Below are 115343 nucleotides of genomic sequence, written 5' to 3'. Positions count from 1 at the left end.
CAGCTACAGGTAACCATTCCTGACGAGCAACCTCTTCCGACTATCGAAGAATAACAACTTCTCTCTAAAGAGATGACAGAAATTAGATGACTAAGACTTTTATTCATCGCCTATTACGGCCGCTTGCGGCCGTTTTTGTTGGCGCTATAACCACCCTTTCATTCGCTCCATACTCTATATGGCCTCTTGCTATTCTCAGCCCAGCTTTGTTGCTGTTACTGATTCATAACCGCCCTCCTAAAAGTGCGCTTTGGATTGGCTACGGATGGGGTTTAGGTCAATTCACGACAGGTATCAGCTGGGTATACGTCAGCATTGATGGTTTTGGTGGTATGCCACTGGCAGCTAACCTATTTTTGATGGCATTACTTGTTGGCTACCTAGCTGTTTATTCAGGTCTATTTACTTGGAGTTTGAACAAGTTCTTCCCTGCTAATAATCTAAGCCGCTTTTTCCTCGCAGCACCTGCACTATGGTTAATCAGTGATTGGCTACGTGGATGGGTAATGACAGGGTTCCCTTGGCTTTGGTTAGGCTACAGCCAAATCGATTCGCCATTAGGGTCCTTTGCACCGATTGGCGGCGTAGAGTTAGTAACTCTAGCGATCATTGTTTCAGCATCAGCGTTTGCTTATGCTGTTATCAATAGAGCCTGGAGTATCGCTGTTATTCCTGCGGTCGTATTTAGTACTGGCTTTGGTATTCGCAACATCGATTGGGTAACGCCGAACCCTGAAAAAACCACGTCAGTCGTTTTAATACAAGGCAACGTCGATCAAGATAGCAAATGGCTACCAAGTCATCGTTGGCCAACCATGATGAAGTACACCGACCTAAGCAGAGAAAATTGGGACGCTGATATCATCATCTGGCCTGAAGCCGCTATCCCTGCGTTTGAGGTAGAGATTCCTTCTTTCCTACGTAACTTAGATAGCGCAGCGAAGATGAACAACAGCTCTATCATCACAGGCGTGCTTAATCAGTCTGAAGATAAGAAATACTACAACAGTGTTCTTTCACTTGGCGTGAACCCATATGGTGAGTACAGCTACGATCCAGACGAACGCTATCATAAACATCACTTATTGCCATTTGGTGAGTTTGTCCCGTTTGAAGATATCCTACGCCCGTTGGCACCATTCTTTAATTTGCCGATGTCATCATTCAGCCGTGGTGATTTTGTTCAACCAAACATCGTGGCAAATGGACGCCACTTAGCGCCAGCGTTGTGCTATGAGATCATCTTTAATGATCAAGTTAGACAGAATGTGACTGATGAGACTGACTTTATCCTCACACTCTCTAACGATGCGTGGTTTGGTCGTTCTATTGGGCCATTACAACATATGGAAATCGCACAAATGCGCGCTCTGGAGCTTGGTAAGCCACTTATTCGCTCTACCAACAATGGTGTGACAGCAGTTACCGATTACAAAGGCAACATCATCAAGCAAATACCTCAGTTCGAAACGGCAGTGTTAAAAGCCGAGCTCATTTCAACGGATGGGCAAACGCCTTATCACACAGTAGGTACTTGGCCACTGTATATTTGGGCGATGCTCAGCTTGATGATTGGTTGGCTAATAAGACAGCCAAAGAGCTAGATTCGACGAAAAGTGATTTTAGATTCGAGGGTTGACTGGTGGGTCAACCCTTTTTTATTGCCGCGGTTTGAAGTTAATTACATGTTTACGGCTTAAGTGCTTTGCGGCTAAACCCTGTAGAGCCACATTTAATGCATGGAATGATATTGGTTGGGTGGTTATATTCAGTTTGATGGCCACACTCGTCACATACCAAGGTGCCTAACCCAATGACTTCACCCGCTTGATATAAGCCCTGATGTTCAAGATCTTGGAACAGCTCAACCCATTCAACTTTCGTTCGATCGGTTATGTCTAGAAGACCTTGCCATATAGAGTCTGCAATCATCAAATAGAATGGACCGCTTTTACTCTCTTCATAGCTTTCAGAAAACTCTTTCAAGTCCGACTTCACGTAGGCTGAAATCAGCGATAATTCATCTTTGGTCATGTCGTTGGCTGCTTTCGCATACTTGCCTGACGTTTCGATTTTGTTGTTGAGCTCTTCAGGACTATGCTTCAGCGTTTCGATGACCTCTTCAACAACTTCTTCATAGAGTGCTTTTTTCTTCGGCATAACAACCTCCTTAAGATAACCAACCTTGAAGCGAGCAAACGGATGCGCCGCAATGCACTCCCGCTCACAAACAAATGCAATTCATACTCTTAAGTATAGTTGCCCTGCGAAATTCAGTGAAAATCACACAATCTACTAGGCAGCAACTGCAAGTATGAAGGGTATAACTATTGTTGTACTCAGCTCCTTTAGGTATTCTATGACGATCTGTAAGATTCTGTTCTAACCGAACTCACAAATTCCAAGATAACCGGATACCATCGATGCAAGAACAATATAACCCGCAAGAGATTGAACAAAAGGTTCAACAACACTGGGATAACAGCGAAACTTTCGTTGTAAGTGAAGACCCAAACAAAGAAAAATTCTACTGTCTTTCTATGTTCCCTTACCCAAGTGGCCGACTGCACATGGGTCACGTGCGTAACTACACCATCGGTGATGTGGTATCTCGTTTCCAACGTCTACAAGGCAAAAACGTAATGCAGCCAATTGGTTGGGATGCATTCGGCCTACCTGCAGAAAACGCAGCTGTTAAAAACAACACAGCGCCTGCGCCATGGACTTACGAAAACATTGAGTACATGAAAAACCAGCTTAAGCTTCTAGGCTTTGGTTACGACTGGAACCGTGAATTCGCAACATGTACTCCAGAGTACTACCGTTGGGAACAAGAGTTCTTCACTAAGCTTTACGAAAAAGGCCTAGTTTACAAGAAGACTTCTTCTGTGAACTGGTGTCCAAATGACCAAACTGTACTGGCAAACGAGCAAGTAGAAGACGGTTGCTGCTGGCGTTGTGATACTCCGGTAGAACAAAAGAAAATTCCTCAGTGGTTCATCAAAATCACTGAGTACGCTCAAGAGCTACTAGACGATCTAGACAACCTTGAAGGCTGGCCTGAAATGGTTAAAACCATGCAGCGCAACTGGATCGGCCGCTCTGAAGGTGTTGAGCTGTCTTTCGCTGTTAACGGCGAAGAAGCGCCACTAGAAGTGTACACAACTCGTCCAGACACACTGATGGGTGTTTCATACGTTGGTATCGCTGCAGGTCACCCTCTTGCAGAGAAAGCATCGAAGAACAACCCAGAGCTTGCTGCATTCGTTGAAGAGTGTCGTAACACTAAAGTTGCTGAAGCTGAACTGGCAACGATGGAAAAGAAAGGTATGGATACTGGCCTAACAGCTATCCACCCTCTTAACGGTCGTGTTGTTCCTGTATACGTAGCAAACTTCGTACTTATGGATTACGGCACAGGTGCGGTAATGGCGGTTCCTGCTCACGATCAACGTGACTACGAGTTCGCAACTAAGTACGGCATCGATATCATCCCAGTAATCAAGCCTGAAGACGGTTCTGAGTTAGATGTGTCTGAAGCGGCGTACACTGAGAAAGGTGTACTGTTCGATTCTGGTGAATTCGATGGTCTTGCTTTCCAAGAAGCATTCGATGCAATCGCTGCGAAGCTTGAAGCAGAAGGCAAAGGTAAGAAGACAGTAAACTTCCGTCTACGAGACTGGGGTGTATCTCGTCAGCGTTACTGGGGTGCGCCAATCCCAATGGTAACAACAGAAGATGGTGAAGTTCACCCAGTACCAGCAGACCAACTGCCTGTTATTCTTCCAGAAGACGTAGTTATGGATGGCGTAACGAGTCCAATCAAGGCTGACAAGTCTTGGGCTGAGACAACATTCAACGGTGAGCCTGCTCTACGTGAGACAGACACGTTCGATACGTTTATGGAATCTTCTTGGTACTACGCTCGCTACTGTTCACCACAAGCTGACGACATCCTAGATCCAGAGAAAGCAAACTACTGGCTACCAGTTGACCAATACGTTGGTGGTATCGAGCACGCTTGTATGCACCTACTTTACTCTCGTTTCTTCCATAAGCTTCTACGTGACGCTGGTTACGTGACGTCTGACGAACCGTTCAAGCAACTACTATGTCAAGGTATGGTTCTGGCTGACGCGTTCTATCACGAAAACGAAAAAGGCACTAAAGAGTGGATTGCTCCGACTGACGTAACGGTTGAACGTGACGGTAAAGGTCGCATCGAAAAAGCAGTCGACGCTCAAGGCCGCGAAGTTGAACACTCAGGCATGATCAAAATGTCTAAGTCTAAGAACAACGGTATCGACCCACAAGAGATGGTAGACAAGTACGGCGCTGATACAGTACGTCTATTCATGATGTTTGCATCACCTGCAGACATGACGCTTGAGTGGCAAGAGTCTGGCGTTGAAGGTGCTAACCGTTTCCTTAAACGTGTTTGGAAATTGGTTCACGCTCACTCTTCTAAAGGTGTAGCTGAATCTGTTGATGCTTCTGCGCTATCTGGCGACCAAAAAGCACTTCGTCGTGATATCCACAAGACTATCGCGAAAGTAACGGACGATATTGGCCGCCGCCAAACGTTCAACACAGCTATCGCTGCAATCATGGAACTGATGAACAAGCTAGCGAAAGCACCTCAAGAGTCAGTACAAGATCGTGCAATTCTTGATGAAGCGCTAAAAGCAGTAGTTCGTATGCTTTACCCAATGACTCCACACATCTCTTACGAAATGTGGATTGCACTTGGTGAATCAAACGTAGACTCAGCAACATGGCCAACTTTCGATGAGAAAGCGCTAGTTGAAGACGAGAAGACTATCGTTGTAATGATCAACGGTAAGCTACGAGCGAAGCTAACGGTTGCTGCTGACGCGACAGAAGAGCAAGTTCGTGAACTTGGTCTAAACGATGAGAACGCTAAGAAGTTCCTAGATGGCCTAACGATTCGTAAAGTTATCTTCGTTCCTGGTAAGCTTCTAAACATTGTTGCTAGCTAATTTCGTTAGTACAGTGCAATTGCTAAAGAATTAACGAACTTAATTCATCAAAAGCAGTCTGTAGACAGGGTAGCTAATTGCCCTGTCTACTTATTTAAGCGCTTTAGATTTGAGCCTAACAACTCAATCTAGCTAAAGCCTTTAAATAAGTATTCTACCTTCATGAGAGCCATCAAATAATGCGCCTGATTTCACTATCTTCATTGAAAGTTACTATTGTTGTTTTAACCGTCAGTCTGTTAAGTGCGTGTGGTTTCCACCTGCGTGGTGATTACTCCGTACCAGAAGAACTCAACAAGATCTCCGTAACCAGTTACGACCAATACAGTACGTTTACACGTATGATGAAAGGTCAGCTACGTATGAATGATGTAGAAATTGTGCCACCGGCTGAGAATACCCCTAACCTGCACATTATTAGTGAGAGCGTTGGTGAGCGAACTCTGTCTCTGTACCAAAACACTCGTGCTGCAGAAAAAGAGCTGACATTCCGCTCTTCTTATCGTGTCACTATCCCTGAAATTGGCTCCAAGACATTCTCTACTAGCGTAACCCGTAGTTATCTAGATAACCCGCTAACAGCACTTGCGAAATCAGTTGAGCGCGACATGATCGAAGACGAAATGCGTAAGCTGGCAACAAGCCAAATTCTTCGCCAAATGGCTCGCCTTAAAGCGACTATTGCCGCTGGTAACATGAACCTAGAAGAACTAGAGCACGTTCAAGTAAAAGAACTTGAAAAGCAATACAACATCAAGAATGCTGAAATTGACGACGTTGAGATCGTTCCGGCTTCAGCAGAGCAACCAACACTTAGCGAATCGGCTGAGTAATAGGTTTATTTGATGCGTATTTTTGCTGACCGCTTATCAGAGCAACTTGCTAAACAGTTGAGTAATGTTTACCTCATTTTTGGTAACGAGCCTCTACTGTTGCAAGAGAGCCGAGAAGCGATTCAAAAGGCTGCAAAACAGCAAGGCTTTGAAGAACGTCACCGCTTTGCGATTGATAGCAGTCTGGACTGGAATCAAGTCTACGACTGCACTCAAGCACTGAGCCTATTCTCTAGCCGTCAAGTCATCGAACTTGAGCTGCCAGAGTCAGGCGTCAATGCCGCAATAGCAAAAGAGCTACTCGCAATCTCAGAGTATATCCATAACGATATTTTGTTGATCTTAGTGGGTACTAAATTAACTAAAGCTCAAGAAAACGCTAAGTGGTTTAAGGCGCTCTCGAATCAAGGACACTGGGTCAGTTGCTTAACGCCAGATGTCAGTCGATTACCTCAATTTGTCCAAGCTCGCTGCCGTCAAATAGGTTTAACGCCAGATCCTGAGGCGATTCAAATGTTGGCACAATGGCACGAAGGCAACCTTTTTGCATTGACTCAGAGCCTAGAAAAGCTGGCTCTCCAATACCCAGATGGAAAGCTCACATTAGTACGCTTAGAAGAATCGCTGAGTCGACACAACCACTTTACTCCATTCCACTGGAGTGACGCCTTACTGGCGGGTAAAGGGAATCGAGCGCAGCGAATTTTAAGACAATTAGAAGCTGAGGGTGTTGAGCCTGTTATTTTACTGCGTAGCGTGCAGCGAGAACTCGCCTTACTGCTGCAAATGCAACAACAAATGAAACAGATGCCGATTGGTCAGGTCTTCGAGAAACACCGCATCTGGCAATCAAAAAAGCCTCTTTATAACGCCGCGCTAACAAGAGTTTCGATTTCTCAATTACACTCTTTGTTCGCGTTGCTCACTCAAGCTGAATTGATGACAAAAACTCAATATGAGCAGTCGCCTTGGCCACTAATTCATCAGTTAAGCGTAGAGTTTTGTATCCCTTCAGCTTCAATACCATTTCACGCATAAAAGCGTGGTATATTCTAGGGTCAACAGCCCCTAAAAAGCTAAATTCAGATTAAAGGAACACCCCGTGTTACGTGAAGAACTAAAAGATTTTCTTGCAGACAAAGCCGACGACATGAAAGCAGAATCGATTGTGACTATCGATGTAGAAGGCAAATCAAGTGTTACTGATTACATGATTGTTTGTACTGGCACCTCTAAACGCCATGTTGCTTCTATTGCACAGCATGTTGCTGATGAAGTACGTAAAGCAGGCATGCAACCACTAGGCATGGACGGCCAGCAAGAAGGTGAATGGGTTGTTCTAGATATGGGCACAAGCATGCTTCACGTTATGCAAGAAGAACACCGTGAACTGTACCAACTAGAAAAACTTTGGGGCTAAGCTTTGAAGATCCAGTTAATCGCAGTTGGTACAAAAATGCCAAAGTGGGTTGAAGAAGGGTTTAAAGAATACAAACGTCGCTTCCCTCACGATATGCCGTTAGAGCTCATTGAAATTACTGCAGGAAAGCGCGGTAAAAATGCCGATATTGCACGCATTCTTCAGAAAGAAGGTGAAGCGATGCTGGCAGCGGTGCCAAAAGGCAACAGAATTGTCACGCTCGACATCCCAGGTAAAAAATGGGATACCCCACAACTGGCTGAGCAACTGGAAAGCTGGAAGTTGGATGGACGTGACGTTTCTATCCTGATTGGCGGGCCTGAAGGATTAGCACCTGCATGTAAAGCGGCAGCAGACCAAAGTTGGTCTCTGTCTGCGCTTACTCTCCCTCACCCATTAGTACGCGTTATCATGGCTGAAAGCTTGTATCGAGCTTGGAGCATCACTGCTAACCACCCTTATCATCGAGAATAAGCGTTAATGTTACGTAAACGTAGCCAAATCCGAGACTACAAAGCAGAAGCACGACTATTTACTAGTCGTGCTTTTGTTGCGTTTGCAGGGATCATAGTGATGATGTCGATGTTGGTTATGAACCTTTACAACATTCAAATCAACCAATATCAGGACTATAAAACCCGCTCTAACGACAACCGTATCAAGGTCGTTCCAATCGCGCCTAACCGTGGTTTGATTTACGATCGCAACGGTGTACTTCTTGCCGAAAACCGCCCCGTTTTCAACCTAGAAATCACACCAGAAAAAATCAACGATATGGATGACACGCTTGTCCGTCTACAAGAGTTAATCGAGATCCCACCAGAACGCATCGAGCGTTTTAATCGTGATCGCCGTAATTCAAGACGCTTCAAGTCAGTACCGATTCTGAACCAACTCACAGAAGAACAAGTTGCGGTCTTCTCTGTAAACCAACATAAGTTCCCTGGTGTTGAGGTCACAGGCACGTTAAAACGTTTCTACCCTTATGGTGATGTGCTGACTCACGTTATTGGTTATGTATCGCGTATCAATGACCGTGATATGCAGCGCCTAGCACGAGAAGAGAAAGACGCTAATTACCAAGCGACTCGTGACATCGGTAAACTTGGCATTGAGCGCTACTACGAAGACATGTTGCACGGTACCGCTGGTTATCAAGAAGTCGAAGTAAACAGCCGCGGACGAGTGATCCGCACTCTGAAGTTTGTGCCTTCGGTTCCGGGTAAAGATATCGTGCTCAACTTGGACATCAAGCTACAGCTATACGTACATAAATTACTTGATGGTCGCCGTGGCTCAGCCATCGTTCTCGACCCTAAAGACAATGGCGTGTTAGCCATGGTGTCTAGCCCAAGCTACGACCCAAATGCATTTGTGCATGGTATCTCCTCTAAAGGTTATAACGCGCTACTTCAAGACAAAGACCGACCTTTGGTTAACCGTGCAACGCTAGGTATTTATCCACCAGCGTCGACGATCAAACCTTTCATTGCTGTTGCGGCTCTGCAAGAAGGTGTGATTACACCCAATACAACGCGTAATGACCCAGGTTATTGGAAGATCCCTAACTCAAAAACAAGACCATTCCGTGACTGGTTGCGTTGGGGACACGGTGTCGTTGATATCGAGAAAGCGATAGAAGAGTCAGTGGATACTTTCTTTTACCAAATTGCTTATGACCTTGGTATTGATCGCATATCCAAATGGATGATGATGTTCGGATTCGGTGATTATACCGGCATCGATATTTATGAAGAAAGTAAAGCCAATATGCCAACTCGTGATTGGAAAATGGCAAGACACCGTGTGCCTTGGTACCAAGGTGACACTATCCCTGTCGGCATTGGCCAAGGCTACTGGACAGCAACACCAATGCAGATTGCAAAAGCCACATCAGTTTTAGTTAATGAAGGGGAAGTAACAGCCCCTCACCTACTGCGTTCAACCATTGATAACGGTCGCCCATTCGATGAACAAATTATGTCGGATATTGAAACTTACCCACCACTAACCGGGGTTAAGAAGAAGTATTGGGATATCGCTCAGGAAGGCATGAGACTGGCTAACCACGGTAAGAAAGGCACAGCAAGACGTTCATTCCAGAAGATGTCTTACCAAACCGCTGGTAAGTCGGGTACCGCGCAGGTGTTCGGCTTAAAAGAAGATGAAGAGTACAACGCGGATGAAATCGCAGAGCACTTACGCGATCACGCCCTCTTTACGGGTTACGCGCCTTTTGAAGATCCTGAAGCCGTCGTGACTATCGTTCTAGAAAACGCAGGTGGCGGCTCTTCTAACGGCGGCCCAGTAGTAAGAAGGATTTTAGACCATATTATCCTTGCAGAAGATTATCAAAGTGAGCCAATTAAATAATGAAACTTGATCCTTCAACTGGACGAAATAGAGCCCTATTCGAAAGGCTGCATATCGACCTGCCGCTTTTACTTGGCATTCTGGTTTTAATGGGCTTTGCCCTACTGATCATGTACAGCGCAAGCGGACAAAGCCTTGCGATGATGGATCGCCAGGCGATGCGTATGGCTCTGTCTTTAGGTGTGATGATCTTCCTAGCGCAAATCTCTCCTCGCACTTATGAAACCTTGGCACCACTACTGTTTGCAGGCGGTGTCATCTTGCTATTAGGCGTGTTGTTCTTTGGTGAAGCCTCTAAAGGTGCACAGCGTTGGTTAAACTTCGGCTTTGTTCGATTCCAACCCTCAGAGCTGTTAAAGCTGGCGGTACCTTTGATGCTGGCGCGATTTATCGGTAAGCGCTCACTTCCACCCACCTTCCAAACATTAGCGATCTCGCTAGTGATGGTGTTTGTACCTACGATTCTAATCGCAAAGCAACCCGACCTAGGCACATCTATCCTTATCGCCGCATCCGGTATCTTCGTGATATTCCTAGCAGGTATCAGTTGGAAAATCATTGCTAGTGCGGCAATAGCGTTGGGGGCATTTATCCCAATCTTATGGTTCTTCTTGATGCGTGAATATCAAAAAGTACGTGTAAGAACCCTTTTTGATCCTGAATCCGATCCATTAGGTGCGGGTTACCACATCATTCAAAGTAAGATTGCGATAGGTTCTGGTGGTATATCAGGAAAAGGTTGGCTGCAAGGCACTCAATCCCAACTAGAGTTCATTCCAGAGCGCCATACCGACTTCATTTTTGCGGTAATTGCCGAAGAGTGGGGCATGATTGGTATCTTGTTCTTGCTTGCCATCTACCTGTTTATTATTGGACGTGGCTTAGTGCTCGCTAGCCAAGCTCAAACAGCATTCGGCCGAATGATGGGCGGCAGCATTGTACTGAGCTTCTTCGTCTACATTTTTGTAAACATTGGCATGGTAAGTGGCATTCTACCTGTTGTAGGTGTTCCTCTTCCTCTGGTCAGTTATGGCGGTACTTCAATGGTTACCCTTATGGCTGGTTTTGGTATTTTAATGTCGATCCATACACACAGAAAAGCATTCTCAAAGGCGACCTAATCGATGTCTATTACAACGTTTCCAAAAAAAGCATCCTTAGTTGATGAGCTGCCAATCAAAAAAATAGTCTCTATCTTAGGGCTAGCGGTTTTAATCAATGGGTGTTCTTCACAAAAGCCAACAGGTCGCTACGATATTGATTCAGATATTGCACCAGACGCACCGATTTCGGTAGAGCATTTAGAAGATGCTCATCCTCAGTATGAACCTTATAGTTTAGGTGGTAATACGGATTACATTCTGCGTGGCGAAGACTACAAGATCGTAAAAAAGACCGAAGGGTTTACTGAGAAAGGCAAGGCCTCTTGGTACGGTAAGAAATTTCATGGTCACTTAACGTCTAACGGCGAGATCTACGACATGTATTCGATGTCATCAGCTCACAAAACATTGCCAATTCCAAGCTATGTAAAAGTGACGAATACCGACAATAACAAAACCACTATTGTTCGTATCAATGACCGTGGCCCATTCCATGAAGGCCGAATCATTGACCTTAGTTATGCGGCAGCTTATAAGCTCGATGTGCTGAGAACGGGCACGGCAAATGTTGAGATTGAAGTCATTACTGTGGCTATGCCAACCGACGCAAATAAAAAGGCCGCTTTACCGCAATTTATCATTCAAGTCGCAACATCTCCGCATGAAGATAGAACCGAGAAGTTAGCTAAAGATCTAGCCGAAAAGCTAGAAGTAGCAACGTTCTTGCAGCCAAATGATGACAACTACCGTCTGATGATTGGGCCATTTCATGACTATGCTCTGACTCAAGAAAAATTAGAACAAGTTAAGCTAATGGGTTACCCGTCAGCTTATATAAAAAAACACACCCTAACTCGCTAATTAATCTAACAGTTACTTCTGGTAATCAGCGCTCTGGTGTGACAGAGTGATTCTGTTAATATATGAATAGTTCACCAAATAATTGCATTCAAAATGATTAAATCTAATAAACTTGTTAAATCGATTTTTGCTACTTCTGTTGCTCTTTCTGCAACGATAGCTACATCGTCATTCGCCGCTCCTATTGTTGTTCCTGATGCACCTCAAATCGCCGCTAAAGGTTTTGTTCTGATGGATTACCATTCAGGCAAAGTACTAGCAGAGAAAGAGATGAATACTCAACTTTCTCCAGCAAGTTTAACCAAGATGATGACGAGCTACGTAATTGGCCAAGAGCTAGAACGTGGCAACATCAACTTAAACGACGATGTTGTAATCAGTGAAAATGCTTGGGCTAAAAACTTCCCAGATTCATCTAAGATGTTCGTTGAAGTAGGTACAACGGTTAAAGTTGAAGAACTGAACCGCGGTATCATTGTTCAGTCAGGTAACGATGCTTGTGTTGCGATGGCTGAACACATCGCCGGATCTGAAGATGCATTCGTTGACCTAATGAACGCATGGGCAAGCTCTATCGGTATGAAAGACACGCACTTCGCTAACGTGCACGGTCTAGACAACCCGAACCTATACTCAACGCCTTACGATATGGCGCTACTTGGTCAGGCTCTGATTCGCGACGTACCAGACGAGTACCGTATCTACTCACAGAAGAAATTCACTTACAACGGCATCACCCAGTACAACCGTAACGGTCTGTTATGGGATAAGAGCATGAACGTTGATGGCATCAAAACGGGCCACACAAGCAATGCAGGTTACAGCCTAGTAAGCTCAGCGACCGAAGGCAAAATGCGCCTAGTTGCTGTAGTTATGGGTACCAAGAATGCTAATGCTCGTAAGACAGAAAGTAAAAAGCTGCTTAGCTACGGCTTCCGCTTCTTCGAAACAGTGGCACCACACACAGCGGGTGAAACCTTCGTAGAAGAGAAGATCTGGATGGGCAGTAAAGACACCGTTGCACTGGGTGTCGACGAAGATACTTTCGTTACGCTACCTCGTGGTCAAGCTAAGAACCTGAAGGCAAGCTTCGTTCTTGAGAAAGAGCTAGAAGCGCCAATCAGCAAAGGCGATGTGGTTGGTAAACTATTCTACCAAGTCGATGGTGAAGACGTTGCTGAATACCCACTACTAGCACTTGAAGATGTAGACCAAGGCAGCCTATTCAGCCGCCTATGGGACTACCTAGTTCTTCTGTTCAAGGGTTTATTCTAAACCAGCCAAAGGTTTGTTCTAAGTAAAACCTAAGCTTGTTGTCTAGCTAACCTAATGAGTAAGTTCATGATTTACTCATTAGTTAACCAAAAGCCGCCATGTGCGGCTTTTGTTGATCTTGAGTTCGGTGATATTTACACGTAATATTCCGCCTTATTACTCGTGTCTGTTGACCGAATACGCTTTTTATCGACATTTCGCCAATTTGCGAGAGTCTAGCCTTTTGGAGCTAATCATGAACATCAATTCTGATGCAAAACTAAAAGACCTCTTAGAGTTCCCTTGTTCATTCACTTACAAAGTAATGGGCCACGCTAAGCCAGAACTGACTGAGCTAGTGCTAGAAGTGATCCAGCGCCACGCTCCTGGTGACTACAGCCCAACGCTAAAACCGAGTGCGAAAGGTAACTACCACTCTGTTTCTATCAATATTACTGCGACTTCAATTGAACAAGTAGAAACTCTTTATAAAGAACTGGGCGAGATCGAAATCGTTCGTATGGTTCTGTAGTCTTTGATTACGCATGAAAAACAGCGGCTTATTGCCGCTGTTTTTGTTTAAAGCACAGTATCGACACCAAATTCATTCAACTTAATTTTAAATAAATACAAAGAAAGTTGAAAAACCTTGCAGTCCGTCTGTAGTTAGAATCATGTTTCGCGTTTATAATGCGTTCACTTTATTAATCCTTGAGGGAGTGCCGCTTTGCAAAATAAGCTAATCGTAAAAAAATTAGGCCGTCAGGATTATGAACCTGTATGGAAAGCCATGCATAAGTTCACAGACGAACGCACGGAAGAAGACGTAGACCAAGTTTGGTTGGTTGAACACAACCCTGTCTTCACTCAAGGACAAGCAGGCAAAGCTGAGCATGTTTTAAATGCCGGTGATATCCCTGTGATACAAAGTGACCGCGGCGGCCAAGTGACTTATCACGGCCCAGGTCAGTTAGTTGCTTACTTTCTGATTAACATTCGCCGCAAGAAATTCGGAGTGCGTGATTTGGTTACTCATATCGAGAACCTCGTAATCAACACTCTGAAAGCTTACAATATAGATTCAGCTGCCCGACCTGACGCTCCTGGTGTTTATGTCGATGGCAAGAAAATCTGTTCACTCGGATTACGTATTCGACGTGGCTGCTCGTTCCACGGGCTAGCACTGAACGTCGATATGGACCTGTCTCCATTCCTACGTATTAACCCATGTGGTTATCAAGGTATGGAAATGGCACAGGTCAGCCAACTTGGCGGACCAAGTGAACTAGAAAACGTTGAGCAACAGTTAATACAAGAGCTCGTAGAGCTACTCGGCTATGACCAAGTAGACATTCAAGCCACCAGTAACATTACAGCAGAAGCATAAAATCATGAGCAAACCAATCCAAATGGAAAAAGGCGTTAAATATCGTGACGCTGACAAAATGGCATTAATTCCCGTAAAGAATATGCCTGCTGAACAGAAAGAAGTTCTACGTAAGCCTGAATGGATGAAGATTAAACTTCCTTCAGACAGCCATCGTATTCAAGAAATCAAATCAGCAATGCGCAAAAACAACCTGCACTCAGTTTGTGAAGAAGCGTCTTGCCCTAACCTAGCCGAGTGTTTCAATCACGGTACGGCAACGTTTATGATTCTTGGCGCTATCTGTACTCGTCGCTGCCCGTTCTGTGATGTTGCCCATGGTCGTCCTGTTGCTCCTGAAGCAGAAGAGCCGAAGAAACTGGCTAAGACGATTAAAGACATGAAACTGAAGTACGTAGTAATCACTTCAGTTGACCGTGATGACTTGCGTGACGGCGGTGCTCAGCACTTTGCTGATTGTAACCGTGAGATTCGCGAACTAAACCCACATATTCGTATCGAAACACTGGTTCCAGACTTCCGCGGTCGTATGGATGTTGCGCTTGATCTAATGAAAGACAACCCGCCAGATGTTTTCAACCACAACCTAGAGACAGCGCCACGTCTATACCGTAAAGCGCGTCCAGGTGCGAACTACAAGTGGTCTCTTGATCTACTGAAGAAATTCAAAGAGCAGCACCCTGATATTCCAACAAAATCAGGTGTGATGATGGGTCTTGGTGAGACGAAAGAAGAGATCGTTCAAGTACTGAAAGACCTTCGCGAACATGGTGTGACTATGCTGACACTAGGCCAATACCTAGCACCAAGCCGCCACCACTTACCAGTAGAACGCTACGTGCCGCCTTCTGAGTTCGATGAGCTGAAAGAGATTGCTCTAGAGCTTGGCTTCACTCACGCAGCTTGTGGTCCATTTGTACGTTCTTCTTACCATGCAGACTTACAAGCTCAAGGTATGGAAATTAAGTAAGCCATTACTTAACTCCCCTCTATTTGAAAGGCGCATCCCCTCAGGTATGCGCCTTTTTAGTATCGACAAACTGTCACGTTACATCGCCATCATTCAGATACAACAAAGCCGCTCTATGAGAGCGGCTTTGTTAAATTAAGACGAGTGAACAATAGACAAATAGACAATAATGGCTAATTAGCCGAAAGAAGCCCAGATAACCGTTGCTACCAAGATTGGGCACACGAACTTCACATACATAGGCCAAACCTTACCAAACCAACCCAATTGGAAATCAGAGCAACCTTGCTCAAGCTCTTTCACTTTTGAAGCTCGGCTCCATACCCAACCACCAAACACACAGAACATCAGTGCAGCGACTGGTTGAAGGTACTGAGTTGCAATCATCGCTACCATGCCAAACATCGCAGCAAAGTTGTAAACAATCACCACACTAAACAGCGCGATAGCGCCACCAATCACCCAACTTGTTGACGTACGTTTAGTATTGAAGCGCTCACTCACTAACGCTACCGGGCCTTCTAACATTGAGATAGAAGAAGTCAGCGCGGCAATGGTTAGTAACAAGAAGAAAACAATTGCGAAGATCTGACCAAGCACACCTAAGCTATCAAACATCAACGGCAGAACAGTGAATACCAGTGTGTCAGAGCTCAATAGTGAACCGTCTTCCGCATAGATTTGAACGCCTTTTTGCATCGCAACAAACATTGCAGGCATTACTACCAAACCAGCAATAAAAGCCACTGCAGTATCTACCAGCGTCACGTTCATCGCCATTTTTGGCAGGTTTTCTTTCTTACTTAAGTAAGAGCCATAAACCAACATTGAACAGCCACCAATCGTTAGCGAGAAGAAGCCTTGCCCCATCGCCGCTAGAATCAGCTTTCTATCCCACACTTTCTCAAAGTCTGGAACTAGGTAATGTTTTAAGCCTTCCATCGCACCAGCTTGCGTCATGATGTAGACAAACAATAGGCCGAACAACACAAACAGTGCTGGCATCAAACGCGTCGACCACTTCTCGATGCCTTGCTTAACACCACCCTGTACAATCAGAATCGTCAGCACATAGAACGCGACGGTACCAAATACATTACGCTCAACGCTGAAGCCTTTAAACCAATCAGCAGCAGCCTCTAAACCAATCAGATCAGCGACGGCGCCAATTAGGAAGCAGATTAACCAACCACCAACAATACTATAAAACGCCAATACGGCACTTGGTACACTTAAGCCAATCCAACCGACAAACTCACCGACTTTTTTACCTAAAGGGTTTGCCGTCAACGAGCGCATGCTATCAACTGGATTTGCTTGGCCGTGACGACCGATCGCCATCTCAACCACTAGCATTGGGAAAGCAACCACAAAGATCATGATCAAATAGACCAAAAGGAAAGCACCGCCACCATTGCTGGCAACTTGAGTCGGGAACCCCCAAATATTACCTAAGCCAACCGCTGCACCAGCCGCTGCTAAAATAAAGCCTAAACGAGAGCTAAAATGCTCTCTTGAAGAGGAAGATTGTTGGTCCATATCGCCCGCATTAAAAATCAGTGAACTAGTTGAGAAGTACAGTAATAAAAAGCAATGATAGGTACAACCAATAAATGAACAATTATCTAATTTTTACAATCAATACGCTATTTAGAACCATAAAATTAACAAACGACCAGTCTTATCGTTCAATTAAAAGCAATAAAGCGAGATGGCAGGCTTGAAAAGGAAATGGATTAAATTGAGATAAATACTCGCCGTGTGGCTACATTTGTACAAACAAAAAGAGCACCAACCGATGCTCTTGCTATTCATAAGTCGATCCAGATTAGATCGTGAAGACTTGATAGTCTTTTAGGTTCGGAATGATTTCATGCAACTCTTGCTCTTGTTCCGCCATCTCATCAAGAGAATCACAGAACTCGTTTGCTTCTTCTTGTACTTGTTGAGAGTGTTCTTTCATTCGCTCTTCAACTTTCAGCTTTAATTCAGCCATACTGTCAGCTAGTTCGGTAAGGTTTAGACCACCGTCTTGTTTCATTTTTTCTGACATCGCATTAAAAGCGCTAGAAATAAATTCTTGGTTAAAGATCTCTTTAGCCTTCTCGAAATCTTCAGACCAACCATTGGCCATCGAATCAAAGCTTTCTGCTGGTAGCACTAACTCGCCATCTTTATAGTAACGCGCTTCCAGCTCAGCAAAGTAGGTTTTCATTGATTCTTTTACATTATCAAACGACTCTGGAGAATCTAGGCTGGCAGCGATGTCATCAATAACATCATTCGCCAAGGCTAAGCTGTCATTCGCCATTTGTTTTGCGCGTGGTAAGTACTCACTCATGTTTTCGCGGTATTTCTCAATCGCCGCTTGTTGGTTGGCATCAAGCTCAACCTTCTCACCATGAATATAGAGATCGTTGTTGCCATCAAAAACGGCAGTATCGCCATTCACTTGATGGATTTCGACTTTTTGATCATCGATTCGTAATTCATTCTTCAAATCAACGCGACACTGAGCAGCAAAAGTTGGCAGGCTCACAAAAGAGATTACCGCTGTTAACGATGCGATTAATACATTGTTTTTCATAAATACATTGCTTTTCATAACATCCTCTCATCAATCTGACAAATTACTATACCTTGGGTTTATACTTCTTTGTCAGAGCAACGTCTTATATTCCTTAGCCAATTATTCAGTCAACCGATATCACTTCGTAGCAAAACTGTTTATCAGCAACTTTAAATTCAATTTCATCACCGACTTCTTTACCCATTAACGCCTGACCAAAAGGTGCATTTGCCGTCACGATAGCTACTTCATTATCATTCCACGTAACAGACAGCCCACCAACTCTCGGCCCCATAAAAAAGTGCTTATATTGGTCATGTTCGTCAATCACCACCACATAGCTGCTCACCGTAATCTTTTCACTGTCACGCAATACAAGATTTCGGTAACACTGAATATCACCTTCACACTCTTGCACCCTCACCGCTTGACCATGGGCAAGATATGAAGCTTCTAGCGCCAATGTATCGTACTTATGTTCAGGCACTGTCTCTTCATCTGTCGCAGCGTCAATCGCGCATTGAGTGGCAGATTGTGCGATACGTAATCGGGATTCGAGTTGCTCTATAATTATTTGGCGAAGCTCAGACTTATTCATACTATTGGGGTGCTTTTCTATAGGAGCTACAGAATAGAATTAGGTACAATCAGGTGCAAGACATTTGATTCATCAAGCGGCGCTATCATGAATAGGCGCCCGCTTTAGCATCAATACGACACTTAATAACTCAGGTAGAACATAAATGATTGAGCAGAAGCTAAAACAAGTATTCGGATTCGACTCACTGCGTAATGGACAAAAGCAAGTCATTAATAATGTTCTATCTGGTCACTCAACTGCGGCCATATTCCCTACAGGCTCAGGTAAATCTCTGTGTTATCAATTACCAGCATTAGAATTGCCGCACTTAACCTTGGTGATATCACCGCTGTTAGCCTTAATGAAAGACCAACTCAGCTTCTTACACAGTAAAGGCATCAGCGCGGCTGCAATCGAATCAAGCCAAGACAGACAAACCACACAACAGGTTATGCAGTCGGTACGTAACGGTGACACAAAAATCCTAATGATCTCGGTTGAACGCTTGAAGAACGAACGCTTTCGTCAGTTTATCTCCCAAGTGCCTATCTCGTTACTTGTGGTCGATGAGGCGCACTGCATCTCGGAATGGGGTCACAACTTCAGACCAGACTACCTGAAGCTTCCTCAATACCAAAAGCAGCTCAATATTCCTCAAGTGCTATTGCTCACGGCAACCGCGACGACCTCTGTTATCCAAGATATGAAGTCTAAGTTTGATATCGATGAGGAACGTGTAGTAGTTACCGGCTTCTATCGTCAAAACCTAGACCTTTCAATTCAACCTTGCGAACAAGCCAGCAAACTAGAAACCTTGTGCAATGTCGTCAACCAAGCTTCTCTCGCTCCGACTATTGTGTATGTCACCCTTCAACAAACAGCAGAGATGGTGGCTCAGCAACTTCGCAATGCTGGCGTTAATGCGGTGGCTTACCATGCGGGTCTTAAGCCTGAAAATAGAGATGCTATTCAACATCAATTCATGAATGATGAAGTGAGCTGTATCGTCGCAACCATTGCGTTTGGTATGGGCGTGGATAAGTCCAACATTCGCCGAGTAATTCACTTTGATTTACCAAAGTCGATAGAGAACTACTCACAAGAGATCGGCAGAGCTGGCCGAGATGGTCAAGCGTCTGAATGTATTCTACTCGCTAACAAACATGGTTTAAGCACACTCGAGAACTTCGTTTTTGGTGATACGCCCGACAACATATCGATCCAGGCAGTATTGAAAGAGATCTACGAAAATCAAAACATTGGCGCTTCTGGCTCGAACCAATGGGAGCTCATGCTTAACCAGCTATCACGTGAATCCAACATTCGTCAATTACCGCTTAAAACACTACTGGTGTATCTCGAAATTGAAGGTGTGATTGAGCCGAAGTACAGCTACTTTGCTGATTACAAATTTAAGTTCATTCGCCCAAAGCAGCAGATCACAGAGCAATTTCAAAGTGAACGTCGTCAATTTGTAGAAGCGATTTTCCAATGCTCTCCTCAAGCAAGAGTGTGGTGCCAAGTCGACTTCGATGCACTTTGGACTCACTTCCAAGCCGATCGTCAGCGCGTAATTGCAGCTATCGATTACTTCAATGAACAAGGTTGGATTGAATTGGAGAGCAAGCAGATCACGGATGTCTACACGATCCACAATACTTCTGAAGATATGATGCAACTGTCCGAGCGTCTAACTGAGTTGTTTAAAGCAAAAGAGAACAGCGAGATAAACCGTCTTAACCAAATGCTGAATTTCTTTGAGGCGGATACTTGCCTTAGCTCACGCCTTGCGAGTTACTTTGCTGATGATAAAGCACCAACAAACTGCGGTCACTGCTCTGTATGTAGAGGAGAGGTGGCAATCTTACCAACCGTTGATGTTGAACCTGTCGATGATGAGACGGTGATGACATGGATACATGAATTTATTTCTGCTAGCCAACAATTGATTACCGACGAAGCTATTACTCGCTTCTTATGCGGAATCGCCACCCCACTTTCAACCAAGCTTAAAGCCAGCAAAATGGTTGGTTACGGTAAGCTAGAGCAGCAACCATTCAGTGATACCTTAGCGCGAGTTAAGCAACTTCCTAGATAAGCTAATTTCCTTGATTAGAAAAAACCGACTAGGTTATCAAACCTAGTCGGCATTCAAATACCAACACTTCTAAATCTATACTCCCAACGCCTTACCCTGAAAGAAACTCAACTGGCGCATTTGATCTTTGGGTTGCAGCATCACACTTAAACCAAGCAAGCGTATTTCTCGCCCCTGTTGTCTTTTCAGTATTTCACTTAACAGTTCTTTGAAGTGTTCACGATCTAAAGAGGCGTGGATATGCTCAATAGTAGTTTGTTGAAAGTCGGCAAACTTGAGCTTAATGCCCTGTTTGATGATCGCTTTGCTTGGGCAGGCTTTTTCTAAACGAGTTTCGAGTTCAGGAAACAACTTGTCTTCGATTACTTGCCAGCATTCGGCGTAGGTTGAAATATTTTGGGTAAAGGTGCGCTCTACGCCTACCGATTTTCGCTCGCGCTCGATGATAACTTCTCGATCATCAATGCCATGACTGCGCTTCCAGAGTGATGCACCTTGACGGCCAAACTTGAGTAGCAGGTCTCGATAGTCAGACTCCTTGATATCCTTACAAGTAAAAAAGCCTGCTTGATGCAACTTTTCAATACTCACCTTGCCGACACCAGGAATCTTTTCAAGTGGTAGCTCATCGATCACTGATTGCACATCTTGTGGAGGGATAACAAACTGACCATTGGGCTTATTCAGATCCGAGGCCACTTTCGCCAAAAATTTAATCGGTGCAATACCTGCAGAAGCCGTCAGATTTAGTTCATTCCAAATATCACGGCGAATCGACTCAGCAATAAGTGTAGCTGAACCATGACACTGCTTAGAATCGGTGACATCAAGGAAAGCTTCATCCAAAGAAAGAGGCTCAATGACTGATGTGTATCGAGAGAAGATTTCACGGATCTTTTTAGATATCTCGACATAGACCGACATTCTTCCCGGCACAACCAATAGATTAGGACAAAGCTGTAGGGCTTTTCCTGTCGGCATTGCAGAGCGAACACCAAACTTGCGGGCTTCATAATTACAGGTGCTCAAAACGCCGCGTTGCTTTTCATGCCCACCAACAGCTAACGGGCGATTTCGGTAAGCAGGGTTATCACGCATTTCTACAGCCGCGTAAAAACAATCCATATCGACATGAATTATTTTTCTTACTCTCTCTTCACCCGCGCTACACATCTAGGAATTACTCGACCTTACAACTGTATCTATAAACAGTATAATCCAATTATTATCAGATTTAAAACGATCTCGAGTCCAGCTAAAGAGGTTTCGCTTCAATAGTCATAAGCTCTTCTGATACTATTGTTAACGAGTATTTAGTCTATAAGTAGGGATCGCTTGTGAGTGAAAAAATACTAGTAGTGGAAGATAGCCGAGCATTCCGCAACTACCTGTACCAACAGCTTAAAAATAGCGGTTATGAGGTCGCACTTGCTGAATCGATTGCAGAGGCAAAAAACATCTTGGAACAAGAGACGGATTTCTTGTGTGCCGTATTAGATTACTGTTTACCTGACGGGCAAGACGGTGAGATCATTGATCTCGTATTAAGCTATCAACAGAAAATAATTGTTCTTACCGGGATGTTCGACAATCAACTGCGAGAGCAAGTCCTAGCAAAAGGCGTTATTGACTACATACTTAAAGACAGTATGTCATCAGTAAGCTACCTACTCCCTCTGGTTCAAAGAATTTCAAATAATCGTCACCACAAAGCATTGGTTGTCGATGATTCTGCGGTCGTTCGCCGTTACATAGCTCAACTTCTAGAACACCAATATATCCAAACTATCCAAGCCGAAGACGGCGAACAAGCATTAAAGCTTCTTCATAACGACCCTGAGATTACATTCGTTGTTACAGATCATGATATGCCGAAGAAAGATGGTATAGCGATGATCCGTGATATTCGACGTGATCATGATAGAAACCAATTAGCTATTCTAGGACTGTCAGGCAGCGATGACCGCACCATGACAGCTCGATTTCTGAAAGCAGGAGCTAACGACTTCCTTTACAAACCTTTTAACCAAGAAGAGTTTTTCTGCCGAATCCATCAACTGCTTGATATGAAAGAAGCGGCCAATGAGCTGTTTCGACATGCCAACGAGGATGCTCTTACTGGCTTATGGAATCGTCGCTACCTGTTCAATCATCCTTGTAAGGGCTGCGATCAACGAAATATCGCGATGATGGATATCGACTTCTTTAAGAAAGTGAATGATACCTTTGGCCACGATGGTGGTGATGCCGTGCTGATCGATGTAGGGAAAATCATCAAAGATCATTTTAAAGACGATGTCGCTGTACGCTTCGGGGGTGAAGAGTTTTGTATTCAGTCATGCGGTGCGTTTGAGAGCTTTGTTGACAATTTAGAGTCCATGAGAGAAGCCATTGAAAGCCACGTAGTTGTACATGACTCTCAAAGAATCAAGGTCAGTATCAGTATCGGCGTAACCGATTTAGACGCGAAGTTAGATGAACAGATCAAAGCCGCTGACGAGCTTCTTTATACGGCAAAAGAGCAAGGTAGAAACCAGCTAGTGTTTGCGCGTAACAGCATGCAAATCGAACAATAGGCATTCGTTTTTGTTTCCATTTTTAATCTGCCAAGATAAATGACTAAGCCTCAAAACCAAAAAAGCTCAAGACGATAATCTTGAGCTTTTCAATTTAAGGGCACAGATAACTCTATCCCTATGACTGTCACTAATTAGGCGATACGGTCTTTACTCCAAGCCGCTTCTTTTTGTTGGCGTTCAGCTAGCTTCTCTTCACGGTAAGCTTCACGTGCTTCACGCTTCTTGCGCGCGTCACAGGGTTCAGGACAGTTACATACTTTATCAATACCAACAGCACCTAAGCCACCACAGCTACCTTTCACAACTTTCTTTTGGATAATGTAGCCAATTGACATTGCTGCGATTACTGCAAGAAAAACACCAAATGTAATCAGAAATGTATTCATAATTATCTCGCTTACCTTATTTACCTAAGTATGGCTTAAATGCTTCAGAAGCAATTTCTTTAAAGCCATCTGCTGTTTTTACCACCATGAACACTGGAATGTTATGTTGGTTTGCGACTTCCATTCCTTTTTCCTCACCTAAGACCATAAGGCCAGTAGATAAGCCGTCTGCAGTCATTGAAGACGGGTTTAAAACAGTCACAGAAACCACTTTATGATGAAGAGGCTTTCCTGTTTCTGGGTTGATGATGTGTGAGTAACGAACACCATCACGCTCAAAATAGTTGCGGTAGTCACCAGACGTTGCGATCGCCATATCACCAGGTTCGATGATCTCTTGAATGTTGCGTTCGTCAATACTTGGCTTCTCGATGGCAATACGCCAGCCTACATTTTCTCGGTTTAGGCCTTTCAAGCGGATTTCACCACCTACTTCTACCATGTAGTTGTGAATACCAATTGAATCAAGGTAATCAGCAACAACATCAACGCCCCAACCTTTTGCAATGGTTGACAGGTCGACGTACAAATTAGGCAAGTCTTTAGTTAACTTGTTGCCTTCAACGCTCAAGTGATGAATACCAACTTTAGCTTTACGAGCAGCAAGCTCTTCATCTGATGGAACCACTTCCGGACGAGCTTCAGGACCAAAACCCCAAAGGTTAACTAATGGACCAACCGTAACATCCAGCGCACCTTCAGTAAGACCGTTCAAACGAATTGCTTCTTTCACAACGATAGCGGTTTGTTCAGAGACTTCGAATGCGTCCGCACCTTTGTGTTGGTTGAAACGACTCAGCTCTGAGTCTTCACGGTAAGTCGACATTTGATCATTCACTTCTTCAAGTAGACGATCGATCTCAGTATGAACTTCGTTAGACTCCGGAAATTCATCACCATTGATGTATTTAATATTGTAACTGGTGCCCATTGTCGGGCCACTTAAATGCACTTGCTCTCTTGGCTGTTCACAGCCAGCAAGAAAAATTAAAGAAGTTAATGCAACAAGCCAAATTCTCACTTGCTTACTCCTGTCTAATGTTGAGGATTTATATAAGGAAAAATAAGAGTAAAAAATAGGTATTTTGAATGCCTTACTCTTTCTTATATAAGCCAGTATGTTGTCAAAAATAGTCTTAGAAAAACAAATGGCTGACTCGTGAGAGTCAGCCATAATATCAATCACTTAAATGGATTAACCACCGAAGTCATCTAGTAGGATGTTTTCATCTTCTACACCAAGATCTTTCAGCATGCCGATAACAGCCGCATTCATCATTGGTGGACCACACATGTAGTACTCACAGTCTTCAGGAGCTTCGTGATCCTTCAGGTAGTTCTCGTACAATACGTTGTGGATGAAACCTGTGTAACCGTCCCAGTTGTCCTCAGGTTGAGGATCAGACAGTGCACAGTGCCACACGAAGTTCTCGTTTGCAGCCGCTAGGCCATCGAAATCTTCAATGTAGAACATCTCACGCTTAGAACGTGCACCATACCAGTAAGACATCTTACGAGTAGAGTTAAGACGCTTAAGTTGGTCGAAGATATGTGAACGCATTGGCGCCATACCTGCACCACCACCGATGAATACCATTTCATTGTCTGTGTCTTTAGCAAAGAACTCACCAAATGGACCAGAAATAGTACATTTGTCGCCTTCTTTAAGAGACCAGATGTATGAAGACATCACACCAGGAGCTACGTCAGGGTTGTTTGGCGGCGGAGTTGCGATACGCACGTTAAGCTTGATGATGCCTTTCTCTTCTGGGTATGAAGCCATAGAGTAAGCACGGATCGAATGCTCTTTAACGATAGACTCGTAACGGAACAAGTTGAACTTATCCCAGTCACCACGGTATTCCTCAGGAATATCGTAATCTGCGTATTTCACGTGATGTGGTTCAGCTTCAATCTGAATGTAACCACCCGCGCGGAACGGTACTTCTTCACCTTCAGGGATTGCTAGAGCAAGTTCTTTGATGAAAGTAGCTTCGTTGTTATTCGAGATAACAGTACATTCCCACTTTTTAACACCAAAGATATCTTCGTCTAGTTCAATCTCCATGTCAGTTTTCATAGCAACTTGACATGCAAGACGTTCGCCTTCGCGAGCTTCGCCTTTTGTGATGTGATCAAGTTCAGTTGGCAGGATGTCGCCACCGCCAGACTTAACTTTTACACGACACTGACCACAAGAGCCACCGCCACCACAAGCAGAAGATACGAAGATACCAGCGCCAGCTAGGGCACCAAGTAGCTTGCTACCAGGTTGAGTAACGATCGCCTTTTCAGGGTCGCCGTTTACTGAAATAGTGATGTCACCTGATGGTACCAGCTTAGACTTAGCGAAAAGAATCACTAGTACTAGAGCCAATACAATAATGGTAAACATCGCTACGCCAAGAATAATGCTTTGCATTTGTTATTCCTTATTACTGGGTGCTTACCCTACAGTTGAACACCAGAGAAAGACATAAAGCCTAACGCCATCAGACCAACAGTAATGAACGTGATACCAAGGCCACGTAGACCTGGAGGTACGTCAGAGTACTTCATCTTCTCACGGATACCCGCAAGAGCAACGATAGCTAACATCCAACCCACACCAGAACCGAAGCCGTAAACAACAGATTCAGCAAAGTTATAGTCACGAGTTACCATGAAAGATACACCACCAAAGATTGCACAGTTAACTGTGATCAGTGGAAGGAAGATACCTAGTGCGTTGTACAAAGGTGGGAAGAAACGGTCTAGAACCATCTCTAGGATTTGCACAAGTGCCGCGATAACACCGATGAATGCGATGAAGTTAAGGAAACTTAAATCGACACCTTCAACAAGCGCGTTTTCTTTTAGGATGTGTGTGTAAACAAGGTTGTTTACAGGAACAGCGATTGTAAGTACTACAACTACCGCAACACCAAGACCAAAAGAAGTTTTAACTTTCTTAGATACCGCTAGGAATGTACACATACCTAGGAAGAAAGAAAGCGCCATGTTTTCGATGAAAATCGATTTAACTAGCAGACTAATATAATGTTCCATGACTACCTTACCCCTTCGCTTCTACTTGTTCTGGTTTGAACACACGAATTGCCCAAATCAAGAAACCAATTAGGAAGAATGCAGAAGGTGCTAGAAGCATCAAGCCGTTTGGCTGATACCAACCACCGTTGCTCACTAGAGGTAGTACTTCCATACCAAATAGTTTGCCAGAGCCTAGAAGCTCACGGAAGAAACCAACAGTGATAAGAACGAAACCGTAACCAAGACCGTTACCAAGACCATCGATTAGAGATGGGATTGGTGCAGACTTCATTGCGAATGCTTCAGCACGACCCATTACAATACAGTTAGTAATGATTAGGCCAACGAATACAGATAGCTGCTTAGAGATATCGTATAGGTATGCTTTAAGCACTTGGTCTACCACGATTACTAGTGATGCGATAATTGCCATCTGAACGATGATACGCACACTGTTAGGAATGTGGTTACGGATCAAAGAAACGAAGAAGTTAGACAGAGCAGTAACAAACATTACCGCGATAGTCATAACAAATGCTGTTTCTAGCTTAGTGGTTACCGCAAGAGCAGAACACACACCAAGAACCTGTAGCGCAATTGGGTTGTTGTCCAACACCGGCGCTAAGATGCTCTTTTTAATTTCTTTTGCACTAGACATTAGTTCAGACCTCCGTCACGAACTTTTGCTAGGAACGGACCAAAGCCCATATCACCTAACCAGAAGTCAAATGTATGTTGAACACCAACGCTAGTCAGTGTTGCACCAGAAAGGCCATCTACACCGTGCTCAGAACCTTGAGGAGCGCCACCTTTAACAACCTGAATAGCAGGCTTGTGGTTTTCGTCGAATAATTTCTTACCAACGAATTGAGCACGCCAAGTTGGGTTCTCAACTTCACCACCAAGTCCAGGAGTTTCACCTTGCTCGTAGTAAGTGATACCAGAAACTGTGTTGCCATCAGTTTCTACCGCAACGAATGCGTACATCATTGACCATAGACCGTTACCGTGAACAGGGATGATAACTTTAGAAGTTTCAGCGCCATCTTTCACTAGGTATACAGTACCCGTGTTAGCACGACGAATGATCTTAGCGATGTCATCTTCAGCTGAAAGCTTGATTGACTGAGCTGGATCTTTTGCCGCTTTACGTTGGTCGTATGCAGCAGCGTCGCCGTCAACGAAATCGCCAGTAGCGAAATCAACTAGACGAGGTTCAATGTTCTCTGCGTACAGTGCTGGAATATTACCCGCAAGTTCAATGCCCGCAACTTCAAGGATCTTAGTTTGCTGATCCAGAACTGCGTTAGCTTGTTGCTTAGGTTTAAGAACAACTGCAGCTGTTGAAACGATGATTGAGCACACTAAGCTCAATGCGATAACAACAAACAGCGTCTTTTTAATGCTATCGTTATTACTTGCCATAGCGCGCTAGTCTCCGCTTAATGTTCTTCTCGATTACAACGTGGTCAAACAGAGGAGCAAATAGGTTTGCGAATAGGATCGCAAGCATCATGCCTTCTGGGTATGCAGGGTTAACTACACGAATCATTACACACATTGCGCCGATTAGGATGCCGTACCACCACTTACCACCATTGGTAAATGACGCTGATACAGGGTCTGTTGCCATGAAGAACATACCAAATGCGAAGCCACCTAGAACTAGGTGCCAGTGCCAAGGCATGCTGAACATTGCGTTAGTGTCAGAACCGATCACATTAAACAATGTTGATACAGCAATCATACCGATCATAACACCAGCAATGATGCGCCATGAAGCAATGCCCATGTATACGATCATTGCAGCACCGATCATAAGTGCAAGCGTTGATACTTCACCGATAGAACCTGGAATGTTACCAATGAATGCGTCCATCCAAGTGATCGTCTCACCAGATACCGTGTTCATTAGCGCGCTACCACCGCCTTGAGCCCATTGGCTAAGCGCTGTTGCACCAGAGAAACCGTCAGCTGCAGTCCAAACTACGTCACCAGAAATCTGAGCAGGGTATGCAAAGAATAGGAACGCACGGCCAGCAAGTGCAGGGTTTAGGAAGTTACGACCCGTACCACCAAAGATCTCTTTAGCAACAACAACACCGAAGGTAATACCTAGTGCAGCTTGCCATAGAGGAAGTGTTGGCGGAACAATAAGCGCGAACAAGATAGAAGTAACAAAGAAACCTTCGTTAACTTCGTGCTTACGCACCATACAGAACAGTACTTCCCAGAAACCACCAACGATAAAGACCGTCGCGTAGATAGGTAAGAAGTAAGTCGCACCCAAGAGCATCTTACTGCCCCAACCTGCATCGGCTCCTAAGGAGGCTCCAAGCATTTCGGTTAGCCAGTAGTGCCAGTTACCATCAATGATAGAAACTAGTTCTGCACCTGAATACATGTGGTTTAGTGCTGCAATAGCTTGACCACCTGCGTTGTACATACCCCAGAACATTGCTGGGAATACCGCAAGCCAAACCATGATCATGATACGTTTTAAGTCAACGCTATCACGGACATGCGAGCTTTTCTTTGTAACTGTACCTGGTGTGTAGAAAAGTGTTGCTGCAGCTTCGTAAAGCGCAAACCACGTTTCGTGTTTACCACCTGGTTCAAAATGATGCTCGATGTCTTCAATAAACTTTTTAAGGCCCATGAAAATTACCCTTCCTTCACAATTGTATCTAGGCATTCACGAAGTAACTGACCGTACTCGTACTTACCAGGACATACAAAGGTACACAGTGCTAAATCTTCTTCATCTAGCTCTAGCGCACCAAGTGCTTGTGCACTATCAACGTCGCCAGCACATAGATCGCGAAGCAGCAAAGTAGGCTCCATATCTAATGGCATTACTTTCTCGTAGTTACCAATTGGAACCATAGAGCGATCACTACCGTTTGTTGTCGTTGTCATGTTGAACAACTGACCTTTAAACACGTGACCAAGGAATGAACGAGTAACAGAGAACTTGTTCTTACCAGGCATAGCCCAGCCAAATAGCTCTTTATCACGACCTTCACGAAGAACCGAAACCTGTTGATGGTAACGGCCAAGGTAAGCATGTGGACCTGAAGCGTGAACACCAGATAATACTGAACCTGAGATCAGGCGAACTTCACCTGGCATCAACTCGCTGTCCGTCAACTCTTCAAGGCTAGCACCAATTTGAGTACGAACTAGGCGTGGGTTATTAACTACTGGACCAGCCAGAGAAACAACACGCTCAGAGTAAATCTCACCAGTAAGGAACAACTTACCGAATGCGATAACGTCTTGGTAGTTAATGCTCCACGCTACATTTTGTGCATTTACCGGGTATAGGTAATGCATATGCGTGCCTGCAAGACCTGCAGGGTGTGGGCCATCAAAAACATGTTCTTCAACGTTAGACTGAGCTGAACGAGGCAAGCTAGTACCTTTTTTACAAACGTACACTTTACCGTTAGTCAGAGTTGAAAGAAGATCTAAACCAGCAACGAAAGCATCAGACTGCTCGTTAATGATTAATTCTGGCTCAGCTGCTAGCGGATTAGTATCCATAGCAGTAACGAAAATAGCCTGAGTTTCAGAATCAACTGCTGGAACCTTGCTGAACGGACGAGTTCGCAAAGCGGTCCATGCGCCAGACTCAACTAACTGAGCTTTAACCGTTTCACGGTCAAGACTTGCTAGTTGGTTAGCTTCATAGCTATTGAACGTGATTTGCTCATTGCCTGCTACTTCAATCACTACTGATTGAAGAACACGCTTAGCACCACGGTTCACTTCAATAACTTTACCGCTTGCTGGAGAAGTAAATACAACACCTGGGTTCTTTTTATCTGCAAAAAGAACTTGGCCTTTCTTCACTTCATCACCAACGCGAGCATGCATCGTAGGACGCATACCAACGTACTCTTCGCCAAGCAAGGCGACTTTAGTGATGGACTTACCATCATTAATCACCTGGGATGGAGTTCCTGCGATAGGAAGATCCAAACCCTTCTTTATTGTAATCATACGCACTTGCACTACTTTATCGGGAAAAAGATTCTTTTAATTGCGTAAATTCAGGACGTTTTAAAATCGCCCTTAGACACGACATTACAGTGTCCGGTTTTGGTAAATTTGAGATACCAAAATCGCAACATTACATTAATAAATTCACCACAAAGATTATGTGAGATTTATCAGGTGCCGTATTCTAGCATTTTTTGACAACTTGATGCCATGACCAATAACTTGAATACGGCCTATATTTGGTGAGATTTGAAGCATATGGACTCTAAAATATGTATAAATTTGACGAGCCGCACAGATAAAATGGCTTTTGAATCGTGTTTTAAACAAGAGATTAATACTCTGTCACAAACTCATATTTTTCGAGTTATGTTGAAACACTGTTAATAAAAACACTACTCGTTGTGGGTATTTTCAACCGCTCGATTTACCATCAGTTTGAGTGATATAACAACGAAAAACAGATGTATTTGGCAACAAAAAAGGTGGCATCGCCACCTCTTCTATATTCGATTACTCTACTATTTCCCACCGCCCATACACATTGGGCTATCTGGCACGTTATCTAGCTGCTTCAACCATTCATCTTTTGTATAAGTGTGAATGGACAGTGCGTGAATATTGTTCGCAAGCTCTTCTGAAAGAGCTTTATTTACCGCTCGATGACGAGCAATAAGGCGTAAACCTTCAAACGCATCGCTGACAACAATCACTTTAAAATGACTCTCAGAACCGGCCGGAACATTGTGCATATAGCTCTCATTGATCACGTTTAAATGACTTGGTGAAAACTCATTGTGCAATTTTGTTTCGATAACTTCTTGGATCATTGTGATTCCTTTATAACGTATTGGCATTATCCGTGGGGTGAGTATAAACCCTAATAGGTCGAGTGTCCGAGTATTTAATAGCGAATGGCATAGGTTTGGTTGAGTTTTATCTATCTTGTTCAGGCCGCATTTGAGACAATATCTTTGTTATTTCTTACATAAGTATCTCAAGCAATGAAAACCGAACTTACCTTTCACGACAGAACTTTGACCTTACATCGTTTCCCAAAACGTTCAAATGAAACCCTTCAAGCTTGGGATGCGGGCGACGAATACCTGATCAGTCATGTTGAAGAGATGAATCTTGAACCTGGCAAACACATTCTGATCATGAACGACAGCTTTGGTGCCCTATCCGCTTGGTTCTCGAAAGATCATGATGTCACCATGATGAGCGACTCATTTATTTCTCATCGCGGTGCGCTAAAAAACTTACAGCGTAATCAATGTAATCGAGTCAACTTTTTAAACACCATGGATGATATCCCGCACGGTATCGACCTTGTGATCATGCAGCTACCAAAGACCAACCGCCACCTAGTATGGCAGTTAAGTCAGTTACGCCAAGCACTGTCAGAAGGCTGCCAAGTGATCGGTGTCAACAAAGTCAAAGAGATCCACACCTCTACACTTAACCTTTTCGAGAAGTACCTAGGCGAGACCAAAACCTCGTTAGCGAAGAAAAAGCACCGCTTGGTTTTCTCTTCTCCAAATTGCCAACCTGTTCAAACGGTAGAGCCTTTTGTGGAGTGGGATGTAGACGGTGAAGATATCCGCCTGAAAAATTTACCAAATGTTTACTCAGGGGAAGCACTCGATCAAGGCGCTCGCTATATGCTAGAGCATATCCCTCAAGATCCAGAGCTGCGTCATATCATCGACCTAGGCTGTGGCAACGGTGTATTGAGCGTAAAAGCAGGGCAATTGAACCCACAAGCTCGTATTACCTGTGTGGATGAAAGCTTTATGGCTGTGGAGTCAGCACGCCAAAACGTCAAGGATAACCTTGGTGAAGACGGCAACTTCCAGTTCATCGCCAACAACTGTTTAGATGGCTTTAAGAAAAACAGCACCTACTTAGTGATGTGTAATCCTCCATTCCATCAGCAACAAGCGATTACTGATCACATTGCATGGCAAATGTTCTGTGATGCAAAGCATGTTCTTAGCAATGGAGGCAAATTAATTGTTATTGGCAACCGACACCTCGGATACGATGTCAAACTAGCGAGACTATTTGGTGAAGCTAACGTTGAAACGCTTGAACTAAACCAAAAATTTGAGATATTACAAGCAACAAGAGAGCCTGCGAATTTTAATAAATAAGCAGAAACGACTTCACAAGAATTTAAGATACCGAGCTTCTGGTGTGAATTTAGAAAGGATAAAGGAATGAAAAAACTGATTTTGGCTGCTTCTATTATGGCTTTGACAGCATGTTCAGCCCCTCAGCAAGAACAAATCAATGTAATGCCAGAAGCTTCACTAAGCTCAAGCAACCTTGTACAAGGCAAAACATACACACTAACCAGTAAAGATGTTCGTGCCGCTCAATATGTTGCATTGGTTGATAGTGGCCGTTCAAACATTCAACCAATTCATGCTAAGCAAAACATGCGTATTTCTCTAGAAAACGCTATTGCTCAGCAGTTAGAGTCTCAAGGTTTTCGTGCAAGCGTAAACAGTGAAAACTCAATTGTTTTGGAGATTCAAGAAGCGCTTGTTACCGTAGAACACACCATTATGGAAAACAAAATGGACGGTAAAGTAACGCTTGAAGTTACGGCTGAAACGCCTGAAGGCAAGTTAGTGAAAACATTCAACGGTACTGCAACGCGCACTGGTGCCTTGAGTGCGTCAAATGACGACATCTCTATGGTTCTTAATGACGTGATTAACTTGGTTCTTACGGAAATCGCTAACGACCAAGAGCTACAAACTTACATGAAGGAACGTTTCTAATGGTTCGTATTTTATCTTCTATCGCATTAATGTTGGTGAGCGTGAGCGTTTGGGCTGGTCCTAAAGTGAACGTAGAAACAACATTAGGCGACTTCACAATTGAGCTAAACCAAGAACAAGCACCGGTTAGCGCGGAGAACTTCCTAAAATACGTTGCAGACGGCAGCTACGAAGGCACTATCTTCCACCGTGTTATCCCTGGTTTTATGGCGCAAGGTGGCGGCTTCGATCAAGATATGAATCAACAAGCGACTTATGCTCCTATCAAAAATGAAGGCAGTAACGGCCTAAAGAATGATACAGCAACGATCGCAATGGCTCGTACCAATGCGCCTGATTCTGCAACTCGCCAGTTCTTCATTAACTTTTCAGATAACGACTTCTTAAACGCTAAAGGTGGCAACCCAGGTTACGCTGTATTCGGCAAAGTAACCGAAGGCTTTGACGTTGTTCAAAAAATGGCAACGATCCCAACTAAGCGAATGGGCCGCATGTCAGACATTCCAGTCGACCCAATCGTCATCACTAAAGTGACCCTTCTTAAGTAATCCAATGTAGCGCCCTTATTTCTTAAGGGCGTTTTTCTATACAAGGACGCCCTATGTCATCAGGCACTCCCTCTCTTTCTTGGATGCAGACTTTTCGCAGCTACCTAGATAAACGTCTACTTTGGGTGTTTATGCTCGGCTGTTCGAGTGGCTTCCCATGGGTTCTTATTGGATCCAACATGTCTGGCTGGCTAAAAGATGCAGGTTTAACGCGTGCTGCCATTGGCTACTTTGGTAGTGTGTTTGCCGTGTATGCGATTAACTTTTTATGGGCACCATTGGTAGACCGAGTAAAACTGCCGGTGCTTCACGCAATACTCGGCCAGCGCCGCAGTTGGATCTTTTTCTGCCAAACCATTGTTTTAATCGGCACCTTATTCATCGCAGGCGTCAATCCCGCAGAGAATTTGGCGTTTACCTCAATGTTGGCGCTCGCTATTGCCATTGCCTCAGCCACGCAAGACATCGCGATTGATGCATTTCGTATTGATACCTTCCCAAAATCCGAAGCATCAAAACTGCCGCAAGCTTCCGCAATGGCCGTAATTGGGTGGTGGACGGGTTATTCACTACCAGGCTACCTTGCCTTTATTAATGCAGACTCAATCGGTTGGAATGGCGTGTATTACGGAATGGCAGGTGTCGTTGTTGTATTAATGCTGTTTACTCTTTTTGTCGGAGAGCCAAATACACAACGTGAAGCCCTACAAGAACAAGCACAACAGCGACACAATAAAGTGGTCGGCTCAAAGCTTGTCGCTTGGTTCAGTGTGACGGTAATTGAACCATTTTATGATTTCTTCAAAAGAAACGGAGTTCAAGTTGCCATTACTCTATTGCTGTTTGTGTTCCTATTTAAGATAGGTGAAGCCTTCCTAGGTCGCATGTCGATCACCTTCTATAAAGAGATAGGTTTCAGTAATGAACAGATCGGTCATTACTCCAAGTTAATTGGCTGGGGCGCGACGATATTCTTCACTTTGGTAGGCAGTGTCTTCAATGTGAAATTCGGTATTGTACGCGGACTGATGATCGGCGGTGTGGCAATGGCGGCCAGTAATCTAATGTTTGCGTGGATCGCTCACACTGGCCCGAGTGAAACCTTGTTCTTGGCAACCATCATTGTTGACAACTTCACAACTGCGTTTTCAACCGTAGCGTTTGTCTCTTTCTTAACACTATTAACCGGGCAAGCTTTCTCAGCGACACAGTATGCCTTGTTAGCATCGTTGGGGAATTTCGGTCGAACAACGCTGGCTTCATTCAGTGGTGAGTTGGTTGATTACCTCAATGATTGGTCAACCTTCTTTATACTAACCGCACTTATGGTGATTCCAAGTTTGATCATGCTCTATTCGTTGCGCCACTTTTTCACAGATTTACTGGAAAAAGCAAAAACCAACCAAGAGTAGTTGAACAAAAAAGCAAAAGAAAAGAAGGTAGCATCACGCTACCCTCTTTTTCTTTGTCACTAGTAACCTGTAAGAACTAGTCTGTTGTATCACTCACAATAAGGTTGAAGCCTGTGCCAGCCGAGTCATCGATCGCCACCACTTGATACACTACACCATCAGCTAAGGTTGCGGGCGCAGAGTCGATAGCCACAACCGACGGCTGACCCGCTACAGTAATCGTCACAAAATAAGACCCCGCCGCAACATAAATGCCATTCGCATAATCTTTGAACTTCACATCACTTAGCGCTGGAGTGCTACCAGAGATCCCCGCGTTTTCTGTTAAGTAAATATCCACCGAAGCCGCTATTGGGTTAGCAGCGGCGTGGGTAATGTTTAGCACCGCGCTGGTCGCAACCGGACGACGGTTTTCAGGAATAACCAATGGTTCCAAACTCAGTGGAGTTACCGTCCCTACTGCATAGATGCTGTAATCCATACCAGCAAATACCGCGACTCCATCTGCATCAATCAGTGCATTGGTTGTAGTGCCATCAGCAAAGATGTCAATGTCATAACTTCCTGCGGCTAAATCGATAAAACCGCGGATCTCTTTAAACATCAAATCAGCAAGAGGTGCAAATGCAGCTCCGTTGACAAAAACATCTACATCTGGGGCGCCATCAACGAGATGACCGACTCTTACTTCTGCAGTTTCTGCCATGTCGTAGATTAAAGATGAGCCCGAACCGTCCAATACCATCAATTTTACTGGGGAAGTGCTATTGGAGTCAGCTCTTGGCACAGCCGCGATCGTTAGCTCGCTACCGCCAGACAGAGTTATTTCTCCGGAGTCAAAAGCAATAGCATTGCCGCTCACGGTTTCTAATCTCACTCGGTATTGCCCTGCTGGAATATTGAGTACGTCAGTAAAGTCTTTATAACCGAGAGTGCCAAGCGGAGCACCCAATGGATCATTCGGCGCCGTTACGTATAAGTTCACATCTCCAACCCCTGTTGCCGCGTGAACAACTTGCACATCTAAACTTGAACTCGTTGCCGTTCCCTCAGAAGGTCGCGTCACAACTAAAGCCTCAACCGGGTTATTAGAACCGTCAGCGTCACCGACCACCATCACGGTGTAATCTAATTCACCGCTCAAATCGAATTGGCTTGGCGAAATTACAGTGGCAACTGCGTCACCTGGGAGTTGGACATCGACTTGAAGAGTTGTCTGGCCTTGATTTACTGAAGCGTACCCAGACGCTTGAGCATAATCGACACCAGTCCAACGAGCCTGACTGTTAACGATAACATTAGCTAAAGGAGCATCGGGGGATGCATGAACAGCTTGTAGTTGTGTAGTAGGTTCATCGTCATCGTCACACCCAACAATGAACAGAGTTGATATTGCTACCGCTAATAATGGTGAATATTTCATGGTCTTCTCTCCAAAAAAGTTAGACCAGTTCGTCACACAAATAGTTAGTCCAATAACTAACCTTTAAAAATTGTTTCAAAATCTAGTGCAGTGAACTGTCGTTGGTTCTCCGTGATTCAAAAAGTAGTTAGTTTTAATCCCTAGTCAGTCATCACATGAGTTGGTCATCAATTGATTCCACCACCATTACGGAGTTGGTTAAAAATAGATCAAAGAGAGGATCTAACTGAGGAGAGATTTAGTCGTTTTCTGGGGATAAATTACATAGAAAAGAATACTGTTGATTTTGATATGCATATCACTCTAATTAGTAGAATCGTTTGCTTAGAGCAGTATTTCACCTATTTATCCATAAAATAATCGAATTTCACAAAATCAATAGAATTAGAGGTGCATCGAGATGCATTGCCATCTTAAAGTTCCATCATTTAGATCAGTAGTGTGATCGACCTCACCTTAATAATTGTAGTTTTCACTCTGTCTCACTTTTATTTGAGAACAAAATCGCTATTATGCTCGGCATTCGGACATCATAAACACGCACGGATTAGCGGGTTACTTATTTCAAACATAGAGAGTTCCATTATGCGTAAATCACTTTTAACTCTTGGCCTACTTGCAGCAGTATCTGCTCCAGTAATGGCAGCTGATTATTCTGACGGCGACATCCATAAGAACGATTACAAATGGATGCAGTTCAACCTTATGGGTGCATTCAATGAGAAAGGCGTTACTGAGTCTACTCATGATTACCTAGAGATGGAATTTGGTGGTCGCTCTGGAATCTTTGATCTTTACGGTTACGTTGACGTATTCAACCTAACTTCTGATCCAGGTAGTGATAAAAATGGCCAAGAAAAAATCTTCATGAAGTTTGCTCCTCGTATGTCTCTTGACGGGCTAACAGGTAAAGATCTTTCTTTCGGTCCAGTTCAAGAGCTTTACGTATCTACGCTTATGGAATGGGGTGGTAACTCTGGCGTTAACACTCAAAAAGTTGGTCTTGGTTCTGATGTAATGGTTCCATGGTTTGGCAAAATGGGTCTAAACCTTTACGGTACATACGACTCAAACAACAAAGACTGGAACGGTTTCCAAATCTCGACTAACTGGTTCAAGCCATTCTACTTCTTCGAGAACGGTTCATTCATCTCTTACCAAGGTTACATCGATTACCAATTCGGTATGCAAGATGAGTACTCTCAAGTAAGCAACGGCGGCGCGATGTTTAACGGTCTTTACTGGCACTCAGATCGCTTTGCAGTTGGTTACGGCTTGAAACTATACAGCGATGTATACGGCTTTAAAGATGGCGCAAACCTTCCATGGGATGCATCTACACAAGCTGAATCTTCTGGCGTAGGTCACTACGTAGCAGTAACTTACAAGTTCTAATCGAACTTCTAAGAAAGTTTCCAAAATGGCACCCTCGGGTGCCATTTTTTATTGCTTTCATTTAATGCCTCGCTATCCTTGCAACATCACTTTCTTATCTCGGTATTGCTGTGAACATCACGATTGTTGGACCTGGAGCAATTGGCTCTTTATGGGCAATAAAACTACTTCAAGCTGGTCATAATGTCTCTTTGTGGAGCCGCTCCCCTGAAACCTCAATGGACCTATCACTTGATGAGCAAGCTTCACTTTCCTTCAGTAATAACAATATCGAAAAACTATCTGCGAGTGACTTAGTGATCTCCACAGTCAAAGCTTGGCAAGTAGAAGAAGCCACCACTCCGTTACTTCAATATCTCGACTCTGATACCATTCTCATGTTCATGCATAACGGAATGGGCGCAGTTGATCAGATAGCGGCTCAAATTAATGACCACCCGGTAGTACTAGCAACTACCACTCAAGCCGCATTCAAGCCCGACAAGAATAATGTTTGTCACACAGGGTTAGGACAAACTCAACTGGGTGCTTTTAATCAAACAGGTCAGCAGTGCACGTTTTTAGTTGATGTATTGGAACACGCTCTCCCCGCTGTGAGTTGGAACCCACAAATAAAAACCGCGCTTTGGACCAAACTCGCCATCAATTGTGCTATCAATCCACTGACTGGGTTGGAACAAATCAAGAATGGCAAACTTGCAGACCAAAAGTTTGGGGATACTTTAAGCTCTATCGTTGAAGAGCTCACAAAAGTTATGCAAGCCGAAGAGATCGCTTGTTCATTCGACGAATTAGAAGCCAGCGTCAAACAGGTAATCCAAGCCACAGCGCAGAACAACTCATCCATGAAGCAGGATATGTTTTACCAACGCAAGACAGAGATCGACTTCATCACTGGGCACCTAATAAAAACAGCGCTTAAGCATCAGATAAAAGTTCCCGTTAACCAAAAGCTGTTCGATCAGGTCAAAGAGCAAGAAAATAGCTGGAATCATCAAGATTAGTCAGCAACGGTTAACAAGTCGCGATAAAATAACAATACCGCTAAGCACAACGCTAGCACCAATTTCCAAGATTTTAGGTAAGAATAGATGTTTGATATCAATCACATCCGAGAGCAGTTTCCTGCGCTATCACAAACCATCAATCAACAACCATTGATTTACTTAGACAGCGCGGCAACAACACAAAAACCTCAGGTAGTTATTGATGCCATTAGCCAATATTACTCCAAACAAAATGCCAATGTTCACCGTGGTAGTCATAGCTTAACAGCGAACGCGACCAGTCAGTTTGAAGCTGCTAGAGATAAGGTCGCTCAGTTCATTGGCGCAGCCTCATCAAAAGAGATCATCTGGACTCGTGGTGCTACCGAAGCACTCAATTTAATTGCTCAAACTTACGCAAGAAGTACCCTTCAACCTGGCGATGAGATCTTAGTGAGTGAAATGGAACATCACGCCAACATAGTGCCTTGGCAAATTGTTGCAGAACAAACCGGCGCTAAAGTCGTTAAAGTACCAATGACATCAGATTGCGAATTTGACCTCACTGCGTTTGATGCACTTTTAAATGAACAAACCAAAATTGTTGCATTAGCTCAGATAACCAACGTAACAGGTTCTCGTCAGCCGATTGAAGTCGTCATCGAGAAAGCACACAAAATGAATGCGATTGTTGTGGTCGATGGCGCACAAGGCATCGTTCATGAGCCTGTTGATGTTTCATCTTTAGGTGCGGATTTCTACGTATTCTCTGGGCACAAACTCTATGCCCCTGCGGGTATCGGCGCGCTTTATGGCAAGCTTGAATTACTCGAAGCGATGCCCCCTTGGCATGGCGGTGGCAAAATGGTCGAGCGAGTTGCGTTCTCTGGCACTACTTTTTCTGAACTGCCAGGGAAGTTCGAAGCGGGCACACCAAATGTTGCCGGTGCTATAGCATTAAGCACCGCAATTGAGTGGTTAAGTGGTTTTGCACAACAAGATGTCGAAAATCATATCCACCAGCTACAACAGAAAACCTACCAAGCACTCAATCAATTGGATGACATCCAAATCCTTGGCTACAAACCAAATTCAAGTGTGATTACTTTTGTGATGGATGGCGTTCACCACCAAGACATTGCTACGCTGTTGGATCAGCAAGGTATCGCGGTACGTGCAGGGCACCACTGTGCTCACCCATTAATGGATGCACTTGGAGTGAAAGGAACGGTTCGAATTTCATTTGGTATTTACAACAACATGGATGATGTTGAAAAACTCGTAGCGGCGATAGAAAAAGCCGTTGAGATGCTTTAGCGAGTAGCGAAATTATGTAGGGTTGGCGTTTAGCGTCAACCCTTTTTGTTTCTGTGTATATTAAGAAATGTTAAGCACTGAACTCTTGGATTTGAGCAACAATCGCTTTTAATCCATTACCGCGGGATGGGCTTAGATGGGTAATTAAACCGATTTGTTCGAAGTAGCCATCAATATCGAACAATTGAACCTGCTCTGATGTTTTTCCATCATACGCAGCCATCACTAATGCAATCAGACCGCGAACGATACGAGCATCAGAGTCAGCACAAAAGTGCCAAACACCATCGATATTTTGAGAAACCAACCACACTTGGCTTTCACAGCCAGAGACAATCACCTGTTCACTTTTCAGTTCATCAGGCATAGTTGGCAGTTTCTTACCCCATTGAATGACTTGGCGATAACGGTCTTCCCAGCCGCTGAATGTCTGCATCTTCGCGACGATATCATCACTGGTAATTTCAGTGCCGAATGGAGAGCTTGGGAATGTGGTCATTTTAATATCCAGTCGATTATTAATTGAATAGAAGACGTTACTTAGCGTGCTTTTGAATCAGCTTTTCTACAATACGCGAAACAGCCACAAAACCAAAAGTCGCCGTTACTACGGTTGCCGCACCAAAGCCCGTCGCACAATCCATGCGCTTTGGACCTTCAGCTGTTGCTTTCGCAGCACATACACTACCGTCAGCTTGAGGGTATTTCAGCTGTTCAGTCGAGAACACACAATCGATACCAAACTTACGTGCTGGATTCTTAGGGAAATTATGATGACGACGAAGGGTATCTTTAAGCTTCTTCGCTAGCGGATCTTGAATCGTCTTGGTCAAATCAGCCACTTTGATTTGCGTTGGGTCGATTTGCCCCCCCGCACCACCAGTGGTGATTACTTTGATTTTGTTACTGCGGCAATACGCCAATAGCGAAGCCTTAGCCTTCATGCTATCGATCGCATCCAACACAAAATCGAACTCTTTCGATAAGTATTCCGCCTGATTATCAGGACCGATGAAATCGTCAATCAGGTTAACTTTACACTCAGGGTTAATCAGCTTAACACGCTCGGCCATCACTTCGATTTTGCTCTTACCAACCGTGCCCGACATTGCATGAATTTGACGGTTGATGTTAGTCACACACACATCATCCATATCGATCAAAGTAAGCTCACCTAAACCAGTACGAGCAAGTGCTTCAACAGCCCATGAACCTACACCGCCAATACCGATAACACACACGTGTGCAGCTCTAAGTATGTCGACTTCACTATTGCCATACAGACGACGAGTGCCACCAAATCGTTGGTCATAGTTTTCTGAAGCTGGAGTGGTCAATTCACGCATTGTTGCCGCCAATTTATTTCTGAGAAAAAGAAAAGAGTGCGTTTTATACGCACTCTTGAATAAAAAGTCTAGGGGATTAGCGATTCGCTTTCAATGCCCTATTTTATTGTCGCTTACTCAACCTTTTCAGGAGGCAAAGCCCAAGGCGCTTCGGTTGCGCTGCCATCTAAGCCGAGCTTCCACACGCGACCAAAATGCTTGTAGTGACCCGCTTCAGTGCCTGCTCGCGGCCCCATACCATGGTAGAGATCCAAGTGGTTTTGCTTAACCGCGCCGCCCGTATCTAAAACCAGTAACAATCTTAATTGGTGTGCTCCACTCCAAGTACCGTCGGCATTTAACAACGGTACTTCTGCAAGAATCGGAGTTCCCATTGGCAAGATAGAGCGATCACCTGCAACTGCAGCCATTGGTAATAGAGGGATTCCTGCGCTGCCCATTACCGATAGGTCATCTCTTGCTTCAAAGAATACGAAAGATGGGTTTTGTTCTAACAGCTCTTTAACGACTTCAGGGTCATTCGCCAACACCCACTCTTTAATCGCCTTCAACGACATTTTTTCGCGTGGAACTAAGCCTCGCTCAATCAAAACACGGCCAATGCTTACATAAGCTTTATTGTTCTTACCTGCGTATGCGAAATACTGCAGCGTATCATCATCACCGAAGTGCACGAACCCACTGCCCTGCACTTCCATCATAAATGGGTCGATACGGTTTGCTGAGTAACCTAACTCAAGGCCTTGACCTTCTAATGCGCCGTTGTAAATCTCTTCGCGTGTTGGACACTCTTTACCACACTCAGGAAGCCCGTAAACTGGGTAACGGTATTCTTCATTCGCTTCGTGGCGCAGTTCCATAACAGGAGAAAAGTAGCCTGTAAACAAAACATTGCCTTGTTTATCACCACCACCTAGTTGAGCAGTTTGAACGCCAAAATTAGCGAGTTCGCTTGGATCTCCACTCAGCATCGCCCACTCATTGAGTTGTTGATAAAGCGGCTCATAGATTTTAGCCATTGAAGGGGATTTAGAAACCACCATCTCAGCTTGTTCTGCAAATGCGGTATAGTCTCTTGGTTTATTGGATTCAACCTGATCGACCTTATTCAAGGTACGAGGAAATTCGTCATCAAGGTGTTGTTGAGCAAGATCAGTGGGTTGAGCACAGCCAAATAACAAAGAGGCCGCGACTAGGGGAAGCCATTTTTTAATCACAAGAGTCATCCTAAAAATTCTATGCATCGAGGATGACAAAAACAGTCAGATAACACAATCGTAGATTGTAAGAGTTTACAATAAGATAACCTATCGGACGGAGTTATCGATGTGACCTTTAAGACGGAAGATGGGATTGTAGTGACTGTCAGAATCGAGCACCATTTCTGTATTGTCAGAGTTGGTCATGCGGAAGCGATAGGTTTTATCACCCGCCTTGTATTCAAAGTAATTACCGTCAAAATCAAAGGTCGTCGAAACAACAGATCCACGAACTGACACACCATTAGCATTCAGTACAAACTCATCTGTCGCATAATGTGCAACATCCTGCTCTATCCAAGTGCCATATATTAGATGATCAGGCGTCGCCGCATCTTGCACTCGGGAAAGCACATCACCAAATAAAGAAACCACAGCAAATGAACCCACCAAGGCTAAAACCATTAAGCAGCGCTCAATGATCTTACGCTTCAACTTAGATTGATTGCGCTGATCTGCTTCACTATAGAGGCCTTTAGTGATCTCATCGATCTTGTTCTTTGTAGCTGGAGCTTGCTGCATTCGTTTACGACTCATAAGGATGCTATGCGCATTCTACACTGAGACAGTTTATATATTGAAGCCTACATAAGAATAGTTTGCGCTTTATTCCAAAAAGGTGTTGTTTAGATTTGAATTTAAATGCTAAATTAACGAATAAATAAACACAAATGGACTTGTTCTGTGAAATTAAGAAGTACAGCGCTAGTAAAAGGTTTCAGACAATCAACCCCTTACGTGAATGCTCACCGTGGCAAAACCATGGTCATTATGCTGGGAGGCGAAGCTGTTGCCGATAGAAACTTTGGTAACATTATTAGCGACATTGCCCTACTCCACAGCCTTGGCGTGAAGATTGTTCTCGTTCACGGGGCAAGGCCACAGATCAACCAACTGCTAGCAAAACAAGATTGCCATACGCCTTATCATAAGAACATTAGGGTCACTGATGAATATTCTCTGGGTGTAGCAATGCAAGCTGCTGGACAGCTGCAACTTGCTATCACCGCGCGCCTTTCGATGAGTTTGAACAACACTCCGATGGCAGGTACTCAACTCAATGTGATGAGTGGTAACTTCATTACGGCTCAGCCGCTAGGTGTGGATGACGGTACGGATTATTGCCACAGCGGGCGTATTCGTCGAATCGATATCGAAGGAATAAATCGCACACTCGACCAAGGATCCATCGTACTGCTGGGCCCTATCGCTAGTTCCGTGACAGGCGAAAGCTTTAATCTGCTTTCTGAAGAAGTCGCCACCCAAGTTGCGATTCGTTTAAAAGCCGACAAACTGATTGGTTTCTGCTCCGAACAAGGGGTAACAGATGAAAGCGGCACTGTACTCGCCGAACTCTTCCCTAAAGACGCCAAGCAAATTCTAGAACGCTTAACGGAATCTCAAAAGCCTGCCGAAGACATGAGCACAGGAACACTGCGCTTCTTGAAAGGAGCGATCTCTGCTTGTCGTGCCGGAGTCCCTCGTTGTCACCTCATCAGCTACAAAGTCGATGGCGCATTAATCCAAGAGCTGTTCTCTTTTGATGGTATTGGCACGCAAGTGGTCATGGCGAGTGCCGAGCAAGTCAGACAAGCTCAGATTGATGATATCGGTGGTATCTTTGATCTCATTCGCCCTTTAGAAGAACAAGGCATCTTGGTTCGCCGATCAAGAGAACAATTAGAGCAAGAGATCCATCGATTTACCATTATCGAAAAAGACGGGCTAATTATTGGTTGCGCAGCGCTATACGCCTACCCGGAAGATCACATGGCAGAGATGGCATGTGTTGCAATTCATCCTGATTATCGTGATGGAAATCGTGGACAATTACTGCTGGATTACATGCGCCACCAATCAAAATCTCGCGATATCGACCAAATATTTGTCCTAACGACACACAGCCTTCATTGGTTCCGTGAACAAGGTTTTTACGAGATAGCAGTTGATGAATTACCGATGGAAAAACAAGGGCTATACAACTATCAACGTAACTCAAAGATCCTAGCACTTAACGTATAAATAAAGTTTTGGAGCAAAATCTCACTTCAACATAAAAATAATTGTAAACGTAATCGTTTTCTATATGAGATTTATTAACTATGCACTTTAACTCACACGTAAAATTGTATAGAATTTGGTCGCTTTAACAAAATAACAAATGTTTTTATTGGAATTACCATCTCGGTTGTCATATCACATGCATTGAGGTGGTCACTGCACGGATTGCTATACCCGTTGACGGTCAGCACGCTAACATTAGCTCTGCTCGTTAATATAAACAGCAAAAAGAGCAACATTGATATGAGAACCATTGTTTGTAACTCGCTGCAAAGTTTTTGGGATATGGCTGATAACCAATTCTTAGAAGGGCTAGACGTACACTGCGTGTTCCCTGTGAGCGAGAATCTAAAAGAGTTTATTTTGAATTGCCAAGCAAAATACAAGATAAACCACATATCGTTTACTCGAGCGTTTTTAAGCAAAGAGTCTTAATAACGTTCAAAGCAACCAGGGATGGTTGCTTTGTGTTTATCTAGCTTAAGTTCAAGTCCTTTCTAGCAGTAATTAACAACTAATTCGTTAAGCGACTGCCTAAACCACTCACTCGCTCTGTTTTCACCTTAATCCCACGCTTCAACACATTTGTGTCGCTGAACATCATCAGTCGTTTCTTGGCACGTGTAATACCGGTATAGATAAGCTCTCGCGTTAAAATAGGGCTGAAATCCGGCGGCAAGATCATTAAGGTCAGATCAAATTCACTACCCTGAGATTTATGTATCGTCATCGCATAAGCTGTTTCATGATCGGGCACTCGGCTTGGTAGCACAGCTTTCACGCTGCCATCGGGCAACTCAAAATAGACCTTCAAGCGAGGAGTTGAATCAGGTTGGCTTGAATCCGCCTCAAGCATACAAATACCAATATCACCATTGTATAATCCCAAGCCATGATCATTTCGCGTCACCATGACAGGTCGCCCGTGATACCACAGCTCGTCGTTGTGTGGGTTCACTAAACGTCTTGCGGCAAGCGCCCTTTCAATTCGGTGGTTGAGGCCTTTAACACCAAAGTCACCTTCACGAATAGAACACAGTAATCGACACTGGCTGAACAAGTCGAGCACCGATTTGGCTCTCGCTTCTTGAGTTTCTAACTCTTCCAACGGCACATTCATTCTATTGAGATACGCACCATATTCATTGACTAACGTACGCAGCATCAAGTTATAGCTATCGCTCGATAGAGGATGGTTCTCAATATCGCCAAATCCTTTGCCGAACACTTGGTCGACTTGATTTGCAGAGCCGTTATTGATTGCTTTTGCCAACTGCCCAATACCAGAACGCGCATCGAAACGGTAACTCTTCTGCAGCATACACAGACTGTCTGCAATCGCTGGAGGGTTAACTGTTCCCGCTTTTGCCTGCTGTGTATTGGCTATCGCATCAAAACCAGTCATCTCCGCAATCAAGTTGCCTTGTGCACTGCTGTAACCCGCAGAGTTGAATGAACAGATATCACCTAACACCGCACCGGCTTCAACGGAAGCGAGTTGGTCTTTATCCCCCAGCAAGATAAGCCTTGCATGCTCAGGAAGCGCATCCACCAGCTTATACATCATCGACAGATCGACCATCGATGCTTCATCCACCACCAAGATATCAAGGTGAAGTGGATTGCGTCGGTTGTGTCTAAACTCAGCCCGGTTAGGAATCGCACCAAGCAATCGGTGCAAAGTGCTCGATTCCGTTGGTATGTTGGCTTTTACTTCAGGCGCTAAAGGCAGTTGCTCAATCGCTTTACCAATCGACTCAGTTAAACGCGCCGCCGCTTTACCCGTTGGTGCCACTAGCTTAATCGTTGGGGTTTTACCTTGGCTGAGTGATTGCTCGACCATCGCCGACAATAACTTGGTTACCGTGGTTGTTTTACCAGTACCCGGTCCACCAGAAATCACCGCAAAGCGACGACTCAGAGCTACTGCTGCTGCCACTTTTTGCCAGTTCAAACATGCCGATATCGGTACCAAACTGTCTAGAACACCTAAGTCCGCTACCTGCTTAGCTTGGACGATCGCTTGATCGATTGCGCCCCAATTCAGAGATTGCTCATCGACGATATCAAGATGATCACATACCAGCTGTTGACGCAGTACCTGAGACGTTTGTTGGTTTGCTTCAGCCTTGGCTAAAGCGTTAAACAGAAAGTGATAACTACGTGCAAAGAGCTGATTGAGTGTTTCCGTCAGCGCCTTTTTCTGTTCAGTATTAAACTCTACCGGCTTACTTAAACGGTTTAACGTGTTTGCCAGTACCACCTCGTAATTCCAATAACGCTGTAAGTAGACACGCTGTCCATCAAACATCAGCGGCTTAACACAGTCATTGGTTGCTCCAACTAAATTGGACGATTGAAGTACCGCCAACCAATCAATACCTAACAACTTTTGGTTCAATTGCAGAGCCGTTTCACCGTACAACCCAAGTAACTGGGCTAGATCTGCCGTTTGTTCATGGCCTGTCGTATGCTGCTGTATCAGCTGAGTACAAATGTGTCCTTTGCCTAATTCATGGCTCACTACCCCAGCAAGAAAGCCGATCTCTTGAGAGTAACTCGTGGCTTGCTGAGCAATAAAACGAGCAAATTGATAATCCAACTGACGAATAGAACCCTTATCCGCAAGAAACTGGAGTACATCCACAAGTTGCTCAGGGATAAGTGAAACTGGCTTTGCTGTGTTCGCAGTCTCTATGCTGGTATTAGTGGTCGTTGTTGTCATTATAAGAGCCCCATCTGTCCAGTTTCATCGTCATTCAATTGTGCTGAACGTCGGTCTATCACTTTACCGTCAATCAATTGATCCATTTCATCAAGTAAAGCCAATGTTGGTTTCGCCGAGAAAATCCCTTGCTGAGATTGGCCGTCCATGCCTCGTAAGAACAAGTAATAAACACCACCAAAATGTTGTTCGTAGCTGTAATTGGCAACACGACTACGTAAAAAGCGGTGCAGAGCCAATGCATAGATTTGATATTGCAGATCGTAGCGATGGTCGGCCATCGCTGATTTCAATGCTTCGCCATGGTAGACAGCAACATCATCACCTAAATGGTTCGATTTCCAGTCGAGTACATAGTATTTACCTTGGTGCTCAAACACCAAATCGATGAAACCTTTCAGCATACCTTGCACGGTTTGGAAACCTAGGTCGCCGGCTTTAGCCGATAACGGGTCGTGATATTGAATGGTTTGATTCAGTTCAGATGCGGCCAACACTTCGATAGGCAACAAGAACTCCATTTCGACTAATCGTTGAGTCGAGTCTTTCTCACTTAGCTTTAGATTTTTGCCATCCAACGCGGTGTTCAGCACCGTGTCGACCAGTTGCTGAAGCACAGGTAGCCACTCTAATTCATATTGCTCTGATTCTAATAAGTGAGTGATTACTTGCGTGTTATGCTCACTGGTTGCTGGTTCGGTAAATTCAACCTCCTCAAACAAGGTGTGCAAGAAAGTACCTGGGCGAGCACCACGTGGGAACGTAAAGATAGATCGTTCAGGTTCAATCAACTCAGATTCATCCTGCTCATCAGCCGAGTCAATATCAAAGCCAGATACCTCAATGGTCGCGTCATGACTCGCACCGTGACTGCCTTGCTTTACAAGCCCCGAGTAACTGGTGATACGCCAAGCCCTGTCGATTGAAGCCTTTAGCTCGTTCGCATGTAAGTCTTCGCTCACTTGCTCTGTCTGTACAAACACTTGCTCGTGCGCGGTTGGAGTCTCGGCTAGCAGCACACTTGAGTTCTTGCCCTCAATGGCTGCAAGAGCCTGATGCAATTCGGCAATACCTTGCTCTTGACCGTTTTGAACCAAATAGCCCATCGCACTCAAATGCACGCCGGTCGGCTCTTTGGTTGAACGCCCTTTACGCAGTGGCGCCATACCAATAAAACAGCCATAAACCGCACGAGTCAGTGCTACATAAATCAAGCGTAGATCTTCCGCCAAACGCTCTTTATCCGCTTGAGCTAAGGCACTGTCACTACCTGTAATATCCAGTACTGTGGTATCTGAATCATGGTCGTAGAATTTGCCTTCGCTCGCTTCTCGGTAACTCGCGACAAATGGCAGAAATACTAAGTCATATTCCAAACCTTTCGACTTATGAATGGTAACGATTTGAACTAAATTTCTTTCTGACTCAAGACGCTGAATGTCATCTTCACTGCCGCCTAAACCATTTTGAGCATCAGAGATCGCTTCTGCCAGCCAACGTAACAAGCCATAGTCGCTGTCGAGTTCCTGCCTTGCTTGTTGTAGCAATTCGCCAATGTGCATCAAATCAGTGAGTGAGCGCTCACCATTTTCTTCTTCCAGTAAGCGTTCCGCGAGATGTCGCTTGCTAATCACGCTACGAAGCATTGGTAGTACGCCACGCTGTAGCCACAACTTACGATATTCTCGAAATTCGTTAACGACGTTTTCCCACACGACTTCATCGTTGTTGAGTTCATCCAATGAAGACGCATCCAGAGCAAACAACTCAGAGGCTAAACTCGCGCGCAATGCACGGTCATTCTCAGGTGTCAGCACCGCTTGTAACAAGCGTTGAATATCTTGCGCAACCAAGCTGGTGAATACACTGTCTCGGTTAGACAAATACACACTTGCAATGCCTTGTTCAGAGAGTGCATTCTTGATCAGACGACCTTCACTACCAGTTCGAACCAAGACAGCAATATCACCCGCATTCACGGCATGTTGTTTTTTGCCGTTATCAAAATAGGCTTGCTGGTTTTGAGAAGCGGTCAGAATAGTTTGAATTTGACTCGCCGTCGCCTCAGCCATTGCCTTGTGATATTCGCCCTTTGGTAACGGCTTGTCTTCAGCCTCTTGTAGCCAAAAGGTGAGTGCGTGCTGAGTTTCTCCGTTCATCACCCATTGGCGCTTATCAGCCGATGGACTGGCTGCAACAGGCAAAAATGGAATATCTTGATCATAGATAAACGGACTGTCTGAATTCATAAACACTTGGTTTACTGCACTGACCATATCCGCACTTGAACGCCAGTTAGTGCCTAAGGTGTAGTGAGCACTAACTTGGTTTCTCGCCTTGATATAGGTAAAGATATCTGCGCCACGAAAGCCATAAATCGCCTGCTTCGGGTCACCGATCATAAACAAGCCGCACTGCGGATTATCGAGATAGATTCGGCTAAAAATACTGTATTGCAGCGGATCGGTATCTTGGAATTCATCGATCATCGCCACCGGGTAGAGTGTGCGAATTCTTTCCACCAGCAAGGATTGCTCATCGACGTCTATCGACGCGGATAACTGGGTCAGCAAGTCATCAAACGACAACCACTGCTTCTGCTGTTTAGCCTTGGCTAGCATAGTTCGACAATGGGTAATCGCATGCGCCAATAACGGAGCTTTCAAGTCGGCAGGGTTATTTAAGAAATCTTCAATCGCTTCGAAAACGACATGCTGCGGTGCGGTGCCTTTCGGTGTTTTCTCGATTAACGTGGCTTGTGAAAACTTCTCTAATTTATCTGGGTATTGATAATCATGGGTGTCGCTTTGCGCCCATGCCGTCACCGCCTCTAGCCATGTCGGCAGAGACTTCTTGGTGTAGCTACGTTTGTTCACATCCGAACCAGAGATCAAAGCTAAAAAATCCGCTTCAGACTCACACCACAGTGCTTTAAGCTGCTTCACTTTGTCTAGGTTCTGATTGTGTAGAGTTTGCAAATCACCCGACATCGCGTCGACGGTTAGCTTCAATGGAGACCCCGTCAGATAACGATTGACGTCTGCTAACAATGCAGCCGGTGAACCCCAGATATTACGCACCTCACCTGCTAGCTGAATAGGTAGCGGGTAAAACTGCTTACGCCAATAGTCGGCTACTACTTGCGCTTTAAGATGGCTTTCATCTGTCACAAACTCATTATCAAATCGGCTGCCAGACTCGAAGGCATTTTGAGTCAACGTTCGCTGACAAAAGCCGTGAATGGTGTAGACCGCGGCTTCGTCCATTTGCCTTTCGGCATTGAGCAGTGTTTTTGCAGCGCCAGCATGATCTTCGATTTCTTGCAGCAAAGGAGCAATTACTGGGTCGTCACTTTGCCCGCGAGCAAACGCAATGCGCGCATCATGGATTCGAGCACGGATACGGTCACGCAGCTCAGCCGTTGCTGCTTCAGTAAAGGTCACCACCAGAATTTGGTCTACAGTTAGTGGCTCATGGTGTCGGGTGGCTTCTGTAAGCTCACCTTGTGGTGTTGCCGTGCCGTGTCCGAGCAGTAAGCGTAAGTACAAGCCAGCGATGGTAAATGTTTTACCTGTACCCGCCGATGCTTCAATTAAACGCGCGCCATGAAGTGGAAACGTCATGGTATTGAGTGTCTGTGGAGCAATTACCTGAACACTGCTTGTGGTCGTCATGCCTTACTGCCTTCTGATAAATATGTTGTTACAAATGTGACCTAGCGTGGAAAACGTCATTCAATTTACGTCCTACGCTGATTTGTTAATAGTTAGTGCGATCTCTCTCACGGATCAATTCAGATCGCCTCGCTACTATGCGCCCACGAGTTCAAGAGCGCGATTCGAGTCTTATACTCATTGCCTACTTAGAACCACAGAATAATGGTCCCTCTGACCTGTGGCCGTACAGCGAACGCCCTACACTAATAATGATTTACTGGCGGCCACTTTATTTCCTGTACCTTGCTTCTCTTCATCTTGATTCCCTTCACCTTGAAAGCAAGCGTCCCAAATGCTTACCAACGACTCTCTTTCGTCTTTCATTAGTTCAGCGTACACACAATTGTTCTTATCGATCACAGCCACTTACTCCTGATCTTCCAGATCGGCAGCAGCCAACCTTGCCGCCTGTAACACAAGCGTTGAATACATACGCGACTCAGCCGCCAGCTCATCGTCCCACTTAGGCCAAATACGCGAGATGTAGGTATCTCGACCCTCGCCCGTGAAAGCGAAGCTGTCATTAAAAGTATCGGCCATTTTCTTGAGCGACTTCTCTTCATCATCGACCCATTTACCGCGGCTAAAACCCGCTTCAACGCCGGCCAAGGCGGTTTTCGGGAAGTACGGCAATGGTGCCGTCATACCTTGATAAAACAGTCGCACTAACTCAGCCAATAAACTCTTCGCCTGCTGCGCATCACCGATAGGTTGTAGCGTTTGGTGAACCACACCTTCTTTTCTGTCATAACCAATAATATGAGTCGTTTTGCCGTGCCCCATCACTGCGCAACACAAGTGATCGATCCACGCGCCCAAGTAATCTTGTGAACGAATTTTGCCACTACGAAAACGTACCAGCCCCGATTGATAGTTTTGAGTAAGCCAACCCATCAAACGAACGGGTTTACCCTCGCCTAGCACGTCAAATTCAATATTTACCTCAAGATCTTGCTGTGGCTGCCCACTTACAAATCGAATCTCTTTGGCTAAGTCTTCCGCTTGAACACGGTTGGTTTCAAATTCAATGTCACCAAAAGCACCAACCGGTAATCGACCTTGAGCTTTTTGCTCAGAAACAAACAAGCGAACCGCTTCATCAGCCCCTTCTGGATGGTCTAGCAACACTTGCAGCAGAGCATCCTTAAGCTGGAAGCTTTCTAAGCCATTAAGCACGAACGGCTCATCGTCTTCCATTACCGGAAGCGGTGGCTCAAACACTACTTTTAGGCGACGATTAAAGAAGTATTGTACCGGCAAGCGCCAGAAACGCTGCAGTTCAACCAGATCGAGTTCTAACGGATGAGTCGCACCAAGCAAATACTCATCCAAGGCACGATTAAATTCGCCACTGCGTTCACCGGAACGGTTAGCCGCAGGAAGCCACTCTTTGGCGTAGCTCAATACATGACTTTCATCACCTTGTGTAAAGGCTGCCGGGCTAAACGGGGTCATGGTGTGCTTAAAGCTGATCGCTTGAGTCAGCTTGCTGCCTGAATCATCACTTGGTAGCGCTTGATCTTCACTTAGGCAGTAGTTCTGCTGGCAGTACTCAATCAACTCTGAAACCAATACCGACGGCACTCGCTCAGTATTATCTTGAATCGAACGGCCGACATAACTGATGTACAAACATTCTTGGGCCGACAACATCGCCTCTAAGAATAGGTATCGGTCATCATCACGACGAGAACGGTCACCGGGACGAGCTAGACTCTTTTTGCCTACGCCATTCGGCGAGCGAGTTTGGGCGCTCATCAAATCAAAACCTTCTGGCGGCATTGAGCGAGGGTAAACGCCATCATTCATGCCTAATAGACAAACGGTTTTGAACGGGATAGAACGCATCGGCATCAGGGTACAGAAGTTAACTTGCCCCGCTAAGAAACGCTGACTGATACGCGCGCCCGACAGTTTATTATTTAAATACTGATAAATGATGCTTGGCGATAACTCTTGTTCGTACAAGGCATCATCAAGCTGTTCATTCAATTGAGAAAGCGCATCGCGAATCGACTTAAGTACCACCTCGCCTTCTAGCTCAACGGCGAAGAAATCGTCAATCATTTGCAGCAAGGTTTCACGCCACATATCGATGGATTGCGTCTCAGCAAGACGTTGACGGTAATGGGCAATACGATCAATAAAGTGCGCTAACTTACCAGCAAGTTCGGCGTTAATGCCCTGAACTTCGTTATAAGCCGCGATTGGAGAGTGTTCAGTTTCAAACAAACCTGCAGAATCCGCCATCGCATAACCCAGTAGCATTCGCTGGATACCAAATAACCAGGTATTTTGCTCCGTGGCAGGCAAGTCAAATTCGGTTGCGGTAGACGAGTCGACGCCCCAACGGATCCCCGCTTCTTCAACCCACTGCTTAGCTTGCTCAAATTGAAATTCATCAATACCAAAGCGTGCCATCATCGCTGGGATTTCTAGTAGCTCTAGCAGCTCAGACGCTAAACAACGCGTGTTCGGCAACGCGACCAGCTGCATGAACGCGGTCAGAATTGGGCTCTCTTGGTCTGCCGTTCGATCCGAGATCGAGTAAGGGATATAACGTTCCCCCGGAGCATTACCGAATACCGCCTGAATCGCAGGGCTGTAGGCATTGATGTCTGCCACCATCACGATGATGTCGCGTGGCTTTAATGTCGGGTCAGCGTCAAACATTGCTAACAACTGATCATGAAGAACTTCAACCTCACGCATAGGGCTGTGACAAGCGTGTACCGTCAACGAGCGATCGCCCAGCTCAACCACCTGTTTGTGGTTGCTGGAATCTAAGATGTGATCGTCTTGGTGCTCTTCTAACTGGAGAATATCGGCTTGCAGTTGATGCAGCAGGCTGTCTCTCTCTACATCAATAAAGAACTCGTGCTCTTCGCTGTCTGATTGAGATAGCAAGAACAGGTTATCTCTACCTAACTTACCCATAGACGCGAGTAAGCTATTGCCTACCGCTTGGCTAGTATGCAGTTCGTCTTCAACGTTGGCTTCAATACCGTCTTTCAATGGTGAGACTTCGCCTTCTAGCTGAGGCAAGCCATCAATCAGAGCAAACTGCTTACGACGTTGCGCTTCCACTCTAGCCAAGTATTTACGGTCACGAATATCGCCCCAGTAATGTTGGCAAGGGTTGGTAAACATCAGGTGAACATCAATCTGCTCACCCAGCGCTTTCAAGGCATCCATGTAACGAGGAGGCAGCGACGATATACCAAACACAAACAGACGTTTCGGCAAGCGTTGTAGCTGACCTTGTTGGTTGGCTAGCGCTTCAATGAAGTCGTGGTACAGGTTACCACGGTGATATTTCGATTGGCCTTGAGACAGGGTTTGCTCGTAGAGTGCCTTCCACAAAATTGGCTGCCAAGGGTGTTCTTGCTGCCCTTCACCATCAATCAATTCTGTAACGGGCTCGCCCGCTTCCCACATCGCGATCCACTCAGGACGATATACCAAGTATCCATCGAAGATATCGGCAATCTTCTCAGCCAATTGATACAGCTTCGAATCATCTTCGTCGTTTTCAAGATAGCGTTGTAAGGGTAAGAAATCAGGGTGGTCAAGCTTAGCGGGTAGCAAACTCATCAGCTTCCACGTCATCGCTTCTTTGTTAAAAGCACTGCGCTTAGGCACATCAGGAAGCACTTGGGTAAACATATCCCAAATGAAGGTTGCTGGGAGTGGGAAATCGATATTTGCTGCTACGCCAAATTCTTTGGCGAGTTCCATCTTAAGCCACTGAGACATACCCGGGCTCTGAACCAGAATCTGCTCTTTTTCGAAGGGATTGGCTAAAGGGTCACTTTTGATTAAGTGAACGAGAAGAATTTTTAAAGTATCAACTTTATTGGAATGGTAAACAGTAAACAAAGTGCACTCACGCTAATCTTGCCACAATATAAAGCCAGATTAGCATAAGTGCTAAGTTTGGATGAGCAATATAAGCTTATGAAATACGGAAAACTTAAGCTTCGTTTATCTTTTGAACTATCGCCTCTTACAATCTACCCGCTACCGCGCCTAAAACACGATGAGGTTTGTAGTTCATGTAGTAACGAACAGCGACATAACCCACTACCAATGTAGCCACAATCAATTCAAGATACGCTAGGCCAAACACTTGATTGATGTAATGCGCTTCAATACCTTGTGCTTGCATCCACGCAGCCAGTTTAAACAAGGCTGTTGCACCAATCACGATTGGGAAGGTAAACGCTGCATAACCAGGGCTGAATGGCAGACGAAGTAGCTTGAAAAACGCCATATAGATAATGAACGTCATCAACACTGCAATACCAAATAGCAAACCAATAATCACTGGTGAAGGGCTTGCTGTCACTGTTAGATAACCCGCCAAAGATAGGCTTGCCGGTGCTGCCATAATCGCAATCGTTGGTTTTGCCGCATCTGGCACTTCGTGAGAGAAGATCAAGCGGTAAACCATTATTGGTAGCATTACTGCGTAAACCAATAAGCCGAATACCAAAGTCGCGTTAGCTACTGGCTCTAAAACTGGATTACCAGAGAAAGAAACGTCAGCGACGATAATACCGATCGGTGGCACAAACCAACTTGGTACCATGTGGTGAATCTCAAAGTTTTTAGCTCTGTGGTACAAAAAGCTCATTAGAAACACAACGTGCAAAGCCACAGAAGCCAACCACATAGCTTCTTGTAAGAATTGAGAGATTGGCGCCAAAGACGCTGACACCACCATGCACCCCATCGCAAATGTTGGTACCACACTGCCGACAACAGGGTGAGCAAGATCTTCACGCAATAGGTGGCCATGAATCAAAAATTTCACAGCTAAAACAAGAAGCAATACCACTGCAATACCTGCACTGATCCACTGGACTAAGCCTGGAGTGTGCAAAATACCTTGTGCGACTAAAACTCCATCCCAGCACCAGCCTAAGCTTGCGATTGCTAGTGCTAACCCTGCCATGGGTGTTGGAGCTCCTGTTAATCTATATTTAATACGTTGAATCATGTCAGCCTCTCTTAAACTTAATTCACTAAACTTGTGAACTCATCAGCTTGTTGAAGCCATAATACGCTTGCGCTTCGTTAAACAATATCCAATTATATATAACAAGTGTTCATCAATACTGAACATAACCCATTTTCACCAGCAGAGTAAAACTAGGGATCTGATGGCTAATATTTCAATTAAACAACTCAAAGTGTTTGTCACCATTACCCAGCATTCGACGCTTACCGCCGCATCAGAAGCGCTGTTTTTGTCTAAAGCTGCGGTCAGCATGGCACTAGGCGAAATGGAGAAACAACTCGGTCACTCTCTATTTGACCGGGTCAACAACCGATTAATTCTCAACCAAGAAGGGCATAAGTTGCTCCCATTGGCCGATGAGATATTACATCGTGCTGCTGGTATTGATGTTTTGTTCCGTGACGACCAGCCCTTAAGTGGCAATCTAAAGGTAGGCGCGAGTGACACAATAGGTAATCAGGTTGCGCCATTTATTCTATCTGGCTTTCGTGAACGAACTCAGCATCAGGATCAAAGCTTGTTCATTTCAAACAGTGCCCTGATCTGCCAAAAGTTGGTGGATTATGAACTTGATATCGCGCTAATTGAAGGAAAAACATTACACCCTGAACTCATTTCGAGTCAGTTTAGCAGCGATGAAATGTGTATTATTGTTAGTAATCAACATCCTCTCGTTTCAAAAGAAAAAGTGACTTTAAGCGATTTGGAAGATAGTCACTGGATTCTACGTGAATCAGGCTCAGGTACACGTGAGTTTTTCTTGCGTGCCGTTGCACCGCGTATCGAGCACTGGTACGAATCCTTTGAACTCAACACCACCGAAGCGATCATCAACTCTGTTTCTGCAGGACTTGGCTTTGCCTGTTTATCACGATTGGCGGCGCAACGAGCGATTGATTCAGGCCGAGTGAAAGCGCTCGATGTGCCACTCGACATGAAACGACGTTTCTGGATGCTGGTACACAAGGACAAATACCAGAGCCCACTACTGAAATCTTTCATGAGTTATTGTGAAGACTGGGCTACACATCAAGATTGAGGCCGCATAGTTGGGGCTCCAACTGGACTTTTAACATCAGAAACTGTATAAAAAGCCAGTAAAATTTATCAAACTTAGAGGATTAACCATGGCTGTTATCGTCAAGTACGTGGTGGAACGCAACGGAGAAGAGAAAATGACTTTTACCTCTAAAGCCGAAGCCGACGCATACGACAAAATGCTGGATATGGCTGATGAGCTTTTTGAACTTTTAGGCAAAAGCGATTTAGTTGAAGATGAAGGCAAGCAAGAAGAACTTGCAATGTACCTAGCAAAGAACAAAGAAGAAGTTCTTTACGCATTAGGTGCTAAGCGTAAGCCAGCTCCGAAAAAAGCTAAGAAGCTTGAAGCTGTTGAAGACGCAGAAGAAGATGCAGCGTAACTAGCTGGAGTTCTCTAAAAAACGTCAATGACACCTCTAATCAGAGTCCGTTATTGGCGTTTTTTTATGCTTATCGAAATATAATGAACTCTGTTTATAGTCGAAATCGCTCTAAACATTCGCTTGCACGAAAGTGTGATAAAGATCTAATCTATGGTCATCAGGTGATGGGGTTCCACCTAAGCTTTTGCTTCAACCGCCCGTTCTTTCCGAACAATGCTAATGACTCCTACAGAATCGAAAACAGGTAATACTGTTGGATGTATCGCTACTCCTCCATTTTGAAATGGGCTGAGTCTATCAAGACCAAGTTCCATTGCTCCTTTGGATTATCGATACTCAAGATCTGTAGTGAATTAGCCGCACCTCTTCCAACACGTCCTGTTTTCTCAACGCCCTAGGTCGATACGACTTTATTAGTGAGAAAACACTATGCATTACTCTTCAGAAATTCAATCCATGTGCCCTATTCAAAGGGGTGATCTTCACAACTCGGCTCCAATCCCAGTTGAAGGTGCCATGGTTAGTCCAAAAGATGTTATCGCTATCTCAGGTTTAAGCCACGGTGTTGGCGCTTGTGCACCACAACAAGGTGCGGCAAAACTGACTCTTAACGTAAAAAACGGCATCATCGAAGAAGCACTCATCGAGACTATCGGTTGCTCAGGTATGACACAATCTGCCGCGATGGCAGCTGAAATCCTCACAGGAAAAACCATTCTTGAAGCGCTCAATACTGACTTAGTATGTGACGCGATTAACGTCGCGATGCGCGAAATCTTCCTGCAGTTTGTTTACGGTCGAACTCAGTCTGCTTTCTCTGAAGGTGGCCTAGAAATCGGCGCAGCATTAGAAGATTTAGGTCAAACACAGCGCAGCCAAGTGGGTACCAGTTACTCAACAGCAGCAAAAGGCGTTCGTTACCTAGAGCTTGCAGAAGGTTACGTAACCAAGCTTGCACTTGATGATCACAGCGAAGTGATTGGCTACGAATATCTCAACCTCGGCAAAATGATGAAGGCGATTAACCAAGGTATGCCAGCGAATGAAGCGGCTGACCTTGCGACGGGTACTTATGGTCGCTTCGACGAAGCTGTAACCACCATTAACCCACGCCAACAGTAATTTTGCCAATTAAGAGGAAAGATATGATGAACACTCAATTTAATGAATCAGTAACTCGCGTATTGGCAGAAATGAACTTCGATTCTTTGGAGCAAGCAAACCAATACTGCCTATCACACAATGTCGATCCAAAAGCGCTGGTAATGGACACCCAACCTATCGCTTTTGAAAGCGCTGCCGATGCCTATATTCTTGGCTCAGCACTAGCGCTATTTCGTAAAGCCACTAGCGCAGAACAAGCAGCGAATATTATTGGTGAAGGCCTTCAAGCATTCACCAAACCCGGCAGTGTTGCAGAGCAACGCCAAGTTGGTATTGGGCATGGCGCGCTAGCAGCTCGTCTTCTCAATGAAGAGAGCCATTGTTTTGCTTTCCTTGCGGGCCATGAATCTTTTGCTGCAGCAGAAGGGGCGATTAAAATTGCGCTAAACGTCAACAAATCACGTCAAAACCCATTGAAAGTGATCTTAAATGGTCTAGGTAAAGATGCGGCTTACTTAATCTCTCGCATCAATGGCTTTACCTATGTTCGCACTCAATTTGATTACCAAACGGGTGAGTTAGTTGAAACAGAACGTCGCCGCTTCTCACAAGGCCCTCGTGGAGAGATCTTGTGTTACGGCGCAGATGATGTACGTGAAGGTGTAGCGATCATGCACCGAGAAGAAGTGGATGTGAGTATCACGGGTAACTCAACCAACCCAACACGCTTCCAACACCCTGTTGCTGGTATCTACAAAGCAGAGCGCACTCGCCAAGGCTTGCCTTACTTCTCAGTCGCTTCAGGCGGCGGTACCGGCCGTACATTGCACCCAGACAACGTAGCCGCAGGTCCAGCGTCTTACGGCATGACAGATACCATGGGCAGAATGCACGCTGACGCGCAGTTCGCAGGTAGCTCTTCTGTCCCTGCTCACGTGGCAATGATGGGCTTCATCGGCATGGGCAACAACCCAATGGTGGGTGCGACGGTTGCATTGGCTGTAGCAGTGAGCGAATCTCAAAGCGTATAACGACAACGTTGAGCACCACAATCTATCCATAGAGTGGAGTCCGTAAACTGAGAAACAAGCAATAACGGACGACCAAAACCCTACACCTATCACTAAAACCAAACAGCCAGCCTTATGCTGGCTGTTTTTTATTCACACTTGCTCTACTATCTATTTCTAATAATTATTTGTATCTGAGATTAAATACACAAACCATTAGTATTTAACTGCATCTTTTCAAAGGATTAATATGAAAGAGCTCATCATTCATACCATTACCGTGTTCATGGGCTTTTTTGCCATCATGAACCCAATCGCCAATACCCCAATCTTTCTTGGGTTAACCGGTGACAATGACAGGGAAACGGTCAAGTCCATCGCCTTCCGTTCGGTGTTTATCGCATTCGTCATCGTCAGTACGTTTGCACTCTCTGGCAAACTGATCTTCGATCTCTTTGGTATCACGCTTTACGCACTGCGCATCACAGGCGGTATTCTGGTCTTCTTGATTGGTTTTCACATGCTGCAAGGTGATTCAACACATTCAAAAGCGAAAGAGAAAGTGAACTCAGACGCTCAACGCGACGCGGCGCTAAGCATCGCAGTATCACCTCTAGCCATGCCAATACTGGCAGGCCCGGGCACCATAGCCACCGCGATGAACTTCGCAAGCACGGAAGGAATTTACGAAACAATCATTACCATCGTCGCCTTTGGTCTACTGTGTACCTTAACCTACGTATTATTTGTATTCGGCGAACGCTTCGTGAAAGCCGTAGGGCCAAGCGCACTGAACGTGATTACTCGAATGATGGGTTTAATACTCGCAGTAATCGGTATGCAAATGTTAATTGAAGGGATTGAGCAGGCTTATAAGGCACTGTTTATTTAGCGTCTAGTTCCACTAAATCTCATACAAAAATAGCCAGCGATTCGCTGGCTATTTTCTTTTATTGTTAATCTATACCCTTGTCTTTTAAGACTTTAAATAACAATACATAACGCTCCGGTACGTGCGGTGTCAGTACTATTTATATTCCATCGTTGTGGTTTCAAATCCTAGTGGTTCTAATACTTTCTTATGCTCAGCCCAAGAGATAAATGATTCAGCGTCAGTATTACATATGTCACCTGAACCTTCCGCACATGGTTTAATACCACCGTCATAGTTGACGCTATACTTCTCGGTACTTCCATCGTATGACAAGTTGTTAACTTTGTAAGTTTTAAAACCATCGCCTGAAATAACTATGTCTTGACGATCTGTTGATGTTAATTGAGCATCGCCTAATACATTCCAACCATCACTACCGCTTGCATTATAGTTATTAACGATAACAGTGTAGTCAGTGGCATCGTTCATTGTCGCCCATACTGGATTTACTTCTGTTCCAGTATTTACCTCTAGATTCGTGACTGTACCCGATACACCTTTCACATCTTCCGTAAACGTGTAACGCATACCCGATACATACGGGAATTTACCAGCATGAGCACCTTCAGCAAGCGTTGGTTCAATTGTGCTGTCAATAAGGTTTCGAATTACCTCGCCTTTCACTGTTAAAATCGACAAGAAATTCGAGAATGGGAGTAATTCTAACGTTGCATTACCTTCCCTAAAATCACCTGACGCGATATCCGTTCGAACACCGCCAGCTCCTACCAAACCAATCTGAACATTTTTACCAGTAACAGTTGCTACCGACGGTTGATTTGCCCAATAAATCATACCTTGAGCGATCATAGGTGCGACATCAGAACCGTGCATATCTGTTCCAGCATCACCAGGACGGCGCTCATGGCTGATTTCAGTCGGTGCGGCAGCAACAACATCACCATATGCAGCTTCAAGAGCAGGCTTGTAAGTCGCGTCGATACGGGTTCTTAAATCAATATCTTCATCTTTTATCGTGATTTTTTCATTATTATCAATAAACGAGGTTACATCATCTTTATCAGAGCTAATCATTTGATGTTCTCGATGAGAGTCGTGATAAAACTCATCATTTGATAATAAAGTATTGTTCCCAATACATGAGAGAAGATTGCCATTTATATCAAATGAAACATCAACGTCTCCGATAGCTTCCGCATACTGACCAGCTTGAACCACACAAGTATTTTGTGCCTTGTCTTTTTGCGGGATCATTTCGGCGTAAATACCATTATTACCTTGGTCAAGATCGGTAAAATCACCAAGTAAAGTATGAGAATGACCGCCAACAATAATATCGATACCCGTTGTATTGGCAGCAAGATCCTTATCAGCAGCATTTCCTATGTGTGATAGAACAATTATCTTATTCACACCCTTAGTTTTTAAATCATTTATAGTGGCTTGAGTCGCTGTAATTTGGTCACTAAATGTCACATCACCGGTTCCGGTAGCTATCGTTGGCATATCACCTAAAACAACACCGATGACCGCAATAATCTTCTCATCATCATTTGCATCAAAAATAGAGGTAATTGCTCTTTTCTCTGAACCTTCAAATGCAAACAGTTGATAAGGATATAAATTATCGACATTACTTAAAGACTGATCTTTTGATGCATCCATATTATTTGCTAGCACAGGAAAACTCACCGTATTGATGAACGATGCAAGCTTGTCGGTATCTAAATCGAATTCATGGTTCCCAAGTACCATTGCATCTAACCCCATCTGTGACAACAAGTCTGCGTTTGCAGCACCTTCATTTAGCTTAAAGTAAGCAGTACCTTGCCATGCATCACCACCATGCAAGAATAACAAAGGTTCTTTGTCGGCTTTCGCATCCGCTTTGATATCATCAGCGGCTTTCAATAGACGAGGATAACCGCCAAATTCGTTATAGACCTTCTTGCCATCAGCACCCAAAGTAAAACTTGATTTTACAGGGTCAAAATTTGAGTGAGTGTCATTCACATGTGCTATGCGCAATGTCATGTCAGGAGCAATAGTATCGTTGTCACTATCCGAGCCACAGCCAACCATCGCCACGCCAATAGAGAGCACCAGTAAAGACTTAGTAAAATTCATAGAAGATCCTTTATTCATCGTTTTAATGTCGTTATGGCAGGAAATATACTTACATCTTTAAGGGTTTTAGTGATCGCTATCTTAATTACACAGCTGAAAAATTGAGTAATTACTCGGACTGTAGGCACAAGCGATTAATCAACAGAACTCGATCAATTCCGATACTAAACAGATATTTATAAAGAATTTGTGACTAGCTCTATTGATATGACTAACAAGAGGTTTATCTCTAAAGGCAGATTTGGGATGAGAGTGGAGCGGTGCAAAGCAGCTTAAGTAATGATCAATACAATAAGCTCAGAGAAGTAATATCCGGATAATGAAAACTATCGCTAAAAAGACAAGCAATATCATTTTACAGACTTTATCCCGATGCGCCCTTTCATAACGAGGGCGCTCTCTTTATGATGAACGCAATTAAATTAACTTTGCTAACGGCAGCGCTTGTTATTCGAGCCGCTGTTATGAAATAGCAAAACCAAGACTCAACACATGGAGATTCAACATGGCTTACTTTTCACTAGCCTTCGGTACGGCAACCAAAAACCGCGACAATAAAATCATTGAAGCGTTCTTCCCTAACCCACTTCTAAACCCAAGCGACGCTCTAGTAGCGGCTGTTGGTGAAGTTGCAGGTTACACTGAAGGCAACCAAGCTATCGAAATCTCTGCTGCACAAAGCGCAGAACTAGCGAAAGCATTCGCAGCAAACGACGATGCAGCAAACGCATCTTTCGCAGAAAAAGCAGCAGCATCTGAGCAGCCACTAGTTCTTGTTGTTCTTGCGACTGACGAGAAGCCAGCATCAGTTGCAGAAGGCTTCCTTAAGCTGCAACTTATCTCTAACCGCCTAGTTCAACCGCACGGCACAGTACTAGACGGCATCTTCGGTCTACTGCACAACATCGCATGGACTAACGAAGGTCCAATCGATCTTCCTGAGCTAGCTGAGCGTCAAATCGAAGCTCGCCTTGCAGGTCGTGCTCTATCTGTAGATTGCGTAGACAAGTTCCCTAAAATGGTGGATTACGTGGTACCAACAGGTATTCGTATTGCTGATACTTCTCGTGTTCGTCTTGGCGCACATGTGGGTGAAGGCACAACGGTTATGCACGAAGGTTTCATCAACTTCAATGCAGGTACAACTGGCGTAAGCATGGTTGAAGGTCGTATCTCTGCTGGTGTTGTTGTGGGTAACGGTTCAGACATCGGCGGCGGCGCTTCTATCATGGGTACTCTGTCTGGTGGCGGTACTATGGTTATCTCTATCGGCGAAAACTGCCTACTAGGTGCAAACGCGGGTCTTGGCTTCCCAATGGGCGATCGTTGTACTGTTGAGTCGGGTCTTTACGTGACTGCGGGTACTAAGGTTCGCATGCTAGATAAAGAAGGCAACGAAGTAGAAATCATCAAAGCTCGCGACCTAGCTGGCGTTTCTGATCTTCTGTTCCGTCGCAACTCGATCACTGGTCAAATTGAATGTCTAGCGAACAAGTCTGCTGTTGAACTAAACAGCGAGCTACACAGCAACAACTAATCTAAACGCTAAATGCTAAATGCTAAATGCTAAATGCTAAATGCTAGATGCTAGATGCTAGATGCTAGAAAATACGAAGCCGCTGGGGTTAAATCCAGCGGCTTTTCTTTTATTAGTATCTAGCTGAAAGGGTTACGCTTTCTCTGCAGCTAGCTGCTCAAGCGCTTGAATAGAGGTTTCTGATACTAGCGTACCATCCATATAGTAGCTAACCTTGTCTCCATCACGAACACCCGTCAGAACAGCTTTCTGGCCATCGTTATAGGTGATGTCCATGCGAATGGTGTTCTCGTCGATTTGCTGCATCTCACCCCATTCAATCTGACGATTATTAAAGCCAAGTGGGGCTTCTTTTAGTGAATCGTCTAGGCTGTCGTTCACATCAATCATGGTATCGACTTTGCTATCAAAGATGTGAGGCGCACCGGTAAGTGGGTTTTTACCCGCCCAGAATTCAATTGAGTTAAATACAATGTAATCGGCTGCAGTAGTCAGTGCGTAAACCGGAGCAAGCAAGAAGTTGACACCCGCACGAGCGTAACGGTTATCCACAACCTCAACGTTGAACTTCATTAATTTACCAGTAACCGCGTTACTACCTACACACCCAGCTAACGACATGACAATCGCTGCCACTGCAACTGCTTTTGTGATTGTTGTTTTCATAGTTCCCTCTTATGCCACGATGATTGATTCAGTTTTTGCATAGCCAAATCTGCACACATACAGAAATTCATAGCCTAACAAATTGATTCCATAACATTTAGCGTAGTGGAGTTTTTTAGAACAGCAAACTGCAACCATTAATTTTTTCGCTCTGGTTCCTAAATTTTGAGAAATAAAAAAGCGCAGACCTTTCGATCTGCGCTTTTCAGTTTTGATTAACCTAGCCTAGATTAATGCGACCTGTAAGAAAGTGATTAACCTACATTCTTACGAGCGTTTTGGAACATACGCATCCAAGCGCCATTCTCGCCCCAGCCTTCTGGAGACCAAGAGTTTGCAACCGTGCGGAATACACGCTCTGGGTGAGGCATCATGATTGTCACGCGGCCGTCTGTCGTTGTTAAACCAGTGATAGCGTTTGGCGAACCGTTCGGGTTATTCGGGTATTGCTGCGTTTGGTTACCGTTGTTATCAACGTAACGTAGAGCAACCGTACCTGAGTTTTCAATCGCGTTTAGGTGGTCGTTGTCACGCACTTCTACGCGGCCTTCACCGTGAGAAACAGCGATTGGCATACGGGAACCTTCCATGCCGTTGAAGAATACAGAATCAGATTTCTGAACTTCAACTAGGCTGAAACGTGCTTCAAAACGCTCAGATTCGTTACGAACGAAACGTGGCCAGTACTCAGCTCCAGGGATAAGTTCACGCAGGTTAGACAACATCTGACAACCGTTACACACACCTAGAGAGAAAGTATCTTCACGCTTGAAGAAGTTTTCAAATTGGTCACGAGTAGAGTCGTTAAATAGAACCGACTTAGCCCAACCTTCACCAGCGCCCAGTACATCACCGTAAGAGAAGCCACCACATGCCACCAGGCCGTTGTATTCTTCGAGTACCGTTTGACCCGTTAGGATGTCGCTCATGTGAATATCAGTTGCTTCGAAGCCTGCACGGTCGAATGCTGCTGCCATTTCAACGTGAGAGTTAACACCCTGCTCACGTAGAATTGCCATCTTAGGTTTAGCACCTGTGTTGATGAACGGTGCTGCGATATCTTCGTTTACGTCAAAGCTTAGTTTCACGTTCAGACCAGGGTCTGAATTGTCTTTCTTCGCTTCGTGCTCTTGGTCAGCACATATTGGGTTATCACGTAGACCTTGCATCTTGTGCGTGGTTTCAGCCCAGATAGTACGTAGCTCCGTACGGTTACGTTCAACTACTACAGACTCGCCAGACTTAATCACTAGCTCATCAGATGCTTCAACAGAGCCGATTACGTGTGAACACGCTTCTAGACCGTTTGCTGCAAGAGTAGAAAGAACAGCGTCTAGGTCGTCGTTACGAACCTGGATTACCGCACCTAGCTCTTCATTGAATAGTGCTGCTAGTGTGTCTTCACCTAGCGCTTCAATGTTTGCATTAACACCACAGTGACCTGCGAAAGCCATTTCAGCCAGTGTTACGAACAGACCACCATCGCCTTTATCGTGGTAAGCGACAACTTGGTCGTTCGCTACAAGTGCTTGAACGCCTTCGTAGAAACCTTTTAGTTGCGCTGCGTTGTCTACGTCTGCTGGCTTATCACCAAGCTGCTTGTAAACCTGTGCAAGTGCTGTCGCACCCATACGGTTTTTGCCGTTACCTAGGTCGATAAGTACTAAGCTTGAAGCACCTTTGTCAGTGCGAAGCTGAGGCGTAATCGTCTTACGAACATCTTCAACACGTGCAAACGCAGTAATAACAAGAGATAGCGGAGAAGTTACTTCTTTCTGCTCGCCGTTCTCTTCCCACTTAGTCTTCATCGACATTGAGTCTTTACCCACAGGGATAGTTAGACCCAGTGCTGGACATAGCTCTTCACCTACGGCTTTAACCGCTTCGTAAAGGCCTGCATCTTCACCAGGGTGACCTGCTGGAGACATCCAGTTAGCTGACAATTTAATGTGTTTGATATCGCCGATGTTGGTCGCTGCGATGTTTGTGATTGCTTCACCAACTGCTAGACGAGCTGACGCGCCAAAGTCTAGTAGTGCTACTGGCGTACGCTCACCAAGAGACATCGCCTCACCGTGGTAAGAGTCGTAGCTTGCTGCAGTTACAGCGCAGTTAGCAACAGGAACCTGCCATGGGCCAACCATTTGGTCACGAGCAACAAGGCCAGTTACCGAGCGGTCACCGATAGTGATAAGGAAGGTTTTCTCAGCGACTGTTGGTAGACGAAGAACACGGTCAACCGCTTCGTTCATTTCGATACCAGAACGGTCAATCGCAGGGTTGTTCGCTTTTAGCGTTTTCGCGTCACGGTGCATCTTAGGTGTCTTACCTAATAGGATGTCCATTGGCATGTCGATTGGCGTGTTGTCGAAGTGAGAATCTTCTAATTTAAGATCACGTTCTTCTGTTGCTTTACCAACCACAGCGTAAGGTGCGCGCTCACGCTTACAAATAGCGTCGAACGTTGCCATGTCTTTGTCAGCAACCGCCATTACGTAACGCTCTTGAGATTCGTTACACCAGATCTCAAGTGGGCTCATGCCCGGCTCATCGTTTGGCACGTCACGTAGGTTGAAGATACCGCCACGCTCGCCATCGTCTACTAGCTCAGGAAGTGCATTTGAGATACCGCCCGCGCCCACATCGTGGATGAATGCGATTGGGTTCGCATCACCTAGCTGCCAACAACGGTCGATCACTTCCTGACAACGACGTTCCATCTCTGGGTTTTCACGTTGAACAGAAGCGAAATCAAGATCTTCAGAAGAAGAACCAGAGTCCATTGAAGATGCCGCACCGCCACCAAGGCCGATGTTCATTGCAGGGCCACCCAGAACAATTAGGCTTGCACCTACTGGGATCTCTTTCTTCTGAACGTGCTCATCACGGATGTTACCTAGGCCACCAGCTAGCATGATCGGCTTGTGGTAACCGCGTACTTCTTCACCTGCGTGAGAGTTTACTTTCTCTTCGTAAGTACGGAAGTAACCTAGTAGGTTTGGACGACCAAATTCGTTGTTGAATGCCGCGCCACCAAGAGGACCTTCAAGCATGATATCCAAAGCAGTAACGATACGGCTTGGCTTGCCAAAGTCAGTTTCCCAAGGTTGAACGAAGTTCGGGATCTTAAGGTTAGATACAGAGAACGCCACCAGACCAGCTTTTGGTTTACCACCAATACCTGTTGCGCCTTCATCACGGATTTCACCGCCTGAACCTGTAGATGCGCCCGGCCATGGAGAGATTGCCGTTGGGTGGTTGTGCGTTTCAACTTTCATCAAGATGTGTGTTTTCTCTTGGTGGTAGTTGTACTGACGAGTTTCTGGATCTGGGAAGAAACGACCGACTTCAGAGCCAGTCATAACTGCTGCGTTATCTTTATATGCAGAAAGTACGTTATCAGGAGTAACTTCAAACGTATTTTTGATCATTTTAAACAGTGATTTTTCTTGCTTAACGCCGTCGATAGTCCAGTCAGCGTTAAAGATCTTGTGACGACAGTGCTCTGAGTTCGCTTGTGCAAACATCATTAGCTCGATGTCAGTCGGGTTACGACCTAGCTTCTCAGTGAAGCTTTCAAGAAGGTAATCAATCTCATCTTCTGCAAGAGCAAGACCTAGGGTAACGTTTGCTTTTTCAAGCGCTTTACGTCCGCCAGCTAATAGGTCAACTTCCGCATAAGGAGCAGGCTCAGCAACAGTGAAAAGCGCCGCCGCTGATTCGAAGTCAGTGAAAACGACTTCCATCATACGGTCGTGCAGGATTGCTTTCAGCTCAACAAGTTGAAGCTCAGAAAGTTCAGCAGAGGTTTCAATGTAGAAAGCAGTACCGCGCTCTAGACGTGACACTTTAGCCAGTCCACAGTTATGTGCGATATCTGTTGATTTTGAAGACCAAGGCGAGATAGTGCCCGGGCGTGGCGTTGCAAGCAGCAGTAAACCTTCAGGTTCATGCTCTTCAATCGTTGGACCGTAAGTCAGTAGCTTTTCTAGCTTCTCAACTTCAGACTCATCTAGGTCTGCCGTTAGATCAGCAAAGTGGGCAAACTCAGCGTAAATACCTGTTACAGGTAAGCTTAATTCACGACAAAGCTCTAAAAGCTTGTTAACACGAAACTCAGATAGAGCTGGGGAGCCACGCAAAATTCTCATGTGCTTACGTCTCTTATGCAGTTGATTAAGGTAGTATTGGAATAAATTCAGTGGGTTATAGGAACAACCTAACTGTTTTCTTCGAAGCTATTCCCGAAGGTTGCCAAACCTATGCCGATTCCACCTCTTCAATGCGAGCGCATTATAAAGCATTTCTTTTTGTGACGTAACACCAAAAGCAACCGTTTGCGTGATTTTTTTTATCTTTCTCCGTAAATGGTACTTTTGCTGCATTTATCACCACTTTTACAACTGTTTAATTAAACCTGCTTTGCCAGCCTTGCGGGGTTTGGTATAAAGGGGCTTCCACTTTTCGAGATTTCATTTTGATGCCTAAATTTACGCTCATCTTTTCGTCTAAGTTCCTTCTGCTCACCATCGCCCTAGTTGGGTTGGCTGGATGTCAGATTGAATCTGAACCTAAAAGTGTCCTTGAGCAGATACGAGATCGTGGCGTTCTTCGTGTCGGCACCCTAAATAACCAACTCTCTTATTACATCGGTCCTGATGGCCCAGCCGGCTTAGATTACGAATTAGCTCGTGAGTTTGCGCAGGAGCTTGGTGTAAAGCTTGAGGTTAAACCCGCTTACCGTTTGTCTGGCTTGTTCCCTGCACTGCAGAAAGGTGAGATCGATCTTATCGCGACTGGCTTAACGCAAAATAACAACCTGACACGCGCTTATCGCGCCGCACCTGCTTATTACTATGTAAGCCAACAAGTCGTGTACAAGAAAGGTCAATGGCGACCAAGAAACCTCGATCAACTGATCAAGTTTGAGAACGAGCGTCAGGCCGAATTTGTAAAAGAACAATCTGAATCAGAAGAAACGGCATCAAATGAAACACTGACGCCATCTTTAGTTGTGGTGAAAGACTCACACTTTGAACCAACACTAAAACAGCTTCAGAACATACACGATGACTTTATCTACGATGCGGTCGGTAATGCGGACATCAATGACCTGCTAAAAGAAGTATCAACCGGAGAGCGACTGTTTACCGTTGCAGACTCCATTGAGCTCTCGTTGGCGCAGCGTTTATACCCTGATGTAGCTTTGGCTTTTGAACTAACAGAAGACCAACCTATCTCTTGGTACTTAGAGCGTTCAGAAGATGAGAGTCTGTATGCATTGCTGATTGAGTTCTTCGGTAACCTTAAACAGTCTGGTGAACTGGCTTCACTGGAAGAGAAATACATCGGCCACATTGGTACCTTTGACTACGTTGATACTCGTGCCTTTATCCGCGCATTGGATAGCAAGCTACCTAAATGGTCACCACTGTTTCAGCAATACTCGCAAGAATTTGATTGGCGCTTGATTGCTGCTTTGGCATACCAAGAGTCACACTGGAACCCAGTCGCGCGTTCTCCTACTGGTGTTCGAGGCATGATGATGTTGACGCTGCCAACCGCGAAGAGCGTAGGTGTTACCAATCGTCTTGACCCGAAACAATCAGTACAAGGTGGTGTCGAGTACCTGCGCCGTATCGTTAACCGAGTTCCAGACTCTATTACTCAACATGAAAAGATCTGGTTTGCCCTCGCTTCATATAACGTAGGTTACGGTCACATGATGGATGCTCGCCGCTTAACCAAAGCACAAGGCGGCAACCCTGACGCTTGGGGTGATGTAAAAGATCGACTTCCTCTGTTGAGACAGAAGAAGTACTACAGCCAAACTCGATACGGCTATGCGCGTGGTGATGAAGCAAGGAATTACGTTGAGAACATTCGCCGCTATTACCAGAGTATTATTGGCCATGTAAATCAGCGTAATAAAGAACAAGAAGCAAGCCTTGAAGGTTTGGTGGTGATCCCACCTTTAGAAACCTCAGGTGCTGAATCAAGTATCAGCGCAGCTCAGTCGACAGTAAGCAGTTCTGAGCCTTCGCAGTAAAAACCAAAAGAGCAATGCCATCTAGCATTGCTCTTTTTTATTACTTTTTTCGACTCTTCTTTCGTCGCTACGGGATAAGGGACGCAAGCAGGAAAATAATGGTGAGATCTCGAGTGTCATATTGCAGTAACAATCGAACCTTATAACGGCACACCACAATCAAGATTATGCTCTGCTGCACTGCGATGCTGGCTTACTTAGAACAGCTATTCTAAGTAAGCCAAGTGTGCGACAGGCCAAACAAACGAATAACACTATAATTAAATCGTTAGTCCAAACTAAAAAGTCAGACGACACATAGGAAATCATTGAAATGATGAAGAAACTGAAATCGAAACGCCTTGATAAGACCGTTGCTGCAAACCGTCGTAAGCGTATGCTTTCAAATAATAAGAAGAAGATCATTTGGCGCAATCGCGCTTTCATGCAGATGATTGCTGAGTAAATGTAATTACCAAGTCAGTTTGCTTGGCACTCGTGCGATTGAGAGTGCCGATAGCTCGCTGCTACTTCTTGTTACCAGCCTTCATATCTGCTTCTACACGCTGCTCTTCCAGCAGACGTTCTTGCTTGCGCTTCTCTTTTATCTCTTTTCTACGACGCTTGAAAAACGATTGCAATTGCTCACGGCACTCTTCCTCTAACAAGCCATGTTCAACGTCGGCATAGTGGTATGAGGCCTGACTTTCAAACAAATTCAACACTGTACCTGCAGCGCCCGCTTTTAAGTCTGGAGCGCCAAACACAATGCGCTTTACTCGGCTGTGTAACAAGGCACCAGCACACATTGGGCAAGGCTCGAGCGTGACGTATAAAGTGGTATCAAGCAGCCGATAGTTTTCTAAGGTTTGACCAGCTTTACGCAAAGTTTCAATTTCTGCGTGTGCCGTTGCATCGTGGCTGCCAATCGAACGGTTCCACCCTTCAGAGATAATCTTCCCATCTTTCACTAATATAGCACCCACAGGAACCTCTCCCTCACTCTCTGCTTGCTTAGCTACCTCGATGGCGCGTCGCATGAAGATTTCATCTTGAGGGGTGAATTGATGGTCTGACAAAGGGAACTCCAGAAAACAAAGGATTAAAACGAAATTAGGTATGCGGTGAAGCATACCTAATCTTCGTGATAATGAACAATAAAGAGATAATAGACAACAAGAGACAATGAACGATTGCCGCTTGCTAGTTGGTCGAACTGTTAGCTATTAGCGTCTTCTATGCTATCGGCTATTGGCGTCGCTTTGATGCTCACAATGCGATTGTTCTCAACAGAGATAATTTCAAACTGCCACTGTTGGTATTGAACAACCTCGCCTGCATCAGGTAATCGTCCTATTAGCCAAGTCACAAGGCCATTCAACGTTTGGAAGCTCTCGCTTTCACCCTCAGAATCCGACAGCTCTAAACGGTTTTTCAGTTCACTGATCGGAATCAATCCATCCACCAGCAAACCGTCTTCCACTTGCTCAGTCCAAAGATCGTTCGGGTTATTCGATAGTTCGCCAGCAATCGCCTCAAGAATATCGTAATGAGTCACAAGACCTTGAACATCGCCATACTCGTCGACAATGAATGCCATCTCAGTACCCGACTCTTTAAAGTAGCCAAGTAAACGCAGAGCTTTCATCGATTCTGGAACATAGATCGGTGAGCGAGACAGCCCCATGATCACTTGAATGCTTAGATTGCCTGCCTGATTCAGCAAGGCTTTGGCTGACACCGTACCCACCACTTTATTGAGGTGATCTTGGCACAATGGAAACACACTGTGCTTTGATGAACGTAGTTTCTTTAAGATTTGCTCTACTGGTTGGTCGACATCCAAAAAGTCGATGTCTCGACGCGGAGTCATTAAAGAGCTCACAAGGCGATCATCAAGCTGCAAGATATTACGAATCATCTCTTGTTCGCCGCGTTCAATCACACCCGATTCAGAACCCTCTTTCACAAGTGCATGGATATCATCTTCAGTTACGCTATCTTCGTCACCACCTCGCCCCATCAACTTGAGAATGCCTTCCGTAGAAGCCGACAGCGCAAACACAAACGGCGTCGCGATTTTAGATAACCAGAAGATTGGCAGCGCGACTAACACAGCAATGTTTTCAGCTTGAGATTGAGCAAAACGCTTTGGTACCAACTCACCGACAACGATGGCGAAATAAGTAATACCGACCACCACAACCGCAGTAGACAAGATATTCGCTTGTGTTGGATCGAGTCCCCATAGTTCAAGTTGAACGGCCAGGGGAGCCGATAGCGTTGCCTCACCCACAATACCGCTGAGCAGGCCAATTACTGTGATACCGATTTGAATAGTCGAGAGGAAGCGGGTTGGGTTTTCTTTGAGCTCAAGAGCAATCTGAGCGGAACGGTGTTTTTCGGCTAAGCGTTTCAGCCGACTATTTTTTGCTGCTACCAATGCAATCTCTGACATGGCAAACAGACCATTTAAAACAATTAACCCTACTAAAAGCAGAATTTTCATGTGGCTTGGATTTCCTAAATTTACCGGCCAACAATTAGCCGTAATCCGGATTATAAGCTGAGTGCGTTTATTTTGAATATAAAAAGTTTTTGATATAAAAAGTCTTGGATATAAAAAAATAGAAAAAGATAGCGAAAAAAAAGCCCGCACATTTCGGTGCGGGCTTAGGAATGAGTAAAGCTTAATATCGCTTAGTTCAATCTTACATAGTGTAAGTATAAGGTGCTTGGATACCTAGTGGGATACCAAGAGCCCAGTAAGCTAGCAAGAACAAAGACCAACCGATTAGCATGGCAATCGAGAATGGCATCATTAGAGAAGCTAGAGTACCAATACCTGTCGACTTAACGTAGCGCTGACAGTAAACAACAACCAGTGGGAAGAACACCATTAGTGGAGAGATGATGTTAGACACTGAGTCACCTACACGGTAAGCCGCTTGAGATAGCTCAGGAGAGATACCCACGACCATTAGCATTGGAACTAGGATTGGACCGATAAGCGCCCACTTAGCCGAAGCCGAACCTACAAGCAGGTTGACTGAAGCCGTTAGTAGAATCATACCAACAACCGTTGCTTCACCAGGAAGGTCCATCGCTTTCAGACCTTCAGCACCGTAAAGCGCAAGCATTGTACCGATGTTTGATTGACCGAATGCAGATAGGAACTGTGCACAGAAGAACGACATTACAATGTATGCGCCCATCGTAGCCATTGTCTCTGACATTGCTTTGATTACGTCATTGCTGTTCTTGAAAGTACCCGCTACACGGCCGTAGACGATACCTGGAATGATGAACAGGATGAAGATCAGAGGAACGATAGACTTCATAACTGGAGCAGAGAACGCTGTTAGCTCACCTTCAGGTGAACGAAGCGCTGAGTTTTCAGGAACTAGAGCCGCGATAAGCAGACCAATACCCGCAACCATTGCCCAACCAGCGTAACGGAATGCTTTAGATTCGATTGCAGTGAACGTACCAAGATCAGGTGCCGCTTCTGCATCTTCATCAACTGGCGTATTAGCAAGGCGAGGCTCGATAATTTTCTCAGTTACGTACCAACCGATAGCAACAATAAGAACTGAAGATAGGCCAGTAAAGAAGATGTTCGCTAGAGGGTTAATCACGTATTCAGGGTCAAGAACGTTTGCCGCTGTTTGAGTGAAACCAGCTAGTAACGGGTCAATACCTGAAGGGATGAAGTTCGCAGAGAAACCACCTGATACACCAGCAAACGCTGCTGCAATACCCGCTAGAGGGTGACGACCCGCAGCGTGGAAGATGATACCGCCAAGAGGGATGACTAGAACGTAACCTGCATCTGCTGCTGTGTGAGACACGATAGCAACAAGGATTAGCATTGGCGTTAGTAGCTTAGCTGGCGTGAAGTTAAGCATCTTCTTAAGGCCAGTCGTAATGAAGCCTGAAGAGTCAGCAACGCCTACACCTAGCATAGCAACAAGTACGATACCTAGAGGTGCGAAGCCTGTGAACGTGGTAACCATATTCGCTAGGAAGCTAGCAAGTGCTTCACCAGTTAGTAGGTTGTTTACTTCAAGAGCAGCACCCGTTTGAGGGTTGATTAAGTCGAATGAAAGATTCGATAAAAGTGCAGATGCTACCCATACAATAACTAGAGCCCAGAAGAACAGAATTGCTGGATCTGGAATTTTGTTGCCGGCGCGTTCAATGAAGTTTAGAAAGCGGTCCATACCACTGATCTTCTCAGTCGATGGTGCTTTTTTTACGGCTTGGTTACTCATTGTAACTCCATATGTGATGTTGTTTTGTTTAGGCCTAATATAAGTTTTGACCACGGCCTATTGGTACAGCACATATTCTATTAAAGTCGTTGTTAAAAAGCACAAGATTCCACCTAATTTTCCATAAATGGAGACATATTTTGCAAAAATACCATACAACCACAACAATATAAAAACACAAAAAACACCATTCCATATACAGAGTTTTAACTAGCACGCAAACAATGTCCGAGGAGTGAAAATTATCAGTAAAAGAAGTGGCATGAGCCTTGGCATGCAGTAAACGTTTGCTTGAAGGTCAATCAAACTCACTGTATTTGGAGAGCATAGTTTCGAGGTAAATACTTTGCGCATGGTTCATACGATCTCGCCATGCAATTGTGACAGTAATATTTTTTAACGCATCGGACAAAGCACCGCCTGCATTAGTCACTTCACAGGTCATGGCATAGGCAGAACCCGACAAACCGGATAAAGGATCTGAACTGCCTCTATTGAGACAGTGACTCGCCTGATTTAGTTCCGAAAAAGGAATTAAACCTACCGCCCCACTCGCATTAGATACCCGAGTTCGATAATACTCCATCTGCCTTTCAGCAAAATGCAGCGCCTCTACGCTGTGGAGCGCAAAATCCGATTTTTGTTCAGCGTAGACCTGCAATTTAACCAGACCTAACGAGGCAACGCCAATCAACAGAAAAGAGATAAGAACCTCTATCAAGCTAAAACCTGAGTTCTTAGAAATCATTCCATGATCCTCGCTTCCACTGATAAGTTGAAGGCAGATCAATCGGATTAGAATCCGCACGAAAATCTAAGTCCATGTCACCAACAATGGTCGTCACACCTGCAGGTGAATCAAAAATAAGGCCACCAGAAGGCAAACCAGATGCAAACTGAATCCCGACACTTTTTTTGACGACACTGGCGTTATCTATGTCTTTAATAAAAGGCGCAAATACGTTATTCGGCAAAAGGTTCTTCCAAAAGTCATCGACACGCGTTTTTACATGGCTCTTTTGATAATCGACCAAATGATAAATCACTCCGTTGTAAGCCATGGCTCCATTTAGTGCCAACACACCATCTTGCACAACCAACAGCTGTGATGGATTGATTGTGGCCGCAACCGCAGCATTAATATGGCAGTTGCCTTCAACCCACAGCCCCTTGGTTTGCCCTGCCGTAAAGTGCTCCATAATCTCAGTGCCGCACTCAGTCGCATTCAATAGCTGAACATGCTTAAACAAATCCGTATCTTGTGACAGGTCGACAATATTTTGCTCGGTTTTAACAACACCAAAAAAGGTGTAAAAGGGATTCATATTCGGATCCGGATTAAAGTCCTTCTTAAAAGGCGCTGGATTGGTTCCTTGATAATAATCAGGGGCATAGATCGAATAAGAGCTACCAGAAACGCCTTTAGGGATCGCTGTTTTATAGTCGCTATGGCAAATGCCATCGAAGCCAGAAAATGGACCATCAGCAATAGGATCGAGTACCTCTAACCCTAATGCCTGTCCTGAATTACTATGGGTTTCGTTATATTGATAGGTGAACAGATCAGCAAAAGAGACACTGACACACTCATATTCATTGCCACTTAAAGGGTCTTCTTTGGCTGTCGGCTTCAGGCTCAAAGTTCCAATAAGTTCGATAGGACCAGTAGACTGAATCGCCCCACTACCGAGCTGAGATCTTTCTCTTATTGTCTTAAAAAGTGACTGTACGTTTGAGGATGACGCTACGATGTAAGCGCTAGAAATTGCACTATCCGAGATTTCGATCTGCGGTTTATTTTCGTAAGGAGAACACCAATCAGAAAAATCTGCAGGACGAGTACTCACGTCTTTGATATCAGCAATTGTCTTGTCTAATTCAAGTAAGTAGGAGTAGGTACACTCTAAGCCTCCTTCCGATCGCCAGTGTTCTTGTCTGCCCTGCACTTCATTCTGTGCGACTTTAATTTGATGGAATACACTGCGATACGTGCCTAATGTCACCACTAAAGCACCAATTAAAAGCACTGACGTAATCAATAACGTCACCACACCACGCTGCTTTTTAAATATCATCATTGCCAGTTCCTCTGCTTAACGGAAACCGAAACAGATTTGGAAACACCTGCGGTTGGGATTGACGCTGTAATACTGATATCAGTGAGCGTGCTCTTGATAGAATTCTGCTCCAATACTTGGGAATTAATGCTGAACTCATCAACATCAATGAGGTTGTCATCGAACAGTGAGTAACATCCAGTAACCTCATGAAATGTAGGAATTGCCTCCGATACAGTGGTGCCCTTCTCACATATTTGCAGTTTGGTTCCATTTTTTCTGTAAACGATATTTCGATGTTCTTTACTTGCGCTTGAGCCCTCTCGGAAGTAAACAAAACCAATCGCAATAGCGCCACTCACTTGGATAGTATTACTCGCACCGGATAGCTTTATGGAATCGCCGTTTGAACCATCGTAGCCTGCTCGTTGGATATCCTCTTTCATCACCTGCATGGTGCTGGTTAGATTTTGTAGCAGTAATAGCTCGATACCTTTATCTTTGGCGATTCTCTGCCCCGTAATAAACACACTGCCAATAATAGAAATCGCGAACACACCAATCACAGAGGCCACCATCAATTCAATCAGTGATGTTCCTCGTTGCTTGTTAGGCGCTGCCACTATCGGCTTAACACGCATAATAGCCATACTGAGCGCTCGACTCGCCGCATACCTTAATTCGTCCTGGCGGGCTAGATAGCTTGATCAAAAGTCGATCAGTGGAAGTACCATTAGGGAATAGATAAATTGTCCCCCTGGAAGGCCTTCCTCTAACACTCTCAAAGCTGATTCTTGCGCCGGTGTAGTTATGGGAAAACGATAAATCTCGAAATGGTTTACCCGACAACATCAGTAACGTTTCACCAGAAAGGTCTTCAGTAGGCTTTAACCTTACAGTCCACTCTCCGGTTGATTGCACCTCATTTTTATCCATAGAGAAATGTACCCACAGATCTTGATTCCTTTTGACCGATTCAGACTTGGCCTGAATGAGAAAACCATTCAACTCTCCGGCGAGTCGCTGCATCTTGACGGTTTCAGTAACCGAACTAAAACTCGGGGCAGCCGTCGCTATCAGTATCGACAGTACCGATACCGTTATTAACAGCTCTAACAAAGTAAACCCGCGAGTCATTTCCCAAATTCCTATGTAACTCAATGCGTAACCGCATTTAATCTTGCAGCGATGCTACCACCGGAGAAGAATGGGCTGAGCTATGAAAGGAAACTACTCGCGATGATTCGAAAAAATATATGCAACAGCAACAACTTAAGCATGAGAGGGATGACATTGATCGAGTTATTGCTCGCTGTCGCTATCGTGGGGATACTCGGTGCAATTGCTTACCCAAGTTATACAAACCATGTCATCAAAGCGCATCGAGTCACAGCAATGGCCGATATGACCAAGATGCAACTGGAGATGGAGACCTTGTACACGGGGAACTATGCATCGGCAGCAGAGAGTATAATTTCAGGAGGGACATGCTTGTTTTGTGATACCGATACTAGCCGGTACACGCTAGCGATATCTGCGAGTAGCTCCACCTATTCAATTCAAGCTGAACCACTCTCACCACAAACAAACGATGATTGCTTAGATTCGACGACCGATATTTTGGAGCTACACCATTCTGGCGTTTCAGAGCCAGAAGCGTGTTGGAAGTAACAAGAGCAACCCCCAAAGGGCTCTAGAATTTATCTGTGCAACCTCAATTCTTTCCTCTATGAGCTTCTTTTCTCTAACCTACAGACACAAAAAAGCCTGCTACATGAGCAGGCTTTTCTAATATTATCAACAACCTAAAGTATCAATAACCTAATACATCAATGAATTGATTACTTAGTTAGGTCATCGAAGAAGTTTTTAACGCCGCTAAAGAAACCTTCAGATTTTGGCTTATGCTTACTTGCCGCTTCACCACAACATGTTTCTTCGAATTCACGCAGTAGTTCTTTTTGGCGAGAGCTTAGCTTAACTGGAGTCTCAACCACTAGCTTAACGATTAGGTCACCCACACCGCCGCCACGAACGCCTTTCACGCCTTTGCCACGCATACGGAACATACGGCCCGTTTGTGTTTCTTCTGGCACTTTAAGGTTTACACGACCATCCAGTGTTGGAACTTCAACTTCACCGCCTAAAGCAGCCATTGAGAAGCTTACTGGAACCTCACAGTAAAGGTTGTTGCCGTCACGCTCAAAGATGTTGTGTTCTTTTACGTGTACTTGTACGTACAGGTCGCCAGCTGGAGCGCCTTGCTCTCCCGCTTCGCCTTCGCCAGATAGACGAATACGATCGCCAGTATCAACACCAGCAGGGATCTTAACGTTAAGCGTTTTCGTCTTCTGTTTGCGACCTTGACCATGACATGAGTTACATGGGTCTTTGATGATCTTGCCTTTACCATTACAAGTAGGACAAGTCTGTTGAACCGCAAAGAAACCTTGGCGCATTTGTACTTGGCCGTGGCCATGACAAGTGCCACATGTTTGTGCAGAAGAGCCCGCTTTCGCGCCGCTACCGTCACAAGTATCACACTCGACAAGAGTCGGTACTTCGATTTCTTTAGAAACACCACGAACCGCTTCTTCTAGAGAAAGCTCCATGTTGTAACGTAGATCTGAACCGCGTTGTGCGCGCTGTTGACCGCCACCACGACGACCGCCGCCGAAGATATCGCCAAATACGTCACCGAAGATATCGCCGAAGTCACCTTGGCCACCGCCGCCGAAACCACCGCCGCCGCCCATGCCACCTTGTTCAAAGGCTGCGTGACCGTATTGGTCGTAAGCTGCTTTCTTTTGAGAGTCAGTTAGGATCTCGTACGCTACTTTTACTTCTTTAAACTTATCTGCTGCGGTTTCGTCACCCTGGTTACGGTCCGGGTGGAATTTCATCGCTAAGCGTTTGTACGCTTTTTTAATATCGCGCTCTGATGCATCGCGGCTTACGCCTAATACTTCGTAAAAATCACGTTTTGACATGTTCTAGGTCACCAAAATAATTGCTACTACCGAATGATCACTTCAGTAGTCTGTGTATCAATCTAGATAAAAGTTCTGCCGGCTGAAATGCCGAATAAAGCTATTATCTAGATCGACAAGTCTAAATACAAATTTACGGGCGTGAGAGTTACCTCTGACGCCCGTATTAATAAGTCTTCGAGACAAATTTCTAAGCAGATAGCTTGAGTTCTAGGAGGAAGCGCGGAGCCTACGCTAGTAGGTGAGCACTTCCGACAACGAAATCAGGCTACTCTGCGACGAAATTATTTTTTGTCGTCTTTAACTTCTTCAAACTCTGCGTCTACCACATCGTCGTCTTGCTTAGGTTGTTCACCAGCGTCAGCACCAGCTTGTTCAGCTTGAGCTTTCTGTTGAGCAATTTCCATTAGCTTCTGAGCTGCTTGCATAAGTTCTTGAACTTTAGCGTCGATAGCTTCTTTGTCGTTACCAGATTTAACTTCTTCTAGTGCCGTGATAGCTGCTTCGATTTTAGCTTTCTCGTCTGCAGGTAGAGCTTCACCAGCTTCTTCTACTTGCTTCTTAGTGCCGTGAATCATTTGGTCAGCTTGGTTACGTGCAGTTACTAGCTCTTCGAACTTTTTGTCCGCTTCTTTGTTAGCTTCTGCTTCTTGTACCATTGCTTCGATCTCTTCCTCAGACAGGCCGCCTGATGCTTGGATAGTGATCTTCTGCTCTTTACCTGTTGCTTTATCTTTAGCAGATACGTTCAGGATACCATCAGCATCTAGGTCGAATGTTACTTCGATTTGTGGCATGCCACGTGGTGCTGGTTGGATACCTTCTAGGTTGAACTGACCAAGAGACTTGTTGTAAGTCGCTTGCTTACGCTCACCTTGAAGAACGTGGATAGTTACTGCGTTTTGGTTGTCTTCAGCTGTAGAGAACACTTGATCCGCTTTAGTAGGGATAGTTGTGTTTTTCTCGATAAGCTTAGTCATCACGCCACCCATCGTTTCGATACCGAAAGATAGAGGAGTAACGTCTAGTAGTAGAACGTCTTTAACGTCACCAGCTAATACACCACCTTGAACAGCAGCACCCATTGCAACAGCTTCGTCAGGGTTTACGTCTTTACGTGGCTCTTTACCGAAGAATTCAGTTACTTTAGCTTGAACCATAGGCATACGAGTTTGACCACCAACTAGGATAACGTCAGTGATTTCGCCTACAGATAGGTCAGCATCTGCTAGAGCTACTTTTAGTGGCTCAAGAGAACGTTGAACTAGGTCTTCAACTAGAGACTCAAGCTTCGCACGAGTCACTTTGATGTTCATGTGCTTAGGACCAGTCGCATCAGCAGTAACGTAAGGTAGGTTTACGTCAGTTTGAGTAGTAGAAGAAAGCTCGATTTTCGCTTTTTCTGCTGCTTCTTTAACACGCTGCATTGCTAGTGGATCAGCTTTAAGGTCGATACCTTGCTCTTTCTTGAACTCATCTACTAGGTAGTTGATCATGCGGTTATCGAAATCTTCACCACCAAGGTGAGTGTCACCGTTAGTTGAAAGAACTTCGAAAGTTTTCTCGCCTTCTACTTCATCGATTTCGATGATAGAGATATCGAATGTACCACCACCAAGGTCGTATACAGCGATAGTGCGATCACCACCTTGCTTGTCTAGGCCGTAAGCTAGAGCAGCAGCAGTTGGTTCGTTGATGATACGTTTAACATCTAGACCAGCGATACGGCCAGCATCTTTAGTTGCTTGACGTTGAGCATCGTTGAAGTAAGCAGGAACAGTAACAACTGCGCCAGTTACTTCTTCGCCTAGGAAGTCTTCAGCTGTTTTCTTCATTTTCTTAAGAACTTCAGCAGATACTTGAGGAGCAGCCATTTTTTGGCCTTGCGCTTCAACCCATGCATCACCGTTATCAGCTTTAACAATGTTAAAAGGCATGATTTCGATATCGCGTTGAACTTCTTCATCTTCAAAACGACGACCGATTAGACGCTTAATTGCGTATAGCGTGTTTTGAGGGTTAGTAACTGCTTGACGTTTCGCAGGTTGACCAACTAGCGTCTCGCCGTCAGTGTATGCGATTACCGATGCTGTTGTGCGTTCGCCTTCAGCATTTTCTAGTACGCGTGGTTTGTCGCCGTCTAAAACAGCAACACAAGAGTTAGTAGTACCTAAATCAATACCAATGATTCGACCCATCAGGCTATCTCCGAAATATAATCTATATTAGTTTTTTGCTATACCCACATATGTGGGGGGCGGTAATCAGGGATTCAACCCTAATACACAAAATTTAAGTGCAAATGTAATTTGCTTTCGTATGCACCATAGATAAGGGCTCACGAAGCCTTTTCAAGGGTGAAAATGGATTTTTTTACATTTATTTTAATAAAAGGAATGATTAGGCACGAATACATATCATTACCGCCTATATAAGTCCCATAACTGGGTTTATTCACCCTCGACTATCCTTTCTTGTAGCAAAGTCTTGTTTCTGTAAACGGGCTCTCAAAGAGGCTCCCTCACACAACAATTAAGGCCGCACTATCGTTTGTTGAGTAAAAGTAGATAAAGTGACCTTCTCACCCAATAAAAAACGGAGCCACTTGGGCTCCGTTTATCTACTCAGGGTTTCAGCTCAGATTAAATCTATAGCGGAAAGAGTCTCTGAATTAAGCTTCTGCTTTCTGTAGCTCAGCTTCTTCATTAGCTTCAACGCCAATTTCGTTTTCAGATTTAGCAACGATAGTGTTCACCGCTGTATCACCTACTACGTTTGAAGAAGTACAGAACATGTCACAGATACGGTCAACAGCAGCAACAATCGCTAGACCTTCTGGTGGTAGACCTAGTTGGTGCAATAGAACACCTACCATTACTACACCGCCACCTGGAACACCACCAGCACCGATAGAAAGAAGCAGGATAGTTAGACCTAGAGTGAAGATATCAGCAGTGTTGATTGGCTGACCAAATGCGTTTGCTACGAACATAGTCGCTAGTGCGATGTAGATAGATACACCAGACATGTTCATTGTTGCACCTAGTGGTACACCGAAACCTGCTACTGACTTAGATACGTTTAGTTTGTCAGTAAGAGTACGCATAGTTACTGGGATTGTTGCATTCGAACTTGCTGTAGATAGTGAGAATAGAACTTGCTCACGCGTTGCACGTAGGAACTGCTTTGGAGAAATACCAGTGAATGAACCAACCATCATTGGGTAGAAGAAGAAAATCCAGAACACTAGCATTGCAACCACAAGCGCCACATAGCCAGCAACTGACATTAGCGTGTCTGCATCCAGTGTTGCGCCCAGTTGAATCATCAGAGCAAATACACCGTAAGGCGCCAAGCTCATTACTAGGCCGATAAGCTTCATCATGATTTCGTTAGCCATCTTGAATGTCTTGATAGCTGGGCCACCACGAGAATCAAGCGCTTGAATAGCAAGACCTGTCAAAATTGCCATGAAGATGATTTGCAGCATGTCGCCGCTTGCGAACGCTTCTACAGGGTTACTAGGAACGATGTTAACAACAAGAGAGAAGATGTCTGGTGTTTCAGTTGTTGTAAGCGCAATTGTCTCAGAAACCGTACCCGCTAGATTCGCACCTGCACCTGGTTGGAAAATAAGACCAATCGTTAGCGCTGCTGAGATCGCGATGATGGTGTTAATAATGTAAAGACCAAAGGTTTTACCACCAAGACGACCAAATGAACGAATATCTTTTAGCTCAACAATACCGCAAACAATAGATACGTATACAAGAGGAACTACAAGTAACTTGATAAGTGATACGAACATACCACCAGCACCTTCTGCAGCACCAAGTAGATACGTATCAAAAATAGCAATACCGCTGAATAGGTACTGAATAGCAGTACCAATAAGTAGACCAGCAAACAAGCCTACAAAAATTTTACTTGAGAGCGATTTATCCATCGTTCTTCTCCAGTTTGTTGTGTTTGAAATTTGTACTTTTATAGTTATATATGCGATCAAAATCGCTATATGGCAGTGGATTTTACATACAAAGATAACAATTAAAAGTGTTTATTTACAAAAACATCACAAATGTGACATCAAAACATTTACTCATTCACAACAAGTTTCATAACACAAAACTCTAAATCGCTGATCTAAATGAAATAAAAAGAACGACATTCTCAATACGGTTTTGATGCTTATTTACGTGGACTCTCAAGCTATAGACATAAAAAAAGAGAGGCATATGCCTCTCTTTTCATTTCACGTAAACCAGTGATTTATTTTGCCGCCACGACTTACTCAGTCAATGCGCTAATCAATCAGCTGGCAACGTAATAAGTAATTACTTAGCAACCATAACCATCGCTGGGCGAACCACACGGCCGTTTAGTTCATAGCCTTTTTGCATTACAAACATAACCGTGTTTGATTCGTGATCTGGGCTTTCTTGGATAGACATTGCTTGGTGGAATTCAGGGTTGAACGCTTCACCTTCAGGGTTGATCTCTTTAAGACCAAACTTAGCAACTGTGTCTACGAACGTCTTGTGCGTTAGTTCAACACCTTCAAACAGTGGCTTAACCACTTCGTTTTCAGCGTCTGCCGCTTGCATTGCACGCTCTAGGTTGTCGATTACAGGAAGCAGACCTTCAGCAAACTTGTTCAAAGCGAATTTACGCGCTTTATCAATTTCTTGTTCGCTACGGCGACGCATGTTTTCAACTTCAGCTTTAGCGCGAAGAACAGAATCTTGCTGCTCTTTCACTTTAGATTCGCTAGAAAGCAGTGCAGCTTCCAGTTGAGCGATTTTTGCTTCCTGCTCATCAGCAGCGTCTTCATTCAGCTCAGCTTCTTCAACTTTCTCAGCTTCAGCGATGATCTGATCTAGCTCTTCTTCGGTTACTTTGTTTTCTTCGTTGCTCATGATATCTCCAGAATTCGTTTTCAATGCAAGTGACAGGCGTGTTTGCGCCCCAAATTGATATAAAACACTCGCATAGACGTTCAACTTGCCTTTATTATGGGGATGAAGAATTTTGATTCAAGCCTAATTCGTTTGGAAACGTTATGAAAAAGCCATTTGAAGTCATCGCCATTATCGGTAAACCTCGAGATCAGCAAGCAATTCAGACTCATAGAGAACTCTATCAGTGGTTAAGTGCTGAGGGTTATCAAGTGTTTGTTGATGACAGACTCGCCACTATTTTAGACGACATCCCAAAAGAACATTTTTCTAGCCTGATTGAATTAGGTAAGCGCGCCGATCTCGCCATTGTGGTCGGTGGCGACGGAAATATGCTCGGTGCCGCTAGAATCTTGTCACGTTTCGACATTTCAGTGATTGGGGTTAACCGAGGTAATCTTGGCTTCCTTACCGACCTCAACCCTGAAAATTTCCAGAGTGCGCTTACTGATGTTCTCAAAGGCGAGTTCATGGAAGAAGAACGCTTCCTGCTTGAAACAGAAATTCACCGTCACGGCCAAATAAAAAGCCATAATGCGGCACTCAACGAAGCGGTACTTCACCCCGGCCAAGTTGCTCACATGATCGAGTTCGAAGTATATATCGATGACAGCTTCGCCTTCTCACAGCGTTCTGATGGCTTGATCGTCTCAACACCGACAGGTTCTACCGCCTACTCGCTTTCTGGCGGCGGCCCTATCCTGTCATCAAGCCTAAATGCTATCTCACTAGTACCAATGTTCCCGCACACCCTTTCAAGTCGCCCACTTGTGGTGGATGGCAAGCGTCGTATCAAGCTTATCGTATCGCCTGATAACCGCGGAACTCAGGAAGTGAGCTGTGATGGTCAAATCTCGCTGCCTGTTTCTCCTGGCGATGAGATTCACATTTACCAAAGCCCAAATGTGCTCAAGTTGATCCACCCTAAAGACTACAATTACTACCATGTCCTACGTAACAAGCTAGGCTGGTCGAGTAAGCTGTTCTAAGTAAATAGTGAATAATTTTGAAAGGCTGACGACATTCGTCAGCCTTTTTTATTGCCGATTAAAAGCCCGCCATCTATATCTTCACGCCAACCCATCACACAGTCATTCCCAAGAGGGAGGAACGAGTGAGTTGGGAATCTATATTGCTTTCAGTGATCTACAGACAAGTTCAATTCTGAGAGCTATCGCAAAAAATTTTCACCTGTCGACTTTACTGTATAAAGAAACAGTATATACTGAGCTTATATACAGTATGTTCAGTTATACAGGTAAATAAAATGCTGGCTCATTTAAGTGTTAATAATTTCGCTATTGTTAAGTCTTTACAGCTAGAACTCTCTAAAGGCATGACAACAATCACCGGGGAAACTGGTGCAGGTAAATCTATCGCTATCGACGCTTTAGGCTTATGTCTTGGAGGACGATCAGATGCAGGAATGGTTAGACAGGGTGAAGAAAAAACCGAAGTCAGTGCCGCTTTTTTACTTGAGAACAATCTGCACGCTACCCGCTGGTTAGAAGACAACGAACTGCTTGATGGCAGTGAGTGCATCTTACGCAGAACTATCTCTAAAGAAGGTCGCTCTCGCGCATTCATCAACGGCAGCCCGGTTCCTCTTTCGCAATTGAAATCACTTGGCCAACTGCTGATCAACATTCATGGTCAACATGCTCATCATCAGTTAATGAAGAGCGACTACCAAATGGCCATGCTTGATCAATACGCAGGCCACTTGAACCTATTGAAGTCGACACGTAACGCTTACCAAGCATGGCGACAAGCAGATAATCACTTAAAAGAGTTACGTGAAAATAGCCAGCAAAACCAAGCTCAAAAACAACTTCTTGAATACCAAATCAAAGAGTTAAATGAGCTGTCTATTGGGGAGGAAGAATATGAAGACCTCGAACAAGAGCATAAGCGCCTCTCCAATAGCGGAGAACTGGCCACAACCTGCCAGCAAGCTATCGAGCTTATTTATGAAGGCGAAGAAGTTAATGCGCTTGGTATTCTGCAATCGGCCAATAACTCCTTAATTCAGTTAGCTGAGCTCGATGAAAGGTTGGCTGAATTACCGAATTTACTCTCTGAAGCGATTATTCAGATTGAAGAAACCAACAACGAGTTAAGAACATACCTAGACAGCATTGATGTCGATCCCGGTCGTATGGCTTATGTTGAAGAACGTTTCTCAAAAGTGATGTCGATATCTCGTAAACACCACGTGTTGCCTGAAGAGCTTTATAAGCATCATCAAGACTTACTACAACAAGTTGAAGCGCTTGATTGCTCTGATGAAAAGTTGGAAGAATTGGCAAACGAGGTAGAAAACCAATACCAATCGTTCGTTGCTAAATCAGAGAAGCTTCATAAATCTCGAACTCGTTACGCAAAAGAACTAAACAAACTGATCACGCAAAGCATGCACGAACTGAGCATGGAAAAAGCACAGTTTGCCATTGAAGTGAACAACACCAACACCCACCCTTCTCCATTGGGTATGGATAACGTGACCTTCATTGTTTCGACCAACCCAGGCCAGCCAATGCAGCCCATTGCTAAAGTAGCTTCTGGTGGCGAGTTATCACGAATCTCATTGGCGATTCAGGTAATCACAGCGCAAAAAGTAGACACACCAAGCCTGATTTTCGATGAAGTCGATGTGGGTATCAGTGGTCCAACAGCGGCTGTTGTCGGAAAAATGCTACGTAAGCTGGGCGAATCTACGCAGGTGATGTGTGTGACGCACTTACCTCAAGTGGCAGGTTGCGGGCACCAACAACTGTTCGTAGCTAAGAACACTAAATCGGGTAAGACAGAGACCCAAATGCACACCTTGGATCAACAACAGCGCATTTCAGAGCTTGCTCGACTGCTTGGTGGTAGCCAAATTACCGAATCGACGCTTGCCAACGCAAAAGAGTTATTAATCGCAGCTTAGGTTACATATTCAGCAACTTTCTGATAATTTACCGAAAAATCTTGGCAATTTTGCAACTTAATTCAAAATTGCCAGTCATAACAAGCTCAAAGCGCAAGGAGCTTTTTACTTCTTGCTGGAGCTTGTTTATTATCAGGCAGTATTTTAGCGAAGAAAGATCTCAAACTATGCGAATTAAAAAGTGGTTAGTTGCAGTTCCACTTGCACTAACAATGTTGACCGGTTGCTCTCTACTAGAGAAGTTGGTTTATCGAATTGACATCAATCAGGGTAACTATGTTGAACAAGAAGCTGTCGACCAGCTCAAGTTTGGCATGACAAAAACACAAGTTCGTTACGTTATGGGCTCACCTATGCTTATCGAAAATGGCTACCCAGATACGTGGTATTACATTTACCACCATCAAAAAGGTCACAACGACCCTATTCAGAAAAACCTTGTCGTGAACTTTGATGCTACAGGCACTCTAGTAACGATCAATGGTGATTTTGAAGCCAGTGATGAGTTCTTCGAAAGCCTTCGCTAGCTTTCAGCCAACAAAGCTCTCAAGCAAGAATCGTCAAAGCCTGCTCATGAGCAGGTTTTTTAATATCTGCTACAAATTAGCTGCTGTGTCTAACTAACAGCCACAAAAAAGCTCGCCAATATAGCGAGCTCTCTTCTTAGTTAAATTTGTTTTGCGTTACGATTTAGCTGCGGCCGCTTTCGCTTGTTCAGCACGCTTACGACGAATCTCTTTTGGATCGGCCAACAATGCACGGTAGATTTCGATACGGTCTTTATCACGAACCGTCGCATCTAGCTTAACGTTGCGGCTGAATACACCAACCTTATTTTTCGCTAAGTCGATCTCTGGGTACAATTCCAAAACGCCAGACTGCGCAATGATCTCTTCAACGGTCGCGTGCTTGTTCACTACCAAAGTAAACACACGCTGTTCTTGAGGAAGTGCAAAGACAACCTCTACGTGGATCATATCCGATTCAATAGTCATGGCTTAGTAGACCTGTTTCGCGCGTTGAGTAAAAGCACTGACCATATTGCTCGTCAGCTCATTGAAAATCTTACCAAATGCCATTTCAATCATTCGGCTAGAGAACTCAAACTCTAGCTTAAGTTCAACCTTACAAGCTTGCTCGTCGAGCGGAGTAAAGTACCAACCACCCTGCAGCTTTTTGAACGGGCCGTCCACCAGCTCCATCAAAATCTCAGCACCATCCGCTAAGCGATTCGATGTGGTAAATGTTTTGCTGATACCCGCTTTAGAGACATCAACCGAAGCTACCATAGTTGAATCTGAAGATTCGATCACACGTGAACCAGAACACCCTGGCAAAAACTCGTGATAACGAGCAACATCATTGACCAAGCTGAACATCTGGTCGGCACTAAACGACACTAATGCTGAACGAGTAACCTTTGGCATATAGACTCCTGTTAAAGACAGCGTTACATTAACACAAACTGCAATTTTAATTGTATTGGGCCAGAGCGCAAATAAAAAGGATTCCCCAACTAGGGTGCAATCCGTATAATGAGGCCATTATGGCAAAGAATAAATCAAAATCAAAAGCCGGTAGTAATACCATTGCGCTTAATAAGAAAGCTCGCCACGAATATTTCATCGATGATGAGATAGAAGCGGGGCTTGAGCTACAAGGCTGGGAAGTAAAATCCCTACGTGAAGGCAAAACCAATATCGCAGAAAGCTACGTTTACATCCGAGATGGCGAAGCATTCATCAGTGGTATGACGATTACTCCGCTTACTCAAGCGAGTACTCATATCGTGGCGAACCCAACACGTATCCGCAAACTCCTTATGTCGAGAAAAGAGCTCGACAACCTTATCGGTCGTATTAACCGTGAAGGCATGACACTTGTCGCAACCGCACTTTACTGGTCTCGCTCTTGGGCGAAGATTAAAGTTGGCGTAGCGAAAGGTAAAAAACTGCACGATAAACGTACTGATATGAAAGAAAAAGATTGGGCGAGAGATAAAGCACGAATTATGAAGAGTAATTTGCGTTAATTTTAAGCACTTAAACGCACAGTGCTAGACAGGGTAAGCTTTTCTGGTACTATGCAAATAACACTTGGGGCTGATTTAGGATTCGACAGGAATTTTGAAGTCTGAGGTGCATGCCGTGGGGCGGTTGGCCACGTTAAAAGCCGCAAAAAAATAGTCGCAAACGACGAAAACTACGCACTAGCAGCTTAATAACCTGCTCAGAGCTCTCTTACCCTAGCTTCCGCTCGTAAGACGGGGACCAATAAGAGATCAAACCCAAACTAGCTAGCGTGGCTTCTCCCACCTGAGAGGAAAAGCGCGAATTATAATTCAGGTTAGCCTTTAACTAGCGTGTCGGTTCGCAGGTTGCTGGTGAAATTAAAGATCGACTAAGCATGTAGTACCAATGATGAATGATTTTTGGACGCGGGTTCAACTCCCGCCAGCTCCACCAATTATAAGTTTAAAGACGTCCTAGGGCGTCTTTTTTCTTGCCTACAGCATAATAAAATCAATAACTTACAATCCATTAACGTCCGTAGCGTTCTCTACCTTCCATGCTCTTTGGTATTCCACGTGGTATTCCAAGTAATAAATGCTAGTATTTGGAATACCATTTATTTGAGGAGTTGAGCCAATGGGAACCAGAGCAACTAGACTAACAAGTAAAGCTATTACCAACGCAAAGCCTAAAGAGAAGGATTATGTACTTTCTGACGGTGACGGTTTACAGCTACGAGTTAGGACAAATGGTTCTCGGTTATGGAACTTCAACTACCGCCACCCTATTACTAAAAAACGCATCAACATGGGCTTAGGTGCTTTCCCTGAGTTATCTCTCGCTAATGCCCGAAAAAAGACAATAGAAGCAAGGGAACTTGTTGCTGATGGCATTGATCCTAAAGAAGCCAGAGATTCAAAGCTTTCTGAAATGCAAAAAGAACTTGAAAACACATTACTCAATTTAGCTAAAGAGTGGTTTGAAAGAAAAAAAGAAAGTGTCACGCCAAACTATGCCGATGATATCTGGCGTTCTTTAGAGCTACATATATTCCCAGACTTAGGCACCTGCCCTATTTCTAAGATTGATGCTCAAACGGTTATCAAGAAATTAAAACCTCTAGAGGCTAAGGGGAGTCTTGAAACAGTTAAACGCTTATGTCAACGTTTAAACGAGATAATGGTATATGCCGTTAATGTCGGAAAGCTCACCTCTAACCCTATTGATAAGATCTATTCTGGATTTCAAAAACCGAAGAAAAAAAACATGGCAGCTCTGAAGCCCAATGAGCTACCAGAACTGATAAACGCAATCGCGAATGCATCTATTAAAAAAGTGACTCGCTTTCTAATTGAGTGGCAGCTACACACTATGAGTAGACCAGCAGAAGCCGCAGGTGCTAAATGGGAAGAAATTGATTTAGAAAATAAACTCTGGATTGTCCCCGCTGAACGAATGAAAAAAAGAAAAGAGCACAAAGTACCGCTAACTAAGCAAACTATTACCTTGTTAGAAGAACTTAAACCAATTAGCGGTCATCGAGATTTTCTGTTCCCTTCAGATAGAGATCCCAAAAAACCTTGTAATAGTCAGACAGCTAACATGGCTCTAAAAAGAATGGGATTTGAGAATCGACTAGTAAGCCACGGTTTGAGATCCCTAGCTAGTACAACACTCAATGAGCAAGGGTTTGTTCCTGATGATATTGAAGCAGCTCTAGCTCATGTAGACAAAAACCAAGTGAGGAGTGCTTACAACCGTACAGATTACCTTGAGCGTAGACGTCCAATGATGAGCTGGTGGAGTGAACATATAACTGCAGCTTCTGAAGGAAATGTCTCATTGGCTAGCAGGAAAGGACTAAAGCTAGTCAGTTAAGTCTAATATCGGTCTGCGATAATCAAACTAAACGGTTTCAGCCCAACGTAGAACTAGCAGATAGAATTACTTCATTCTCAATCTTGTATTTTTCTTAAGAACTAAGAATGATCGAGGTTAATTTTGAATATAATGGAGAGCTAATGTAAGGTGAGTTCCCAATGTTAGTGCTGACTGCCTTTCCATTTTCCTGCTAACTTCTTATTCATCTTAAAATCAATGACGTTTGACGAAGTTTCAATTGTAGATTTTTCAGCATTGCGCTTTTTTTTGTGCTTAGCTTTGAGTTTGCTGAATGCCATTTTTAGCAATACAACAATTTAGAATCAAAGCCATCGACCACTGTACCTCTTTTACTGCCTCCGAGCCTAGACGTTGCCTTGCTTGAACCAAAACACTTGGCGCAACCAAAGGTTTTTATTTTATCCCGCTGTTTGTTGGTAAACAGGAACAGTGCACCACTCCCAAAAAGTAAGTCGGCGTCACTTTCGATAACCGCAGTAAAACCGTTAATAGATTTTCTAAAATCTGATGATAGCGCCCCGATAAGTTCAACCAGATAGGCGGCTGACGTGCCTTGAGGAATACTCAATTCGACATCATTGACGAGCAGTATCATGTTCGCCGTTGCCATCTTTGCTTGGTACTTCCTTGTCTTTTCGACGACTTCCGCTAGAACAAAGCCTTGAGAGACTTCTGCCTTGTTGAGTTGCTGGCGCTTAGCATAAAACGTTGAAGGGTTGAGTTAATTGAGCTTACAAAATGCGAGTATTTACAATGAACTCGATTCAGATTGCTCGATAAGCGTTTACCATTCTTGATTGGTGTGTCGTTTTCCTATTTCAAATCTCCTCATGGTTGGAGACCTGATCTTATTATTCGTGTTAGGCGGTTAGAAGGCGCAGTTTATGGAGTGTTTACGATGAAGCCGCCAACTCCTTACCTGCATGGTCTATCGTTCAAAAAATGAAGCCCTTTCAGCATACTGGTTGAAAGGGCTTCATTAGCCACTTATTTTAGAGCGAAGTTTCAGCTTCTACCTCTAATTGGTTGAATTGTTCCAACCAATAGCGATGTTACGGTAACTAACCTTCTGAACATCAGTACCACCAGCCACATGACGATGCGTATCAAAGTTCATCGTAAATGTAGTCGCATCCACATTCGCAGGATCAGCAATCTGATGCTCTACATCCTCGTAAGGTAAGCCCCCAAGCACACCTGCATTAACCTGGAAGTAAGTTGAGCCATTCATCTTAAAGTTGATATTACCCAAACCGGTATCATCAAACTGCAACAACTGCTTCATCGACATCCAAGTACCGTTATTCACATACGCGTTACCACTATAATCCAACCACGATAAATCAGAATGCGGCGGGTTAGCGAACTTAGCAGCGAAACGTTTGTACTTATTAGTCGAATAACGATGATCAGAATAAGGACCTACATCATTACCAATCTGAATGCTAGGTAGATAAATATAATCATTATTACCACCACTCGAAATATCCTTCTCGATACTCATATCAAAAGCGACACAAGCACCGCGAAGCACATCACCCTGAGTTGGGAAAGGCACAGCAAAACCAACACCGTTACCGACATCACTAGAACCAGACAAGCCTGCACCGTATGTTACGTCCAACTGATAATCAACACCGTCGAATGATACAGACATATTCGCACGGCCATCATCAAAACCTAAATCGCCCGCACTCAACCCACCAAGCTGCTCAGCGATTGAATCAAGAATAGTTTGCGAATCAGCACCAACAAGGTCTGAAAGGTCTAATGATCTAGACTCTCCAAAAGACTCATCCGAACAATGGTTTGGAGTTTCTGGCTCGCCCACCTCAGTATCATTCCATGCAATCGTCACACCCTTAATCTTAACGATTTGCTCCAACAAATCAGACTCAGAGTCCGAACCATGCTTATAGTGTCGGTACACTTCCATTAGCGCACTTAGGTTATAGTCGTGCTGCACATCAACCTGAACGCGATCAGAAACCTCCCCCACCGAAGAGACTAGAGACTCAGTATTATAAAGCATCTCCATACGACCATTAGGATTCACCATCGAACCCATAAAGTCGTTAACCTTGAGTTTTTGCTGAATCAAATTCCACTTATTAGCCGTCAATCGAAGATCAACACCATCAACCTGCAGTGTCGTATTATAGAAAGCCGCGTCCGTAGCATCACCAAAGCGAGTACTGAACTTGTTGTAACGGTCAGTATTAAACTTGTAAGTAAAACCCTTACCCGCGCCTGTCGCTGAATTAGTAATTAGCGGGTCACCACTAGTAAATCCCGGCAAGAACAAGTAATCAGGAGTTTGAGGTGCACCACCATAACCAAGAGGCGCTGAAAGCTGATAGTAGTAAGCTAGAGTCGCTTCCTGCACCGAACCATTAGGCAGCTCAAGTAAGAAGCTAAATCCATTTAATACTGGATTGTCATTAGTAGGCATTGAGTAAGTAGCAGGCTCAATCACAGTCTCTAGAACATAACTACCATTATCATTAACCACCTCGAGATTCGATTGGTCCCAACCTTGCTCGCCATCCCCCCACTTCGGAGTAACAGTAAACAGCTGGTCACCCGGCATATCATCGGGACGCTGAGAGTTTAACTGATCCTCAATGCCAGTCATTAGCGCATCTCCCGTCAGACCCGCCAAGTCTGACAGTTCAAGACTCACAACATTATCAAACCCACCAAGATCTGGCAGGTCTTCTTCTGGTGGCGGCGGCATAACCAATGACTCATCAGTCCACGCGAAGTACACGTTCTTGATCTGAATCACTTGCTCTTTCAGATCCCCATCAGCATCAGCACTATGCTTATAGTGTCGGTACACTTCAAATAGCGCAGAAAGGTCATACTGATGAACAGGTTCAACCTGAACACGGTTTACCACATCACCCGTTTTAGGAAGAGTTGGCTCAGTACGATACAAGATATCCAGCTCACCATTAGAGTTGGCATTCGAGCCTGCGAAGTCGTTGGTTGCTAACTTCTGTTGAACCAAATTCCAACTATTTGAGGCAACGCGAATGTCTTCACCACCCTGTTGCAGGGTTGTGTTGTAGAACAAGTTATCGGTCGCATCGGTAAATCGGGTACCAATCTTAGAGTAACGGTCAGTAGTGAACTTATACGTAAAACCCGCACCACCCGTAGTCGGCTTATTTGCGACAGTAGGATCGCCACTCGTCAAACCTGGCATATACAGATAATCAGGGCTTTTACTTGGATCACCATAACCAATAGCGGTAGACAGCTTGTAACTGTATGCCAGAGTTGCTTCACGAACCATCCCATCAGGGTATGTCACCGTAAAGCTAAAGCCATTCTCAATCGGGTTACTTGAAGATGGTTGACCTACATTCGTTGCAGGAATAGTCGTCTGCAGCACGTATTGCCCCTGAACCTGAGCAACTTCCAGATTACTATGACTCCACCCCTGCTCCTCACCAGTTACCCCCCACTTTGAAGACACTTCAAAATATTGACCAGGAGGCGTACCACTAGGAAGCGCGTTATTTAGTTGGTCTTCAATACCTTGCAACAAATCAGGACCAGTAACACCACTCAAAACAGCCAGATTAAGCTGTACGATATTTGGATATTCACCCAACTCTGGTTCATCATCGATTGGCGCTGGCAACTCTACAATCTCATCGTTCCACGCAAGCGTCAGACCTTTAATTCGAACTGTCTGCTCTTGCACCGCCTCGATCTCATCAGCACCACTGACATAATGTCGGTACACCTCAACCATTGCCTGAAGGTTGTAACTATGACTCTCATCAACCATCACACGATTAGCAACATCAACACCATTTGGGCGCACCAAACCGGAATTGTAGGTCGTATCAAGTTTACCGTTTTCATTTGCAAAGAAACCAGAAAAGTCATTAACGCCCAAGTCTTGCTGAACAAGATTCCACTCATTAGACTTAACACGAACACCGAGATCACCATCCATCATCTGTTCTTCGTAGAACTGACCATCCGTAGCATCACCGAAACGAGATTTCAAATAGCCATATCTGTCGGTTGTGTACTTATAGGTGAAACCGGTACCCGGTGATGTAGCCTCTTTTGTTACGTTCGGTTTACCACTAGTCAAACCTGGCAAGAAGATATAGTCAGGAGACTTCTCAGCAGTGTCGTAACCAAGATCTTTCGAAAGACTAAATTGATAAGCAAGAGCCGCCTCCTCCACCAAGCCGTTAGGCAGAGTGATTGTGAAGCTAAAGCCGTTTAGATTTGGGTTACCTGAAGACGGCTTACCCTGAACCTGAGCACCCAGCGTAGTTTCGAGTACATAAGTACCGTCAACATCAACCACTCTCAAGTTATAATTATCCCAGTCGTTAGATTCAAAACCCCAAAGCGCATCAACATGGAACTGCCCCGCAGAGTTTTGCGACTCACCAGAGTTTTGTGCAGCAATACCACCATTCAATGAGGCATTGAGCTGATCTTCAATACCATCAACTAACGCCTGCCCTTCCAAACCCACCAGCAATGACAGGTCTATATCCGCGACATTAGCGTAGTCATCCACACTAGGCGGAAACCCGCCATCAGGAATCTCCTCAACAACCGGTGCATCATCCGAATCATTGCCACAACCGGTCAATAACGCAGCAATACTCACTGCCAATAGATACTTGCGATATATCATGTTACGTCCTTACTAATATAAATTTGTAGCTTCGCCCACCAAGATCCGACACATCCACAGAGAATGCGCCATCTCCATCTTGCGTCAAACGATCTTGCTCATCTGCGATGATTTCATAGGAAACATCAAGCTTGAATCTAATCAGATCCTGCTCTCTAGTAGGGTCTGAAACTGAAACCTCCAACGTTTGCGCGTCCACAGCCTGATACATCATAGAGAGAGGCCCATAAGCATGGACAATTCCCGAATCAGACTCACCCCAAAAGTTAAAAGCGGCGACCGACTGCGGCTCATTCACCACCGACTGAACTAGATCACTATTATCAATAACCTGATAGTCGCCATTTAATTCAGAGGCATCGACCTCATGAGATGGAGAGTTCGGATACAGGTGATAAACATAGAAGTCATCCATACCATGACTTAAAGTCGCAGTAGCAAAACACCCAGAAACCTCGGAGTCACTCGTCCCGATTTCGTTATAATTACCTGTAGTGCAACTTCGGGTAACCGAAGAGTCATGCGCAGAAGGCACAACATAAGTGATAGGGTTTTCTTGCTCAGGTACCGTTAATTCCAGACGACTTAAAGCACCATGAAATTCACCACCTTCCAACAATTCTGAGCCATTAACCTTCACCTTGGCCGAACTGTCGAATTTACGATTTTCCATCGTTGTGTAAGCTGCACTATTTGAAATGCCATAACCAACACTAATAACCACATCATCAAACATAAACCATGACTTCTTGGCTGCTAGCGTATTATCAACATTTGAAAAATTGAAACCAACAGCACCAAAGCCATTTAGTTCAACGCCCCCAGCCCAATCAATCAAGTCCTGACGATTACCATCACCGCGCAACTGCCCCTTACACTCACCATAAGCATCCGAGGTAGCCGTAGTACCAGGCAACTTCTTAGAATCCACCAACGCCCAATAGTCAGTAAAGTGGCCAAGCTGATTGTTATAAAGGTAAGAAACACCATCACCAGTATGCCAACCCTTAAGGTTCTCACCCCCCATACACTCATAATTACCTATGCGCGACGAATGATAAGCTACCCCAAAACTCCAATCAGCTCGATGGTGAACAACGCGGTCCATTGAAGGGAATTGAACATGTGCTCTTCGCTCCCCCAACAACTCAATGGAATCATCATTTACGATTTCCAACGCAAGCTGATGATTTCTAAAAAAGCGAGGGTTAGTTAAAAAATCCAAGAACTCATCTTCGTGGATCTGAGTTTTAAGAAAACGCCTAAGCTCACCATTAATTGGCTCTGGCGCAGATTCAACGTAGAACAGCATCGAACTTAAAACTGCATGGCCAACTTTATGGTTTTGACCAGTAAGGCGCGAAACAGCCCGACCACTAACCATATCCATCATGCGACCATCAATAAGAAATGGATAGAACGACTTTTCGAATAGCGGATACAAATCCGTTAAATAGTCCGAATCAACTCCCCACTCAGCCATACTTATAACGCCAGACAGCATCCCCAAACTTTCTAAAAGTCCGTTACCATAAGTGCCATTGTAAGCAATGTCAGTATGCTGAATGAACGAGCCGTCAGCATAAAAGCCGTCACCGACCTCGACAACATCCAACACCACATCCAACGCCGAAGACACATCATCAAAGCCGGCCTTATCATCCGAAAGCATCGCTCTCAGCATTAAGACTTGAGCCGCATGAACTCGGTTAGCACCAGTAGACTCTTCTACAGGGCGAGTAGATCCCTCCCCCTCATTTAAATGAGTAGCGCTTGGCAAAAAGTAAGTCGTAGCTTCATTATAAGAAGCAATTAAATCCGGCTCTAAATCCCCATACAAGAGAACCAACGTATCGTTAACCGAGCGACTAATACCTAACTGCCAAAACCACCAATTACCGTACTCAATAGCACCTTCACGATAAAATCCTGCATTCAGAAGCCTCAAAGACTCATCTATAACAGCAAGCAATTCTGAATCCTGATAAAGATCACCCTGAGGAAGGCTATAGGCACGAGCCATAGTGAAAAGGCGCTGATATGTTTTATACAACTGCTCACCAATCACCTCTCGACCCTCTACCGAGTCGATTTCGAAAGGTATATCACTCCAAAGACCATCATTACTGTTTGGCTGATAACTCTGAGCCCACTTAGCGGCACTAGCGGTCATTGAATCGGTCGTATCTTCCAACACCCTATCAAATGGCAAAGAGGGATCGCCAATATAATAACTAGACCAATAATCACGAAGCTCAGAGAACTCAGAAGAGCCGCCGACAGAAGGCGACTCCTCCGAACCACAACCAGACAACGCCACGCCCAACGCAATAGCAACTAGCGTCTGCTTGAATTTAATCATTTAGAACCACGCTTAAGCTTGAACGTATAACCTGAGCCCGCAAGGTCAGAAAGGTCAACAGAGAACTTATTACCTTGTTCAAGTGACACCAAACCATCAGAGTCTGAAATCAACGTATATTGGCCTTCCAGTTCAAACTTCGTATTCCACCAACTACGAGTTGGATCCGAAACCGAAACCACCACCTCATCACCGACAGTTTTCATCATGATAGACATTGGCGATTTTGAAGTAACCGAACCAGCCTGACCTTTACCCCAAAAGTTTGCAGCGAACAAACCCAATTCTGAGTACTCGACAGCGTGAACGCTCGAGTCCTTTTTAATCACATCAAAAGGTAATTGAGACTTCGCAACCGGAGCTCCAAATGGCGAGATCACATAAGAGTATTCACCCACATCACCACTGTCATGACCAATCGTAGCCTCAACAAAGCAACCTTCGACCTTGCCATTACCAGCACCAATATCCGACCAATCGCCCTCACGACACATCGACTCAACCATCACAGATTGCCCATCTATAGAGGCATAGCTAACAGCAGGGCGATCTTCGCTGTACTTAATCGACAAAGATTCCAACGGCTCATCTATTGACGAACCCATCAATAACGTTTGACCATTAACTTTCACTTCAGAGCCCGCAGCAATCATGCGGTTTTCCATAGTCGTTAACGCAGGGGTACTTGAGCCGTGCTTAACATCAGAACCCAAAGCCACGATGTAATCGTCAAACATAAACCAAGATTTCTTAGCTGACAGCCCACCCGCACTACTATCAAACTCCATCCCGGCCACGCCATGACTATCGATACTAACGCCACCAGTCCACTCCATAGAGCCCTGACGACCATTCTTAGCCGCTGCCACTTGCCCCGAACATTCTTCGCGCTCATCTTGAAGCGCTGTCGTTCCCGGCAACTTGTAAGAATCGATAACTGGCCACGAATTATTGAAGTGATCAGAACCATCATTAAAGAGATAAGTCATACCATCTGCAGTATGCCAACCCTTGCGGTTCTCGTTATTTATACACTCGTAATTACCAACACGGCTTGAGTGCATAGCCAAACCAAAAGACCACCCCTCACGATGATGCACAACTCGGTCCATCTCTGGGAACTGATTGTGCTCAACGCGTGACGACTGCTTCACAATAGACTCATCCGAAGCCACGTCGACAGCAAGCTGATAGCTACTGAACATTGACGTACCTTTAAAAGTCAATTCACCATCATCACCAACGATCTGTGACTTAATAAATGACGCCAATTGAGCCTTATGTTCTTTAGGAGCTCCCGGCAAGTAGAGCAACATAGCCCCTAAAACACCCTGACCCACCTTGAGGTTTTGAGCATTCTTACGAGAAATCGCCCTACCATTAACAAGATCCATCATCTTTCCGTCCACCATCATCGGCGCGAAAGAGGCCAATAGCAGCGGGTAGATTTTCTGTAGATTCGGGTCGGTTGCCTCATAAGGTGTTGTAGCAACAACCCCCAGCAACATTCCCAAGCCTTCAAGCATTACCTGACCGTAAGTACCGGCATAAGGTAAATCCTTGTGCTGAATAAATGAGCCATCACGATAAAAGCCATCACCCTCTTCTACATAAGGGATAATGTCCGACAACGCGTCAATTGCCGCTCGCACTTCTTCTTCGTTCTTATCCAAAATTCCGCGAACCAATACAACTTGAGCATTATCAGTTCGGTTACCACCAGTCGAAGTAAACATCATCGGCGTTGTAGAGTATGGCGCACCATATCCTTCACTTAGATGCGTAGGACGAGGAACAAAATAACGAGTCGCATCAACGTAGTTAGATATAATCTCACTTGGGAGATCGTCATACATAACAACCAACGTGTTATTTACAACTCGTGAGATACCGAGTTGCCAGTCCCACCAGTTACCCCATTCCGCAGTGCCGACATTGTAGAAATGCTCATTCAACAAGGACAACGACTCAACCAACGAGCTATGCAATTGCTGATCGCCCTCCAACTCACCACCACTTAACTTGTAAGCTCGCGCTAAAACGAACAATCGGTTAAAGGTTTCATAAAGAGTCTTACCAAGCACACGACGCCCTTTTGATGACTCATCATCTAAGAGCAAATCTGGCCACAAACCTTGTTCTGTAATGTCGAGAGTCGCTAAAAAACGTTTAGCACTCTCATTTACTTTGACCACTTCGCCATTTAAGTGTGCATCGAACCCTTTCGCCTGATCACCAAGAAAGTAACCCGACCAACGATCGCGCATAACAGTGAACACTTCCTGATTGCTAACAACGCCAACACTAGGAGTCTCCACTGGAGCTACTGGCACTGCCGCTTGCAAACCAGAACAACCCAACAACGCGATCAATGCAGTAATATGATTTAATTTCAAAATATTGTACCCATACTCATAAAACGTTTAGCAATTAGAAAATTCGTTGAATGCCTAACTTCACGAAACTCTTATCTCGATCTGGCAAGTCTTCACCGTAAGTACCATGAAGCTCCTCAATCTGATAATACGCCTCGTATACCACATTCCATTTACCAGAAATGCCGACATTGCCGTACACACCAGCCCTGTGGTAATTGTTATCACGACTCAACCCCCACCTTTCTGGGTCAACATGCGAACGGTCAACAATCTCTCTTCCTAAGCCATAACGAATAAATGGAGTAATCGACGCGCGACCAATCTTCTTTGTATAGGTCAAACGCAACTGCCAAAGTTCCACATCGTAGTTATTCTCAAAGCTGTCATATTCAGTAAAGAGGTGCGGCTTGATAACGTCACCACTATCAAAGCGATATAACCAACCGAACTCAGCCTCATAACCCCAATCGGTATAATCCTTCTCAGACTTATCACTCATACGCTTACCCTTGGCATCACCTATGTAGCCGTGGCCCGAAAGGAAAAGCTGACTATTCGAACTAATGAAGTAATCCGCCTGAGGAAGAAAGCGATACTCAGTCTCAAATCGATCTGACTCATAACCATTATGTCGAAAGCCAATACCAGGCCTAAAACGCCAGTTACCCTTTCGAATCATTTTGGTGTAATACATCTCTACACGATCAGTCTGACCAGTCGACTTACCATCAGGATACATATCCTCATTTTCGTACGTCTTCACAAAAGCCTTGCCCCACACATTCCACTCATTGTTAACTGGAGTGTGGGAAAAACGCACGTAAGGCGCCAAAGCATTCAAGCGCTCATAGTTATATGTCGCCCCCTCATCAGTCTTATCCGAATAACTTTCGTACTCAGCCCCCAATTCAAACCACGTCCTCGCTTGAACCGATGTCGACACTGACGCTATTACCACGTTCAATATCAACAATGACAACTTATTAAGTCTCATTAAATTCCCTTGAATAATGTTGTTTTTGAATTTGCTACCCATTTAAACCCACGGATAATAATAGAGACTTCTATTTTTATTTCCTTTTGCTTCGTCACAATTTTAAAAGCAAATGAAAACACAACAAAACTCAGACAAGGGTTAAAATACTCAAAAGGCGCATCGCTTCTTTAATACGCCCCATAATCATTGATATTTCAGAGCTATCACCGCGAATATGCAGCATAAAAGAAGAAGAAAAGAAAAAAAAAGAACTATAAAGCATCTAAACGCATAAATTTTGTCGTGATGTAATTCACATTTAATGTATTTGTAGGTTGTTTAAAACCCCAAGGAAAATCAAAATGAAAACAAATGAAAATGAAAATCCATATGACAACTCTAGAGGAGACAACAATGCTAACGTCTCTTGAACGCCGATTAGAAATGGTGAATTTAATTGGGTTGAAAAGGAAAATTCACGTTGATGAATTGGTCGAACACTTCAACGTTACAGGCGCAACCATCCGAGCTGACTTAAGACACCTTGCCGAAAATGGTTTTATCAATAGAGCGCACGGATATGCCCTAGAAAAAAATATACTGACCGACATTAATTTTAAAGAAAATAACGCAAACGAACCGTCAACAATAAATAGCAATAGCAATAGCATTCACAGTCGATTAACTGAATTGATACAAGAAGAAATAGAACAAGGCTCAATTATATTTGTAGACGCATCGCCCACCATCCGAGAGGCATTCAAAAACCTCGACGACATCAAAGGCGCAACCATCGTCACAAGAGATTTAAATCTTATACAGAACATGACCCACATCAAAAATGGACAGTTCTTTATTACCGGAGGCCGAGTGGACACAGAAAGCATGAGGATGACCGGTTCCCAAATGATTAACTCATTAAAGACTTTTCGTTTTAACAAAGCTTTTATCACTGCGGACGCATTCAACTTCAAACTTGGCGCGTTCTCAAACTGCGAGTTTGACGCGCAAGCAATCGGACTTCTGACAGAAACATCAGAAGAGCTAGTGATAGTCAATGTGCATTCGATTTTCGAGTCATCCGCAACCCAATGGGCATGCGAACCAAGCAAAATAAACAGATTCTTAATTAAAGACGCAGTAAGCACCGACGTTATCAACAAAGCGCTTACTCATAAAATTGAAATTATTACACCAAATCAAATCTAGGAGATACAAGCATGGCCAACATCGTTTTAGCTCGCATTGATGAACGCTTAATTCACGGACAAATCCGCCTACAATGGGGTAAGCATTCAGAAGCAAACACGATTATTGTCGCTGATGATGAAATTGCCGAACTAGAAGCGCTACAAGCTCCATTCAAAGCTTCTGCAGGTAGCGACTTTGCGGTTCTATTCAGAACCATCGATCAAACAATCGCGAACCTACCAAAGGCTGGCCCTGCTCGAAAAATCCTCCTACTTTGCAAAGATCCTAAAGGCTTTGCTCGAATTACCGAAGGTGGCATCTCACTACCAGAGATTAACATCGGCAATATGCACTTCCACGCAGGTCGTGTAGCAGTAAACAAGTACATCAACGTAAACAAGGAAGATATGCAAGCTTTCGAAACGCTTAAGGCTAACGGGTCTGTATCTACAGCTCAACACATGCCTGAAAGCCAAAAAGAATGCATCTTTGAACTAACAAAAGACTTAGTCATTTAGGAATCTAACTATGTTGTTAACTGAAGCTCTATTAGTCGGCATTTGGGCCGCACTCTGTGGTATTGATAAATTCGATATATTCACCGGTATTCACCGCCCACTAGTCACCGGTACCGTTGTAGGTCTAATACTTGGCGACTTACAAATGGGCCTAATTGCCGGAGCAACATTCGAACTTGCTTGGCTTGGACTGGTATCTAACGCTGGCGTTCAGCCACCAGATACAACTATCGGCGCTATTGTCGGTACCATGTTCGCAGTAAAGCTAAATGTAACTCCTGAAGCTGCAATCGGCATGGCAATACCATTCGCACTTGCGATGCAAACACTGGTTATCTTCCTATTTACATCTTGTGCACCAATGATGGATAAGGCTGACAACTACGCGAACTCACTAAACCTTAAAGGCATCGATCGCCTTATCTACATCGCACTAACCATGCGTGGTAGCCTTTACTTTGTGGTTGGCTTTTGCGCTATCTTCTTCGGCACCTCTGGCGCTGAGTTCATCCAAGATCACCTTCCAGAAGAGCTGATTCGCGGCATGTCAATCGCTGGCGGTATGATGCCTGCTGTTGGTTTTGCAATGCTCCTTCGTACTATGTTCAACAAAACAATTCTGCCTTACTTCTTCTTGGGTTTTGTTTGCTCAATTTACTTCAATGTACCAATTCTTGGTGTTGCGCTTATCTTCACCTCAATCGCGGTTTTAGATTACCTAAAACAACCTGCTCCTGTAGAAACAAAAACAGCTAACGGGTTTGACGATGAGCTATAACGACGACAGCACAATGAACATGAAAGAGGCCAATATGGACATTAACGACACCCAAAAAGACTCGGAACTAAACTCGAACATCACCTCGAACACCGCAGTCTATGAAGACAAGTCAACAAAGAAAGTCATCACCAAGCGCGATCTTTGGAAAATCGGCTTTCGTGGACTTCTTATGGAAGGCAACTTTAACTACTCGCGCATGCAAGCCGGTGGTTTCTGTTACTCAATTAGCCCTGCGCTAGAAAAGATCCACAAGAATCCAGAAGACCTTAAGAAAGCTCTAAAGAACAACCTTAGCTTTTACAACGCCAACCCAAAAATGTTCACTCTACCGCTTGGCCTTGCTATCGCGATGGAAGAGAACAAAGAAAAACCTGCAACCATCGCCTCAGTTAAAGCTGCGACAATGGGTTCAGTGTCAGGCGTGGGCGATGCACTAGACCACTCTGTAATGCTTCCACTGACACTAGCAATTGGTAGCTCAATCGCCCTTCAAGGCAACCCCCTAGGCGTACTGGTATTCTTCGTTCTATACCAAGCTTACCGTATCCCTATGTACTTCTGGCTACTATTCCTAGGCTACAACGCAGGTGTTTCAGCTCTAGAAAAGCTTTCCGACCAAGCCGAGAAACTTGGCCGTGCAGCAAACATTGTTGGTCTAGGTGTTATCGGTTCAATGGTAGCTAAGTTCGTCAAACTTGAAACAGACGTAACACTTAATGCCGGTGCCGCATCCATCGACCTTCAAACTGAAATGTTAGACAAAATCATGCCTAGCCTACTTCCTATGGCTCTGGTTTGGTTAATGTTCTATCTCGTTAAGAAAGGCAAATCCCCAACAGTACTTATCTTCGGGACACTATTTGCCGGCGTAACTGGCCACTTAATCGGCATTCTCTAATAGGACTATAAAATGATTGGTATTCTAGTTTCTGGCCACATCAACTTCGCTTCAGGCATGAAATCTGCCGTAGAAGCCATCGTTGGTGAGCAAGACAATGTTGAGTTTATTGACTTCGTACCTACTATCTCTACAGAAGAGCTAGAAGAAGCAATGATCAGCTCAATCAACCGAATCGACAAAGGCCAAGGTGTTCTTATCCTTACCGATGTCCCAGGCGGCACACCTTGCAACCGCGCTGTATCTATCATGATGAATCGCGAAAATGTAAAGGTTATCGCAGGCACCAACCTGCCAATGATCACCAACGCATGTTTCGAAAGAGATGATACAACCGTGTCCGAACTCGCAGAGACAATCATCGAGATCGGAAGCCAAACAATTGTAAACCCAGAAGAGCAACTGAAAGCCGCTGACACACAAGCTGATACTTTCGAAGACGCCCTGTAGCAATACCAAGGCACTTCCCCACCATTAGACCAAGAGTCATGCGAAGGAAGTGCCTTTTTCATATCTAGGAATTAATAATGAACTATAGCGAAAACATCCAAACTCTAATGAAGAGAGCCTACTGTTGGCAACGTGACAATCGAACTCGCTACGTAACAAGAAGCACAGGCAAAAAACGTTTCCTTAAAGCAACCGACTGGGAACGCGGTGTATTTTGGCTTTCTGTAGCAGACGCTTGGAAAACAACAAACGACACTGTATACCTCGACGGGTTAATGGACTTCTCTCTAAACACTGGCTTTAGAGCTGGTCCACTAAAGCGCTTTGCCGACGATCACGTTTGTATCCAAGCATACCTACCGCTCTACCCAATCGTTGATGTGCCTGAAGCCGTTGAATACGCTAAAATAGCGTTTGACATCATGATTGACGAACCAAAACCGGGTCGTGTCGATTGGTGGTGGTGTGATTCACTATTTATGGCCCCTCCTGCTTTCGCCGGTATTTCTGCCGTAACAGGTGACCGCAAATACCTAGACTACATGGACAATGCGTGGTGGGACTCTGTAGATCACCTATTCGATCCAGAAACAAACCTTTACTACCGTGACAGCCGATACATTCCTAACGAGGAAGGCACCGAATTTCGTGAAGCCAACGGCGAAAAGGTATTCTGGAGTCGCGGGATCGGTTGGGTTTTAGCGGCCGTTCCTCGCATCCTTGAATTCATGCCAGAAGACTACCCAACTCGACACAAATACATCGAGCTATTCCAGTCACTAGCAAAAGAAGTTATCAAGTACCAACAGGATTCAGGATTCTGGGGCGCAAGCTTACTCGACCCTAAAAGCTTCCCAGCGCCTGAGAGTAGTGCGACTTCTCTATTCTGCTACGGTTTAGCATGGGGTGTTCAGGAAGGCCATTTAGACCAAGACACTTACTTACCACTAGTAAACAAAGCTTGGGCCGCGCTTGAAACCTGCATTCATGATGACGGTATGGTTGGTTGGGTTCAACTTCCAGCATTCAACCCTCGCAACGTCGAGTTCGATCACAACATTGACTACGGCGCAGGTACATTCTTACTTGCAGCAAGCGCAATGCTAAAACTCAAAGCAAATATGTAATCCCAACAAACTAATTAGCCACTAATTTTCTAGCGGCTAATTAGTTGTAAACTAAATAGATCCGCTCGTACTTATTGTTTTAACTCTATTAGGGTTAATCAGAACCTTTTTCGCCCTGATCTATAATATAACTTAACCACACTTATTCATTTACGCACATTACTTAAAAGTAACCTGATAATCGAACAATGCTGCCTTTCCAATAAACTTAACTGAGTGAGCATTGATCAAATGTGGTACAGCGATTACCTTTAGAATTTGTAAGATACTACTCATCTGCACAATATGACTTATATCCAATCAGCTTGAAGATGCAGGCTTGAGTACCTGCACATTATAATTAATTCGAGACCTCAAAAAGCCTGCAATCTCTGGAAGAGTTACAATAAATAATTGGTCAATGACTTCTTTGAAGTCACGTTTGCTTTTGAAATAAATGTGATTCCTCGACTTTTTGTTCATCACTTTCCAAAGGCGTTCTACCAGATTGAGATTAGGACTGCCAACGGAAGGTAATGAAGCTCAATATTAAGAACGAATGCTGCATCTCTAACTAAATGACTATGATGGTACCCCGCACCATCTAAGATGATACGAAACTTACAGTTTAATGGATAACGGCCTCTTGATTGGCGAAACAGCGAACAATGCTCTCACTGTTAATGCTCTCGTAATCGTTAACAACGGTAGCCCCTATATCAGATAAATTCAGCGCACCGATAATATTTAATCGACTGCAACTTCCTGTTGTTTCAAGGTGTCTATCTTGCCCTTTACGTCTCCAACCATGTGTTATTTCAGTTGCTTGAGTTGGGTGAACTACATCAACAAATAAAACTGACTCACCATTGCCACAAACAACTTTCAGAGCTTCATAAGTTTCGATAAAAGCGTGTTGTTTTACTTCATCAAACTAATGTGGGACACCTTTCGGCATCTTGTAGCTAAAGCCATTGCGATACAGCCATTTGTTTATGCAATGGCCACTGTATTGAACATCAAAATGTTCCATTACATCGGTCACAATTTAGTGAGTATGATGTTAGGTATGTTCAATAAGAACCATAGTTTGCGTGACAGATAAGTAACTCGATAACCCGTCATTTTCAGGTCTCAGTTTTTCAGATTGTTCATCGTCTTTAAGGTAACGAAGAACGGTCGTTTCATGAATGTACCCGAACCACTTTTATACGATCACGCACTCGATCATCAAGAGTCCTATCATGCTGGTTTTCAAGTTCTTGTTTTTGCTTTTTGCTTTTTGCTTTTTGCTTAGAGTCATCCTCATTATTGAAGAAATCAAGCATCATCAATGATCACGGGGATAACTCAACTTAGATTGGCTCTACGAACAACGTAACCTCTTTTCTAAGGCCATACTTTACTTCAATATCTAATAAGGAATACGAAAAATGAGCCTCAGTGGTGGTTAGATGAGATAACATCAGAAACATAGCTGAGTACAGTAAACAAGTTTATTTAATTTTTAATTCAAGAGAACAAAAATTAAGGCTGGTTCAAACAATTGAACCAGCCTTAATTCATAGTCATTACAAAAACCGCCAATTCAGTAGAGGGCTAATTCAAGTTATCACTAGTTCTATCAGATTTAATCGATCATTCCTGCAACTTCACGAACCAAGGTCGCAAGCTCATCCCATTTATCATTATCAATTAAGTCGTTTGGTACCATCCAAGTGCCACCACAAGCTAATACGCTAGGAATCGCTAGGTAATCGTTCACATTCTTAGGGGTCACACCACCTGTTGGCATGAATTTAACCGGATAGACAGCCGTCAGTGCTTTAAGCATGTTAACGCCACCTGAAGGTTCAGCAGGGAAGAACTTCAATGTGCGTAAGCCCATTTCCATCGCTTGCTCGACCAAACTTGGGTTATTGACACCAGGAACAATGGTGATGTTACGTTGCTGACAGTACTTAACCGTTGTAGGGTTAAAGCCAGGACTAACCACGAAATCAACCCCCGCTTCAATTGACTGGTCCACTTGATCTGTTGTCAGTACGGTTCCAGAGCCAATGAGCATTTCCGGAAAGGCTTCTCGCATTGCTTTGATGGCATCAAATGCTTGCTCAGTGCGAAAAGTCACTTCAGCGCAAGGCAAGCCATTTTCAATCAAGACTTCAGCCAACTTAGCAGCTTTTGATGCATCTTTAATGGCAATAACAGGCACAACTTTGATTTCAGATAATCGTTCATTAAGCGTTTTCATTCTATTTCCCTTAATTTTTCTTTAAACCGTTAGATGGTTGGCATGACTTCTGTAGGAATAATCGCGCCACGATGCTGAATTACTGTCCCTGCGACTAAGTGCCCTGAGCTTGCTGAGTCCGTCATATCACCGCCAAGAATGCGTTTAGCAAGATAACCTGCACTGAATGAATCACCCGCAGCGGTCGTATCTACGATTTTTTCGATCTTATTCGAAGAGACCGACTCAAAAATTTCTTTGGTTACAACGAAGCAATCGTCACCGCCACGCTTCACAACTATCTCTTCAACGCCAAGCGCCTGTGTGCGATCAATGGCTTGCTGCTCGATATTGTCTCCCCAAAGTAAGACTTCGTCGTCAAACGTTAAGAAAGCAATATCAGTAATGGATAGAATATCTTGATAAACTGAACGTGCAACGTCTAAATCATGCCAAAGCGCTGGACGGAAGTTGTTATCAAACGCGATTTTCACCCCTTCGTTACGACATAACTTAAGGAGCTTCATCAGAGGCTCAAGGCAATCTTGTGGCAGGATTGCAAGGCTAATACCGCTTAAATAAATCATTTGATGTTGGCAAAACTGATTCACTAAATCTTCAATCGCATGATCACGAAGCCAATATTTTGCCGCTGAATCATTTCGCCAGTAATGGAAGCTACGTTCACCCTCTTCGGTCGTCTCAATGGCGTACATACCGGGTAATTTTGTTGAAGAAAGGTATACCATCTCAGTGTTGATCTTCTCTTCTTGCCATGCGGTTAGCATCTCTTGGCTGAACGAGTCTTGACCTAGCCCCGTCACATATGACGTGGTCACTCCGTGTGGCTCAGTTAATCTCGACAGATAAACCGCTGTATTTAATGTATCGCCGCCAAAGCTTTGCTTTAACTGGCCCTGATTTTTTGTTAATTCAACCATACATTCGCCGATCACAGCGACACGAGTAATGGGGGTCATAAAAACTCTCCTCTCAATTTATCTATCCATTATCCCATAAAGGATAGACTTAACAAGAAAAAATAAACCTTTGTTTTAATAAATATGAATTAAGCATTTGGTTTAATTACAATACGACCAAGACAAAAAAAGCCAGCCGATAACGGCTAGCTTTCATAACTCAACTTATTTCCCGATAAATGAGTACGGTAGTGATTAGTCCAATAAAGACTTCACGTACTCAGCAATCTCAGAAACTTGGCAGTTTGCGAAGAAAAACTCTTGGAATTGAGCACCACCGATAGCGGCTTTCACTAGGTCTTGATCTAGAGAGCGAAGGCCTTCAACCACGTCTTTTGAAACGGCTGCTTTTACATCGCTTAAGATCGCTGCGTTCGCTTGTTGTGGAGCAGCACGCTCGATTGGGTAACCTTCACCGCGGTTGCCAGTGAATGCTTTTTCAAAGATGTAGCGAATGTTTAGCTCACCAGCCCAACCAAAGCCTTTAGCGAATGCTAGAGAAATTGCGTTACCATTATTGATTTGGTTGAATAGGAAAGCATCAGATGGCTCAAGGGCATAACCACAAACAACACCTGGGTGCAGGTTGCTTGCCATCATTGCGCCTTGACCTGTACCACAACCCGTTACAACGAAATCCGCCGCTTTAGAGTTAAGAACAAGGCTAGCTAGAATGCCTAGGTGAACGTAAGTTAGGTGGTGATCGTTTTCATCCGTCATACCTACGTTGAATACATCGTGACCAAGGCCACCAGCTACATTGTTTAGTTCACCTGCAACCATAGCGTTTTTAGGTGCTTGGCTGTTTTCCATCATTAGAGCGATTTTCATGGGTTTCTCCTGCAGTTCACACTGCGATAAATTAAATTTTGTAAATTAAACGAAGGCTTTGCGCATTGGAGTAAAGTTATCAAACAATACTCCCGCTTCTAGGCATACACAGCCGTGTTCAATGCTCGGCTCTTTGTACATAGTATCGCCCGCTTTTACGATTTTGGTTTCATCACCAATTGTAAATTCGAACTCACCACAAGGAACGTAGGTTAGGCTGCTCATGAGGGTAGTTATGCATTGCACCACCTACAGCACCTTTTTCAAAGTGAACTTCTTCATCATATTGTCGTTGTGAGCTAGAACTTTGCGAGAAATACCATCGCTAAGTTCTTCTAATTGAACATCATTGTTGTATACAAGCATGAGTCACCTAATTGTTTATTATTTGCTTGTCGTAAGTGTTTGCTGCTGTTCTTTAAGTAGGCGAAATATTGTCATTACATTCACGCTGATAACGGTTACTTCAAGTAACGTACCACCTATCGAACCGACTAAAATATTGTTAATTAGCCAACACGTTGCGCCAATTAAAAAACCGATTCTCATCTGAATACCTTTCAGTACAAAGACAGAATAAGTCCCAATTATCGTCGCTAATATTGGCCAGAGTTCCCAAATGGAGTTGGACAACCAAACACCACTGACCAAGCTTATGAAAATAAACCCTACAGTAACCGTTTTTGATGACACATATATCGCGGTTGCTGTCCTCAGTGCCGAAAGCAGAGCACTCAACACCGAGACAATAGAACCTAATAATAAGAAATGAATGACATGATTGAGATTAAAAATAAGCATAGCTATTTTTAACTTTTTATCATCTTTCTGATAGAAAGTTGAAACACCCAAAATGAAACTTATATAACCCAAAACTTGAGCCAAGCTAAGATATTCTGCCATCTCGCTTCACTTCCTATAAATGGAGCTTTATTAGCGAGCTAACCAACCGCCGTCAACAGCAACTGTGTAGCCATTTATGTAGTCTGACGCGCTTGATGCTAGAAAAACACAAGGGCCCGCAACATCTACTGCTGCGCCCCAACGGTTTGCAGGAATACGCTCTAGAATTGCTTGGTTTCTATCAGCATCTTCACGTAGAGCCTGAGTATTGTTTGTTGCCATGTAGCCTGGTGCAATTGCATTAACATTGATGTTGTGGCGAGCCCACTCATTTGCCATTGCACGTGTGATACCCATTACAGCACTTTTCGAAGCGGTGTAAGAAGGAACACGAATACCACCCTGGTATGACAGCATAGATGCGATATTAACGATCTTACCGCCCTTACCTTGTGCTATAAATTGCTTAGCAACAGCTTGAGACATGAAGAAAACTGTTTTTGAGTTGATGTTCATTACATCGTCCCAGTTCTGCTCTGAAAACTCTACAGCATCTTCACGACGAATGATTCCAGCATTGTTTACTAGAATATCCACTTGACCAAACTCTGTCAGAGTTTGGTCGATAATTGTTGGGATATCTTCTTGTTTCAATAGATTTGCGCGAACATCTAAAAAGGTATGTTCAGCTTGATTCATTTTTTCAATTGTTTCTGTAGGCTCAACGTAGTTAACGCCCACCACCTTACAGCCAGCTTCCGCCAGACCAAGTGCCATTCCCTGACCAAGACCAGTGTCACAACCAGTAACAATGGCGACTTTACCTTTAAGATTGAATGAATCAAGTATCATAATTATTTCCTCAAACGTGTCTGATTTAGTGGCCCTATTCAAAAGGAGACTCACCGTTGATGCCGATAAGATAACACCAAATTGCAACTTGTTGCTATTTTTTTTGAAATAACGTTTTAAAAAAATAGATTTGAATCATATTTTAATAAACCGTAATCCCATCTGGTTTTAAATTTTTAAAAAGCGATTTTAAAATTACTGGTGGATATCAATTCACGGGGTATAATGGCCAAAAGAAAATTAACTAAGGTAGAAGAATGGAAAAGTCGACTCAGCCAGAGGCAGTCTCTTCGGTATTAAAGGTATTCAGCATTCTTGATGCTCTCGGTGAGCAAAAAGAAATTGGCGTCTCAGAACTATCACAACGTTTAATGATGTCAAAGGCGACGACCTATCGCTTTCTTCAAACAATGAAAACGCTCGGCTATGTCTCCCAAGATGGCGAAGCAGATAAGTACTCTCTAACGCTAAAGCTGTTTGAGTTGGGCTCAAAGTCTTTAGAGTATGTTGATTTGATTGCGTTGGCAGACAAAGAGATGAGAGCCATCTCTGAAGAGACCAACGAGGCATTGCACCTTGGGGCATTAGATGAAAACTCCATCATTTACATCCATAAGATTGACTCTGGCTATAATTTAAGAATGCAATCTCGAATTGGCCGTCGCAATCCTCTTTATAGTACTGCTATTGGTAAGGTTCTATTAGCCGATCGTGAAGAAAACGTAGTTCGTCAAACGCTTTCTGATGTCGAGTTTGTAAAACACACAGACAAAACATTAGAGAATACCGAACAGCTACTGTCTGAACTGAAAGTCGTTCAAGAGCAGCATTATGCTGAAGATAACGAAGAGCAAGAGCCGGGATTACGCTGTATTGCAGCGCCTATCTACGACCGTTTTGGAACTGTGATTGCTGGTGTTTCAATCTCATTTCCAACAATTCGTTTCGACGAAAAACGCATGTCGTACTATGTTGGCTTACTGCATAAAGCGGGCGAGAACATTTCAGAAAAGCTAGGGTATAAACACTACCACAGCAACTAATTTGATGTAGTCGCGATAGAGCAGCTGGTTCAGCTGCTTTGGAGCAACGGACATTTTATGCTTACTGTCCGTTGTAAACTTGAACTTGCGCGCTGCTTTCGCTACTAAATCCTGATATTTCATACTAACGGCAATGCTCTTAACATTATGGTTACCACCGCTCTTAGCCAGTTCTTTCTGAATACGTCTGATCCATCTCGTTCTTTGCTAACGTCAAAGGTTTCTTTTACTTTGGTATCAAGCTTGTGACGATTCTCAACCCAGTAATAAAACCTACTTCGAGAAACTCTGAACACCATAGTCATACGGGTAACACTGAAGTTCAGCATAAATTCATAGTAATTTACTTTAGATTTTTCGCTAAATAGGTGAAGGCTTTTTTGCTATTTCTAGCTCCTCTGCTTTCTCTGCCAACTGGCTTTTAGCCAACCGTAGATCTGAGGCTCATGTAATGAGAGCTGTCTTGCGGCTATAACAACTCCCACTTTTTCTGCTAACTTCCGGGGCTCTTATTTAAATTCAGGAGAATGGATAGTACGTTTCTTCTTGCTTGTCATGGTTCAATCCAATCATCAATATCCCCTTCAACCCAAGCGACAGCTCTATCTCCTAAATTGATTGATAACAGAAAATTATTGTCATTCATTTTTCTATAAATCGCCGAGTGGCTTAATGCGGTTTTCTCAATCACTTCTTTTAACTTTAAAAATCTCATGGGACGTTCTCCTATGCCTGTGGTCCTCATGGAATAAGGAGATAGTGTAAAAAAAATGAGGCTGGTTAGGCTGACTCTGATTCAAACCTTTTTGAGGTATATGTCATTAAAGTGAATGACCTTAAGCCTGATTAAAGGAGAACC

97 protein-coding genes, 1 other RNA gene, 4 pseudogenes and 1 riboswitch (1 of these 103 running past the window's edge) are annotated in these 115343 nt (G+C 44.4%); of the genes and pseudogenes, 47 read left to right on the top strand and 55 right to left on the bottom strand.

The genetic code is table 11. The annotated features are described in order from the left end of the window. Together corC and lnt are read left to right on the top strand one after the other, a co-directional pair. Positions 1 to 54: the 3' end of a CNNM family magnesium/cobalt transport protein CorC gene (gene corC, locus FTW16_RS13305; RefSeq protein ID WP_050646992.1), read on the top strand. 837 nt of this gene lie to the left of the window's left edge; only the last 54 of its 891 coding nucleotides appear in the window; its start codon lies off the left edge, out of view; its stop codon occupies positions 52 to 54. A gap of 32 nt (positions 55 to 86) precedes the next feature. Beyond that, positions 87 to 1604 (top strand): apolipoprotein N-acyltransferase, encoded by a 1518-nt coding sequence (gene lnt, locus FTW16_RS13300; protein ID WP_146491395.1) that lies wholly within the window; start codon positions 87 to 89, stop codon positions 1602 to 1604. An 85-nt stretch (positions 1605 to 1689) separates the two neighbouring features. On the opposite strand, the gene FTW16_RS13295 is transcribed toward lnt, so the two are convergent. Beyond that, complete coding sequence (locus tag FTW16_RS13295) at positions 1690 to 2160, bottom strand: zinc ribbon-containing protein (protein ID WP_012603380.1); 471 nt, start codon at positions 2158 to 2160, stop codon at positions 1690 to 1692. A 263-nt stretch (positions 2161 to 2423) separates the two neighbouring features. On the opposite strand from FTW16_RS13295, the gene leuS reads away from it, so the two are divergent. The 12 genes from leuS (at position 2424) to lipA (ending at position 15201) form a co-directional block, all read left to right on the top strand. After that, positions 2424 to 5000, top strand: coding sequence for a leucine--tRNA ligase (leuS, locus tag FTW16_RS13290; protein ID WP_146491394.1), 2577 nt, complete (start codon positions 2424 to 2426; stop codon positions 4998 to 5000). Between the two features lie 179 nt (positions 5001 to 5179). Then, the gene (gene lptE / locus FTW16_RS13285) at positions 5180 to 5833 is read left to right on the top strand and encodes an LPS assembly lipoprotein LptE (RefSeq protein WP_146491393.1); all 654 of its coding nucleotides are present in this window, start codon (positions 5180 to 5182) and stop codon (positions 5831 to 5833) included. A gap of 12 nt (positions 5834 to 5845) precedes the next feature. Next, positions 5846 to 6871: a DNA polymerase III subunit delta gene (gene holA / locus FTW16_RS13280; RefSeq protein ID WP_146491392.1), complete on the top strand. Its 1026-nt coding sequence runs from the start codon at positions 5846 to 5848 to the stop codon at positions 6869 to 6871. A 64-nt stretch (positions 6872 to 6935) separates the two neighbouring features. After that, positions 6936 to 7253, top strand: a complete 318-nt coding sequence (rsfS, locus tag FTW16_RS13275) for a ribosome silencing factor (RefSeq protein ID WP_004735247.1) — start codon at positions 6936 to 6938, stop codon at positions 7251 to 7253. Between the two features lie 3 nt (positions 7254 to 7256). Then, the gene (gene rlmH, locus FTW16_RS13270; protein WP_004735246.1) at positions 7257 to 7727 is read left to right on the top strand and encodes a 23S rRNA (pseudouridine(1915)-N(3))-methyltransferase RlmH; all 471 of its coding nucleotides are present in this window, start codon (positions 7257 to 7259) and stop codon (positions 7725 to 7727) included. Positions 7728 to 7733: 6 nt separating this feature from the next. Next, the gene (mrdA, locus tag FTW16_RS13265) at positions 7734 to 9626 is read left to right on the top strand and encodes a penicillin-binding protein 2 (protein ID WP_048657915.1); all 1893 of its coding nucleotides are present in this window, start codon (positions 7734 to 7736) and stop codon (positions 9624 to 9626) included. Then, positions 9626 to 10747 (top strand): rod shape-determining protein RodA, encoded by a 1122-nt coding sequence (gene rodA / locus FTW16_RS13260; protein ID WP_048607962.1) that lies wholly within the window; start codon positions 9626 to 9628, stop codon positions 10745 to 10747. Before mrdA ends, rodA begins: the two co-directional genes overlap by 1 nt. 3 nt (positions 10748 to 10750) lie before the next feature. After that, positions 10751 to 11590 (top strand): septal ring lytic transglycosylase RlpA family protein, encoded by an 840-nt coding sequence (locus tag FTW16_RS13255; protein WP_146491391.1) that lies wholly within the window; start codon positions 10751 to 10753, stop codon positions 11588 to 11590. A gap of 93 nt (positions 11591 to 11683) precedes the next feature. Continuing rightward, positions 11684 to 12865, top strand: a complete 1182-nt coding sequence (locus FTW16_RS13250) for a serine hydrolase (protein ID WP_017067140.1) — start codon at positions 11684 to 11686, stop codon at positions 12863 to 12865. A 232-nt stretch (positions 12866 to 13097) separates the two neighbouring features. Continuing rightward, the gene (gene ybeD / locus FTW16_RS13245) at positions 13098 to 13376 is read left to right on the top strand and encodes a DUF493 family protein YbeD (RefSeq protein ID WP_026084358.1); all 279 of its coding nucleotides are present in this window, start codon (positions 13098 to 13100) and stop codon (positions 13374 to 13376) included. 195 nt (positions 13377 to 13571) lie between these two features. After that, the gene (gene lipB / locus FTW16_RS13240; protein ID WP_004737632.1) at positions 13572 to 14231 is read left to right on the top strand and encodes a lipoyl(octanoyl) transferase LipB; all 660 of its coding nucleotides are present in this window, start codon (positions 13572 to 13574) and stop codon (positions 14229 to 14231) included. A 4-nt stretch (positions 14232 to 14235) separates the two neighbouring features. Continuing rightward, on the top strand, positions 14236 to 15201 hold the full coding sequence (gene lipA, locus FTW16_RS13235; protein WP_146491390.1) for a lipoyl synthase: 966 nt from the start codon (positions 14236 to 14238) through the stop codon (positions 15199 to 15201). 177 nt (positions 15202 to 15378) lie between these two features. On the opposite strand, the gene FTW16_RS13230 is transcribed toward lipA, so the two are convergent. From FTW16_RS13230 to FTW16_RS13220, 3 genes are all read right to left on the bottom strand, one after another. After that, positions 15379 to 16740, bottom strand: a complete 1362-nt coding sequence (locus FTW16_RS13230) for a sodium-dependent transporter (protein WP_146491389.1) — start codon at positions 16738 to 16740, stop codon at positions 15379 to 15381. A 289-nt stretch (positions 16741 to 17029) separates the two neighbouring features. Next, positions 17030 to 17806 (bottom strand): YggN family protein, encoded by a 777-nt coding sequence (locus FTW16_RS13225; protein WP_146491388.1) that lies wholly within the window; start codon positions 17804 to 17806, stop codon positions 17030 to 17032. 88 nt (positions 17807 to 17894) lie between these two features. Beyond that, entirely contained in the window at positions 17895 to 18368 is a 474-nt protein-coding gene (locus FTW16_RS13220; RefSeq protein ID WP_146491387.1) for a GreA/GreB family elongation factor, read from the bottom strand. Positions 18369 to 18513: 145 nt separating this feature from the next. On the opposite strand from FTW16_RS13220, the gene FTW16_RS13215 reads away from it, so the two are divergent. Then, a complete protein-coding gene (locus FTW16_RS13215; RefSeq protein WP_146491386.1) occupies positions 18514 to 20448 on the top strand; it encodes an ATP-dependent DNA helicase RecQ in 1935 nt (644 codons plus the stop codon). A 75-nt stretch (positions 20449 to 20523) separates the two neighbouring features. Here FTW16_RS13215 and dinB read toward each other — a convergent pair whose 3' ends face one another. Further along, complete coding sequence (dinB, locus tag FTW16_RS13210; protein ID WP_146491385.1) at positions 20524 to 21621, bottom strand: DNA polymerase IV; 1098 nt, start codon at positions 21619 to 21621, stop codon at positions 20524 to 20526. A 164-nt stretch (positions 21622 to 21785) separates the two neighbouring features. Here dinB and FTW16_RS13205 point away from each other — a divergent pair, with 164 nt between their 5' ends. Then, on the top strand, positions 21786 to 23024 hold the full coding sequence (locus FTW16_RS13205) for a response regulator (protein WP_146491384.1): 1239 nt from the start codon (positions 21786 to 21788) through the stop codon (positions 23022 to 23024). A 134-nt stretch (positions 23025 to 23158) separates the two neighbouring features. Here the strand turns inward: FTW16_RS13205 and nqrM are convergent, their stop codons facing one another. The 9 genes from nqrM to bolA form a co-directional block, all read right to left on the bottom strand. After that, positions 23159 to 23413, bottom strand: a complete 255-nt coding sequence (gene nqrM, locus FTW16_RS13200) for a (Na+)-NQR maturation NqrM (protein WP_009848378.1) — start codon at positions 23411 to 23413, stop codon at positions 23159 to 23161. Between the two features lie 16 nt (positions 23414 to 23429). Beyond that, on the bottom strand, positions 23430 to 24434 hold the full coding sequence (locus FTW16_RS13195; RefSeq protein ID WP_146491383.1) for an FAD:protein FMN transferase: 1005 nt from the start codon (positions 24432 to 24434) through the stop codon (positions 23430 to 23432). Positions 24435 to 24608: 174 nt separating this feature from the next. Further along, the gene (nqrF, locus tag FTW16_RS13190; RefSeq protein WP_010439056.1) at positions 24609 to 25835 is read right to left on the bottom strand and encodes an NADH:ubiquinone reductase (Na(+)-transporting) subunit F; all 1227 of its coding nucleotides are present in this window, start codon (positions 25833 to 25835) and stop codon (positions 24609 to 24611) included. A 29-nt stretch (positions 25836 to 25864) separates the two neighbouring features. Further along, a complete protein-coding gene (nqrE, locus tag FTW16_RS13185; protein WP_009848375.1) occupies positions 25865 to 26461 on the bottom strand; it encodes an NADH:ubiquinone reductase (Na(+)-transporting) subunit E in 597 nt (198 codons plus the stop codon). Between the two features lie 7 nt (positions 26462 to 26468). Continuing rightward, entirely contained in the window at positions 26469 to 27101 is a 633-nt protein-coding gene (locus tag FTW16_RS13180; protein ID WP_008223083.1) for an NADH:ubiquinone reductase (Na(+)-transporting) subunit D, read from the bottom strand. After that, entirely contained in the window at positions 27101 to 27868 is a 768-nt protein-coding gene (locus FTW16_RS13175) for a Na(+)-translocating NADH-quinone reductase subunit C (RefSeq protein ID WP_004735209.1), read from the bottom strand. The genes FTW16_RS13180 and FTW16_RS13175 overlap by 1 nt, the downstream gene beginning before the upstream one ends. Next, on the bottom strand, positions 27858 to 29102 hold the full coding sequence (locus FTW16_RS13170; RefSeq protein WP_010439046.1) for an NADH:ubiquinone reductase (Na(+)-transporting) subunit B: 1245 nt from the start codon (positions 29100 to 29102) through the stop codon (positions 27858 to 27860). Before FTW16_RS13170 ends, FTW16_RS13175 begins: the two co-directional genes overlap by 11 nt. Before the next feature lie 5 nt (positions 29103 to 29107). After that, positions 29108 to 30448 (bottom strand): Na(+)-translocating NADH-quinone reductase subunit A, encoded by a 1341-nt coding sequence (locus FTW16_RS13165; RefSeq protein ID WP_032545690.1) that lies wholly within the window; start codon positions 30446 to 30448, stop codon positions 29108 to 29110. A gap of 521 nt (positions 30449 to 30969) precedes the next feature. Beyond that, on the bottom strand, positions 30970 to 31278 hold the full coding sequence (gene bolA / locus FTW16_RS13160; protein ID WP_004737616.1) for a transcriptional regulator BolA: 309 nt from the start codon (positions 31276 to 31278) through the stop codon (positions 30970 to 30972). 174 nt (positions 31279 to 31452) lie between these two features. On the opposite strand from bolA, the gene FTW16_RS13155 reads away from it, so the two are divergent. The 4 genes from FTW16_RS13155 (at position 31453) to FTW16_RS13140 (ending at position 35200) form a co-directional block, all read left to right on the top strand. Then, entirely contained in the window at positions 31453 to 32604 is a 1152-nt protein-coding gene (locus tag FTW16_RS13155; protein WP_146491382.1) for a methyltransferase, read from the top strand. A gap of 66 nt (positions 32605 to 32670) precedes the next feature. Continuing rightward, positions 32671 to 33240 (top strand): YajG family lipoprotein, encoded by a 570-nt coding sequence (locus FTW16_RS13150; protein ID WP_017067736.1) that lies wholly within the window; start codon positions 32671 to 32673, stop codon positions 33238 to 33240. Further along, a complete protein-coding gene (locus tag FTW16_RS13145) occupies positions 33240 to 33788 on the top strand; it encodes a peptidylprolyl isomerase (RefSeq protein ID WP_017071274.1) in 549 nt (182 codons plus the stop codon). The genes FTW16_RS13150 and FTW16_RS13145 overlap by 1 nt, the downstream gene beginning before the upstream one ends. Positions 33789 to 33841: 53 nt before the next feature. After that, on the top strand, positions 33842 to 35200 hold the full coding sequence (locus FTW16_RS13140) for an AmpG family muropeptide MFS transporter (protein ID WP_146491381.1): 1359 nt from the start codon (positions 33842 to 33844) through the stop codon (positions 35198 to 35200). Positions 35201 to 35276: 76 nt separating this feature from the next. Here FTW16_RS13140 and FTW16_RS13135 read toward each other — a convergent pair whose 3' ends face one another. After that, the gene (locus FTW16_RS13135) at positions 35277 to 36623 is read right to left on the bottom strand and encodes a DUF4397 domain-containing protein (RefSeq protein WP_146491380.1); all 1347 of its coding nucleotides are present in this window, start codon (positions 36621 to 36623) and stop codon (positions 35277 to 35279) included. A gap of 585 nt (positions 36624 to 37208) precedes the next feature. Between FTW16_RS13135 and FTW16_RS13130 the strand changes: the two genes are divergently transcribed. The 3 genes from FTW16_RS13130 to csdA all read left to right on the top strand — a co-directional run bounded on the left by FTW16_RS13130 (position 37209) and on the right by csdA (position 40321). Further along, positions 37209 to 38018, top strand: coding sequence for an outer membrane protein OmpK (locus FTW16_RS13130; protein ID WP_146491379.1), 810 nt, complete (start codon positions 37209 to 37211; stop codon positions 38016 to 38018). 110 nt (positions 38019 to 38128) lie between these two features. Beyond that, on the top strand, positions 38129 to 39022 hold the full coding sequence (gene panE, locus FTW16_RS13125; protein ID WP_146491378.1) for a 2-dehydropantoate 2-reductase: 894 nt from the start codon (positions 38129 to 38131) through the stop codon (positions 39020 to 39022). Between the two features lie 87 nt (positions 39023 to 39109). Further along, the gene (gene csdA / locus FTW16_RS13120) at positions 39110 to 40321 is read left to right on the top strand and encodes a cysteine desulfurase CsdA (RefSeq protein ID WP_146491377.1); all 1212 of its coding nucleotides are present in this window, start codon (positions 39110 to 39112) and stop codon (positions 40319 to 40321) included. A 70-nt stretch (positions 40322 to 40391) separates the two neighbouring features. Here the strand turns inward: csdA and csdE are convergent, their stop codons facing one another. The 4 genes from csdE to FTW16_RS13100 form a co-directional block, all read right to left on the bottom strand. After that, positions 40392 to 40820: a cysteine desulfurase sulfur acceptor subunit CsdE gene (gene csdE, locus FTW16_RS13115; RefSeq protein ID WP_146491376.1), complete on the bottom strand. Its 429-nt coding sequence runs from the start codon at positions 40818 to 40820 to the stop codon at positions 40392 to 40394. Positions 40821 to 40857: 37 nt separating this feature from the next. After that, positions 40858 to 41667 carry a tRNA cyclic N6-threonylcarbamoyladenosine(37) synthase TcdA gene (tcdA, locus tag FTW16_RS13110; protein ID WP_017059899.1) on the bottom strand — a complete coding sequence of 270 codons (810 nt, stop codon included), beginning with the start codon at positions 41665 to 41667 and terminating at the stop codon, positions 40858 to 40860. Between the two features lie 113 nt (positions 41668 to 41780). Then, positions 41781 to 42893 (bottom strand): murein transglycosylase A, encoded by a 1113-nt coding sequence (gene mltA, locus FTW16_RS13105; RefSeq protein ID WP_017059898.1) that lies wholly within the window; start codon positions 42891 to 42893, stop codon positions 41781 to 41783. A gap of 81 nt (positions 42894 to 42974) precedes the next feature. Next, on the bottom strand, positions 42975 to 43448 hold the full coding sequence (locus tag FTW16_RS13100) for a DUF2850 domain-containing protein (RefSeq protein WP_060983350.1): 474 nt from the start codon (positions 43446 to 43448) through the stop codon (positions 42975 to 42977). Positions 43449 to 43610: 162 nt separating this feature from the next. On the opposite strand from FTW16_RS13100, the gene argA reads away from it, so the two are divergent. Continuing rightward, positions 43611 to 44948 (top strand): amino-acid N-acetyltransferase, encoded by a 1338-nt coding sequence (argA, locus tag FTW16_RS13095; protein WP_146491375.1) that lies wholly within the window; start codon positions 43611 to 43613, stop codon positions 44946 to 44948. Between the two features lie 282 nt (positions 44949 to 45230). After that, positions 45231 to 45422: a hypothetical protein gene (locus tag FTW16_RS13085; RefSeq protein WP_004735192.1), complete on the top strand. Its 192-nt coding sequence runs from the start codon at positions 45231 to 45233 to the stop codon at positions 45420 to 45422. Between the two features lie 79 nt (positions 45423 to 45501). Here FTW16_RS13085 and recD read toward each other — a convergent pair whose 3' ends face one another. The 5 genes from recD to FTW16_RS13065 all read right to left on the bottom strand — a co-directional run bounded on the left by recD (position 45502) and on the right by FTW16_RS13065 (position 56385). Continuing rightward, complete coding sequence (gene recD / locus FTW16_RS13080; protein WP_146491374.1) at positions 45502 to 47712, bottom strand: exodeoxyribonuclease V subunit alpha; 2211 nt, start codon at positions 47710 to 47712, stop codon at positions 45502 to 45504. Then, positions 47712 to 51386, bottom strand: coding sequence for an exodeoxyribonuclease V subunit beta (gene recB / locus FTW16_RS13075; protein WP_146491373.1), 3675 nt, complete (start codon positions 51384 to 51386; stop codon positions 47712 to 47714). The genes recD and recB overlap by 1 nt, the downstream gene beginning before the upstream one ends. A gap of 240 nt (positions 51387 to 51626) precedes the next feature. Next, positions 51627 to 51767 carry a hypothetical protein gene (locus FTW16_RS24515; RefSeq protein ID WP_186728064.1) on the bottom strand — a complete coding sequence of 47 codons (141 nt, stop codon included), beginning with the start codon at positions 51765 to 51767 and terminating at the stop codon, positions 51627 to 51629. A 27-nt stretch (positions 51768 to 51794) separates the two neighbouring features. After that, positions 51795 to 55307, bottom strand: a complete 3513-nt coding sequence (gene recC / locus FTW16_RS13070) for an exodeoxyribonuclease V subunit gamma (protein ID WP_146491372.1) — start codon at positions 55305 to 55307, stop codon at positions 51795 to 51797. A gap of 127 nt (positions 55308 to 55434) precedes the next feature. Then, positions 55435 to 56385, bottom strand: a complete 951-nt coding sequence (locus FTW16_RS13065) for a TDT family transporter (protein WP_146491402.1) — start codon at positions 56383 to 56385, stop codon at positions 55435 to 55437. A gap of 208 nt (positions 56386 to 56593) precedes the next feature. Here FTW16_RS13065 and FTW16_RS13060 point away from each other — a divergent pair, with 208 nt between their 5' ends. The 5 genes from FTW16_RS13060 to FTW16_RS13040 all read left to right on the top strand — a co-directional run bounded on the left by FTW16_RS13060 (position 56594) and on the right by FTW16_RS13040 (position 60881). Continuing rightward, complete coding sequence (locus FTW16_RS13060) at positions 56594 to 57490, top strand: LysR family transcriptional regulator (RefSeq protein ID WP_146491371.1); 897 nt, start codon at positions 56594 to 56596, stop codon at positions 57488 to 57490. An 88-nt stretch (positions 57491 to 57578) separates the two neighbouring features. Next, complete coding sequence (locus tag FTW16_RS13055) at positions 57579 to 57872, top strand: YebG family protein (RefSeq protein ID WP_008223840.1); 294 nt, start codon at positions 57579 to 57581, stop codon at positions 57870 to 57872. A 154-nt stretch (positions 57873 to 58026) separates the two neighbouring features. Further along, positions 58027 to 58111: riboswitch (Fluoride riboswitch) on the top strand. 193 nt (positions 58112 to 58304) lie between these two features. Beyond that, positions 58305 to 58997, top strand: a complete 693-nt coding sequence (locus tag FTW16_RS13050) for an iron-sulfur cluster assembly scaffold protein (RefSeq protein ID WP_146491370.1) — start codon at positions 58305 to 58307, stop codon at positions 58995 to 58997. Positions 58998 to 59020: 23 nt separating this feature from the next. Beyond that, on the top strand, positions 59021 to 60010 hold the full coding sequence (locus tag FTW16_RS13045) for a GGGtGRT protein (RefSeq protein WP_146491369.1): 990 nt from the start codon (positions 59021 to 59023) through the stop codon (positions 60008 to 60010). 229 nt (positions 60011 to 60239) lie between these two features. Continuing rightward, positions 60240 to 60881 carry a MarC family protein gene (locus FTW16_RS13040; protein ID WP_108194452.1) on the top strand — a complete coding sequence of 214 codons (642 nt, stop codon included), beginning with the start codon at positions 60240 to 60242 and terminating at the stop codon, positions 60879 to 60881. A gap of 135 nt (positions 60882 to 61016) precedes the next feature. Here the strand turns inward: FTW16_RS13040 and FTW16_RS13035 are convergent, their stop codons facing one another. After that, positions 61017 to 63011, bottom strand: a complete 1995-nt coding sequence (locus tag FTW16_RS13035; RefSeq protein ID WP_146491368.1) for a bifunctional metallophosphatase/5'-nucleotidase — start codon at positions 63009 to 63011, stop codon at positions 61017 to 61019. A 505-nt stretch (positions 63012 to 63516) separates the two neighbouring features. Between FTW16_RS13035 and dapD the strand changes: the two genes are divergently transcribed. Further along, positions 63517 to 64548 carry a 2,3,4,5-tetrahydropyridine-2,6-dicarboxylate N-succinyltransferase gene (gene dapD, locus FTW16_RS13030; RefSeq protein WP_009848346.1) on the top strand — a complete coding sequence of 344 codons (1032 nt, stop codon included), beginning with the start codon at positions 63517 to 63519 and terminating at the stop codon, positions 64546 to 64548. 132 nt (positions 64549 to 64680) lie between these two features. Here dapD and FTW16_RS13025 read toward each other — a convergent pair whose 3' ends face one another. Next, positions 64681 to 65214, bottom strand: a complete 534-nt coding sequence (locus tag FTW16_RS13025; RefSeq protein WP_008223831.1) for a DUF3332 domain-containing protein — start codon at positions 65212 to 65214, stop codon at positions 64681 to 64683. A gap of 254 nt (positions 65215 to 65468) precedes the next feature. Continuing rightward, on the bottom strand, positions 65469 to 69365 hold the full coding sequence (gene purL / locus FTW16_RS13020; protein ID WP_146491367.1) for a phosphoribosylformylglycinamidine synthase: 3897 nt from the start codon (positions 69363 to 69365) through the stop codon (positions 65469 to 65471). A 329-nt stretch (positions 69366 to 69694) separates the two neighbouring features. Between purL and mltF the strand changes: the two genes are divergently transcribed. Together mltF and FTW16_RS24770 are read left to right on the top strand one after the other, a co-directional pair. Beyond that, positions 69695 to 71263 (top strand): membrane-bound lytic murein transglycosylase MltF, encoded by a 1569-nt coding sequence (gene mltF, locus FTW16_RS13015; protein WP_146491366.1) that lies wholly within the window; start codon positions 69695 to 69697, stop codon positions 71261 to 71263. Positions 71264 to 71576: 313 nt separating this feature from the next. Continuing rightward, the gene (locus FTW16_RS24770) at positions 71577 to 71708 is read left to right on the top strand and encodes a hypothetical protein (RefSeq protein WP_017059878.1); all 132 of its coding nucleotides are present in this window, start codon (positions 71577 to 71579) and stop codon (positions 71706 to 71708) included. 61 nt (positions 71709 to 71769) lie between these two features. Here FTW16_RS24770 and tadA read toward each other — a convergent pair whose 3' ends face one another. From tadA to FTW16_RS12980, 7 genes are all read right to left on the bottom strand, one after another. Then, complete coding sequence (gene tadA, locus FTW16_RS13010) at positions 71770 to 72375, bottom strand: tRNA adenosine(34) deaminase TadA (protein ID WP_146491365.1); 606 nt, start codon at positions 72373 to 72375, stop codon at positions 71770 to 71772. A gap of 86 nt (positions 72376 to 72461) precedes the next feature. Next, positions 72462 to 73751, bottom strand: coding sequence for a hemolysin family protein (locus FTW16_RS13005; protein WP_019823903.1), 1290 nt, complete (start codon positions 73749 to 73751; stop codon positions 72462 to 72464). 202 nt (positions 73752 to 73953) lie between these two features. After that, positions 73954 to 75516 carry an AbgT family transporter gene (locus tag FTW16_RS13000; protein ID WP_060983336.1) on the bottom strand — a complete coding sequence of 521 codons (1563 nt, stop codon included), beginning with the start codon at positions 75514 to 75516 and terminating at the stop codon, positions 73954 to 73956. Between the two features lie 298 nt (positions 75517 to 75814). Next, complete coding sequence (locus FTW16_RS12995) at positions 75815 to 76264, bottom strand: prepilin-type N-terminal cleavage/methylation domain-containing protein (protein WP_146491364.1); 450 nt, start codon at positions 76262 to 76264, stop codon at positions 75815 to 75817. Further along, on the bottom strand, positions 76254 to 77594 hold the full coding sequence (locus FTW16_RS12990; protein WP_146491363.1) for a hypothetical protein: 1341 nt from the start codon (positions 77592 to 77594) through the stop codon (positions 76254 to 76256). The genes FTW16_RS12995 and FTW16_RS12990 overlap by 11 nt, the downstream gene beginning before the upstream one ends. After that, a complete protein-coding gene (locus FTW16_RS12985; RefSeq protein WP_146491362.1) occupies positions 77591 to 78223 on the bottom strand; it encodes a PilW family protein in 633 nt (210 codons plus the stop codon). Before FTW16_RS12985 ends, FTW16_RS12990 begins: the two co-directional genes overlap by 4 nt. Further along, complete coding sequence (locus FTW16_RS12980) at positions 78204 to 78710, bottom strand: GspH/FimT family pseudopilin (protein WP_017067642.1); 507 nt, start codon at positions 78708 to 78710, stop codon at positions 78204 to 78206. The genes FTW16_RS12985 and FTW16_RS12980 overlap by 20 nt, the downstream gene beginning before the upstream one ends. A gap of 102 nt (positions 78711 to 78812) precedes the next feature. Between FTW16_RS12980 and FTW16_RS12975 the strand changes: the two genes are divergently transcribed. Then, on the top strand, positions 78813 to 79244 hold the full coding sequence (locus FTW16_RS12975; protein ID WP_146491361.1) for a type IV pilin protein: 432 nt from the start codon (positions 78813 to 78815) through the stop codon (positions 79242 to 79244). A gap of 170 nt (positions 79245 to 79414) precedes the next feature. Here the strand turns inward: FTW16_RS12975 and dnaJ are convergent, their stop codons facing one another. From dnaJ to grpE, 4 genes are all read right to left on the bottom strand, one after another. Further along, positions 79415 to 80563, bottom strand: a complete 1149-nt coding sequence (dnaJ, locus tag FTW16_RS12970) for a molecular chaperone DnaJ (protein ID WP_048608049.1) — start codon at positions 80561 to 80563, stop codon at positions 79415 to 79417. 284 nt (positions 80564 to 80847) lie between these two features. Then, on the bottom strand, positions 80848 to 82761 hold the full coding sequence (gene dnaK / locus FTW16_RS12965) for a molecular chaperone DnaK (protein WP_019823919.1): 1914 nt from the start codon (positions 82759 to 82761) through the stop codon (positions 80848 to 80850). Between the two features lie 473 nt (positions 82762 to 83234). Further along, positions 83235 to 84509, bottom strand: a complete 1275-nt coding sequence (locus FTW16_RS12960; protein WP_019823920.1) for a dicarboxylate/amino acid:cation symporter — start codon at positions 84507 to 84509, stop codon at positions 83235 to 83237. Positions 84510 to 84897: 388 nt separating this feature from the next. Beyond that, the gene (gene grpE, locus FTW16_RS12955) at positions 84898 to 85479 is read right to left on the bottom strand and encodes a nucleotide exchange factor GrpE (RefSeq protein ID WP_019823922.1); all 582 of its coding nucleotides are present in this window, start codon (positions 85477 to 85479) and stop codon (positions 84898 to 84900) included. A 143-nt stretch (positions 85480 to 85622) separates the two neighbouring features. Between grpE and nadK the strand changes: the two genes are divergently transcribed. From nadK to bamE, 3 genes are all read left to right on the top strand, one after another. Next, positions 85623 to 86507, top strand: coding sequence for an NAD(+) kinase (gene nadK, locus FTW16_RS12950; protein ID WP_017066747.1), 885 nt, complete (start codon positions 85623 to 85625; stop codon positions 86505 to 86507). Positions 86508 to 86785: 278 nt separating this feature from the next. Next, complete coding sequence (recN, locus tag FTW16_RS12945; protein ID WP_146491360.1) at positions 86786 to 88450, top strand: DNA repair protein RecN; 1665 nt, start codon at positions 86786 to 86788, stop codon at positions 88448 to 88450. 167 nt (positions 88451 to 88617) lie between these two features. Further along, positions 88618 to 88977 carry an outer membrane protein assembly factor BamE gene (bamE, locus tag FTW16_RS12940; protein ID WP_009848326.1) on the top strand — a complete coding sequence of 120 codons (360 nt, stop codon included), beginning with the start codon at positions 88618 to 88620 and terminating at the stop codon, positions 88975 to 88977. Between the two features lie 156 nt (positions 88978 to 89133). Here bamE and FTW16_RS12935 read toward each other — a convergent pair whose 3' ends face one another. Further along, positions 89134 to 89445 (bottom strand): RnfH family protein, encoded by a 312-nt coding sequence (locus tag FTW16_RS12935; RefSeq protein ID WP_146491359.1) that lies wholly within the window; start codon positions 89443 to 89445, stop codon positions 89134 to 89136. A gap of 3 nt (positions 89446 to 89448) precedes the next feature. Beyond that, the gene (locus FTW16_RS12930) at positions 89449 to 89877 is read right to left on the bottom strand and encodes an SRPBCC family protein (protein ID WP_017106599.1); all 429 of its coding nucleotides are present in this window, start codon (positions 89875 to 89877) and stop codon (positions 89449 to 89451) included. A gap of 119 nt (positions 89878 to 89996) precedes the next feature. Here FTW16_RS12930 and smpB point away from each other — a divergent pair, with 119 nt between their 5' ends. The 3 genes from smpB to FTW16_RS12915 all read left to right on the top strand — a co-directional run bounded on the left by smpB (position 89997) and on the right by FTW16_RS12915 (position 92340). Further along, on the top strand, positions 89997 to 90482 hold the full coding sequence (gene smpB / locus FTW16_RS12925) for an SsrA-binding protein SmpB (protein WP_004735156.1): 486 nt from the start codon (positions 89997 to 89999) through the stop codon (positions 90480 to 90482). 66 nt (positions 90483 to 90548) lie between these two features. Next, positions 90549 to 90915, top strand: a transfer-messenger RNA (tmRNA) gene (gene ssrA / locus FTW16_RS12920). A 183-nt stretch (positions 90916 to 91098) separates the two neighbouring features. Beyond that, a complete protein-coding gene (locus tag FTW16_RS12915) occupies positions 91099 to 92340 on the top strand; it encodes an integrase domain-containing protein (RefSeq protein WP_146491358.1) in 1242 nt (413 codons plus the stop codon). Positions 92341 to 92644: 304 nt separating this feature from the next. On the opposite strand, the gene FTW16_RS24765 is transcribed toward FTW16_RS12915, so the two are convergent. The 6 genes and pseudogenes from FTW16_RS24765 to FTW16_RS12890 form a co-directional block, all read right to left on the bottom strand. Next, complete coding sequence (locus tag FTW16_RS24765) at positions 92645 to 92833, bottom strand: hypothetical protein (RefSeq protein WP_261383449.1); 189 nt, start codon at positions 92831 to 92833, stop codon at positions 92645 to 92647. Positions 92834 to 92872: 39 nt separating this feature from the next. After that, positions 92873 to 93142, bottom strand: a pseudogene (locus FTW16_RS12910) (IS66 family insertion sequence element accessory protein TnpB); the annotation flags it as partial. 240 nt (positions 93143 to 93382) lie between these two features. Beyond that, positions 93383 to 97042 (bottom strand): hypothetical protein, encoded by a 3660-nt coding sequence (locus tag FTW16_RS12905; RefSeq protein ID WP_146491357.1) that lies wholly within the window; start codon positions 97040 to 97042, stop codon positions 93383 to 93385. A 1-nt stretch (position 97043) separates the two neighbouring features. Beyond that, positions 97044 to 99404, bottom strand: coding sequence for a polysaccharide lyase 8 family protein (locus tag FTW16_RS12900; protein ID WP_146491356.1), 2361 nt, complete (start codon positions 99402 to 99404; stop codon positions 97044 to 97046). Then, entirely contained in the window at positions 99401 to 101800 is a 2400-nt protein-coding gene (locus FTW16_RS12895) for a polysaccharide lyase 8 family protein (RefSeq protein WP_146491355.1), read from the bottom strand. Before FTW16_RS12895 ends, FTW16_RS12900 begins: the two co-directional genes overlap by 4 nt. Before the next feature lie 34 nt (positions 101801 to 101834). Then, complete coding sequence (locus FTW16_RS12890) at positions 101835 to 102776, bottom strand: hypothetical protein (protein WP_186728062.1); 942 nt, start codon at positions 102774 to 102776, stop codon at positions 101835 to 101837. 354 nt (positions 102777 to 103130) lie between these two features. On the opposite strand from FTW16_RS12890, the gene FTW16_RS12885 reads away from it, so the two are divergent. From FTW16_RS12885 to FTW16_RS12860, 6 genes are all read left to right on the top strand, one after another. Further along, complete coding sequence (locus FTW16_RS12885) at positions 103131 to 103967, top strand: DeoR family transcriptional regulator (RefSeq protein ID WP_146491354.1); 837 nt, start codon at positions 103131 to 103133, stop codon at positions 103965 to 103967. A gap of 11 nt (positions 103968 to 103978) precedes the next feature. Further along, complete coding sequence (locus tag FTW16_RS12880; protein ID WP_146491353.1) at positions 103979 to 104467, top strand: PTS system mannose/fructose/N-acetylgalactosamine-transporter subunit IIB; 489 nt, start codon at positions 103979 to 103981, stop codon at positions 104465 to 104467. A gap of 10 nt (positions 104468 to 104477) precedes the next feature. Continuing rightward, complete coding sequence (gene agaW, locus FTW16_RS12875) at positions 104478 to 105245, top strand: PTS N-acetylgalactosamine transporter subunit IIC (protein ID WP_261383447.1); 768 nt, start codon at positions 104478 to 104480, stop codon at positions 105243 to 105245. Then, positions 105235 to 106146, top strand: a complete 912-nt coding sequence (locus tag FTW16_RS12870) for a PTS system mannose/fructose/sorbose family transporter subunit IID (RefSeq protein ID WP_261383446.1) — start codon at positions 105235 to 105237, stop codon at positions 106144 to 106146. Before agaW ends, FTW16_RS12870 begins: the two co-directional genes overlap by 11 nt. Positions 106147 to 106158: 12 nt before the next feature. Then, positions 106159 to 106596: a PTS galactosamine/N-acetylgalactosamine transporter subunit IIA gene (agaF, locus tag FTW16_RS12865; RefSeq protein ID WP_146491352.1), complete on the top strand. Its 438-nt coding sequence runs from the start codon at positions 106159 to 106161 to the stop codon at positions 106594 to 106596. Between the two features lie 77 nt (positions 106597 to 106673). After that, positions 106674 to 107723, top strand: a complete 1050-nt coding sequence (locus FTW16_RS12860) for a glycoside hydrolase family 105 protein (protein ID WP_146491351.1) — start codon at positions 106674 to 106676, stop codon at positions 107721 to 107723. Positions 107724 to 108023: 300 nt separating this feature from the next. On the opposite strand, the pseudogene FTW16_RS12855 reads toward FTW16_RS12860, so the two are convergent. From FTW16_RS12855 to kduD, 7 genes and pseudogenes are all read right to left on the bottom strand, one after another. After that, positions 108024 to 109030, bottom strand: a pseudogene (locus FTW16_RS12855) (IS630 family transposase). Positions 109031 to 109332: 302 nt separating this feature from the next. After that, positions 109333 to 109956, bottom strand: coding sequence for a bifunctional 4-hydroxy-2-oxoglutarate aldolase/2-dehydro-3-deoxy-phosphogluconate aldolase (locus FTW16_RS12850; protein WP_146491350.1), 624 nt, complete (start codon positions 109954 to 109956; stop codon positions 109333 to 109335). A gap of 29 nt (positions 109957 to 109985) precedes the next feature. Beyond that, positions 109986 to 110915: a sugar kinase gene (locus FTW16_RS12845; protein ID WP_146491349.1), complete on the bottom strand. Its 930-nt coding sequence runs from the start codon at positions 110913 to 110915 to the stop codon at positions 109986 to 109988. 195 nt (positions 110916 to 111110) lie between these two features. Further along, a complete protein-coding gene (locus tag FTW16_RS12840; protein WP_146491348.1) occupies positions 111111 to 111746 on the bottom strand; it encodes an RpiB/LacA/LacB family sugar-phosphate isomerase in 636 nt (211 codons plus the stop codon). A gap of 45 nt (positions 111747 to 111791) precedes the next feature. Further along, a pseudogene (locus tag FTW16_RS12835) lies at positions 111792 to 112112 on the bottom strand (cupin domain-containing protein). Between the two features lie 18 nt (positions 112113 to 112130). Then, positions 112131 to 112649 (bottom strand): YgjV family protein, encoded by a 519-nt coding sequence (locus FTW16_RS12830; RefSeq protein WP_146491347.1) that lies wholly within the window; start codon positions 112647 to 112649, stop codon positions 112131 to 112133. Positions 112650 to 112679: 30 nt separating this feature from the next. Then, a complete protein-coding gene (gene kduD, locus FTW16_RS12825) occupies positions 112680 to 113441 on the bottom strand; it encodes a 2-dehydro-3-deoxy-D-gluconate 5-dehydrogenase KduD (protein ID WP_146491346.1) in 762 nt (253 codons plus the stop codon). Positions 113442 to 113698: 257 nt separating this feature from the next. Between kduD and kdgR the strand changes: the two genes are divergently transcribed. Further along, the gene (gene kdgR, locus FTW16_RS12820) at positions 113699 to 114484 is read left to right on the top strand and encodes a DNA-binding transcriptional regulator KdgR (RefSeq protein ID WP_146491345.1); all 786 of its coding nucleotides are present in this window, start codon (positions 113699 to 113701) and stop codon (positions 114482 to 114484) included. 24 nt (positions 114485 to 114508) lie between these two features. Here the strand turns inward: kdgR and FTW16_RS12815 are convergent. Both FTW16_RS12815 and FTW16_RS12810 read right to left on the bottom strand, forming a co-directional pair. Then, a pseudogene (locus FTW16_RS12815) lies at positions 114509 to 115041 on the bottom strand (IS3 family transposase); the annotation flags it as partial. Beyond that, positions 115038 to 115229 carry an AlpA family transcriptional regulator gene (locus tag FTW16_RS12810; RefSeq protein WP_186728061.1) on the bottom strand — a complete coding sequence of 64 codons (192 nt, stop codon included), beginning with the start codon at positions 115227 to 115229 and terminating at the stop codon, positions 115038 to 115040. The pseudogene FTW16_RS12815 and the gene FTW16_RS12810, both read right to left, overlap by 4 nt. Between the last annotated feature and the right edge of the window lie 114 nt (positions 115230 to 115343).

It is taken from the genome of Vibrio sp. T20, assembly GCF_007858795.1.
In the GTDB taxonomy this organism is placed as follows: Bacteria; Pseudomonadota; Gammaproteobacteria; order Enterobacterales; family Vibrionaceae; genus Vibrio; species Vibrio satsumensis.
Note: the sequence above shows the minus strand (reverse complement) of the source record. Positions and strands in the feature narration are given on the sequence as shown.

Excerpts from the sequence above, each read along its gene's own strand:
- lnt (WP_146491395.1), top strand. The coding sequence starts at position 87 with ATGACTAAGACTTTTATTCATCGCCTATTACGGCCGCTTGCGGCCGTT.
- FTW16_RS13295 (WP_012603380.1), bottom strand. The coding sequence starts at position 2,160 with ATGCCGAAGAAAAAAGCACTCTATGAAGAAGTTGTTGAAGAGGTCATC.
- leuS (WP_146491394.1), top strand. The coding sequence starts at position 2,424 with ATGCAAGAACAATATAACCCGCAAGAGATTGAACAAAAGGTTCAACAA.
- lptE (WP_146491393.1), top strand. The coding sequence starts at position 5,180 with ATGCGCCTGATTTCACTATCTTCATTGAAAGTTACTATTGTTGTTTTA.
- holA (WP_146491392.1), top strand. The coding sequence starts at position 5,846 with ATGCGTATTTTTGCTGACCGCTTATCAGAGCAACTTGCTAAACAGTTG.
- mrdA (WP_048657915.1), top strand. The coding sequence starts at position 7,734 with ATGTTACGTAAACGTAGCCAAATCCGAGACTACAAAGCAGAAGCACGA.
- rodA (WP_048607962.1), top strand. The coding sequence starts at position 9,626 with ATGAAACTTGATCCTTCAACTGGACGAAATAGAGCCCTATTCGAAAGG.
- FTW16_RS13255 (WP_146491391.1), top strand. The coding sequence starts at position 10,751 with ATGTCTATTACAACGTTTCCAAAAAAAGCATCCTTAGTTGATGAGCTG.
- FTW16_RS13250 (WP_017067140.1), top strand. The coding sequence starts at position 11,684 with ATGATTAAATCTAATAAACTTGTTAAATCGATTTTTGCTACTTCTGTT.
- lipA (WP_146491390.1), top strand. The coding sequence starts at position 14,236 with ATGAGCAAACCAATCCAAATGGAAAAAGGCGTTAAATATCGTGACGCT.
- FTW16_RS13230 (WP_146491389.1), bottom strand. The coding sequence starts at position 16,740 with ATGGACCAACAATCTTCCTCTTCAAGAGAGCATTTTAGCTCTCGTTTA.
- FTW16_RS13225 (WP_146491388.1), bottom strand. The coding sequence starts at position 17,806 with ATGAAAAGCAATGTATTTATGAAAAACAATGTATTAATCGCATCGTTA.
- FTW16_RS13220 (WP_146491387.1), bottom strand. The coding sequence starts at position 18,368 with ATGAATAAGTCTGAGCTTCGCCAAATAATTATAGAGCAACTCGAATCC.
- FTW16_RS13215 (WP_146491386.1), top strand. The coding sequence starts at position 18,514 with ATGATTGAGCAGAAGCTAAAACAAGTATTCGGATTCGACTCACTGCGT.
- dinB (WP_146491385.1), bottom strand. The coding sequence starts at position 21,621 with ATGTGTAGCGCGGGTGAAGAGAGAGTAAGAAAAATAATTCATGTCGAT.
- nqrM (WP_009848378.1), bottom strand. The coding sequence starts at position 23,413 with ATGAATACATTTCTGATTACATTTGGTGTTTTTCTTGCAGTAATCGCA.
- nqrF (WP_010439056.1), bottom strand. The coding sequence starts at position 25,835 with ATGCAAAGCATTATTCTTGGCGTAGCGATGTTTACCATTATTGTATTG.
- nqrE (WP_009848375.1), bottom strand. The coding sequence starts at position 26,461 with ATGGAACATTATATTAGTCTGCTAGTTAAATCGATTTTCATCGAAAAC.
- FTW16_RS13180 (WP_008223083.1), bottom strand. The coding sequence starts at position 27,101 with ATGTCTAGTGCAAAAGAAATTAAAAAGAGCATCTTAGCGCCGGTGTTG.
- FTW16_RS13175 (WP_004735209.1), bottom strand. The coding sequence starts at position 27,868 with ATGGCAAGTAATAACGATAGCATTAAAAAGACGCTGTTTGTTGTTATC.
- FTW16_RS13170 (WP_010439046.1), bottom strand. The coding sequence starts at position 29,102 with ATGGGCCTTAAAAAGTTTATTGAAGACATCGAGCATCATTTTGAACCA.
- FTW16_RS13165 (WP_032545690.1), bottom strand. The coding sequence starts at position 30,448 with ATGATTACAATAAAGAAGGGTTTGGATCTTCCTATCGCAGGAACTCCA.
- bolA (WP_004737616.1), bottom strand. The coding sequence starts at position 31,278 with ATGATCCAAGAAGTTATCGAAACAAAATTGCACAATGAGTTTTCACCA.
- FTW16_RS13155 (WP_146491382.1), top strand. The coding sequence starts at position 31,453 with ATGAAAACCGAACTTACCTTTCACGACAGAACTTTGACCTTACATCGT.
- FTW16_RS13150 (WP_017067736.1), top strand. The coding sequence starts at position 32,671 with ATGAAAAAACTGATTTTGGCTGCTTCTATTATGGCTTTGACAGCATGT.
- FTW16_RS13145 (WP_017071274.1), top strand. The coding sequence starts at position 33,240 with ATGGTTCGTATTTTATCTTCTATCGCATTAATGTTGGTGAGCGTGAGC.
- FTW16_RS13140 (WP_146491381.1), top strand. The coding sequence starts at position 33,842 with ATGTCATCAGGCACTCCCTCTCTTTCTTGGATGCAGACTTTTCGCAGC.
- FTW16_RS13135 (WP_146491380.1), bottom strand. The coding sequence starts at position 36,623 with ATGAAATATTCACCATTATTAGCGGTAGCAATATCAACTCTGTTCATT.
- FTW16_RS13130 (WP_146491379.1), top strand. The coding sequence starts at position 37,209 with ATGCGTAAATCACTTTTAACTCTTGGCCTACTTGCAGCAGTATCTGCT.
- csdA (WP_146491377.1), top strand. The coding sequence starts at position 39,110 with ATGTTTGATATCAATCACATCCGAGAGCAGTTTCCTGCGCTATCACAA.
- csdE (WP_146491376.1), bottom strand. The coding sequence starts at position 40,820 with ATGACCACATTCCCAAGCTCTCCATTCGGCACTGAAATTACCAGTGAT.
- tcdA (WP_017059899.1), bottom strand. The coding sequence starts at position 41,667 with ATGCGTGAATTGACCACTCCAGCTTCAGAAAACTATGACCAACGATTT.
- mltA (WP_017059898.1), bottom strand. The coding sequence starts at position 42,893 with ATGACTCTTGTGATTAAAAAATGGCTTCCCCTAGTCGCGGCCTCTTTG.
- FTW16_RS13100 (WP_060983350.1), bottom strand. The coding sequence starts at position 43,448 with ATGCAGCAAGCTCCAGCTACAAAGAACAAGATCGATGAGATCACTAAA.
- FTW16_RS13085 (WP_004735192.1), top strand. The coding sequence starts at position 45,231 with ATGAGAACCATTGTTTGTAACTCGCTGCAAAGTTTTTGGGATATGGCT.
- recD (WP_146491374.1), bottom strand. The coding sequence starts at position 47,712 with ATGACAACAACGACCACTAATACCAGCATAGAGACTGCGAACACAGCA.
- recB (WP_146491373.1), bottom strand. The coding sequence starts at position 51,386 with ATGACGACCACAAGCAGTGTTCAGGTAATTGCTCCACAGACACTCAAT.
- FTW16_RS13065 (WP_146491402.1), bottom strand. The coding sequence starts at position 56,385 with ATGGCAGGGTTAGCACTAGCAATCGCAAGCTTAGGCTGGTGCTGGGAT.
- FTW16_RS13060 (WP_146491371.1), top strand. The coding sequence starts at position 56,594 with ATGGCTAATATTTCAATTAAACAACTCAAAGTGTTTGTCACCATTACC.
- FTW16_RS13055 (WP_008223840.1), top strand. The coding sequence starts at position 57,579 with ATGGCTGTTATCGTCAAGTACGTGGTGGAACGCAACGGAGAAGAGAAA.
- FTW16_RS13050 (WP_146491370.1), top strand. The coding sequence starts at position 58,305 with ATGCATTACTCTTCAGAAATTCAATCCATGTGCCCTATTCAAAGGGGT.
- FTW16_RS13045 (WP_146491369.1), top strand. The coding sequence starts at position 59,021 with ATGATGAACACTCAATTTAATGAATCAGTAACTCGCGTATTGGCAGAA.
- FTW16_RS13040 (WP_108194452.1), top strand. The coding sequence starts at position 60,240 with ATGAAAGAGCTCATCATTCATACCATTACCGTGTTCATGGGCTTTTTT.
- FTW16_RS13035 (WP_146491368.1), bottom strand. The coding sequence starts at position 63,011 with ATGAATTTTACTAAGTCTTTACTGGTGCTCTCTATTGGCGTGGCGATG.
- dapD (WP_009848346.1), top strand. The coding sequence starts at position 63,517 with ATGGCTTACTTTTCACTAGCCTTCGGTACGGCAACCAAAAACCGCGAC.
- FTW16_RS13025 (WP_008223831.1), bottom strand. The coding sequence starts at position 65,214 with ATGAAAACAACAATCACAAAAGCAGTTGCAGTGGCAGCGATTGTCATG.
- purL (WP_146491367.1), bottom strand. The coding sequence starts at position 69,365 with ATGAGAATTTTGCGTGGCTCCCCAGCTCTATCTGAGTTTCGTGTTAAC.
- mltF (WP_146491366.1), top strand. The coding sequence starts at position 69,695 with ATGCCTAAATTTACGCTCATCTTTTCGTCTAAGTTCCTTCTGCTCACC.
- FTW16_RS24770 (WP_017059878.1), top strand. The coding sequence starts at position 71,577 with ATGATGAAGAAACTGAAATCGAAACGCCTTGATAAGACCGTTGCTGCA.
- tadA (WP_146491365.1), bottom strand. The coding sequence starts at position 72,375 with ATGCTTCACCGCATACCTAATTTCGTTTTAATCCTTTGTTTTCTGGAG.
- FTW16_RS13005 (WP_019823903.1), bottom strand. The coding sequence starts at position 73,751 with ATGAAAATTCTGCTTTTAGTAGGGTTAATTGTTTTAAATGGTCTGTTT.
- FTW16_RS13000 (WP_060983336.1), bottom strand. The coding sequence starts at position 75,516 with ATGAGTAACCAAGCCGTAAAAAAAGCACCATCGACTGAGAAGATCAGT.
- FTW16_RS12995 (WP_146491364.1), bottom strand. The coding sequence starts at position 76,264 with ATGATTTCTAAGAACTCAGGTTTTAGCTTGATAGAGGTTCTTATCTCT.
- FTW16_RS12990 (WP_146491363.1), bottom strand. The coding sequence starts at position 77,594 with ATGATGATATTTAAAAAGCAGCGTGGTGTGGTGACGTTATTGATTACG.
- FTW16_RS12985 (WP_146491362.1), bottom strand. The coding sequence starts at position 78,223 with ATGGCTATTATGCGTGTTAAGCCGATAGTGGCAGCGCCTAACAAGCAA.
- FTW16_RS12980 (WP_017067642.1), bottom strand. The coding sequence starts at position 78,710 with ATGACTCGCGGGTTTACTTTGTTAGAGCTGTTAATAACGGTATCGGTA.
- FTW16_RS12975 (WP_146491361.1), top strand. The coding sequence starts at position 78,813 with ATGATTCGAAAAAATATATGCAACAGCAACAACTTAAGCATGAGAGGG.
- dnaJ (WP_048608049.1), bottom strand. The coding sequence starts at position 80,563 with ATGTCAAAACGTGATTTTTACGAAGTATTAGGCGTAAGCCGCGATGCA.
- dnaK (WP_019823919.1), bottom strand. The coding sequence starts at position 82,761 with ATGGGTCGAATCATTGGTATTGATTTAGGTACTACTAACTCTTGTGTT.
- FTW16_RS12960 (WP_019823920.1), bottom strand. The coding sequence starts at position 84,509 with ATGGATAAATCGCTCTCAAGTAAAATTTTTGTAGGCTTGTTTGCTGGT.
- grpE (WP_019823922.1), bottom strand. The coding sequence starts at position 85,479 with ATGAGCAACGAAGAAAACAAAGTAACCGAAGAAGAGCTAGATCAGATC.
- nadK (WP_017066747.1), top strand. The coding sequence starts at position 85,623 with ATGAAAAAGCCATTTGAAGTCATCGCCATTATCGGTAAACCTCGAGAT.
- recN (WP_146491360.1), top strand. The coding sequence starts at position 86,786 with ATGCTGGCTCATTTAAGTGTTAATAATTTCGCTATTGTTAAGTCTTTA.
- bamE (WP_009848326.1), top strand. The coding sequence starts at position 88,618 with ATGCGAATTAAAAAGTGGTTAGTTGCAGTTCCACTTGCACTAACAATG.
- FTW16_RS12935 (WP_146491359.1), bottom strand. The coding sequence starts at position 89,445 with ATGACTATTGAATCGGATATGATCCACGTAGAGGTTGTCTTTGCACTT.
- FTW16_RS12930 (WP_017106599.1), bottom strand. The coding sequence starts at position 89,877 with ATGCCAAAGGTTACTCGTTCAGCATTAGTGTCGTTTAGTGCCGACCAG.
- smpB (WP_004735156.1), top strand. The coding sequence starts at position 89,997 with ATGGCAAAGAATAAATCAAAATCAAAAGCCGGTAGTAATACCATTGCG.
- FTW16_RS12915 (WP_146491358.1), top strand. The coding sequence starts at position 91,099 with ATGGGAACCAGAGCAACTAGACTAACAAGTAAAGCTATTACCAACGCA.
- FTW16_RS12905 (WP_146491357.1), bottom strand. The coding sequence starts at position 97,042 with ATGATATATCGCAAGTATCTATTGGCAGTGAGTATTGCTGCGTTATTG.
- FTW16_RS12900 (WP_146491356.1), bottom strand. The coding sequence starts at position 99,404 with ATGATTAAATTCAAGCAGACGCTAGTTGCTATTGCGTTGGGCGTGGCG.
- FTW16_RS12890 (WP_186728062.1), bottom strand. The coding sequence starts at position 102,776 with ATGAGACTTAATAAGTTGTCATTGTTGATATTGAACGTGGTAATAGCG.
- FTW16_RS12885 (WP_146491354.1), top strand. The coding sequence starts at position 103,131 with ATGAAAATGAAAATCCATATGACAACTCTAGAGGAGACAACAATGCTA.
- FTW16_RS12880 (WP_146491353.1), top strand. The coding sequence starts at position 103,979 with ATGGCCAACATCGTTTTAGCTCGCATTGATGAACGCTTAATTCACGGA.
- agaW (WP_261383447.1), top strand. The coding sequence starts at position 104,478 with ATGTTGTTAACTGAAGCTCTATTAGTCGGCATTTGGGCCGCACTCTGT.
- FTW16_RS12870 (WP_261383446.1), top strand. The coding sequence starts at position 105,235 with ATGAGCTATAACGACGACAGCACAATGAACATGAAAGAGGCCAATATG.
- agaF (WP_146491352.1), top strand. The coding sequence starts at position 106,159 with ATGATTGGTATTCTAGTTTCTGGCCACATCAACTTCGCTTCAGGCATG.
- FTW16_RS12860 (WP_146491351.1), top strand. The coding sequence starts at position 106,674 with ATGAACTATAGCGAAAACATCCAAACTCTAATGAAGAGAGCCTACTGT.
- FTW16_RS12850 (WP_146491350.1), bottom strand. The coding sequence starts at position 109,956 with ATGAAAACGCTTAATGAACGATTATCTGAAATCAAAGTTGTGCCTGTT.
- FTW16_RS12845 (WP_146491349.1), bottom strand. The coding sequence starts at position 110,915 with ATGACCCCCATTACTCGTGTCGCTGTGATCGGCGAATGTATGGTTGAA.
- FTW16_RS12840 (WP_146491348.1), bottom strand. The coding sequence starts at position 111,746 with ATGAAAATCGCTCTAATGATGGAAAACAGCCAAGCACCTAAAAACGCT.
- FTW16_RS12830 (WP_146491347.1), bottom strand. The coding sequence starts at position 112,649 with ATGGCAGAATATCTTAGCTTGGCTCAAGTTTTGGGTTATATAAGTTTC.
- kduD (WP_146491346.1), bottom strand. The coding sequence starts at position 113,441 with ATGATACTTGATTCATTCAATCTTAAAGGTAAAGTCGCCATTGTTACT.
- kdgR (WP_146491345.1), top strand. The coding sequence starts at position 113,699 with ATGGAAAAGTCGACTCAGCCAGAGGCAGTCTCTTCGGTATTAAAGGTA.
- FTW16_RS12810 (WP_186728061.1), bottom strand. The coding sequence starts at position 115,229 with ATGAGGACCACAGGCATAGGAGAACGTCCCATGAGATTTTTAAAGTTA.